This window comes from Nonomuraea sp. ZG12 (assembly GCF_052068115.1).
Classification (GTDB): domain Bacteria; phylum Actinomycetota; class Actinomycetes; order Streptosporangiales; family Streptosporangiaceae; genus Nonomuraea.
Window position 1 is genome coordinate 114493 of the sequence record NZ_JBQHCW010000012.1, and the last position, 114510, is coordinate 229002.

95 protein-coding genes, 1 tRNA gene and 1 pseudogene (2 of these 97 cut by a window edge) are annotated in these 114510 nt (G+C 71.2%); 30 read left to right on the forward strand and 67 right to left on the reverse strand.

The window, feature by feature from the left end; translation table 11 throughout:
• Nucleotides 1-730 carry the 5' portion of a serine hydrolase domain-containing protein gene (locus tag ACTMTF_RS29115; RefSeq protein ID WP_441113531.1) on the reverse strand. The gene continues 362 nt to the left of window position 1, outside the view, so 730 of the gene's 1092 nt are visible here — the first part of the coding sequence; the start codon lies at nt 728-730; its stop codon lies beyond the left edge, outside the window.
• A 437-nt stretch (nt 731-1167) separates the two neighbouring features.
• Here ACTMTF_RS29115 and ACTMTF_RS29120 point away from each other — a divergent pair, with 437 nt between their 5' ends.
• Entirely contained in the window at nt 1168-2280 is a 1113-nt protein-coding gene (locus ACTMTF_RS29120) for a MalY/PatB family protein (protein WP_441113532.1), read from the forward strand.
• Nucleotides 2281-2391: 111 nt separating this feature from the next.
• Here the strand turns inward: ACTMTF_RS29120 and ACTMTF_RS29125 are convergent, their stop codons facing one another.
• A complete protein-coding gene (locus tag ACTMTF_RS29125) occupies nt 2392-5541 on the reverse strand; it encodes a S41 family peptidase (protein ID WP_441113533.1) in 3150 nt (1049 codons plus the stop codon).
• Nucleotides 5542-5713: 172 nt separating this feature from the next.
• On the opposite strand from ACTMTF_RS29125, the gene ACTMTF_RS29130 reads away from it, so the two are divergent.
• Together ACTMTF_RS29130 and ACTMTF_RS29135 are read left to right on the forward strand one after the other, a co-directional pair.
• Nucleotides 5714-6169, forward strand: a complete 456-nt coding sequence (locus ACTMTF_RS29130) for a hypothetical protein (RefSeq protein ID WP_441113534.1) — start codon at nt 5714-5716, stop codon at nt 6167-6169.
• A gap of 33 nt (nt 6170-6202) precedes the next feature.
• The gene (locus ACTMTF_RS29135; RefSeq protein WP_441113535.1) at nt 6203-7171 is read left to right on the forward strand and encodes a TIGR03557 family F420-dependent LLM class oxidoreductase; all 969 of its coding nucleotides are present in this window, start codon (nt 6203-6205) and stop codon (nt 7169-7171) included.
• Between the two features lie 20 nt (nt 7172-7191).
• On the opposite strand, the gene leuS is transcribed toward ACTMTF_RS29135, so the two are convergent.
• Nucleotides 7192-9645, reverse strand: coding sequence for a leucine--tRNA ligase (gene leuS / locus ACTMTF_RS29140; protein WP_441113536.1), 2454 nt, complete (start codon nt 9643-9645; stop codon nt 7192-7194).
• A 446-nt stretch (nt 9646-10091) separates the two neighbouring features.
• Between leuS and ACTMTF_RS29145 the strand changes: the two genes are divergently transcribed.
• Nucleotides 10092-11996 carry a hypothetical protein gene (locus tag ACTMTF_RS29145; RefSeq protein WP_441113537.1) on the forward strand — a complete coding sequence of 635 codons (1905 nt, stop codon included), beginning with the start codon at nt 10092-10094 and terminating at the stop codon, nt 11994-11996.
• A gap of 9 nt (nt 11997-12005) precedes the next feature.
• Here ACTMTF_RS29145 and ACTMTF_RS29150 read toward each other — a convergent pair whose 3' ends face one another.
• Complete coding sequence (locus ACTMTF_RS29150; RefSeq protein WP_441113538.1) at nt 12006-13247, reverse strand: cytochrome P450; 1242 nt, start codon at nt 13245-13247, stop codon at nt 12006-12008.
• A gap of 229 nt (nt 13248-13476) precedes the next feature.
• On the opposite strand from ACTMTF_RS29150, the gene ACTMTF_RS29155 reads away from it, so the two are divergent.
• Entirely contained in the window at nt 13477-14736 is a 1260-nt protein-coding gene (locus ACTMTF_RS29155; protein ID WP_441113539.1) for a TRM11 family SAM-dependent methyltransferase, read from the forward strand.
• 32 nt (nt 14737-14768) lie between these two features.
• Here the strand turns inward: ACTMTF_RS29155 and ACTMTF_RS29160 are convergent, their stop codons facing one another.
• Nucleotides 14769-16310, reverse strand: a complete 1542-nt coding sequence (locus ACTMTF_RS29160; RefSeq protein WP_441113540.1) for a GMC family oxidoreductase — start codon at nt 16308-16310, stop codon at nt 14769-14771.
• Nucleotides 16311-16458: 148 nt separating this feature from the next.
• On the opposite strand from ACTMTF_RS29160, the gene ACTMTF_RS29165 reads away from it, so the two are divergent.
• The gene (locus ACTMTF_RS29165) at nt 16459-17994 is read left to right on the forward strand and encodes a long-chain-fatty-acid--CoA ligase (protein WP_441113541.1); all 1536 of its coding nucleotides are present in this window, start codon (nt 16459-16461) and stop codon (nt 17992-17994) included.
• 47 nt (nt 17995-18041) lie between these two features.
• Here the strand turns inward: ACTMTF_RS29165 and ACTMTF_RS29170 are convergent, their stop codons facing one another.
• From ACTMTF_RS29170 to ACTMTF_RS29185, 4 genes are all read right to left on the reverse strand, one after another.
• Entirely contained in the window at nt 18042-19301 is a 1260-nt protein-coding gene (locus tag ACTMTF_RS29170) for a class I SAM-dependent methyltransferase (protein WP_441113542.1), read from the reverse strand.
• Between the two features lie 4 nt (nt 19302-19305).
• A complete protein-coding gene (locus ACTMTF_RS29175) occupies nt 19306-20664 on the reverse strand; it encodes an FAD-binding oxidoreductase (protein ID WP_441113543.1) in 1359 nt (452 codons plus the stop codon).
• Between the two features lie 121 nt (nt 20665-20785).
• A complete protein-coding gene (locus ACTMTF_RS29180) occupies nt 20786-21769 on the reverse strand; it encodes a 2-hydroxyacid dehydrogenase (protein ID WP_441113544.1) in 984 nt (327 codons plus the stop codon).
• Nucleotides 21766-23313 (reverse strand): serine/threonine-protein kinase, encoded by a 1548-nt coding sequence (locus ACTMTF_RS29185; RefSeq protein WP_441113545.1) that lies wholly within the window; start codon nt 23311-23313, stop codon nt 21766-21768. Before ACTMTF_RS29185 ends, ACTMTF_RS29180 begins: the two co-directional genes overlap by 4 nt.
• A 154-nt stretch (nt 23314-23467) precedes the next feature.
• On the opposite strand from ACTMTF_RS29185, the gene ACTMTF_RS29190 reads away from it, so the two are divergent.
• Nucleotides 23468-24589, forward strand: a complete 1122-nt coding sequence (locus ACTMTF_RS29190) for a CaiB/BaiF CoA transferase family protein (protein WP_441113546.1) — start codon at nt 23468-23470, stop codon at nt 24587-24589.
• Here the strand turns inward: ACTMTF_RS29190 and ACTMTF_RS29195 are convergent.
• Nucleotides 24569-25795 (reverse strand): FAD-dependent monooxygenase, encoded by a 1227-nt coding sequence (locus tag ACTMTF_RS29195; RefSeq protein ID WP_441113547.1) that lies wholly within the window; start codon nt 25793-25795, stop codon nt 24569-24571. The genes ACTMTF_RS29190 and ACTMTF_RS29195 overlap by 21 nt on opposite strands.
• 90 nt (nt 25796-25885) lie before the next feature.
• On the opposite strand from ACTMTF_RS29195, the gene ACTMTF_RS29200 reads away from it, so the two are divergent.
• Nucleotides 25886-26419 carry a TetR/AcrR family transcriptional regulator gene (locus ACTMTF_RS29200; RefSeq protein ID WP_441113548.1) on the forward strand — a complete coding sequence of 178 codons (534 nt, stop codon included), beginning with the start codon at nt 25886-25888 and terminating at the stop codon, nt 26417-26419.
• Here ACTMTF_RS29200 and ACTMTF_RS29205 read toward each other — a convergent pair.
• On the reverse strand, nt 26416-26868 hold the full coding sequence (locus ACTMTF_RS29205) for a GyrI-like domain-containing protein (RefSeq protein WP_397003518.1): 453 nt from the start codon (nt 26866-26868) through the stop codon (nt 26416-26418). The two genes, ACTMTF_RS29200 and ACTMTF_RS29205, sit on opposite strands and share 4 nt — an antisense overlap.
• A gap of 98 nt (nt 26869-26966) precedes the next feature.
• Between ACTMTF_RS29205 and ACTMTF_RS29210 the strand changes: the two genes are divergently transcribed.
• Nucleotides 26967-28406 carry a GuaB1 family IMP dehydrogenase-related protein gene (locus tag ACTMTF_RS29210; protein ID WP_441113549.1) on the forward strand — a complete coding sequence of 480 codons (1440 nt, stop codon included), beginning with the start codon at nt 26967-26969 and terminating at the stop codon, nt 28404-28406.
• Nucleotides 28407-28443: 37 nt separating this feature from the next.
• Here the strand turns inward: ACTMTF_RS29210 and ACTMTF_RS29215 are convergent, their stop codons facing one another.
• On the reverse strand, nt 28444-29220 hold the full coding sequence (locus tag ACTMTF_RS29215; RefSeq protein WP_441113550.1) for an SDR family oxidoreductase: 777 nt from the start codon (nt 29218-29220) through the stop codon (nt 28444-28446).
• Nucleotides 29221-29287: 67 nt separating this feature from the next.
• Here ACTMTF_RS29215 and ACTMTF_RS29220 point away from each other — a divergent pair, with 67 nt between their 5' ends.
• From ACTMTF_RS29220 to ACTMTF_RS29230, 3 genes are all read left to right on the forward strand, one after another.
• Nucleotides 29288-29662, forward strand: coding sequence for an FKBP-type peptidyl-prolyl cis-trans isomerase (locus ACTMTF_RS29220; protein ID WP_441113551.1), 375 nt, complete (start codon nt 29288-29290; stop codon nt 29660-29662).
• A gap of 161 nt (nt 29663-29823) precedes the next feature.
• Nucleotides 29824-31350 carry an ATP-dependent DNA ligase gene (locus ACTMTF_RS29225; protein ID WP_441113552.1) on the forward strand — a complete coding sequence of 509 codons (1527 nt, stop codon included), beginning with the start codon at nt 29824-29826 and terminating at the stop codon, nt 31348-31350.
• Nucleotides 31351-31410: 60 nt separating this feature from the next.
• Nucleotides 31411-32352, forward strand: a complete 942-nt coding sequence (locus ACTMTF_RS29230; RefSeq protein ID WP_441113553.1) for a YbgA family protein — start codon at nt 31411-31413, stop codon at nt 32350-32352.
• Between the two features lie 24 nt (nt 32353-32376).
• Here the strand turns inward: ACTMTF_RS29230 and ACTMTF_RS29235 are convergent, their stop codons facing one another.
• From ACTMTF_RS29235 to ACTMTF_RS29250, 4 genes are all read right to left on the reverse strand, one after another.
• Complete coding sequence (locus ACTMTF_RS29235; protein WP_441113554.1) at nt 32377-32832, reverse strand: nuclear transport factor 2 family protein; 456 nt, start codon at nt 32830-32832, stop codon at nt 32377-32379.
• A gap of 124 nt (nt 32833-32956) precedes the next feature.
• On the reverse strand, nt 32957-33151 hold the full coding sequence (locus tag ACTMTF_RS29240) for a ferredoxin (protein WP_441113555.1): 195 nt from the start codon (nt 33149-33151) through the stop codon (nt 32957-32959).
• On the reverse strand, nt 33148-34047 hold the full coding sequence (locus tag ACTMTF_RS29245; RefSeq protein ID WP_441113556.1) for a pyridoxamine 5'-phosphate oxidase family protein: 900 nt from the start codon (nt 34045-34047) through the stop codon (nt 33148-33150). Before ACTMTF_RS29245 ends, ACTMTF_RS29240 begins: the two co-directional genes overlap by 4 nt.
• Before the next feature lie 48 nt (nt 34048-34095).
• On the reverse strand, nt 34096-34542 hold the full coding sequence (locus ACTMTF_RS29250) for a VOC family protein (protein ID WP_441113557.1): 447 nt from the start codon (nt 34540-34542) through the stop codon (nt 34096-34098).
• A gap of 99 nt (nt 34543-34641) precedes the next feature.
• Between ACTMTF_RS29250 and ACTMTF_RS29255 the strand changes: the two genes are divergently transcribed.
• Nucleotides 34642-35361: a CGNR zinc finger domain-containing protein gene (locus ACTMTF_RS29255; protein WP_441113558.1), complete on the forward strand. Its 720-nt coding sequence runs from the start codon at nt 34642-34644 to the stop codon at nt 35359-35361.
• A gap of 53 nt (nt 35362-35414) precedes the next feature.
• On the opposite strand, the gene ACTMTF_RS29260 is transcribed toward ACTMTF_RS29255, so the two are convergent.
• Nucleotides 35415-36275 carry an oxidoreductase gene (locus ACTMTF_RS29260; protein ID WP_441113559.1) on the reverse strand — a complete coding sequence of 287 codons (861 nt, stop codon included), beginning with the start codon at nt 36273-36275 and terminating at the stop codon, nt 35415-35417.
• A gap of 225 nt (nt 36276-36500) precedes the next feature.
• Nucleotides 36501-37094, reverse strand: a complete 594-nt coding sequence (locus ACTMTF_RS29265) for a DUF1707 and DUF4870 domain-containing protein (RefSeq protein WP_397003540.1) — start codon at nt 37092-37094, stop codon at nt 36501-36503.
• Nucleotides 37095-37225: 131 nt separating this feature from the next.
• On the opposite strand from ACTMTF_RS29265, the gene ACTMTF_RS29270 reads away from it, so the two are divergent.
• The gene (locus tag ACTMTF_RS29270) at nt 37226-37573 is read left to right on the forward strand and encodes a hypothetical protein (protein WP_397003542.1); all 348 of its coding nucleotides are present in this window, start codon (nt 37226-37228) and stop codon (nt 37571-37573) included.
• On the opposite strand, the gene ACTMTF_RS29275 is transcribed toward ACTMTF_RS29270, so the two are convergent.
• The 10 genes from ACTMTF_RS29275 to ACTMTF_RS29320 all read right to left on the reverse strand — a co-directional run bounded on the left by ACTMTF_RS29275 (nt 37570) and on the right by ACTMTF_RS29320 (nt 47825).
• On the reverse strand, nt 37570-38649 hold the full coding sequence (locus tag ACTMTF_RS29275; RefSeq protein ID WP_441113560.1) for a DUF4192 domain-containing protein: 1080 nt from the start codon (nt 38647-38649) through the stop codon (nt 37570-37572). The two genes, ACTMTF_RS29270 and ACTMTF_RS29275, sit on opposite strands and share 4 nt — an antisense overlap.
• Nucleotides 38650-38749: 100 nt before the next feature.
• On the reverse strand, nt 38750-39481 hold the full coding sequence (locus ACTMTF_RS29280) for an EI24 domain-containing protein (RefSeq protein WP_397003546.1): 732 nt from the start codon (nt 39479-39481) through the stop codon (nt 38750-38752).
• A gap of 10 nt (nt 39482-39491) precedes the next feature.
• Nucleotides 39492-40073: a Maf family protein gene (locus tag ACTMTF_RS29285; protein ID WP_441113561.1), complete on the reverse strand. Its 582-nt coding sequence runs from the start codon at nt 40071-40073 to the stop codon at nt 39492-39494.
• A 9-nt stretch (nt 40074-40082) separates the two neighbouring features.
• The gene (locus ACTMTF_RS29290; RefSeq protein ID WP_441113562.1) at nt 40083-40640 is read right to left on the reverse strand and encodes a DUF937 domain-containing protein; all 558 of its coding nucleotides are present in this window, start codon (nt 40638-40640) and stop codon (nt 40083-40085) included.
• 69 nt (nt 40641-40709) lie between these two features.
• Nucleotides 40710-42674: an ATP-dependent zinc metalloprotease FtsH gene (ftsH, locus tag ACTMTF_RS29295; RefSeq protein WP_397003552.1), complete on the reverse strand. Its 1965-nt coding sequence runs from the start codon at nt 42672-42674 to the stop codon at nt 40710-40712.
• A gap of 34 nt (nt 42675-42708) precedes the next feature.
• Nucleotides 42709-43518: a hypothetical protein gene (locus ACTMTF_RS29300; protein WP_441113563.1), complete on the reverse strand. Its 810-nt coding sequence runs from the start codon at nt 43516-43518 to the stop codon at nt 42709-42711.
• A 198-nt stretch (nt 43519-43716) separates the two neighbouring features.
• Nucleotides 43717-44376, reverse strand: coding sequence for a peptidyl-tRNA hydrolase (locus tag ACTMTF_RS29305; RefSeq protein ID WP_441113564.1), 660 nt, complete (start codon nt 44374-44376; stop codon nt 43717-43719).
• Entirely contained in the window at nt 44373-45635 is a 1263-nt protein-coding gene (locus ACTMTF_RS29310; RefSeq protein ID WP_441113565.1) for an MFS transporter, read from the reverse strand. The genes ACTMTF_RS29305 and ACTMTF_RS29310 overlap by 4 nt, the downstream gene beginning before the upstream one ends.
• Nucleotides 45636-45863: 228 nt before the next feature.
• The gene (locus tag ACTMTF_RS29315; protein ID WP_441113566.1) at nt 45864-47051 is read right to left on the reverse strand and encodes a cytochrome P450; all 1188 of its coding nucleotides are present in this window, start codon (nt 47049-47051) and stop codon (nt 45864-45866) included.
• Nucleotides 47052-47198: 147 nt separating this feature from the next.
• Nucleotides 47199-47825: a TetR/AcrR family transcriptional regulator gene (locus tag ACTMTF_RS29320; RefSeq protein WP_441113567.1), complete on the reverse strand. Its 627-nt coding sequence runs from the start codon at nt 47823-47825 to the stop codon at nt 47199-47201.
• 64 nt (nt 47826-47889) lie between these two features.
• Here ACTMTF_RS29320 and ACTMTF_RS29325 point away from each other — a divergent pair, with 64 nt between their 5' ends.
• Nucleotides 47890-48765 (forward strand): ketopantoate reductase family protein, encoded by an 876-nt coding sequence (locus ACTMTF_RS29325; RefSeq protein WP_441113568.1) that lies wholly within the window; start codon nt 47890-47892, stop codon nt 48763-48765.
• Between the two features lie 87 nt (nt 48766-48852).
• Nucleotides 48853-49674 carry an SAM-dependent methyltransferase gene (locus ACTMTF_RS29330; protein WP_441113569.1) on the forward strand — a complete coding sequence of 274 codons (822 nt, stop codon included), beginning with the start codon at nt 48853-48855 and terminating at the stop codon, nt 49672-49674.
• Nucleotides 49675-49702: 28 nt separating this feature from the next.
• On the opposite strand, the gene ACTMTF_RS29335 is transcribed toward ACTMTF_RS29330, so the two are convergent.
• The 6 genes from ACTMTF_RS29335 to ACTMTF_RS29360 all read right to left on the reverse strand — a co-directional run bounded on the left by ACTMTF_RS29335 (nt 49703) and on the right by ACTMTF_RS29360 (nt 56326).
• On the reverse strand, nt 49703-51193 hold the full coding sequence (locus tag ACTMTF_RS29335; protein ID WP_441113570.1) for an ATP-binding protein: 1491 nt from the start codon (nt 51191-51193) through the stop codon (nt 49703-49705).
• Between the two features lie 48 nt (nt 51194-51241).
• Nucleotides 51242-52174: a protein kinase family protein gene (locus ACTMTF_RS29340; protein WP_441113571.1), complete on the reverse strand. Its 933-nt coding sequence runs from the start codon at nt 52172-52174 to the stop codon at nt 51242-51244.
• 83 nt (nt 52175-52257) lie between these two features.
• Nucleotides 52258-53466 (reverse strand): NAD(P)/FAD-dependent oxidoreductase, encoded by a 1209-nt coding sequence (locus ACTMTF_RS29345; RefSeq protein ID WP_441113572.1) that lies wholly within the window; start codon nt 53464-53466, stop codon nt 52258-52260.
• 90 nt (nt 53467-53556) lie between these two features.
• On the reverse strand, nt 53557-54501 hold the full coding sequence (gene sigJ / locus ACTMTF_RS29350; protein WP_441113573.1) for an RNA polymerase sigma factor SigJ: 945 nt from the start codon (nt 54499-54501) through the stop codon (nt 53557-53559).
• Between the two features lie 123 nt (nt 54502-54624).
• A tRNA-Ala gene (locus tag ACTMTF_RS29355) sits at nt 54625-54697 on the reverse strand.
• A gap of 150 nt (nt 54698-54847) precedes the next feature.
• Nucleotides 54848-56326: a YfbK domain-containing protein gene (locus ACTMTF_RS29360; RefSeq protein WP_441113574.1), complete on the reverse strand. Its 1479-nt coding sequence runs from the start codon at nt 56324-56326 to the stop codon at nt 54848-54850.
• 124 nt (nt 56327-56450) lie between these two features.
• On the opposite strand from ACTMTF_RS29360, the gene ACTMTF_RS29365 reads away from it, so the two are divergent.
• A complete protein-coding gene (locus ACTMTF_RS29365) occupies nt 56451-58235 on the forward strand; it encodes an asparagine synthase-related protein (protein WP_441113575.1) in 1785 nt (594 codons plus the stop codon).
• Between the two features lie 8 nt (nt 58236-58243).
• On the opposite strand, the gene ACTMTF_RS29370 is transcribed toward ACTMTF_RS29365, so the two are convergent.
• From ACTMTF_RS29370 to ACTMTF_RS29470, 21 genes and pseudogenes are all read right to left on the reverse strand, one after another.
• A complete protein-coding gene (locus tag ACTMTF_RS29370; RefSeq protein ID WP_441113609.1) occupies nt 58244-58687 on the reverse strand; it encodes a 3-oxoacyl-[acyl-carrier-protein] synthase III C-terminal domain-containing protein in 444 nt (147 codons plus the stop codon).
• Nucleotides 58673-59272, reverse strand: a pseudogene (locus ACTMTF_RS29375) (type III polyketide synthase); the annotation flags it as partial. The gene ACTMTF_RS29370 and the pseudogene ACTMTF_RS29375, both read right to left, overlap by 15 nt.
• Before the next feature lie 37 nt (nt 59273-59309).
• The gene (locus tag ACTMTF_RS29380) at nt 59310-61751 is read right to left on the reverse strand and encodes a DUF4132 domain-containing protein (protein WP_441113576.1); all 2442 of its coding nucleotides are present in this window, start codon (nt 61749-61751) and stop codon (nt 59310-59312) included.
• Nucleotide 61752: 1 nt separating this feature from the next.
• Nucleotides 61753-62145 (reverse strand): hypothetical protein, encoded by a 393-nt coding sequence (locus ACTMTF_RS29385; RefSeq protein ID WP_441113577.1) that lies wholly within the window; start codon nt 62143-62145, stop codon nt 61753-61755.
• A gap of 63 nt (nt 62146-62208) precedes the next feature.
• Nucleotides 62209-62601, reverse strand: coding sequence for a DUF3224 domain-containing protein (locus tag ACTMTF_RS29390; RefSeq protein WP_441113578.1), 393 nt, complete (start codon nt 62599-62601; stop codon nt 62209-62211).
• A gap of 35 nt (nt 62602-62636) precedes the next feature.
• The gene (locus tag ACTMTF_RS29395) at nt 62637-63428 is read right to left on the reverse strand and encodes an LLM class flavin-dependent oxidoreductase (protein ID WP_441113579.1); all 792 of its coding nucleotides are present in this window, start codon (nt 63426-63428) and stop codon (nt 62637-62639) included.
• 91 nt (nt 63429-63519) lie between these two features.
• The gene (locus tag ACTMTF_RS29400; protein WP_441113580.1) at nt 63520-64722 is read right to left on the reverse strand and encodes an FAD-binding protein; all 1203 of its coding nucleotides are present in this window, start codon (nt 64720-64722) and stop codon (nt 63520-63522) included.
• A 48-nt stretch (nt 64723-64770) separates the two neighbouring features.
• Nucleotides 64771-65715, reverse strand: coding sequence for an NADP-dependent oxidoreductase (locus ACTMTF_RS29405; RefSeq protein ID WP_441113581.1), 945 nt, complete (start codon nt 65713-65715; stop codon nt 64771-64773).
• A 100-nt stretch (nt 65716-65815) separates the two neighbouring features.
• Nucleotides 65816-67270: an L-arabinose isomerase gene (gene araA / locus ACTMTF_RS29410; protein ID WP_397003599.1), complete on the reverse strand. Its 1455-nt coding sequence runs from the start codon at nt 67268-67270 to the stop codon at nt 65816-65818.
• Nucleotides 67267-67926, reverse strand: a complete 660-nt coding sequence (locus tag ACTMTF_RS29415) for an L-ribulose-5-phosphate 4-epimerase (RefSeq protein ID WP_397003600.1) — start codon at nt 67924-67926, stop codon at nt 67267-67269. The genes araA and ACTMTF_RS29415 overlap by 4 nt, the downstream gene beginning before the upstream one ends.
• Entirely contained in the window at nt 67923-69566 is a 1644-nt protein-coding gene (araB, locus tag ACTMTF_RS29420) for a ribulokinase (RefSeq protein ID WP_441113610.1), read from the reverse strand. The genes ACTMTF_RS29415 and araB overlap by 4 nt, the downstream gene beginning before the upstream one ends.
• Nucleotides 69567-69621: 55 nt before the next feature.
• On the reverse strand, nt 69622-70605 hold the full coding sequence (locus ACTMTF_RS29425; RefSeq protein ID WP_397003875.1) for a LacI family DNA-binding transcriptional regulator: 984 nt from the start codon (nt 70603-70605) through the stop codon (nt 69622-69624).
• Between the two features lie 75 nt (nt 70606-70680).
• Nucleotides 70681-71943, reverse strand: coding sequence for a multiple monosaccharide ABC transporter permease (gene mmsB / locus ACTMTF_RS29430; RefSeq protein WP_441113582.1), 1263 nt, complete (start codon nt 71941-71943; stop codon nt 70681-70683).
• A 5-nt stretch (nt 71944-71948) separates the two neighbouring features.
• Nucleotides 71949-73478, reverse strand: coding sequence for a multiple monosaccharide ABC transporter ATP-binding protein (gene mmsA / locus ACTMTF_RS29435; protein ID WP_441113583.1), 1530 nt, complete (start codon nt 73476-73478; stop codon nt 71949-71951).
• A 58-nt stretch (nt 73479-73536) separates the two neighbouring features.
• On the reverse strand, nt 73537-74655 hold the full coding sequence (gene chvE / locus ACTMTF_RS29440; protein WP_397003606.1) for a multiple monosaccharide ABC transporter substrate-binding protein: 1119 nt from the start codon (nt 74653-74655) through the stop codon (nt 73537-73539).
• Nucleotides 74656-74851: 196 nt separating this feature from the next.
• Entirely contained in the window at nt 74852-75838 is a 987-nt protein-coding gene (gene yjfF, locus ACTMTF_RS29445; RefSeq protein ID WP_397003608.1) for a galactofuranose ABC transporter, permease protein YjfF, read from the reverse strand.
• Nucleotides 75835-76857, reverse strand: coding sequence for an ABC transporter permease (locus ACTMTF_RS29450; RefSeq protein ID WP_441113584.1), 1023 nt, complete (start codon nt 76855-76857; stop codon nt 75835-75837). The genes yjfF and ACTMTF_RS29450 overlap by 4 nt, the downstream gene beginning before the upstream one ends.
• Nucleotides 76854-78365 carry a sugar ABC transporter ATP-binding protein gene (locus ACTMTF_RS29455; protein WP_441113585.1) on the reverse strand — a complete coding sequence of 504 codons (1512 nt, stop codon included), beginning with the start codon at nt 78363-78365 and terminating at the stop codon, nt 76854-76856. The genes ACTMTF_RS29450 and ACTMTF_RS29455 overlap by 4 nt, the downstream gene beginning before the upstream one ends.
• 64 nt (nt 78366-78429) lie before the next feature.
• Nucleotides 78430-79428 carry an ABC transporter substrate-binding protein gene (locus ACTMTF_RS29460; RefSeq protein WP_441113586.1) on the reverse strand — a complete coding sequence of 333 codons (999 nt, stop codon included), beginning with the start codon at nt 79426-79428 and terminating at the stop codon, nt 78430-78432.
• Between the two features lie 70 nt (nt 79429-79498).
• Nucleotides 79499-80482: a LacI family DNA-binding transcriptional regulator gene (locus tag ACTMTF_RS29465; protein WP_441113611.1), complete on the reverse strand. Its 984-nt coding sequence runs from the start codon at nt 80480-80482 to the stop codon at nt 79499-79501.
• Nucleotides 80483-80628: 146 nt separating this feature from the next.
• Nucleotides 80629-81633, reverse strand: coding sequence for a LacI family DNA-binding transcriptional regulator (locus tag ACTMTF_RS29470; protein ID WP_441113587.1), 1005 nt, complete (start codon nt 81631-81633; stop codon nt 80629-80631).
• Between the two features lie 124 nt (nt 81634-81757).
• Here ACTMTF_RS29470 and ACTMTF_RS29475 point away from each other — a divergent pair, with 124 nt between their 5' ends.
• Genes ACTMTF_RS29475 through ACTMTF_RS29490 form a run of 4 tightly spaced genes read left to right on the forward strand, consistent with a single transcriptional unit; the run spans nt 81758 to nt 86763 of the window.
• Complete coding sequence (locus ACTMTF_RS29475) at nt 81758-83014, forward strand: ABC transporter substrate-binding protein (protein WP_441113588.1); 1257 nt, start codon at nt 81758-81760, stop codon at nt 83012-83014.
• Nucleotides 83011-83910: a carbohydrate ABC transporter permease gene (locus ACTMTF_RS29480; RefSeq protein ID WP_441113589.1), complete on the forward strand. Its 900-nt coding sequence runs from the start codon at nt 83011-83013 to the stop codon at nt 83908-83910. The genes ACTMTF_RS29475 and ACTMTF_RS29480 overlap by 4 nt, the downstream gene beginning before the upstream one ends.
• Nucleotides 83907-84671, forward strand: a complete 765-nt coding sequence (locus ACTMTF_RS29485; RefSeq protein WP_441113590.1) for a carbohydrate ABC transporter permease — start codon at nt 83907-83909, stop codon at nt 84669-84671. Before ACTMTF_RS29480 ends, ACTMTF_RS29485 begins: the two co-directional genes overlap by 4 nt.
• Complete coding sequence (locus ACTMTF_RS29490; RefSeq protein ID WP_441113591.1) at nt 84664-86763, forward strand: glycoside hydrolase family 127 protein; 2100 nt, start codon at nt 84664-84666, stop codon at nt 86761-86763. The genes ACTMTF_RS29485 and ACTMTF_RS29490 overlap by 8 nt, the downstream gene beginning before the upstream one ends.
• Before the next feature lie 12 nt (nt 86764-86775).
• Here the strand turns inward: ACTMTF_RS29490 and ACTMTF_RS29495 are convergent, their stop codons facing one another.
• On the reverse strand, nt 86776-87444 hold the full coding sequence (locus ACTMTF_RS29495) for a lytic polysaccharide monooxygenase auxiliary activity family 9 protein (protein WP_441113592.1): 669 nt from the start codon (nt 87442-87444) through the stop codon (nt 86776-86778).
• Between the two features lie 319 nt (nt 87445-87763).
• Here ACTMTF_RS29495 and ACTMTF_RS29500 point away from each other — a divergent pair, with 319 nt between their 5' ends.
• From ACTMTF_RS29500 to ACTMTF_RS29510, 3 genes are all read left to right on the forward strand, one after another.
• The gene (locus ACTMTF_RS29500; protein ID WP_397003628.1) at nt 87764-87967 is read left to right on the forward strand and encodes a DUF4236 domain-containing protein; all 204 of its coding nucleotides are present in this window, start codon (nt 87764-87766) and stop codon (nt 87965-87967) included.
• Between the two features lie 185 nt (nt 87968-88152).
• The gene (locus ACTMTF_RS29505) at nt 88153-89025 is read left to right on the forward strand and encodes an SPFH domain-containing protein (RefSeq protein ID WP_441113593.1); all 873 of its coding nucleotides are present in this window, start codon (nt 88153-88155) and stop codon (nt 89023-89025) included.
• A 136-nt stretch (nt 89026-89161) separates the two neighbouring features.
• On the forward strand, nt 89162-89356 hold the full coding sequence (locus ACTMTF_RS29510; protein ID WP_397003631.1) for a DUF4236 domain-containing protein: 195 nt from the start codon (nt 89162-89164) through the stop codon (nt 89354-89356).
• Nucleotides 89357-89432: 76 nt separating this feature from the next.
• On the opposite strand, the gene ACTMTF_RS29515 is transcribed toward ACTMTF_RS29510, so the two are convergent.
• Nucleotides 89433-90401: a helix-turn-helix transcriptional regulator gene (locus ACTMTF_RS29515; RefSeq protein ID WP_441113594.1), complete on the reverse strand. Its 969-nt coding sequence runs from the start codon at nt 90399-90401 to the stop codon at nt 89433-89435.
• Nucleotides 90402-90494: 93 nt separating this feature from the next.
• Here ACTMTF_RS29515 and ACTMTF_RS29520 point away from each other — a divergent pair, with 93 nt between their 5' ends.
• Nucleotides 90495-90968, forward strand: coding sequence for a VOC family protein (locus ACTMTF_RS29520; RefSeq protein ID WP_441113595.1), 474 nt, complete (start codon nt 90495-90497; stop codon nt 90966-90968).
• A gap of 15 nt (nt 90969-90983) precedes the next feature.
• Here the strand turns inward: ACTMTF_RS29520 and ACTMTF_RS29525 are convergent, their stop codons facing one another.
• From ACTMTF_RS29525 to ACTMTF_RS29535, 3 genes are read right to left on the reverse strand one after another with little or no spacing between them, the layout of a single operon-like run.
• Nucleotides 90984-92207, reverse strand: coding sequence for an acyltransferase family protein (locus ACTMTF_RS29525; RefSeq protein WP_441113596.1), 1224 nt, complete (start codon nt 92205-92207; stop codon nt 90984-90986).
• Entirely contained in the window at nt 92204-92623 is a 420-nt protein-coding gene (locus ACTMTF_RS29530; RefSeq protein ID WP_441113597.1) for a DUF1707 SHOCT-like domain-containing protein, read from the reverse strand. The genes ACTMTF_RS29525 and ACTMTF_RS29530 overlap by 4 nt, the downstream gene beginning before the upstream one ends.
• 33 nt (nt 92624-92656) lie before the next feature.
• A complete protein-coding gene (locus tag ACTMTF_RS29535; RefSeq protein ID WP_441113598.1) occupies nt 92657-93334 on the reverse strand; it encodes a phosphotransferase in 678 nt (225 codons plus the stop codon).
• Nucleotides 93335-93512: 178 nt separating this feature from the next.
• On the opposite strand from ACTMTF_RS29535, the gene ACTMTF_RS29540 reads away from it, so the two are divergent.
• The 5 genes from ACTMTF_RS29540 (at nt 93513) to ACTMTF_RS29560 (ending at nt 104946) form a co-directional block, all read left to right on the forward strand.
• On the forward strand, nt 93513-94343 hold the full coding sequence (locus tag ACTMTF_RS29540) for an ABC transporter ATP-binding protein (protein WP_441113612.1): 831 nt from the start codon (nt 93513-93515) through the stop codon (nt 94341-94343).
• On the forward strand, nt 94333-95142 hold the full coding sequence (locus ACTMTF_RS29545; protein ID WP_397003643.1) for an ABC transporter permease: 810 nt from the start codon (nt 94333-94335) through the stop codon (nt 95140-95142). Before ACTMTF_RS29540 ends, ACTMTF_RS29545 begins: the two co-directional genes overlap by 11 nt.
• A 76-nt stretch (nt 95143-95218) precedes the next feature.
• Entirely contained in the window at nt 95219-99937 is a 4719-nt protein-coding gene (locus ACTMTF_RS29550; RefSeq protein ID WP_441113599.1) for an SDR family NAD(P)-dependent oxidoreductase, read from the forward strand.
• Nucleotides 99934-103785 carry an SDR family NAD(P)-dependent oxidoreductase gene (locus tag ACTMTF_RS29555; protein WP_441113600.1) on the forward strand — a complete coding sequence of 1284 codons (3852 nt, stop codon included), beginning with the start codon at nt 99934-99936 and terminating at the stop codon, nt 103783-103785. Before ACTMTF_RS29550 ends, ACTMTF_RS29555 begins: the two co-directional genes overlap by 4 nt.
• 3 nt (nt 103786-103788) lie before the next feature.
• Nucleotides 103789-104946: an acyl-CoA dehydrogenase family protein gene (locus tag ACTMTF_RS29560; RefSeq protein WP_441113601.1), complete on the forward strand. Its 1158-nt coding sequence runs from the start codon at nt 103789-103791 to the stop codon at nt 104944-104946.
• Here ACTMTF_RS29560 and ACTMTF_RS29565 read toward each other — a convergent pair.
• The 7 genes from ACTMTF_RS29565 to ACTMTF_RS29595 form a co-directional block, all read right to left on the reverse strand.
• Nucleotides 104909-105586: a 4'-phosphopantetheinyl transferase family protein gene (locus tag ACTMTF_RS29565; RefSeq protein WP_441113602.1), complete on the reverse strand. Its 678-nt coding sequence runs from the start codon at nt 105584-105586 to the stop codon at nt 104909-104911. The two genes, ACTMTF_RS29560 and ACTMTF_RS29565, sit on opposite strands and share 38 nt — an antisense overlap.
• Nucleotides 105577-106371, reverse strand: a complete 795-nt coding sequence (locus ACTMTF_RS29570) for a thioesterase II family protein (protein WP_441113603.1) — start codon at nt 106369-106371, stop codon at nt 105577-105579. Before ACTMTF_RS29570 ends, ACTMTF_RS29565 begins: the two co-directional genes overlap by 10 nt.
• A 9-nt stretch (nt 106372-106380) precedes the next feature.
• The gene (locus ACTMTF_RS29575) at nt 106381-107460 is read right to left on the reverse strand and encodes an HAD-IIIC family phosphatase (protein WP_397003655.1); all 1080 of its coding nucleotides are present in this window, start codon (nt 107458-107460) and stop codon (nt 106381-106383) included.
• Complete coding sequence (locus tag ACTMTF_RS29580; RefSeq protein WP_441113604.1) at nt 107457-108626, reverse strand: acyl-CoA dehydrogenase family protein; 1170 nt, start codon at nt 108624-108626, stop codon at nt 107457-107459. The genes ACTMTF_RS29575 and ACTMTF_RS29580 overlap by 4 nt, the downstream gene beginning before the upstream one ends.
• Nucleotides 108623-108877 (reverse strand): acyl carrier protein, encoded by a 255-nt coding sequence (locus ACTMTF_RS29585; protein ID WP_397003659.1) that lies wholly within the window; start codon nt 108875-108877, stop codon nt 108623-108625. The genes ACTMTF_RS29580 and ACTMTF_RS29585 overlap by 4 nt, the downstream gene beginning before the upstream one ends.
• Before the next feature lie 26 nt (nt 108878-108903).
• Nucleotides 108904-109752: a 3-hydroxyacyl-CoA dehydrogenase family protein gene (locus tag ACTMTF_RS29590; protein WP_397003661.1), complete on the reverse strand. Its 849-nt coding sequence runs from the start codon at nt 109750-109752 to the stop codon at nt 108904-108906.
• A 109-nt stretch (nt 109753-109861) separates the two neighbouring features.
• On the reverse strand, nt 109862-114510 hold the 3' end of the coding sequence (locus ACTMTF_RS29595; RefSeq protein ID WP_441113605.1) for an SDR family NAD(P)-dependent oxidoreductase. 5182 nt of this gene lie beyond the right edge of the window; 4649 of the gene's 9831 nt are visible here — the last part of the coding sequence; its start codon lies beyond the right edge, outside the window — the gene reads right to left on this strand; its stop codon occupies nt 109862-109864.

Here is a 114510-nt window from a genome sequence, read left to right on the forward strand (position 1 = left end):
TATCGGCGCCCAGGATCTCGCCGTTGTTGCCGAAATCGGCACTCGGCCGGTTCTCCCACGGCGCGAGGATCACCTCACCGCTGTCCGGGGCGGCAGGCCATGGCCGCGCCTGCTCCTCCAGACGCGCCAACCCCGGCAGTGACTCCTCCGGAGCGGCGAAGTAGAGCTGCCCCTCGATACCGAGCGGCACAGTGATCCACTCACGCAGCAGCTCGCACATCCGCCGCCCGGTCGCGCGGCGGGCCAGCTCACCGACGAGATAGCCGAAGGTGTAGGAGTGATAGCCCATGGCGGCGCCCGGCCGCCAGCGCGGCTCGGCGGCGGCCAGCGACTCACATACCCCGAACCAGTCAGGAAGCTCGCCCGGGGTGATCTCGCGCGGCATGGCCGGAAGACCGACCGTATGGGTCAGCACGTGCCGCAGCGTCGCCGTGGCCTTTCCGTGCACACCGAACTCGGGCCACAGGTCCGTGACCGGGCTGTCGTAATCGAGGAAACCACGCGCGACGAGCAGATGCGCGAGCGTGGCCGCCACGTTCTTGCCGGTGGAGAAGCTGAAGATCGGCGTACCGGAGGTGACCGGCCGCCCGCCGGCCCGATCGGCCGTACCGGCCACCGCGTCGACGATCAGCGCGCCATCCCGATAGACCGCGACCTGCACACCGGTCTCCGCGCCGGCACCGACCAGCGCATCGATATGACGCTGGATCTGTTCCTGTATCTCACTCATCGCTACCCTCGTCACTCCCTGCCCGCGCGGAGGAATCGTCCCTCCGGCCGGCGGAGGATGGTGTGCCGACCGCCATGGTCAAGCTCCTCGGAACTGCTCAGGCCCCGCCGTTCACGGACTCGACGGTGCCGCGAGAGTCGCACACCGTGCGCCATCCCGGTCACAGGCATCCTGAATCCTTCTCGCGGGGGGCACCTTCCGAAGGTAAGACGATCGGCGGCGGGAACAATCATCGCGCCGGGCCGTGTCAACCGACGGCCGCCCACCGCGCCGACGACCATCAGCCACGAAGCCCTCACGTGCTGGTCGAACTGGCCGGCATACGCTGCTGCTACCCACCCACGAAGCACACGCCGAACGCGAGCTCAGGACGTGCGTGGGTTGGCGGTGTGGTGCTGGCCTAGGGCGATATAGGCGGGTATTTCTAGACTGGGTGGGTGAGCGACGCATTTGTGGGCGCAACCCTGAAGTCAACCAACGATGGACTCAAGTGGGCGAAGGCCGGACCCGAGGTCATTCCGGCCTGGGTCGCCGACATGGATCTGCCCACCGCCCCGGCGGTGATCGAGGCGCTGCATCGGCGGGCCGACGGCGATCTCGGCTATCCCGCCTGGCTCGACCGGCCGACGGGCGGTCCGCTGGCGGAGGCGTTCGCCGCGAGGATGACCGCGAAGTACGGCTGGAGTCCGGACCCGGAGCTGGTGCGGCCCTTCTCCGACATCAACCAGGCACTCCAGGTGCTGCTCCACGTCTGGACCGAGCCGGGTGACGCGGTGGCCGTGCACACCCCGGCCTACCATCCGTTCCTCGGCACGCTGGCGTCGATGGAACGCCCGCTCCGTCCCATCCAGGCCCGGCCTGACGGCGATTCGTGGCGGTTCGAGGTGCCGGATCTGTCCGGGTGCAAGGTGCTGCTGCTGGTCAACCCGCACAACCCCACCGGCAGGGTCTTCTCCCGCGCGGAGTTGGAGGAGCTGGCCGAGCACGCTGAACGGCACGACCTGATGGTCATCGCCGACGAGATCCACGCCGATCTGGTGTACGGCCCGGAGCGCCACATCCCCTTCGCCACCATCCTCCCGGCACGCACGGTCACCCTGACGTCGGCCACCAAGGCGTTCAACCTGGGCGGCATCCGGTGCTCGGTGGCGCACCTCGGCGCGCCGGAGGTGCGTAAGGCGCTCGACGCCCAGCCCGCCTTCCTGTACGGCTCGCCGGGCGTGCTCGGGGTGGAGGCCACGGTCGCGGCCTGGCTGCACGGTGACGGCTGGCTGGAGGAGACCCGCGCGCTGCTGGACCGCAACAGGCGCGCGATCGCCGCACGCCTGCCCGACGGGGTGACGTACCGGATCCCCCAGGCCACCTACCTGGCGTGGCTCGACTACGGCCGGCCGGGCATGGCCGATGTCCTGGAGCACGAGGCCAAGGTGCTGCTCAGCGACGGCGCGGCGTTCGGGCCGGGCGGCGAGACGTACGTACGGCTGAACTTCGCCACCACCGAGCCCGTTCTCGACGAGCTGCTGCGGCGGCTCGCGACCATGACGACGTGACGCCCGCAGGCCCTCCGTGCGGAAGATCCGTGCGGAAGATACGCACGGGAGGTCCGCACGGAAGATCCGCACCGAGGGCCTGACGTCTACGGCAACCGCCGCGCAGCTGCCCTACGGCAGCGGCGGGAGGTCCGGAGGGCTGGCCGCGGGGTGCTCCTCCAGGGCGGCGAGGGCGAGCTCGACCGCTTTGTCCAGCTGCGGGTCACGCCCCGCGACCCGGTCGTGCGGGGCCATGACCACCTCGACGTCCGGGTCGACGCCGTGGTTCTCCACGCCCCAGCCGTGGCCTTCCAGCCAGAACGAGTAGCGGGGCTGGGTGACGACGGTGCCGTCGACGAGGGAGTAGCGCGAGTCGATGCCGATCACGCCGCCCCAGGTGCGGACGCCGACGAGGGGGCCGATGGCGCGGTTCTTGATGCCGGCGCTGACGATGTCGCCGTCGGAGCCGGCGAACTCGTCGGTGACGGTGACGATGGCGCCGCGCGGTGAGTCCCCGGGGTAGCGCATGGGCTCGTAGCCGCGTGCCCGCATCCAGCCGGTGACCCGCCGCGACAGCTTCTCCAGCACGAGCTCGGAGACGTGCCCGCCACCGTTCTCGCGTACGTCCACGACGAGCCCCTCGAAGGCCATCTCCGTACGCAGGTCGCGGTGGAACTGCGCCCAGCCGGAGGCCACCATGTCCGGGACGTGCAGGTAGCCGAGCCTGCCCCCGGACGCCTGCCTGACGTGGGCGCGGCGGCTCGCGACCCAGTCGTGGTAGCGCAGCCGGGTCTCGTCGGCGATGGGGGTGACGACGACCTTGCGCGGGTCGCCGCCCGTCGCGGGCCGCACGGTCAGCTCGATGGGGTGGTCGGCGGTGCCCGCGAGCAGCGGCAGGGGGCCGCGGATGGCGTCGACGGGGCGGCCGTTCACGGCGGTGATGGCGTCACCCTCGCGTACGGCCACGCCGGGGGCGAGCAGCGGCGAGCGGGCGTCGTGGTCGGACGACTCGCCCGGCAGGATGCGTTCGACGCGCCACACCCCGTCAGGGTCGCGGGTGAGGTCGGCGCCGAGCAGGCCCTGGCGGCGGCGCGGGTCGAGGTGCGCGCCGCCGGCGATGGCGTAGGCGTGGGAGGTGCCGAGCTCGCCCTGCACCTCCCAGAGCAGGTCGATCAGCTCGGAGTGGGTGCCGATGCGCTCGACGAGGGGCGCGTAGCGGTCGAGCACGCCCTGCCAGTCGACGCCGTTCATGTCCTCGCGCCAGTAGTGGTCGCGCATGAGCCGGCCGGCTTCGTGGTAGCCCTGCCGCCATTCGGCGATGGGGTCGAGCTGGACGGCGATCCGGTCGAGGTCGATGCCGACCGTGTCGTCGCCGTCGGTGGCGGGGCGGGTCTGCAGGCCGTTCTTGCCGTTGCCGACGAGCCGGGTGCCGTCGCCGCTGACCTCGAAGGCCTTGAACTCCTTGCCGAGCTCGGACTTGGCGCGCTTCTTGAGATCGTAGCGTTCCAGGACGATCTCGCCGGTGCTCTCGGTGCCGTCGCCGAGCCGGCCGGTGAGCGGGTGGCGGAGCCAGACGAGCGCGTCCTTGGCGGTGCGCAGGTTGCCGTAGTTGGCGGCGGGCACCGGGACCGGCACCACCCGGGACTGCAGCCCTTCGGGGTCGACCTCGGTGCGCGGCGGGGCGTCGTCCTTCTGCTTGTCGTCCGCGGGCGGCTGGTCGTCCTCGCCGTTGAAGCCGCGCCCCTGCAGGCTGGGGTCGAACGGGGAGGGCGTGGTGGCGCGCAGGGGCACGAGGTACGGCCGGCAGCCGGTGGGGAACGACAGGTCGAACACGTGCGCGTCGTAGACCGGGTCGAACGTCCGGACCGACAGGAACGCCAGATGCTTGCCGTCCTTGGTGAAGACCGGGCCGTAGTCGGAGAAGCGCAGCGGGGTCACCTCGATCGACGAGGTGCCGTCGACGCGGCCGATCTTGATCTGGGACAGCGGTTCCTGGTGCGGGTGCACCCAGGCCAGCCAGACGGAGTCGGGTGAGAAGGTCAGGCCGCTGATGTCGCCGTGCGCGGTGCGGTCGAGCTCCCGGAGCTGCCCGCTCTCCAGGTCGACGACGAGCAGCCGCCCGTCGTGGGTGGCGACGGCGGCGTGCTTGCCGTCGGGCGCGGCGGCCAGGTCGAGGACGCGGCCGAGCTCGCCGGCGGCCAGGGTGCGGATCTCGCCGCCGGGGCTGCCGATCTCCAGCCCGTCCTCACCGGTGGCGTCGGACACCCAGATGGCGTGGCCGTCGGCGTCGAGCGCGCGCGGGAGCCGTACCCTGACTCCGGGCTGGACGCGCAGCGCTCCGGCGGGGCCGTCGCGGTGGGTGAGCCAGTGGGCGGTGCCGCGGATCTCCACGGCGCTGGCCCGTCCGGTGGTGTCGGGCGAGAAGGCGCCGACGCGGGCCGGCGCGGGCTTCCTGGCGCGGGCGGGGCGGGGGCCGCTGAGGTTGACCTCCAGGGGGTACGGCTCGGCGTCCAGGCTCTCCAGCAGCCACAGGTCGCCGGCGTGGCCGTAGATGACCCGCTCGCCGTCGGTGGTGGCGTGGCGGGCGTAGAACTCCTCGTGGGTGCTGTGGCGGCGCAGGTCGGAGCCGTCGGGCAGGCAGGAGTAGAGGTTGCCGATGCCGTCGGTGTCGGCGAGGAAGGCGATCCTGTCGCCCACCCACATGGCCGCCCAGTGCTGGGCGGCGTTGCCGGCGAACAGGCGGGTGAACTCGCCGGAGCCTTCGGCGTCGACCCAGATCTTGCCGGCCGTGCCGCCCCGGTAGCGCTTCCAGCTCGACGGGTCGCGGAACATCGGCGACACGGTGACCACACGGTCACCGCTGGTGGACAGGTCGCTCACCCATCCGTACGGCAGGCGGGTCGCGGGGCCGCCGTCGAGCGGGATCTCGTGCGCCCAGGTCCTGATGCGCCCGCCCTGGCCGGTGGCGCTGACCGCACGCACCCGCCCGTCGGCGCTCCAGCCGCGCACCTGGGTGGTCGGGGCGCCCCAGTGGGTCAGCCGCTCGCCCTGCGAGCCGTCGAGCTCGGCGGCGAACACCTCGGGGGCGCCTTCGCGGCTGCTCGTCCAGGCGAGGTGGCCGCCGTCGGGGGAGAATCTCGGGTTCGACACGGGGGTCCGGTCAGCGGTGAACCTCCAGGCCCTGCCGCCGGTCACGGGGGCGAGCCAGACGTCGTCATCCGCTACGAAGGTGACCAGGTCACCGCATAGATGGGGGTATCTCAGGTAAGCGCCAGTTGTCACAGCTGAACCCTAATAGCAGGTCCCAGCCATGGGTTCATAAAAATCTCGCCGCCCTGAGCCGAAACCGGCCCTGGCCCGGTTCGGAAGCGGGTCAAGACCCTCACCGGCGTGGATACGAGAAAGGGGCGAGGGAAGAGGGCTCGCGTCCGCTTCGTACAGATGTGAGGCTTTCATGCGATTCTTCACCCGCACCCACCAGATCCCGCTCCGCCTGGCGACCGGGGCCTTCTTCCTGAACTCCGGCCTGAGCAAGGCCGAGGCCGACGAGCCGACCGCCGCGGGCTTGCACGGCATGGCCTCGAACACCTATCCCTTCCTGTCCAAGCTGGACCCGCAGCGGTTCACCCGGCTGCTGTCGAAGGCCGAGATCGCGCTCGGCACCGCCCTGCTGATCCCGGTGGTGCCACCGCTGCTTGCCGGGGCCGCGGTCACCGCGTTCGCGGGCGGGCTGATCGGCCTGTATCTCAGGACGCCCGGCATGCGCGAGGAGGGCAGCATCCGGCCCACCCAGCAGGGCCTCGCCGTGTCCAAGGACATCTGGCTGCTGGGCATCGGGCTCAGCCTGGTGCTGGAGGAGCTCGGCGACCGCCAGGCCCACCTGCGGCCGGTGATCGTCGCCGAACGATAACTAGCCCGGACAAATCAGGGTAGTTCGGACAGCATGCCAGAATTCGGCTACACCCTGATGTGCGAACAGACACCCGCCCGCCGGCTGGTGGACTTCGCCGCCATGGCGGAGCGAGCCGGCTTCGACTACGCGGTCATCTCCGACCACTTCTTCCCGTGGATCGAGGAGATGGGCCACTCACCGTACGCCTGGTCGGTCCTCGGCGCGGCCGCGCACGCCACCGAGCGCCTGCCGCTGATGACCTACGTGACCTGCCCGCTCATGCGCTACCACCCGGCCGTGGTGGCGCAGAAGGCCGCCACCATGGGCGAGCTCACCCAGGGCCGCTTCACCCTCGGCCTGGGCGCCGGCGAGAACCTGAACGAGCACGTGATCGGCGAGGGCTGGCCCTCCGTCGACGTCCGGCACCGCATGCTCAGCGAGGCGGTACGGATCATCCGCGAGCTGTTCGGCGGTGACTACGTCACCTTCCAGGGCGAGTTCTACGACGTGGACTCGGCCAAACTGTACGACCTGCCCGCCTCCCCGGTCCCGATCGGCATCGCCGCCTCCGGCGGCGCCTCGGCGCGGCTCGCCGCCGAGTACGGGGACAGTCTGGTGATCAACGAACCGATGCCGGACGTGGTGGAGCGCTTCAGGGCCGCCGGAGGCGCGGGCAAGCCGGTGTACGGCCAGCTCCCCGTCTCGTACGACACCGACGCCGAAGCCGCCAAGGAACGCGCCCACCGGCTGTGGCGCTGGTCGGCGGTGGGCGGCTGGAAGGTCATGGCCGAGCTGCCCGGCCCGGTCAACTTCGAGGCCGCCGCCGGCACGGTACGGCCCGACGACGTCGCACGGAGCGTGCCGTGCGGCGACGACGTGGACGCGGTCGTCGAGGCGGCCAGGAAGTACGTCGAGGCCGGCTACACGCACCTCGCGCTCGTGCAGATCGGCGCCGACCAGCAGGAGCCGTTCTTCGGCTGGGCGCAGGAGAAACTGCTGCCCGCGCTGCGCCGCCTGTGAGAGACGGCGCGACGCGGGGATCAGGGAACGATGTTGACCAGCTTCGGGGCACGCACGATCATCTTGCGAGGCGTGCCCCGCAGGTGGGCCTGGACCTTCTCCGAGGCCAGCGCCAGCTCGCGCAGCTCGTCCTCGGAGACGTCGGGCGAGACCTCCAGCCGGTCGCGCACCTTGCCCGCCACCTGCACGACGCAGGTCACCGACTCCTGCACCAGCAGCGCCGGGTCGGCGGCAGGCCAGCCGGCCTTGGCGACGGTGCCGCCGGTGTGGCCCAGCCGCTCCCAGCCCTCCTCGGCCGTGTAGGGCGCCACCAGCGACAGCATGACCGCCAGTGCCTCCGCGGCCTCACGCACCGCCGGGTCGGCCGCGCCGGGGCCGGAGTCGATCGCCTTGCGGGCGGCCGACGTCAGCTCCATCAGGCGCGCCACCGCGACGTTGAAGCGGTAGGAGTCCAGCAGCTTGGTGACCTCGTCGATGGTGTGGTGGGTGACCTTGCGCAGCGCCGGGTCACCGCCGTCGTAGGAGACTCCGGGCGGGCTCGCCACCTCGTCCATGACGCGGAAGGCGCGGGCCAGGAACTTCTGCGACGCGGCCGGCGACAGGTCGGCCCAGTCGATGTCGTCCTCCGGCGGCCCGGCGAACACCATGGTCAGGCGCACCGCGTCCACACCGAAGTCGTCGATCTGCTGGCCCAGGTCCACACCGTTGCCCAGGGACTTCGACATGGCCTTGCCGCCGTTGATCACCTGCCCCTGGTTCAGCAGCCGCCGGAACGGCTCGGTGAAGCTGACCATGCCCATGTCGTGCAGGACCTTGGTGAAGAAGCGCGCGTACAGCAGGTGCAGCACCGCGTGCTCGACGCCGCCGACGTACTGGTCGATCGGGCCCCACTTGCGGACCTGCTCGACGTCGAACGGGCCCTCGGTGTAGCCGGGCGAGCAGTAACGCAGGAAGTACCAGGAGGAGTCGACGAAGGTGTCCATCGTGTCGGTGTCGCGCTTGGCGGCGCCGCCGCACTTGGGGCACTCGACGTTGACCCACTCGGTGGCGCTGGCCAGCGGGGAGACGCCCTTGGGCGACAGGGCCTCGCCGCGCAGGTCGGGCAGGGTGACGGGCAGCTGCTCGTCGGGGACGGGCACCTCGCCGCAGTCGGGGCAGTGGATGATCGGGATCGGCGTGCCCCAGAAGCGCTGCCTGGACAGCAGCCAGTCGCGCAGCCGGAAGTTGACCGTGCCCTCTCCCCTGCGGTCGACCTCCAGAATATCGATGATCTTGGCGATGGCCTCCGTCTTGGTCAGGCCGTCCAGCGGGCCGGAGTTGACCAGCTTGCCCTCGCCCGGGGTGGCGACGCCGGTCTCGCCCGGGTCGGCCAGGCCGGTGTGCACGACGACCTTCACCGGCAGCCGGAACTTCATGGCGAAGTCCAGGTCGCGCTGGTCGTGCGCGGGGACGGCCATGATGGCGCCGTGGCCGTAGTCGGACAGGACGTAGTCGGCGGCCCAGACCGGGATGCGCTCGCCGTTGACCGGGTTGATCGCGTAGCGGCCCAGGAAGACGCCGGACTTGTCCTTGTCGGTGGACAGCCGCTCGATGTCGCTCAGCTTGGCGACCTCGGCGCGGTATGCCTCGAAGGCCGGGCGCAGCTCGTCGGTGACGATCTCCTCGGCCAGCGCGGCGTCCACCGCGACCACGAAGAAGGTGGCGCCGAACAGGGTGTCGGGGCGCGTGGTGTAGACGTGGACCGGCTCGTCGCGGCCCTCGATCTCGAACAGCACGTCGGCGCCCTCCGAGCGGCCGATCCAGTTGCGCTGCATGGTCATCACGCGCTCGGGCCAGCCGCCCTCCAGCTCGTCCATGTCGTCCAGCAGCCGCTGCGCGTAGTCAGTGATCTTGAAGTACCACTGCGTCAGCTCGCGCCTGATCACGTCGGCGCCGCAGCGCTCGCACTTGCCGGCCACGACCTGCTCGTTGGCCAGCACCGTCTGGTCGTTGGGGCACCAGTTGACCAGGCCGCCCTTGCGGTAGGCCAGGCCGCGCTCGAAGAACCGGTTGAACAGCCACTGGTTCCAGCGGTAGTAGTCGGGGTCGCTGGTGTGCAGGCGGCGCGACCAGTCGAAGGAGACGCCGTAGCGCTTGAAGGAGTTGGCCTGCGTCTCGATGTTGGCGTAGGTCCACTCGGCGGGGTGCGCGTTGCGCTTGATCGCGGCGTTCTCCGCGGGCAGGCCGAAGGAGTCCCAGCCGATCGGGTGCAGGACGTTGTAGCCCTGCTGGAACCAGTAGCGCGAGACCACGTCGGCGATGGCGAACACTTCGCCGTGGCCCATGTGGAGGTCACCCGAGGGATAGGGGAACATGTCGCACACGTAGCGCCGTTCGCGGGTGTCGGCGGCGTCCTCGCTCGCCCGGAACGGGTCCAGCTCCTCCCATCGCTGCTGCCACTTGGCCTGCAGCGCCTGCGGGTCGTACTCACTCACGGCGGTCGTCCTTCTGATTGACTCGGACCCATAAGAAAACCCCTCGTGCGCAACGAGGGGTAGCCGCGACGGCGAGATGCTCAGAGCCGTCGCGGCCCGCTAAGAAGCAGGGTCGCGGAACGCATAGGTCAAGCCTAGCGCACGTCTTCGGCAGAATGCAGACGGTCGATCGAGGTACGGGGGCACAATGGACCCTTCAGGTCTGGTGAGATCTGATGGTGATCTATCCGTTGTGACCTCATATGTCCCTTTAGAATACTGTCGTCGCCGTGGTGCATCCAGCTGAGCCAGAACGCTCGGAGGCCGACCTGCCCATGCAGGATCCGCCGACCGATCCGCACGGCTTCGCCCGTTTCCCTGCGGAACCGGCAGGATCTCCTAGAAGATCCCATGAGATCATGCATGACACGTCGAAGTCGGACAGTAACTCGGGAGGGCCGGCAGCAATGGCAACGGAGAATTCCGGAGCACCCCACCTGCCGCCGTCCTGGCCCGAGGCACCGCAGCGGGACGCCCCCGCCTGGCCGGAGCCCCCGCGGAACGACGTCCCGACCTCCTGGCCCTCGGCCGGCGCGGGCCCGCAGCAGTCCGCCCCGTCCTGGCCGGAGCCGGCATCCCGCGAGGCGCAGGCCGGCTGGCCGGAGCCCGCCCGCGACGAGGTGCCCACCGGCTGGCCGCAGAGCTCGCCGCAGCCCCAGCCCTCCTGGCCGGAGACCTCCCAGCCCGCGCACGGCTCCCAAGGCGGCCGCCCCGAAACCTCACCCGCTCACGGCCCCGGTCCCGGCGCGTCGTCACCCGCCTACGGCACCGGACCGGGCACGTCACCCGCGCACGTCACCGGACCCGGTGCCGGCGCCCGCACGTCGTCGCCCGCCCAGGACCCCTGGCCGGAGCCGCCCGTGCACGACCCCGTCCCGGCCTGGGCCGAAGCCCCCGCCAAGCAAGCCGCCGCCTGGGCCAACCTCTCCTCCCCGGCCCCCTGGCCGCAGCACGACGCCGCCCACGCGAGCGCCGCCTACGACCGGGCCCCCACACCGCCGCACGACCAGACCCTGCCCGGCGCCATGCCCCCGCACGACCGCGCCGGGCCGTACGACCAGACCTCGCCGCCGCGGGACGAGCGGGCGAGCACCTACAACGCGACGCACGACCAGACTCCGCTGGACGACAGAGGGACAGCGGTGTACGGACAGGGAGTTTCTCCGTTGGACGAGCGCGCCGCCGCGCCGCGTCACCAGGCCGCCACCCCGCTCGACGACCGCGCGACGCCGCGCGGTCCGGGCGGCGGTCCCGCCGATGACCGGACCATGACGTACGGCCAGCAGAACGGGCACCCGGGCGGGCATCCGGGCGGACACCCGGGCGGGCAGCAGAACGGGCACCCGGGTGGGCAGCCGGGCGGCCGGGTGGACGAGCGGCCCGGCCAGGACGGCGGCCGGCCCGGCGAGCAGCATCCGGAGCAGGGCAGGCCGGGGCACAACCTGAGCCGCGACCCCTCCGACCCGGACCGGCCGTTCGTGACGGCGGGGCAGATCAGCGGCTCGCGCACCCCGCCGCCCGAGCGTCAGCAGGAGCTCTGGAACACCGTTTTCGGCGACAACTACCAGGCGATGGGCGAGCCGGAGTCGCTGGACGACCCGGGCAAGCCCATCTGGATCTACGCGCTGGCCGGTTCGGTGGCCATCGCGCTCGTCGCCGCGCTGCTGTGGGCGTTCCTCGCGGGCCCGCTGGCAGGCGAGGAGCCGCCCAAGACGGACGTGGCGGTCACCAAGTCCACGCCCCCCGCCGCGCCGACGAAGAAGCCGGTGAACGCGATCGGCCGGCTGCCGAGGTACCGGGGCAAGGCCGCCCCGGTGATCGGCACGGTGCCGAACGCCCAGGCGGGGATCACCGTCCCGCGCCTCGGCGGCACCTGGCGGCTCGACCAACGGTCCACGGTCAAGGGCACCTACGGCTTCGACACCCGCCAGTACGCGCTGATCGACGCGGACACCGCCGGCCAGATCCTCACCGGTCCGCTGCCCAGCCGGCTGACCGATTACTACACCACTCCCGACGACCTGGAGCCGGTGATCAAGGCCGTCGTGGTGGACGCGCGCAAGCGCTTGTTCCCGGAGGGCAACACGGTCCGCAAGATCGCCCAGCAGTCGATCAAGGTGGGCGACGCCACGGGCAGGCTGATGGCCTACTCGCTGACCTCCCCCACCGAGAAGGCCACCATCGTCACGGCCGCGATCAACACCGGCGGCGAGGTGCCGGCGATCGTCTACATGTCGATCCCGGCGGAGGGCAAGGCCCTCCTGCCCGACATCAACACCGTGGTGAAGCGACTCAGCCTCAGCCAGGGCTGACCGGCCGGGTCAGAACGTGCACTCCATGTGCTTGATGCCGTTGATGAAGCTGGAGTGCAGCCGGTCGGGACTGCCGCCCTCGATCTGCGGCACCCGGCTCAGCAGCTCCCGGAACATCACGGTGATCTCGCGGCGGGCCAGGTGGGCGCCCAGGCAGAAGTGCGGCCCGGGGCCGCCGAACCCGACGTGCGGGTTCGGCCGGCGGGTGACGTCGAACCGGCCCGGGTCGGCGAACACCTCGGCGTCCCGGTTGGCGGCCCAGTAGTACAGCAGGACCTTCTCGCCCTCGCGGTAGAGGTGACCGTTCATCTCGTGGTCGCGGGTGACCTTGCGGCGCATGAAGTTGACCGGCGAGGCGAGCCGGACGATCTCCTCGACCGCCGTGGGGGTGTGGTGGTCGAAGTCGCTCAGCCACAGCGCCCGCTGGTCGGGGTTGCGGGTGAGCAGGCGCAGTCCGTACGAGATGGCGTTGCGGGTGGTCTCGTTGCCCGCGACGACCAGCAGGATGAAGAACGAGCCCAGCTCCTGCATGGTCAGCCGCTCGCCGTCGATGTTGGCGTTGACCAGTGACGAGGTCAGGTCGTCGGTGGGGTCCTCGGCACGCTGGGCGGCCAGGTCCTGGACGAGCTGCTGCAGCTCCATGCCGGCGGTGAGCAGTCGCTCGGCGATCTTGTCGAGGTCGTTGCCGGCGTACTCGGGGTCGAACCCGCCGAGGATCACGTTGGAGCGGTCGAAGACGAAGCCGTAGTCGCGCTCCGGGATGCCCATCATGTCGCAGATGATCTTCAGGGGCAGGCGGGCGGCGACCTCGGTGACGAAGTCACAGCCGGGACCCTTGGCCAGCAGGTCGTCGACGATCTTCGTGGCGGCGCTCTCCACGTCGGCCTCGAATTGCTTGATCATCTTGGGCGTGAAGGCGCGGGAGACGATCCGGCGCAGACGCGCGTGCCGTGGATCGTCCATGTTGATCATGGAGCCGAAGTACTCGGCGAACTCCGCCGGCATGTCCGGGATGTTCGTCGCGCCGCCCTGGCCGGAGCTGAAGACGTCGGGGGTGCGGCTGGCTTCGAGGATGTCGGCGTGCTTGACCAGGGCGTAGTAGCCGGGGCCCCTGGGCGCGAAGGAGATCTCGGGCTCCTCGAAGAAGGCCGGCGTCCGCAGCCCGCGCAGCAGCTCGAACGCCTGCTCGCGCTCCGCCATGGGCTTGGCCCAGAAGAGGCTGTCCGACAGGTCGAAGTCAACGACGCTCATGAGGCCATCCTTAGAGTCGGGGGCACGTACGTCAATGCTTTGGCACGTACACCGTACGTACGCGGCAGGAAAACCTGTTGAAACGCGCGCCGGATGATCGCTATGGTTCCCCGCGTGACGTACTACTTCTTCCTCCGCTAGCGACCCGCCGGCGGGTCGCGGACGACCCCACCGCCGGTGATGCGGGACGGCCGACCGCCGTCCCGGGTCGCTTCGTGGGAGAAAGTACGTGCATACTCCGCTGTCCGCGGTCAGTCCTGCCCTTGTCGTCGCCAGGACGGTGCGTGGCATCGAGCCACTGGTCGCCGCGGAAGTCCACCGCCGCCGGCTCGGCACCGTCCGCGAGCTTCGCCACCGCGAGGTCTGGTTAGAGCCCGCCACCCCCGTCCCCGCCCTGCTGGGACTGCGAACCGCCGACGACGTCCTGCTCGCGGCGGCCGTCGTCGACGGCATCGGCCACGACCGATCGGCCCTACGCCGCCTGTCTCAGGCGGCCCGCGACCTCGACACCACGCGCTTGACCGGGCACACCCGGGCATCCGACGACGAGCCTGGGCCGGTGACGCCGCCATCGGGACCGGGCCGTGTGCCGGGGCTGGAGGTGTCGGCGTCGTTCGTGGGGCGGCGCAACTACACGCGGTTCGAGATCGAGGATGCCGTTGGCGAGGAGCTCGGCGGGCGGCTGTGCCTGCCGTACCACTCGCGAGCACGGGGCGGGGTGCCGCCGCGTGGGTCGATGGCCTGGCGGGTGACGATCGAGGGTGAACGGGCGCTCATCGCCCTGCGCGCCTCCGGCAGACCGTTGCATCGCAGGCCGTACAAGATCGACTCGATCGCCGGCACCCTGCACCCGCCGCTGGCCGCCGCCATGGCCGAACTCGGCGGGCTCAGCCGACCCAGCAAGCTCGATGGGCCCGGCGGGCTGGATGGACCGAGCAGACCAGGTGGACCGAGCAGACCAGGTGGACCGGGCGGACTCGGTGGACCGGGCGGACTCGGTGGGCCCGGCGGGCGCGATGAGCGGCTTACGGTGCTCGATCCCTGCTGTGGTGCCGGGACCACGCTGATCGAGGCGGGTGTGCTCGCGCCGCACGCCCGGCTGCTCGGGCTGGACCACGACCCGGGCGCGGTGGCCACCGCCGCCGCGAACGCCGCCCGCATGCCCACGGCCGGACGGCCGGCCTGGGGAGTGGCCGACGCCGGGCGGATACCGGTGGCGGACGGGAGCGTGGACCGGGTGCTGGTGAACCCGCCGTGGGGACTGCAGGTGCCTCCCAAGGGCCTGCTCACGCGAGACCCCGGGCGGTTGTGGCGGCAGGTGCGCCGGGTGCTGGCCGACGACGGCCTGGTGGTGGCCCTGCTGCACGACATGGCGGCGGACCCGCCCGGGTTCGCGCCGGTCCGGCGGCTGGAGGTGAGCCTGATGGGGCGGCACCCGGTGATCGCGGTGCTCAGAAAACAAGGCCGCATCGGGTCCCGACGGCCCTGAGCCCACGCCGGTCACCCGGCACTGGGCCAGGCTCAGTGCCGGGTGATCAGGTCGGCCGCCTTTTCGCCGATCATGATGGCCGGGGCGTGCGTGTGGCCGCGGTTCAGCGTCGGCATGACGGACGCGTCCACCACCCTGAGCCCCTGGACACCGCGCACCTTCAGGGCGGGGTCCACGACGGACTCCTCGTCCGCGCCCATCCGGCAGGTGCCGACCGGGTGGTAGAGGGTCTCGCCCCGCTCGCGCACCCACTGCGCCAGCTCGTCGTCGGTCTCGGGCGCGGTGTAGGGCGCCATCGGACCGTCCGCGTACGGCTGCATCGCGGTGGTGGTGAAGACCTGCTGGGCCACCTTCAGCCCGGCGACCAGCCGCCTGACGTCGGCTTCCTTGGCCAGGTAGCCGGGGTCGATCAGCACCTCGCGGCCGTTCAGCCCGACCCGGCCGCGGCTCTCCGGCTGCAGCAGGATGACGCCGACGGTCAGGCCGTGGGCGGTGGGCGGGGTGAGGCCGTGGTCGATGAAGGGGCCGGGCGCGAAGATCAGCTCGATGTCCGGCGCCGGCTCCTCGGGCGAGGTTCTGAGGAAGGCGACGGCCTCGCCCACGTTCGTGGTGAGCATGCCGGAGCGCAGCACGAGGTAGCGCAGCAGGTTGCCGATCGACTCGGCCCTGGTCAGGGTGACGGGCTGCTTGCAGGCGATGAACACCCCCGACGAGAGGTGGTCCTGGAGGTTCTTGCCCACCTGCGGCGAGTCGCGCACGATGGGGACGCCCGCGTCGCGCAGCTCGTCGGCCGCGCCCACGCCCGAGCGCAGCAGCAGGTACGGCGAGCCGATCGCGCCCGCCGACAGGATCACCTCCCGCCTGGCCCGCAGCACGGTGCCGCCGCTGTGCTGGACGCCGGTGGCGCGGGTGCCGTCGAAGATCACGCGCTCCACGTTCGTGCCGGTGAGCACCGTCAGGTTGGGGCGTTTGCGCGCCGGGCGCAGGTAGCCGTCGGCGGCGCTCCAGCGGCGCCCGCGCTGCTGGGTGACGGGGGTGGGGCCGTAGCCGTCGTTGGAGGGGCCGTTCATCTCGGTCAGCCGGGGGATGCCGAGCTCCTCGCACGCCTGCAGGAAGGCGGCGGTGGTGACGTTGGGGCTGCGCAGCTCGGAGATGAACAGCGGCCCCGCCGAGCCGTACACCTCGCCGTGGTTGCTGCCGACGCGCCGCTCGGCCCTGGCGAAGTACGGCAGGACCTCCTCGTAGGACCAGCCGGGGACCGCCCACTGGTCGTAGTCGCGCCTGCAGCCGCGCAGCCACATCTGGGCGTTGAGCGAGGAGGAGCCGCCGATGACGCGGCCTCTGGGCCAGTAGAGCTCGCGGCCGGCCATCTCGCTCTGCTTGGCGGTGGTGAAGTTCCAGTCGTAGTCGGTCTTGAAGAGCTTGGCGAAGCCCGCGGGCATGCGGATCTCCAGCTTGTCGTCCTTCCCTCCGGCTTCGACCAGTGCCACGGACACCTCGGGGTCCGCCGAGAGTCTGTTGGCCAGCACGCATCCGGCCGACCCGGCTCCGACGATCAGGTAGTCGTACTCCACGGCCCCTCCCAGGGTGAGCAACCTGGTACTTGCTTACTCCACGTGGCGAGGCGCGTCCATACGTAGTTGTGACCTCTGTCACCTACCGGTCGGTATGGGTTGCTGCGAAGATGTCGCGCGAAGGCCAAACATGGGGAGGAAGGCACACATGCTGAACCTGTCGAGCGTCCTGGAAGACAGTGCGAGGAACACCCCGGACGGCACCGCCATCGTTTTCGGTGACATGCGCCTGCCGTACTCCATGATCGAGACTGTCGCCTGCCAGGTCGCGAACCTGCTGGTGTCCCGTGGCATCGGCAAGGGCGACAAGGTGGCGCTCGCCTGTCCCAACCTGCCCTATTTCCCGTTCGTCTACTTCGGCATCCTCAAGGCCGGGGCGACCGTGGTGCCGCTGAACGTGCTGCTGCAGGCCCGGGAGATCACCTACCACCTCAACGACAGCGACGCCAAGGCCCTGTTCTGCTTCGAGGGGACCCCCGAGCTGCCGCTGGGCGAGCGGGGCAAGGCGGGCTTCGAGGGCGCCGAGGGGTGTGAGCAGTTCTTCGTGCTGCCCGCCACGCCGCTGGCGACGGAGTCGGAGTACGGCGAGTCGTTCTGGGCGGCGCTGGGCGGGATGTCAGGCGAGTTCGAGACGGTGCAGACCGCGGCCGACGACACCGCCGTGATCCTCTACACCTCCGGCACCACCGGCCAGCCCAAGGGCGCCGAGCTCAGCCACCAGAACATGCTGATGAACGTCATGGTCAACGACAAGATGTTCCCGCGCACCGACGGCGGCGACACCTACCTCGCGGTCCTGCCGCTATTCCACAGCTTCGGCCAGACGGTCTGCATGAACACCGGCTTCATGCGGGGCGCCACGCTGGTGCTGATGGCGCGCTTCGAGCCCGGCGAGGCGCTCGCCCTCATGAGCCGGGAGGAGGTCACCTTCTTCGCCGGCGTGCCGACCATGTACTGGGCCCTGCTCTCCAAGATCCACGCCGAGAACGCGACGGTGCCCACCTCGCTCAGGATCGCCGCGGCCGGCGGCTCCGCCTCCCCCGTCGAGGTGCTCAAGGACTTCGAGAAGACCTTCGGCCTGAGCATCCTGGAGGGCTACGGCCTGTCGGAGACCTCCCCCGTCGCCAGCTTCAACCAGCTCGGCCGGCCCACCAAGCCCGGCACGATCGGCACGCCCATCTGGGGCGTGGAGATGAAGCTGATCGACAACGACTGGAAGACGGTCGACGGCGAGGGCCCCGGCGAGATCGCCATCCGCGGCCACAACATCATGAAGGGCTACTACGGCCGGCCCGAGGCCACCGCCGAGGTGATGAACAACGGCTGGTTCCGCACCGGCGACATCGCCACCCGGGACGCCGACGGCTACTACTCGATCATCGACCGGGCCAAGGACATGATCATCCGCGGCGGCTTCAACGTCTACCCGCGGGAGGTGGAGGAGGTCCTGGTCACGCACGAGGACGTCTCGCTCGCCGCCGTCGTGGGCGTCCCGCACGACACCCACGGCGAGGAGATCAAGGTGTACGTCATCCGCGTCCCCGGATCCTCGCTCACCGAGGAGGAGCTCATCGCCTGGAGCCGCGACAACATGGCGGCGTACAAGTATCCGCGCATCGTCGAGTTCCGCGACACGCTGCCGATGACGGCCACCGGCAAGATCCTCAAGCGCGAACTCCGCTGATCCCGTCCCGGGACCCTCTCCAGGGAGGGTCCCGAGGCGCACGCGGATCAGGGCCAGTCGAGCGACGGACGCAGCGGCACACCCGCGCGGCCGTCCTGGTCCAGCTTGACGCCGAGGACCTGGTGCAGCTGGACCTTGTTGCGTTCGAAGCCGACGATGGAGCCCGCCATGTACAGGGCCCAGACGCGGGCCGTGCCCATGCCGACCTCGGCGACGGCTTCGTCCCAGTTGGCCTCCAGGTTGTCGCACCAGAACTTGAGCGTCCTGGCGTAGTGCTCCCTGAGGTTCTCCTGGTGGCGGATCTCGAAGCCGCAGTCCTCCATCTCCCTGACCAGCACGCCGACCGACTCCAGCTCACCGTCGGGGAAGACGTAGCGGTTGATGAAGCCGCCCTTGTTGAACGTCTTCTCCTTGCCGGTGGGCCGGGTGATGCAGTGGTTGAGCATGCGGCCGCCCGGCTTGAGCTTGCCGTACAGGAAGCTGAAGTAGGAGGTCAGGTTGGCCCTGCCGATGTGCTCGGTCAGGCCGATGGAACTCACCGCGTCGAAGCCCGACTCGGTGACGTCCCGGTAGTCCATGAACCGGACTTCGGCCAGATCCTGCAGCCCCGCCTCGGCGATGGCCTTCTGCGCCCATTCGGCCTGCTGCCTGCTGAGGGTCACGCCGAGGGCCTTGACGCCGTAGTACTTGGCCGCGTGGATGACCATGCCGCCCCAGCCGCAGCCGACGTCGAGCAGCCGCATGCCGGGCTTGAGGCCGAGCTTGCGCGACACCAGGTCGAACTTGGCGAACTGCGCCTCCTCCAGCGAGGAGGACTCCTCGGGGAAGACCGCGCAGGTGTAGGCCATCGACGGCCCGAGCACCCACCGGTAGAAGCGGTTGGACACGTCGTAGTGGTGGTGGATCGCCTCGGCGTCACGCTGCTTGGCGTGCTGGGAGCCGAGCCTGGCCAGCGTGCTCTGGCGGATCTCCTGCGGCGGCGACGGCACCCGCATGAGCAGCGGCTTCACCCCCAGCGAGCGAACCGCGGCGAGTTTCTCCGCCGCGGTCAGGTCGATGGTGGTGATTTTCCACATGCGGTCGAGCAACGTATACAGATCACCACGCACATCAAGGTGACCGGACACGAACGCCCTGGACAACCCCAGCTCGCCGGGCGCCTGTGCCAGATAGGCCACCGCGATCGGCGACTTCACCTCCAGCGCGACATCGGAGCCGTCCGGTCCCGCCTTGCTGCCGTCGTAGGCCGTGAACGCGATGTTGGCGTCAGAGCCGACGATTTTCTCGAAGAGAGACGCGAGAGCCATCTCATCACCTTCCCCGTACACACTTGTCGTACAGGTCCAGCAGGCGACCATGAGGGTCGTATTCCCGCTTGACCGGCCAATAGGCGTCGCCGTTGTAGAGCTGCCAGAACTGCTCACGGCCGTAGTAGGACGTCGAATAGAGAGACTTGTGCCCGTCCAACTCGTGCACTGAGCTCTCGATGAGCCGGTTGTAGTAGCCGTCGAACTGTCCCCGAGGCAACGGGACCAGGCCCCAGAAGCCGAAGTTGACGTACAACTTGCCCGGTTCGAGCGGATAGAGCGGCCAGTCACCGGTGGCCCGCAGCGGGCACATCCACACCGGCGTCATGCCGACCTTGTCATGGAAGAACTCCAGGAACCGGGCGCCCTGCTCGACCGGCACCTCCACGTCCTGGATGACCGACTCCTGCACCGGCTGGCCGCGCCACCTGTCGACGCGCGCGACCACGCCGTAGCGGCGGTCGAGGGCGACGAGCTTGCGGTAGACGTCGGAGCGCATCCAGCGGCGCGGCATGAGCGAGCGGACCACCGGCTGCTGCACGCCGAAGGCGCGCGAGCACCAGAACCAGTCGGTGTCCCAGCGCCACAGGTAGTCGCGGACGGTCAGCCAGTCGCGGTTGCGCTGCTGGATCGACTGGTAGTAGATGCGCATGCCGGTGTAGTCGGAGACGTACGGCGCGCGGTCGGCGAAGCGGCCGACCGTGACGTACATCTCCTGCGGGTCGAAGTAGACCCCGTCCACGAAGTCGACGGGCTCGCCGTCGTACGTCCGGCTCTCGCAGATCTCCTGCATGGCCAGCATGCACTTGTCGGCGTCGGTGAAGCGGATGTGGGTGAGCCGGACGTACGGCTCGACCCGGCGCAGTTTGATCCTGATGCGCAGGGCGTAGCCGAGCGTGCCGTAGGAGTTGGGGAACGCCCGGAAGAGCTCCTGGTGCTCGTTGTCCGCGCGCGCCACGACGATCCGGCCGTCGCCGGTGAGGATCTCGAGCTCCTCCACCGACTCGTGCGGCAGGCCGTCCCTGAAGCTGGTGGACTCGATGCCCAGTCCCGTCACCGCTCCCCCGAGGGTGATGGTCTTGAGCTGCGGGACCACGTACGGCATGAGCCCGTGCGGCAGCGTGGCGTCCACCAGGTGCTCGTAGGTGGTCATGCCCTGCACCTCGGCGGTGAGCGTCTCGGGATCGACGCTGATGACCTCGTCGAGGTCTCTGGCCGACAGCTTGGCCGTCTTGCCCGAGTCACGGAACCTGAAGAGGTTGGACGTGGCCTTGGCCAGGCGTGGCGCGGCGTCGCCGGGAATCTCGGCGTACGACTGCCTGATGTGCTCTACTGCCCGTTGGTGTGTCGACATCGTCGTCATCACGCAAGCACCCCCTTGAGCCGGTAGAGATCGTCGTGAAGACGGTATCTCCCTGACTCGACCCGGAACAGACCGGGGTCGTTAAAGACACGAAAACTCTCGATCGTGCCAGCCGGCACCACTACAAAACAGACGAATCCGCGAATTTCCTTCGGATTATCGGCGAGACGCCGTTCACCACGTTCGCCACCTGGCGCCCGTCGAGCGCGGCGGTGAGGTTGTCCACGGTGACCGTGATCAGGCGTCCGGTGGACTCCGGGGTCACCCCGGCCGCGTGCGGCGACAGCAGCACGCCGGGCAGCTCGCGCAGCGGGTCGTCCCTCGGCAGCGGCTCGGTCTCGAAGACGTCCAGCGCGGCTCCCGCCAGGTGGCCCGCACGCAGCGCGGCCACCAGCGCCCGCTGGTCGACGACCTCGCCCCTGGCCGCGTTGACCAGGATCGCGCCCTGCTTGAGCCGGGCCGGGTCGATCAGGCCGCGCGTCTCCGGCGCCAGGGCGATCACCGCGACCACCACGTCACTGGAGGCCAGCAGCGTGTCCAGGTCGGTGTAGCCGGGATCCTCCCGCGGCGTGCGCGTCCAGTAGGACACCTCGCAGCCGAGCGCCCGGAACAGGGCGGCACAGGCCACGCCGATCGGGCCGTAGCCGACGATCCCGACACGTTGGCCGTGCAGCTCGCGCGGCCGCAGACCCTGCTGCGGCCAATCGCCCGCGCGCACGGCGGCGTCCGCCTCGCCCAGCTTGCGCGTCAGCGACAGCGCGGCGGCCAGGCACCATTCGGAGACGGCGATGGCGCTGACGCCCGCGGTGTTGGCCACCGGGACGCCCGCCGCGGTCAGGGCGGTCAGGTCGTGGCCGTCCACGCCGACCGAGGGCTGCTGCACGAACGCCAGCCAGGGCGCCGCCGCGACCGCCTCGCCGTCCAGGGCCAGCTTCCCCGTCCAGTCGCCGAGCACGATCTCCGCCGAGGGCAGCGCGGCCAGCATCGACTCCCGGTCACGGGCGGCCGGCACGCGGACCTCGACCCGGTCTCCGAGCGGCTTGAGTAGCGAGCGGATCAGGGCCTCGTCCAGAGGCGGGAGCGCCAAGAGGTGCCACGGTTTCATGCGTTAACCGTAAAACTCCCGATCACTCTGCGCATCAGGTTGGCGTTACGCCGCCACTGAGGCTCGGTGACCGTCCAGGACAAGACGTAGGCCGTGTCGCCGATCGCCACGGCGCGCCGCACCTCGCGGTACCGCGTCCCCTGCGCGGCCCACGGCGTGCCGCCGCCGGCGCCGGCGGTCCAGGTGAACTCCCACTCCACGGCCTTGACCCCCTGGTGCCTGACCGTCCGGCGGCCGATGCTGCGCACCTCCGCGGCGTCGAGCTTGAGGGACTCCTCGGCGTCGCGCAGGAGCTGGTGCGGGTCGAGGTTGGCGTAGACCGCCTCGACGGCCAGATGGCCGCTCCCGTCGCGTCGCGTCCACTCGGTGTACGACTCGGCGCGCGCGCCCCGCCAGCCGGTGGGCCGCGCGATCGACCAGCCGTCGCGCGAGGTGTAGGCCCGTACCGGCGCCCGCCGCACGACCGGCGTGATCGTCGGGGTGGGCGTGGGCGTGGCGCTCACCGTGGGCGTGGGCGACGGGCTCGGCACCGGGCTGGTGGATGCCGCCACGTGCTGGGTCAGCCGCGGCGCGCCCTCGGCGGGGCCGGCGAGCCTGAAGTAGGTGACCGTGCCGGCCGCCACCACCAAGACCGCCGCCGTGGCCGCGGCGATCAGGCCGCGGCTGGTCCGGCGCCGCCTGGCCCGTCCCGGCTCGGGCACGAGCTGGTCGACGTGGGCGGGCCTGGTCGCGGTGATCGCGGCCAGCATCTCGTCGGCCTGCTGCGCGGTCAGCCGCTCCTCGGGCTCCTTGCTCAGCAGCCCCTTGAGCACCGGGTGCATGGCCGGCGGGATCCGGCGGTAGTCCGGCTCCTCGTTGAGCAGCGCGTTGAGGGTGGCCATGGGGTCGCCCCGCTCGAACGGCGAGCGCCCGAGCAGCGTGGCGTAGAGGGTCGCGCCCAGCGACCACAGGTCCGAGGCCGGGCCCGCCTCGGCGGCGCGCACCCGCTCCGGGGCCAGGAAGCTCGGCGAGCCCGTCACCATGCCGGTGCTGGTGAGCGAGGAGTCGCCTTCGGCGGTGGCGATGCCGAAGTCGGTGAGCACCGCCCGGCCCTCGGCGGTCAGCAGGATGTTGCTCGGCTTGACGTCACGGTGCAGGATGCCGAGCTCGTGCGCCGCGCTCAGCGCCGACAGCACCTGCCGCCCCACGTCGGCCGCCTGCCGTACCGGAAGCGCGCCCGAGGTGGCGACGACGTCCTCGACCGAGGAGGCGTGCACCAGCTCCATGATGATCCAGGGACGGCCGTCCTCCTCGACCACGTCGTAGATCTGCACGACGGCGGGATGGTTCAGCTTGGCCGCCGTCCGCGCCTCACGCGCGGTGCGGACGAGTTGCCGCTCCTGCTCGGCCCGTGGCTGCCCCTCGGGCAGCACCACCTCTTTGATCGCACACTGCCGATTGAGCAACGTGTCCTGGCCTTCCCAGACCACGCCCATTCCCCCACGGCCAAGCTCGCGTAGTAATTCGTAGCGCTTGGCGATCAACCGGCTGCTATCCGAAACCATGTCCTACCCCTGTAGACCACCCACAATAGTGGGCAAGTTTCCCATACCCGTGGCTCGTCTGAAGGCAGGTCCGGAAGGCGCCTTGCCACGACTCACCGAATGTTGTTCTACTGATGCCGTCGCGATCGTCCCAAGGTCATTTGAGGAGTCGTTCATGTCCGAAGCCCGACAGGGCCCGCTGGCCGGGATACGCGTGCTGGAGCTCGCCGGGCTCGCGCCCGGGCCGTTCGCCGGGATGATGCTCGCCGACCACGGGGCCGAGGTGCTGCGGGTGGACCGGGTCGCCGCCGTCTCCGACCGGCCCAGGACCGACGTCATGGACCGCGGCAAGCGCACGATCGGGCTGGACCTGAAGTCGCCGGAGGGCGTGGCCGCGTTCAAGGACCTGACCCGCGGCGCCGACGTGGTCATCGAGGTCTTCAGGCCCGGCGTGGCCGAGCGGCTCGGCATCGGCCCCGACGACCTGCACGCGGTGAACGAGCGGCTGGTCTACGGCCGGATGACCGGATGGGGGCAGGACGGCCCGCTGGCCCCGACGGCCGGGCACGACATCGACTACATCGCGATCTCCGGCGTGCTGTCCATGCTCGGCCGCGAGGGCGACAAGCCGACGCCGCCGATCAACATCCTCGGCGACTTCGCCGGCGGCGGCCTCATGCTCGCCTACGGCGTGTTGCTCGCCCTGCTGGAGCGCGGGCGCACCGGCCAGGGGCGGGTGATCGACGCGGCGATGGTCGACGGGTCCGCGATCCTGTTCGCCATGTTCTACCAGGGGGTGCAGGGCGGGGGCTGGGGTCCTCGCGGCACGAACCTGCTCGACACCGGCGCCCCCATGTACGACACCTACGAGACCGCCGACGGCCTCTATCTGGCGGTGGGCTCGCTGGAGCCGAAGTTCTGGGAGGCCATGGTGAGCCTCATGGGGCTGACGGACCTGCCGGACAGGGGCGATCGGGAGCAGTGGCCGGCGCTGAAGGAGCGGCTGGCGCGGGAGTTCAGGACCAGGACCCGCGCCGAGTGGGAGGCGGTGTTCGAGGGCTCCGACGCGTGCGTCTCGCCGGTGCTGTCCATGACCGAGGCGCCGGAGCACCCGCACAACACCGCCCGGGGCGCCTTCGTGGAGGTCGGCGGCCGGAGCCAGCCGGCGCCCGCGCCGCGCCTGCTCGGCACGCCGCCCCCGGACCTCTCCCCCGCGACCAGGCTCGACGACCTGTCCTCCTGGGGGATCAGCGCGGAACGGGCCGACAAGCTGCGCTCACAGGGAGTGCTGGCCTGACGCGACCTCGTACCGCGCGTAGTCCTTGAGGGCGAACGAGTCGTGCAGCCGCGCGCCCTTGGCGCCGAGCGTGCTCACGGCCCTGGTCAGCCCGGCCGGGAGGTGGTTGATCAACCGCATGCCCTGCAGGAGCGCCCACAGGTCCGTGCGGCTGCGGGGGACGAGCCGCTTGGCCACCCCGACGGCGAACGCGCGGCTGCGCCGTACGTACGCGCCGAGCTCGGCCTCGTAGGCGGGGAAGGCCCGCGCGGGCTCGCCACCGACCGCGGCGAGCTCACCCGCCAGCACGTACGCCCCGACGACGGCCAGGCTGGTGCTGCCGCCGACGGCGGGGCCGGGGCAGTAACCGGCGTCGCCCACCAGGGTGACCCGCCCGCGCGACCAGGTGTCGAGGTGGAGCTGGGTGATGGAGTCGAAGTAGAAGGCGGGCGTGGAGTCCAGCTCGCGCAACAGCCTGGGCACCTCCCACCCCAGGTCGGCGAAGTGCTCGCGGAGCAGCTCCTTCTGCCGGGGGACGTCGCGGTGGTGGTAGTCGAGCGGCTCCGGCGTCCTGAAGAAGAAGGCGGCCCGCGCGTCGGACGGGCGGGCCGCGCCGTACGCCGCCATCCGGCCGACACCGACGACGCCCTCCACCCGGTCGTCGCGCCCGAAGTGATCGGGCAGGGAGACCACGGCCAGGTAGGCGCCGATCCAGGTGGTGAAACGGGACTCGGGCCCGAAGACGAGGCGGCGCACGTTCGAGTGCAGGCCGTCGGCGCCGATCACCAGGTCGAAGGCCCTGCCGGGGCCGCGCTCGAAGGTCACCTCGCCGGCCTCGGAGATCGAGGTGATGGAGTCGTCGAAGACGTACTCGACGTCGTCGCGGGTGGCGTCGTAGAAGATCTCGCTCAGGTCGTCGCGCATGATCTCGACGTGCCGGGAGGAGACCGCCGGCATCAGCTTGCGCAGCTCCAGCTCCACGGGCCGGGCGCGGCCCGGTGTCCACAGGGTCAGCCGCTCGGTGCCGGTCCTGCCGGCCTGGACGCGGTCCAGGACGCCCATCTTCTCGACGATGTCCATGGCCGGCCTGAACAGGTCGACGGCATGGCCGCCCGCCTTGCGTAACGCGGGCGCCCGCTCCACCACCGTGACGGTGAAGCCGTACCTGGTCAGCCAGTAGGCGAGCACGGGCCCGGCGACACTGGCGCCGGAGATGAGAACGTTCATGGCGAACCTCCTTACTTAACGGATGGTAAGCCAGGGTTCGCCGTGAACACAAGGACTTACTTAACGATAGGTAAGCGTTAGGGTGGGTCCATGGCCAGGCCCAGTGACACCAAGGCGCGCATCCAGGCGGTGGCGCGGGAGCTGTTCGTACGACAGGGCGTGCAGCAGACCAGCCTGCGCCAGATCTCCGACGAGCTGGGCATCACCAAGCCCGCCCTCTACTACCACTTCGCCTCGCGCGAGGACCTCGTCAGGAGCATCATCCAGCCGTTGGTGGACGACATGGACCAGTTCGTGGCCGACCTCGAACCGGGTGACGCCCGCGAGCTGCTGGAGGACTACTTCGACCTCAGCTGGCAGCACCGCGACATCATCGTCATGCTCGTGCGCGACCTGGCGGTCCTGTCCCACACCGACCTGGCCGAGCGCATGTTCGCCTGGCGGCGGGAGATCATCTCCCTGCTGCTGGGCCCCGAGATCACCCAGGAGCAGCACATCAGGGCGACCGTGGCGCTCGGCGGGATGGCCGACTGCACCGTGGTGTACGCCCACCTGACGACGGCGGAGGTGCGGCCCGTCGCCGTCGAGGCGGCGCTGGCCGCGCTGGGGATGACGGGCCGCTAGACGGCCACGTAGAGGTCGGCGCCGTCGGGGTGGTGCACCTCCAGGTCGGTGGTGAAGGACCGGGCGGGCGTGCCCCCGGACTCGGTGTGCTTCCACACCCGCTGCCAGGCGTCGACGATCGCCTGCGGCATCTGCCCGCGCGCCTCGGCCTTGAGCACCCGGGCCGCGGGCACGCGCACCGCGACCATGCCCTCGGGCAGTCGCGGCACCGTGCGCACGGCACAGCCGACGATCTGCGTGTAGGCGCCGTGGTGATCGCTCTCGTAGTCGGTGAGCACCGCGTACAGGCGCTCGTCAACGCGACCGGCCACGTGCGCGAACGCGCCCGGAGCCCCCGCCCGCTGCCACAGCGGGGGCAGCTTCGCCCGTGCCGGGTCGAGCTCGTCGGCGTTCGTGGTCCGTACGGCAAAGCCGACGACGATCACTTCGTCCCGATTTGTGACGTCCACACGCCTCTCCATCCCCCATAAGTACCCCGGCCGATCATAAGCCACCGAGAAAGGGGGAAATCCCTTGGTGACCCTGTCACCTCATAAGATGGATGAACGTGAAATTCTTGAACGGCATGGAACCGCAGTACGACCTGACCTACAGCGACGTGTTCATGGTCCCGTCGCGCTCGGCGGTCACCTCCCGGCTCGCGGTGGACCTCTCGACCCACGACGGCACGGGCACCACCATCCCGCTCGTCGTGGCCAACATGACCGCGGTGGCCGGTCGCCGGATGGCGGAGACCGTCGCGCGCAGGGGCGGCATCACCGTGATTCCGCAGGACATCCCCTTCGACGTCGTCGCCAACGTCATCGATTGGGTGAAGAAACGCGATCTGGTGCACGACACCCCCCTCACCCTCACCCCCCACGACACCGTCGGCGAGGCGCTGCGCCTGCTGCCCAAGCGCGCGCACGGCGCCGTCATCGTCGTCGACTGGGACAACCGGCCGGTCGGCGTGGTGACCGAGGCCGACTGCCAGGGCGTGGACATGTTCACCCAGCTCGCCCAGGTGATGTCCAGCGAACTGCTGACCCTGCCCGCCGGGCTCGACCCGCGCGCCGCCTTCGACCGGCTGCACGACGGCCGCCACCGCCTGGCGCCCATCGTGGACGGCGACGGCCGCCTGGTCGGCATCCTCACCCGCACCGGCGCGCTGCGCGCCACCCTCTACACCCCGGCGCTCGACACCGAGGGCAGGCTCCGGGTGGCCGCCGCCGTCGGCGTGAACGGCGACGTCGCCGCCAAGGCCAAGGAACTGCTGGAGGCCGGCGTCGACTGCCTGGTCGTCGACACCGCCCACGGCCACCAGGACAAGATGATCTCCGCCTTGACGGCCGTGCGCGCGCTCGACCCCGGCGTGCCGGTCGCGGCGGGCAACGTGGTGACCGCCGGCGGGGTGCGCGACCTGGTCGACGCGGGCGCCGACATCATCAAGGTCGGCGTCGGGCCCGGCGCGATGTGCACCACCCGGATGATGACCGGCGTCGGCCGGCCACAGTTCTCCGCCGTGCTGGAGTGCTCGGCCGAGGCCCGCCGGCTGGGACGGCACGTGTGGGCCGACGGCGGCGTGCGCCACCCGCGCGACGTGGCGCTCGCGCTCGCGGCCGGAGCGGCGAACGTGATGATCGGCTCCTGGTTCGCCGGCACCTACGAGTCGCCGGGCGACGCCCGCACCGACGCGGACGGCCGCAAGTACAAGGAGAACTTCGGCATGGCCTCCGCCCGCGCCGTGCGGCTGCGCACCGCCGAGGACAGCCCGTTCGACCGGGCCAGGAAGGCGCTGTTCGAGGAGGGCATCTCCACCTCGCGGATGTACCTGGACCCACGGCGGCCCAGTGTGGAGGACCAGATCGACGCCATCGTGGCCGGGCTGCGCTCCTCGTGCACCTACGCGGGCGCCGCGGACCTGGAGGAGTTCCACGAGCGGGCGGTCGTCGGCATCCAGGGATCGTCCGGCTACGCGGAGGGCATGCCGCTGCACCAGAGCTGGTGACCGCCAGAAGCCGGTGACCCTCAGAAGCCGGTGACCGTCAGACGCGCCGCCAGCCGCCCGCCGCGTGGATGCCGCCGTCCACGTGCACGGTGGCGCCCGTGACGAACCTGGCCAGGTCACCGGCCAGGAAGACCGCCGCGCCCGCCGCGTCACCCGGGTCGCCGAGCCGGCCGAGCGGCGGAACCCGTACCGGATCGAACTCGCCGGCCGGCATGCTCTCCCGCACCCCCGACTCCCCCTCCGTGGGCAGGGCGTCGGGGGCGATCGCGTTCACCCGGATGCCGCGCGGGGCCAGCTCCAGCGCCAGCGACCTCGTCAAGCTCTCCAGCGCCGCCTTCATGGCCGCGTAGACGGCGAACCCGGGGGCCGCCTGATGGGCCTCGCTGGAGGTGACGTTGATGATCGACGCGCCCGCGCCCATGAGCGGGAGCATGCTCCGGATCATGCCGGTGACCTGAGTGAAGTTCTCCTCGATCAGGGTCCGCTCGCCCTTGGCCGACACGTCGGCGAACGGGGCGTGGAACGTCCCGCCGGCGTTGTTGACCAGCACGTCCACCCGGCCCCACCGCTCGGCCACCGCCCGCGCGAACACCTCCACCGCCACCGGGTCCCGCACGTCCAGCGTCATCGCCAGGGCGCCACCCTTGCCCTGGTTCGCCCGGTCACGGCGTGGCTTGTCCCGGTCGCAGACCGCGACCTGGGCGCCGAAGGCTTCGAACGCCTCCGCGATGGCCCGGCCGATCCCCCGGGCGGCTCCGGTGACCACGGCTACGCGTCCGGTGAGCAGGATCGCATCGGGAGAAAGGGCGGCCATGGACGATGACCATATCCCGACCGCATAGAGTCGTCGGGTTCATTCCCATCGTCATCAGGAGCACTTCGTGGCACTCGAGAAGCCGGAGATCGACTTCCCGGAGGGCAACCCGCCCGCCGAGCTGAAGGTCGAGGACATCGTCGTGGGGGACGGCCCCGAGGCCAAGCCGGGTCACACCGTGAGCGTCCACTACGTCGGCGTCGCCTTCTCCACCGGAGAGGAGTTCGACGCCTCGTGGAACCGCGGCCAGGCCTTCGAGTTCCCGCTCGGCGGCGGCCGGGTCATCGCGGGCTGGGACCAGGGGGTCGCGGGCATGAAGGTCGGCGGCCGGCGCAAGCTCGTCATCCCGCCGCACCTCGGCTACGGCAACGCGGGCGCCGGCGCCCGCATCAAGCCGGGTGAGACGCTCATCTTCGTCGTGGACCTCCTCGGCGTACGCTGACCCACCACCCAGTGGGCAGGACCCGGACCCCTGCGGTTCCAGGCCCTGCCCACTCCCCGGCCCCTTTCCCCCGGCCGAACAGGGGCCTTTCGATCACGGCGCTTTGATCACGGCGCTGCCCAGGTTGCCGAATTGTCGCCGGGGTGAGGCACGATAGCGGTGTGCTTCTGATCGACGTGGTCCGGGTGTCCGAAGCGGTGACGCGCACGTCCGCACGGCTCGGCAAGGTCGGCCACCTGGCGGAGTTGCTCGGCCGGGTGGGCGCCGGCGAGGCGGAGATCGCCATCGCCTACCTGTCGGGCGAGCTGCCGCAGCGCCAGGTCGGCGTGGGCTGGCGCGGGCTGCAGGACCTGCCGCGCCCCAAGCTGGCCGCCACGGCCACGCTCACCGACGTCGACGCCCTGCTGAGCAAGATCAAGGCGGTGTCCGGCCAGGGCTCGCAGGCGGCCCGCAAGGCCCTGGTGACGCAGCTGTTCGCCGGGCTCACCAGCCAGGAGCAGGCGTTCATGCTCAAGCTGCTGGGCGGCGAGCTGCGGCAGGGCGCGCTCGACGGCGTGATGATCGAGGCGATCGCCAAGGCGTCCGGCGCCCCGTCCGCCGACGTGCGGCGAGCGCTGACGTTGCGCGGCTGGCTGCCCGCGGTCGGCGCGGCCGCGCTGGCCGGCGGGGTGGAGCGGCTGCGGGCCTTCAAGCTGGAGGTGGGCCGTGCCGTCTCCCCGATGCTCGCCGGCAGCGCCCCCAATGTCGCCGCCGCGCTGGAGAAGGCCGGCGCCCCGGCGGCCCTGGAGTGGAAGCTCGACGGCATCCGCGTCCAGGCCCACCGCTCCGGCGCGGAGGTCAAGGTGTTCACCCGCACCCTCGACGACATCACCGCCCAGATCCCCGAGCTGGTGGAGGCCGTGCTGGCGCTGCCCGTCGACGACCTGGTGCTCGACGGCGAAGTGATCGCCCTGCGCCCGGACGGCCGCCCGCACCCCTTCCAGGTGACGGCCGCCCGCACCCGCAGCAGGATCGACGTCGTCCGGCTGCGCGAGGAGACACCGCTGCACGTGTTCTTCTTCGACGCGCTCCGGGTCGGCGGCGCCGACCTGCTCGACCTCCCCTACTCCGAGCGGCAGGCGATCCTCGCCCGGACCGTCCCGCCGGGCCTGCTCACCCCCCGCCTGGTCACCTCCGACGTGACGGAGGCCGAGGGATACTTCACCGAGGTGATCAAGGCGGGCCACGAGGGCCTGGTGGTCAAGTCGCTCACCTCCCTCTACGCCGCGGGCCGCAGAGGCGCCGGCTGGATCAAGGTCAAGCCCCGGCACACCCTCGACCTGGTCGTCCTGGCCGCCGAATGGGGTCACGGCCGCCGCGAAGGCAAGCTGTCCAACCTCCACCTCGGCGCCCGCGACCCCGAGACCGGCGGCTTCGTCATGCTGGGCAAGACCTTCAAGGGTCTGACGGACGAGCTCCTCGCCTGGCAGACCGAGCGCTTCCTGGAGCTGGCCGACGGCCCCGCCGACGAGTGGACGGTCCCCCTCCGCCCCGAGCTGGTGGTGGAGATCGCCTTCGACGGCGTGCAGCGCTCGCCGCGCTATCCCGGCGGCATGGCGCTGCGCTTCGCCCGCGTCCTTCGCTACCGCCCCGACAAACGTCCCGAGGATGCCGACACCGTGGAGACAGTCCGTTCCCTGATGGTCTGACACCGGTCAGGTGATGCCCCCAGGTCGCGTCGCCGCGGCGGTTCGGGGAAGGGAGCAGACATGGGGGACAGTTCACGGCCGCGGATCGCCGTCTCGAGCTGCCTGCTCGGCGCTCCCGTGCGGTACAACGGCGGCCACAGCCAGGACCGCTTCCTGCGCCACCTGCTCTCGGAGCATGTCGACTGGGTGCCCATCTGCCCGGAGATGGAGATCGGGCTGGGCACGCCCCGTGACACGCTCCACCTCGAGGAGTCGCCGGAGGGCGCCCGGCTCATCGCCGGCAGGACGCGCCAGGACCACACCGAGTCGATCAACGCGCTGGCCGCCTCCCGCATCCCCCGGCTGGACGCCGACGGCTACGTCTTCAAGGCCAGGAGCCCGAGCTGCGGGGTCCGCGGCGTGGCACTGCACCGGGACCGCACCGTCGTCGACCATCGGCAGCGCGGCCTGTTCGCCGCCGCGGTGCTGGAGGCCCGCCCCTTGTTGCCGGTGGAGGACGAAGGGCGGCTGCACGACCCGGTCCTGCGTGAGGCGTTCGTCGAGCGGGTCTTCGCGCATGCCCGGCTCCGCGCCCTTCTCGACGGCGACTGGCGGCCGCGCGACCTGATGGCCTTCCAGGCCCGGCACAAGATGCAGATCATGTCCCACACGTCCTACCAGGAGACGGGCCGTCTGGCCGCCGCGTCCGGCACCCGTCCCCGCGACGAGCTCGCTGTGGAGTACGCCGAGGCGTTCCAGCGGGCGCTGACCCACAGGACGACGGTCGGACGCCACGTGAACGCCCTGCAGCACTGCCTCGGCATGCTCGACCTGGACGACCTCCGCCGCGACGACCTCCTCGACGTGATCAAGTCGTACCGGGACAGGCAGGTGGCGCTCAGCGTGCCGACAGCGCTGCTCCGCCACCACGCACGCGGCGAGAAGGCGGCCTATCTGGAAGAGCAGACGTACTTCCGCCCGTACCCGGACGAGCTGGCCCTGCGCAACCACATCGCGCCGTGACCCCGGCTCGCAGACTGCGGCCGGTCAGGCGAGGGGGAACGGCAGGCCGTGCTCGTTCTGCGGGCGTGGGCCGAGAATCCGGCGCTCCGCGGCGGTGATCCGGAGATCGTTGATGCTCGCCTCCCGGCGCGCCATCAGCCCGTTCTCGTCGAACTCCCACAACTCGTTGCCGTAGCTGCGCCACCACTGCCCGTCGGCGTCGTGCGACTCGTACTGGAAGCGCACGGCGATGCGGTCGCCGGTGAAGGCCCACAGCTCCTTACGGAGCGCGTAGTCGAGCTCCTTCTCCCATTTACGCGTCAGGAAGGCGACGATCTCTTCGCGGCCGGTGACGAATCGGTCGCGGTTACGCCAGACCGACTCCGGGGTGTAGGCCAGGGCCACGCGCTCGGGGTCGCGGGTGTTCCAGGCGTCTTCGGCGGCCTGGACCTTGGCTTGGGCGGTCTCGGCGGTGAAGGGCGGGACAGGCGGACGCGTCATGCGTACTCCTTGGTGCTCAACGTGCGGTGATCGGGCAGCCTGCGCGAGCGATCATGAGACGATCGTAGGCGAAGGGTGAGCAGACGGTCGCGAAGAGTCAGCGGCCGGGCGGGTCATCCGGCCTTCAGTCCCAGTCCACGACGATCGCCTGTACGGGACAGGCCCGGACGGCCTCGTCGAGGGCACGCTGATCGGCGCCGTCCGGCGTGGCGTCGTACACCAACTCGTCGTCCTCATCGAGGGAGAACACCTCGGGGGCGGCGAAGACGCACTGGGCGTGGGTCTGGCAGAGCGCCATGTCGACGGCGACGCGCATCATGAGTCCTTCCGGGCGGGGTTGAAGCGGGAGTAGCTGCCGAACGACCAGCGCAACCGGGTGGCGCCGGTGACCTGGACGACCTGTTCGACGTCGAAGTCGACCAGCCGCTGGGCGCCGGGCACCGCCGCGGCACGCTCCGGCGACCAGTCCACGCGGGCACGGCCGGTCAGGTGCAGCGTGTGACCACGTTCCCAGTCGACGAACAGCAGGCCACAGCGCGCGTCGAGCTCAAGATTGCCCAGCGTCATGTACATCGAGTTGCCGACGTAGTCGGGCCAGGTGAGCCGCCGGTCGCCGGTCGCGGTGACGAAGCCGGGATTACCGCCGCGGTGTGACACGTCAGTGCCCAGCCCGGCCGCGTGGGTGGCGACGAAGAACGTGTCGGCCGCGCCGATCCACCGCAGCTGGTCGGCGTCCAGCGTGCGGGTGGTGTGCGCCGTCGTGGTCGCCGTGGGCGGGTCCTCCTCGGTCACCGTACGGGTCTGGATGTATTTCGGGCAGTTCGCGTACACCTGCTCGGTGTGCACGAGCAGCCGGTCGCCGTCCTTACGGGCTCTGCCGTTGACCCGCATCCTCCGGCGGCCGGCCGGGTCGATGGCGAGCATGCCGATGTCGCGCTCGGTGTCGAAGCACCCGGCGAGCGGATCACCGTCGCGAGGCGACAGGTTCGCGACGACGGTACGGGGGTCGGGCGCGGTGGTGAAGCCTTCCGGGCCGGTGAGCAGCCCGGCCCAGACCGTCCCGTCGTCGGCGGCCGCGCCGATCACCAGCAGGCGCTGCCGGCTGAGGAACTCCGCGGCCACCGGCGGGATGGCGGCGCGCACACCGGCCGACCCCAAGCGGCCGGCGGTGACGCCGGCGCGGCGCTGCACGAGCTGTTCGCCTTCGTGACGCATGACGCTCCTTGGTCGAGGCCGGGCCGCGTCGGCCCGGGATCACTGGCTTTAGAAGAACCCGCAGGTCGGCGCGCCCTGCGTGGGCGCCGGCGCGGCATCGACGCCGGCCGGGGCGTAGATCTCCAGGCGGATGCCGTCGGGGTCGGTGAAGAACACACCACCGGAGGACGCGCCTTCGCCATGCGGAACGATCCCGTCGTAGACCAGCTCCGCGCCCAGATCACGCAGGACGGCCTCGGCGTGCCGCACGGCTTCGAGGTCGGGCACCTGGAACGACAGATGGTGCAGTCCGGGCAGGTTCGTGGCGAACGCCCCCTCGCCCTGCTGCCACAAGGTCACCTGCAGGGTGCCGTCACGGCCGAGGAAGGCAAACCTGCGTGCGCCTTCGGTCTGCTCTCCGAGGATCTCGAAGCCGAAGACCTGACGGTAGAAGGCGGTCGAACGGGCGAGATCGGTCACGTTCAGGCCGACATGACCTGTCTTGAGCGTGCTCATACTGAGCCTCCGAAGATTTCTAATGGTTGACGTGGACTCCTTCCGTTAGATAGTTGCGCATGTTTCTCACGGAGTCAAACGGCCGGTACCGTTAGAAGTATGGAAGTCGCCGATCTCACCAGCGGTGGAGCCCCGCTCCTGGGCGAGCCGCTGCCGATCGAACTCGGCAACACCGCCTATGCGGTACGCGGCCATCCCAAGGAGGGCCTGGAGACCGTCGAGCACCTCGCGGCCTGGCTGCGAGACGTACGCCCACGCCTGGCGATCCCCCTGACGGACGCCGACCTGCTCGACGTGACCCCCGACGACCTGCGCCTCGCCCTGGAGTCCCGGGAGGCCATCCGCCGCCTGGCGGCCGGAGCCGCATCCGGCCGAAGCCCCGCCCCCGACGCGATCGCGACCCTCAACCACCACGCCCGTCACACCCCCCGCTGGCACGAACTACGCCTCGCCCAGCACGACACCCCCCACCCGGCCGAACAGCTGAGGGACAGCACTCACCAGCCGGTCGATGCACATGAGGACGGCGCCGACCGGCCAGTCGGGCCTGGTGAGGACGGCGCCGACCGGCCTGCTGGGCAAGCCGAACCCCAGGTGGTGGTGTGCACCGCCGGTCGCCCCGTGGCAGCCGTGCTCGCCGCGATCGCCGAAGACGCGATCATCCTGTTCGGCGGACCGTCACGACACAAGGTGTACGCCTGCCAGGGGCCTGGCTGCATGCTGCACTTCGTCCGCGAGACACGACGGGAGTGGTGCTCAGGCGGCTGCGGCAACCGAGCACGAGCGGCCCGCCATTACGCCAAGGTGCGGCACCTCTGACCCGTCCACACCACAAGCCCGTCGGCCTGGCACCGGGAGTGTCCGGCCCGTCCTTACCCGACGAGTTCGGCGATGTCTTCCGAGCTCAACCTCAGCGTGCCGGCGGCGATGTTCTCTTCGAGGTGGTCCAGTGAGCCGGTGCCGGGGATGAGCAGGATGTTCGGAGATCGGGTCAGCAGCCAGGCCAGGGCCACCTGCGGTGCGGTCGCGCGGTGGCGGGCGGCGACGGCGTTCAGGTGCTCGGCCGCGAGCGGCTGGAAGCCGCCGACCGGGAAGAAGGGGACGTAGGCGATGCCGTCCTCAGCACAAGCGTCGATGAGGCGGTCGTCATCGCGCCGGGACAGGTTGTAGAGGTTCTGGACGCAGACGATCGGCGCGATCTTGCGGGCTTCGGCGAACTCGGCGGCGCTGACGTTGGAGATGCCCAGGTGGCGGATCAGGCCCTCCTCGCGCAGCGCGAGCAAGGTCTCCAGGGGCGCGGCCAGCGGTGTCCGGCTGCGGTCGAGGTCGCCCATCCGCAGGTTGACCACATCCAGGCGGTCCACGCCGAGCGTGCGCAGGTTCGCCTCGATGCCACGGCGCAGGTTGTCGGGGGTGAGGCCGGTCTTCTCATCGGCGGGGAGGTCGAGGTCGGAGCCCTCGACCAGCGCTCCCACCTTGGTCACGATCACGAGGTCGTCCGGGTAGGGATGCAGCGCCTCTCGGATCAACTCGTTGGCCGCCACCCCGTCACGCGCGTAATAGTGCGCGGTGTCGATGTGGTTCACCCCGAGTGCCGCGGCCCGGCGCAGGATGGCCAGGGCTGTTTCCCTGCTGGGCCTGTCGCCCCTCGGCCAACCGGTCAGCTTCATCGCGCCGTACCCGATCCTCGCGACGCTCAGGTCGCCGCCCAATGCCCACCGTTCCGTTGCCACGACGCCCACCCTAGATGTCCCCGGCGACTGGTCATGGACCGGACAACCCCAAGGCCGGCACCGGGCTCATACCTACCCTGCCAAGCTCGTCGGGCACCCGAAGCCACCCCGCCGGCGCGGGCGACGCCGGGCCCGCCACGACTGTGAGACCCCGTACGACTCTCCAAAGAAACCGACGAACCCGCCCTCAACGCGTGAAGGCGGGTTGTAAGTCGGAAGGAGTGGCTACTTGATCAGCCGGACCGTGAGCGGGTAGCGGAAGGCGGTTTCGGAGAGGGCCGCGACGCCGCCCACGATGGACAGGACGATGGCGGCCACCCAGATGACCGGCAGGAGCACGATGCCGATGACGGTGAACGGCAGCAGGAAGGTGGCGCCCGTGACCGTGAGGTGGAAGTTGAGTGCCTCCATGGCATGGCGCCGGATGTAGGGCGAGGTCTTGCCGCCCGTCAGCAGCATGATGAGCGGGCCGATGATGGGGAACCCGAGGAGGGCGAGCAGGTGGGCCGCAGACGCGCCGAGGCGTTCGTTGCTCTCGGGCGGCGCCTCCGTGCCGGCCAGGGGCGTGGGCGGAGCGAGCCGGGGCACGGACCTCGTGCCGTACAGCTCCGACATGATGGGCATCAGGTCGCCGTGCGTACGCGCCGTCATGGCGCGCTCCAAGCGCTCGTCGAATTCGAGCTTGTCGAAGCGGCCTTCCGCGTAAGCCGCCTGGACGTGCTCGACCACGTGCTCGCGGTCCTGGTCGGTGACGCGCAGATGTGCTGGCGGCACCTGTCCCGGCTTCGGGGGTGTGGGTACCCCAGCCATAAGAGCCATGCCTCTCCTTCGGTCGGACAGTCATCTCCCATACTGCGTGACGACTGGCGAATGTGGCATCGGGTGAATCCCGGAGGTATCCCCTAGATCACCCCGACGCGCCGAGCCGCTGGACGGTATAAAAAGGATCCATGAGATGGCGAGACCGCTACGGCCTCCGGCGGCGGCGTGGCCCGAAGATCGCGAAGTTCGATCGTGAGGCGACGGACGCCGACATCGAAGCGCTCATCGCCTTTGCCCGTTCGCGGCGTGGCGTTGAGTTCTACGTCGAGCCCGAGACGTTCGCGACCGACACGACGGCCGTCGCCGTCGCCGATGACGGCGAATGGACCCGGCGCAGGGTCGGCTCCCCCGCGGTGATCCGCAAGGTGGCCCGTGACCTTGCCTTACCGGTTTATGACGTGCAGCTCACGGGCTATCCCCAGCGCATGCGCGCCTACAACGACCGTCGCCGACGCGAAGAGGACAACCTGGACTAACCGCACGCGACATCGACGCCCGGTGGCGGGTCGTCCTCGCCGATCCGGTCGAGCAGCGGGAAGAGCCAGCTCGCCCGGGCCTCGCCCATGGCGGTGTCGAGCTCCGCCGGGGTCGGCAGGCGTCCGCTGAGCATGCCCGGGGACATGAGATTCTGCAGGGCGTGCATGAGCAGGTTGGCCATGGAGTAGTGCGGGTCGGCGGTGAGGGCGCGCTCCAGGGCGATGGTGGCCAGAATGCTGTCCCCTGATCGCCAGGCGGCCATCGCGAGCAGCGAGGCCGCCGCCGGCACGAAGGACGGCTCCAGACGGCGGGTGAGGTCCTTCCACAGCCCGGCGTGGCTCTCCTCAAGGAGCGTCCAGGCCTCGTCCCGCACCCTGATCACCGCGAGGTCCAGGCCCAGCCTGGCCGCCTCCCCGTCGTCGAGGCGGCCATCGGCGACCAGTGCCGCGCGGACCCTGGCGAGTGCTTCGGCGGTGAACTCCTTCGCGAAGGCGTCGGCGTCGGCGCAGGCGATCAGCCGGGAGCGCAGGTCGCGCACGGCCTCGGCGGTCGCCCTGCGCATCGCCACCCGGACGGGGCCGGTGACGGGCGCGATCGTGTGCTCCAGGGCCCGGCGGTCGGGCAGCGCGACCAGGCCGCGCACCGTCGCCTCGGCCGCTATCCGGCTGGACCTCGGATCGTAGGCGGTGCCTTCGGGCGGGCAGCACAGGGTGCTGTCGCAGACATAGGACCAGAACCGGCCGCCGTCCGCGCGCAGCGCCTCGCCCACCTCCACCCCGGCCCGCGCGGCCAGCGACCTGGCCTCGTCGACCGCGGGCGTGACGTGCTCGCCGGGGCCGTAGCCGACCACGACGACCTCGCTCACCGCCTCGCGCTCGAACAGCGGCACGAGCGGCGACAACGTGCCCGGCGGCATCGGCAGCCCCCACCGGGCCGCCACCTTGGCCCGGCCGCGATCGAGGCCGATCACGACGAGGCTGTCCACCGGGTGGAACCCGACCAGATAGGGCACGGCGGCCAGCACGTCGGCGGGGCTGGTCAGGGTGAGGCAGGGCTCGTGAGCGTTGGTCGTCATGGACAAGGAGAGTGCCTGAGCGGGGCAGCTCCCCGAGGGCCGACCTCGCCGTCTGTGGATGAGCGGCGGCGATGACGTTCAGCCTGTGGAAAAGAGCCGCCTACGCCGGGACCAGGCGCTCACGGACGAGCAGGGCGCCGCCCACGACGGCGGCCGGCATCGCGATGACCGCCACGAACGGCACCAGGAACAGCAGGAAGACCACCACCCCGAAGCCCAGCGCCGCGGCCTTGTTCCGGCGCAGCAGGGCGAACCGCTCCTTGCGCGCCATCCCCCGGCGCTCCAGTGCCAGGGTGGTGAGCTCGACCGTCAGGAAGAAGCCCGAGACGGCGGCCCCGAGCACCGGCACCACGGTCTGCCCGACCACCGGGATGAAGCCGAGGAAGAACAGCGGGACGGTGAACAGGAGCACGTACGCCAGCGTGATCAGGCTGTCCTTGATGGACCGCGGCAGGGTCCGCCACCAGGGCTGCTCGTCGGCGTGCTCCAGCACGTCGGCCTTGGCCGACAGCTTCTCGTAGAACGGCTCGCCGATGGTCAGCGTCAGCGCGGCGAAGGTGAGCACCGCCACCGCCAGGCCACCGAGCACGATGGCGACGGCGATGGTGGCGCGGAAGAACTCACGCCAGCCCCACGAGTCGGCGAACGGGGTGAGGAACTCCGCCAGTGTGGACGCGTTCGTGCCGAGGAGGATCAGCGCCACCACGTAAACCGCGAACGCGATCAGCGCCGGGATCAGCCCGAACAGCCACCAGCGGCCGTTCCTGGCGACCCAGCCCACACCCTGCATGAAGAAACCGACGCCGGAGGCGAAGTCGCGCAGTGATCGCATGCCCGGCAGGCTAGCGCCAGAACGCGGTGACCGTGTAGCCCAGCTCGTCGAACAGGGTGCGCAGCAGCGGGAGCGAGATGCCGAGGACGTTGCCGTGGTCGCCGTCGATGCCGTCGACGAACCAGCCGCCGCGCCCGTCGAGGGTGAACGCCCCCGCCACGTGGAGCGGCTCGCCGGTGGCGGCGTAGGCGGCGATCTCCTCCTCGGAGGGCTGCCCGAAGTGCACCACGGTGGTGGCCACCTCGGCGGCCTGCCGGCCCGACGGCACGTCGATCACGCAGTGGCCGGTGACGAGGCGGCCGGTCCTGCCGCGCATCATCCGCCAGCGCTCGACGACCTCATCGGCGGTGGCGGGCTTGCCGTAGGGGCGGCCGTCGAGCTCGAGGATGGAGTCGCAGCCGATGACCAGGCCCTCGTCGAGGCCTTCGGCGACCGCGGCGGCCTTGGCCTTGGCCAGGGCGAGGCTGAGCGCGGCGGGCGAGTGGGCAGTGAACGCCTCTTCGTCGACCCCGCTCACGATCACCTTGGGGTCGAGGCCGGCGCTGCGCAGCAGGGCCAGTCGGGCGGCGGAGGCGGAGGCCAGGACGATCACCGCCCCAGCTTACCGGTCACCCGCCCCCTCCCGGCCTGCCGCTGGCGCCACGGTGTCGCCGAAGATGCCCTGGAGTACGCCGGCGATCAGGTCCTCCAGCCCGGCGGGCCCGGCCGAACGCTCCCGGCGCAGGTCGGCGGCCATGCTCCGGGCGTCCATGCCGGCCTTGATCGCCCGGTCGGCGAACAGCGACATGATCATCGGGGCGAGCAGCGGCAGCACCTTCATGAGAGCGCCCACGTCGGCGTCGGCGAGACGCGCCAGCCCTTCGGCTGCGTACTCGACGCCCTGGCCGCCGAGCACGTGCGCCAGGATGTGCTGGCCGTCTCGCGTCAGCGACGCCACGTCGCTGTTGAACGGGTCGGTGTCCACGTGCTCGTCCAGCGCGCAGCGCAGCGCCTCGGCGCCCTCCGGGTACGCGGCGCTGCGGGCCAGGCCCGCCACGATGATCCCCCCGGCCGCCTGAAGGACCCAGCGGGCCGTGCCGACGTCGGTGCCGAGCATCCCGGCGAGCTGTTCCAGGCCGGGATCGCCGAGCTCTGCGAGGAGCTCGTCAGTCAGTGTCACGGCATGTCCCCCCGATCTTCGTTCAGGAAGAGGTGCCCAGCACCGCCTGTGTCTATCTCCGGCCTTGCGCTAACTCTTCGCCAAAGGCTCGGCCTTCTTCTCGGTGGCCAAGGGCTCGGCCTTCTTCTCGGCGCCCAGCAGCCCGGCGGCGGCGTAGGCGCTCTCCTCGTCCAGCGTCTCGTGCTCCAGCAGGGCGGCGACGATGCCTTCGAGCTTGTCGCGGTTGTCGGTGAGGATCCGCACCGCCCGCTCGTAGCACTCGTCCACGATCCGCCGCGTCTCCTCGTCCACGATGGCGAGCGTGGCGGGCGAGGCCTGCGGCTGGCCGTCGTTCGGCAGGATGGTCAGCGGCCCGACCTTGTCCGACATCCCCCAGCGGCCGACCATGCCGCGCGCGATCATGGTGACCTGCTCCAGGTCGTTCTCGGCTCCGGTGGTGATGACGCCGTAGATGACGTCCTCGGCCGCCATGCCGCCGAGCGCGCCGGTGATGCGGCCGCGCAGATAGCGCTCGTCGTAGGCGTAGCGGTCGGTGTCGGGGGTGGAGAGTGTGACGCCGAGCGCGCGGCCGCGCGGGATGATGGAGATCTTCCTGACCGGGTCGGCGCCGGCCTGCAGCATGCCCAGCAGCGCGTGACCGGCCTCGTGGTAGGCCGTCCTGGTGCGCTCCTCTTCGGGCATCACGATGCTGCGGGCGGCGCCGAGCTGCAGCTTCTCCAGCGCGTCCGCGAAGTCGCCCATGCCGACCTTCTCCCGGCCGCGCTTGGCCGCGAGCAGGGCCGCCTCGTTGACCAGGTTGGCCAGGTCGGCGCCGGTCATGCCGGGGGTGATCTTGGCGAGCTGTTCGAGGCCGATCTCGCCTTCGAGCGGCACGCCCCTGCTGTGCACCTGAAGGATCGCGGTACGGCCCGCCGCGTCGGGCAGGCCGACCTGGACGGTGCGGTCGAAGCGGCCGGGGCGCAGCAGCGCGGGGTCGAGGACCTCGGGCCGGTTCGTGGCGCCGATGACGATCACGCCTTCGGTGCCGGAGAAGCCGTCCATCTCGGTGAGGATCTGGTTGAGCGTCTGCTCGCGCTCGTCGTGCCCGCCGATGCCGCCCGCGCCGCCACGGGCGCGGCCGATGGCGTCGATCTCGTCGATGAACACGATCGACGGCGCCACCTTGCGCGCCTCCTCGAACAGGTCACGCACCCGGGACGCGCCGACGCCGACGATCATCTCGATGAACTCGGACGCGCTGGCCGAGAAGAACGGCACGTTGGCCTCGCCCGCGACGGCCCTGGCCAGCAGCGTCTTACCGGTGCCGGGAGGGCCCGCGAGCAGCACGCCCTTGGGCAGCTTGGCGCCGAGCCTGCGGTACTTGCCGGGGTCCTTGAGGTAGTCGACGATCTCGACGAGTTCGTTCTCCACCTCGTCGATGCCGGCGACGTCCTCGAACGTGACGCGCACCTGACCGGCCTCGACCGGCTTGGCCGCCTTGGACTTGCCGAGGCCGCTGAGCCCGCCGCCGCCCATCATGCTCGCGCCGCGCCGCATGATCCAGATCCAGAGCCCGGCCAGCAGCAGCACGGGCAGCAGGGACAGCAGCAGGTTGAGGAAGAAGCCGCGGCCGGAGCCGAGCGGCTCGGCCCTGATCTCCACACTGGCCGACTGCAGCCGCTGGGAGAGCTGGTCGGTGTTGGCGAAGGTGGGGATCTCGGTGCGGAACTCCGTATAGGACTGGTTGTCGCTGGCCGGGTCGGTGGCGGCGGCCTTCAGCTTGCCTTCGACGGACAGGCCGGTGGCGTAGATCTCCTTGACGTTCTTGGCGTCCACCTGCTTGGTGAACTCCGTGTAGGAGACCGTCTCCACCGGGGCGCTGTCGAAGAAGGAGGAGACGAAGAAGAAGGCGGCGTAGACCGCCAGCAGCGTGATGGCGAACCGCCACCAGTTGATCTTGGGACGCCCTCCTGGCGTGCCTGGAAGCCCTTCGGCACGCCACGGCGGCTTGATCTTCTTGCCGTTGGGCACCTGCGGCGATCCAGCGCGTTCCACAGTCAATCCCCCGTCACGCCGCAGTCGATGAGCTCTAACCCAGGTCACGCACCCCGGCGACTATGCGGCTGATCTCGCGCCAGCGGTTGCGTTGCGTGTCCGGCACTGTCACAAACGCCAGTCCCGGCTTCGCCATTCCGCCATCCGATACCACGACGGCCGCCCGGCTGCTGCGCTTGCCGTAAGTGACCTGATAGAGCAGCATCCAGCCGTCCTTGGCGCGCTGCGAGGCCAGCCAGCGGATCTTGGCGCCCCTGGGGTGGTGGTTGAGCGTCCACCGGGCGGCCAGCAGCGCCGTGTCTCGCGGGGTCTCCTGCGCCTCGATGGGCAGCGGGCAGGTCAGGAGCATGCCGCGCCGGCTGTCGCGGCGGTTCTTGGGCAGCATCTGCCGGCTGGTGAACGGCGCCGCGCGGTAGGTCTTCCACGGCTTGCCGAGGTTGGGCACGGCCAGGCCGCTGCGGTTGTCCTTGATCAGGTGCTTGGTCCCGGCGGGCAGGGACAGGCGCTTGACCTTGCCGGTCAGTCTGGGGACGCGGGTGTCGGCGTACAGGGCCTCCATGGCCGTGTAGCCGGGGGCGAGCGACGCGCCGGGGGTGGGCGTCCGCTTGGCGGTCGGGCTGGCGCTGGGCGTCGGCGAGGCCGACGCGGAGGCTGAGGCGGAGACGGCCGAGATCGGCTCCGTGCCGGCGGACGGTGGTGGGCCGGACGAGGCAGGCACGGCCGATGGCGCGGCGACCGGCCGGGCGCCGGCCTCGTCCGGCCTCGACGGGAGCGCCATGACCACCGCGACGCCGGCGACCGCCAGCGCGGCGACCACGGCGAGCCCCCGGTAGACATCCCGCATCCGTAGATCACCGATACGGGAGCGCCGGGGCGAGGAAACAGGGGTTCCCGGTCTGTCTTCGGTTCTCACAAGGGAACCTTCGGTCTCATCATCCCCATCGAGCACGACGGGAGCGTACGACAAATTCCCCTGTTCCGCGCCAGAAGCTATCGAAGTGTCATCTTGACATTTGTGCGGCCTTCTGCGGGGGTATCTCGGTCAAGATCGGGCGACCCTCCCGTAGAGCCAGGGGGCCTCGGCGACGAACGTGCACGAACCCGGCTCGAGCTCGGTGAACCCGGCGTCGCGCACCACCGGCAGCCCCGCCGCGATCTTCTCCGCGAAGGCGTCACCGGCGGCCGTACGCACGGACACCGCCAGCCCCGCCGCCCGCCAGGCGGCGCGTTCGGCGGCGTCGCTGACCCACCAGGCGAGCTGGGCGGCGTGCCCGGCCTGGGCCATCGCCTTGCCCGCCGACATCGACAGGCCGGGGTTGGCCCACAGGATCGGCGGCGTGGCGGGCCCCGGCTCGGCGGTGTCGGTCAGCTCCGTGCCGGACACCTGCAGCCGGGCCAGGTCCCGCGGCCAGGCGTCCAGCGGCACGGGCGGGTGCACGCGCACCTCGGCCGTGCGATGTTCGATGGTCCGGCCGGGCAGCGCGACCGCCCTGCGCCACTCGGCGCCCCTGGCCCGGCGCACCACCTTGCGGATCTTCCCGGTGACCTCCCAGTCGTGCAGCTCCGCGACCCATTCACCGGGGTCGTCGAGCAGGCTGAGCACGGCCGTCGCGGCCGCTTCCATGGCGTCGGTGCGCTCGGGCGGGGTGGCCCTCTCGATCCTGACCACCAGCGGCAGGACCATCAGTTCTGAGTCGTTCATCGCTTCTTAGCATGCCTGATGGCCAGCGACATGCCGGTGGCGACCAGGCAGAGCAGGCCGGCGCCGTACCAGGCGAGGTCGTAGACGCCGAGCTGGTCGCGGGTGAGCCCGGCGGCGACGGCGGCGATCGCCGCGCCCACCTGGTGGGAGCCGAACACCCAGCCGAACACCACGGCCCCGTCGCTGCCGTAGATGCTGCGGCACAGCGCCACCGTGGGCGGCACGGTCGCCACCCAGTCCAGGCCGTAGAACACGATGAAGATCAGCATGCTGGGCTCAGTGGTGGCGGCGAACAGGCTCGGCAGGACCATCAGCGACAGCCCGCGCAGCCCGTAGTAGACGGCGAGCAGCATCCGGGGGTCCACCTTGTCACTGAGCCAGCCCGAGGCGACCGTGCCCACGATGTCGAAGATCCCGATGATCGCGAGCAGCCCGGCGGCGGCCGGCTCAGCCATGCCGTGGTCGTGCGCCGCCGGGATGAAGTGGGTGCTGACCAGCCCGTTCGTACTGGCTCCGCAGATCGCGAAGCCGCCGGCGAGAAACCAGAACGGGCGGGTGCGCGCCGCCGACCGCAGCACGGACAGCGCGCGCACCGCCGCGTTCGTGGTGGCAGGGATGGTACGGGGTTCGTCCGGATCCGCTCCCAGGGCAGTGGTGCCCACGTCCTCGGGACGGTCGCGCAGCAGCCACCAGACGAAGGGCACCACTGCCAGGGCCGCCCCGGCGACGGTCAGCGAGGCCACCCGCCAGCCCGGCCCCTGGGCGAGGTGGGCGAGCACGGGCAGGAAGATGAGCTGTCCGGTGGCGCCCGCCGCCGTCAGCACGCCCATGACGACCCCCCGGTGCCGGACGAACCACCGGTCGGTCACCGTCGCCGCGAACACCAGGGCCATCGACCCGGTGCCGAGCCCGACGAGCACGCCCCACAGCAACTGGAGCTGCCAGCTCGCCGTCATCAGGGTCGTGAGCCCGCTCCCCGCCGCGACCAGCAACAGCGCGAAGGCGACCACGCGGCGCATGCCGAAGCGGTCCATCAGAGCGGCGGCGAAGGGTGCGGTCAGGCCGTAGAGCACCAGGTTGATCGAGACGGCGAGGGAGATCGTGCCCTTGGACCAGCCGAACTCGTCCTGCAGCGGGGTGATCAGCACGCCGGGCGTGGCCCGGAAGCCGGCGGCGCCCAGGATGGCCACGAACGCGACGGCGGCGACGAACCAGGCCCTGTGCAGCCGGGGACGCTCGGTGGTGGTGCTCAGGGTCATCCCGCAATCTTGCTTTATCTGGACATATGGGTGTGAGTGGCCGATCAGCCAACATGCGAACGAATTCGGCCATGGCGCATCGGATCGCGGCCGTCGTGCTCGACCGCTTCGCCCTGCTCGACCGCTTCGCCCTGGGAGCCGGGGCAGGTGTCCCGGACCGCGGAGTCGCCGCCGGGAAACCCGCCACCCTCAGGTGTCTCGTCGGTCAGTCACGGTCCCGACGCGCGGTCAGGCGTCCCACGTCACCGGAAGCCGGTGGACACCGTAGATCTCGGCGTCGTTCTTGAACGGCAGTTCCCCGGCCGGCACGGCGAGCCGCAGAGAGGGCACCCGCCGGAAGAGGGTGTTGAAGACGATCTCCAGTTCCAGCCGGGCGAGGTTCTGCCCGAGGCACTGGTGCCGGCCGTATCCGAAGGCCAAGTGGTTGCGGGCGCCGCGGTCGAGCTTCAGCCGGTCCGCGTCGGGAAAGATCTCCGGATCGTGGTCGGCCGTGTTGCTCAGCGAGACGACGGCCTCGCCGGCGCGGATCGTCGTCCCGGCAAGCTCCACATCGTCCGTGGCCACGCGCGAGTTGCCGTACTCGGCGATGGTGAAGTAGCGCAGTAGCTCCTCGACCGCCATCGGGGTACGCGACGGGTCGGCGAGCAGCGCGGCCAGTTGCTCCGGCCGTTCGAGCAGGGCCAGCACGCCCAGCGAGATCATGTTCGCCGTGGTCTCGTGGCCCGCGACCAGCAGCAGGAGCGCCAGCGCGACCACGTCTTCCGGATCGGCGCCGTCGGCGAGTTGCCGGCTCAGCACGTCGTCGCCCGGCTCGCGGATCTTGCCGTGGACCAGCTCGGCCAGGTAGACCCACAGCGCCTTCATCGTCTCTTGCAGCTCGTCGGGCGGCGTATCGCGGTTGACGAGGGTCGCCGTGTGGGCCTGGAAGAAGTCATGGTCGGCGTACGGCACCCCGAGCATCTGGCAGATGACCAGCGAGGGCACCGGCAAGGAGAACGCCCGCACCAGGTCGACCGGCTGCGGACCGGCCAGCATCGCATCGATCAACTCGTCGACGATCTCCTGGATGCGCGGCCGGAGCTCGGCTGCGCGCCGGACGGTGAACTCGCCGGTGATCGCACGCCGGGCGGGGCCGTGCTCCGGAGGGTCCATGTTGATGAGCATCTTGCGCGAGCCGCCGGTGGAGGAGGGAACGGCACCGGCGCGAAACGAAGGGTAATGCGGGTGGTCACGGTCGGAGCTGAATCGGGGGTCCGTCAGCATGGCCCGGAGGTGATCCATGCGGCTCAGCGCCCAGGCCTCCTGGCCGTTGGGCAGGCGCACCCGGGAGATGCCGCCGTTGTCGCGCATCTCGACGTGCTGGGCCGGCGGAGCGTAAGGACAGGTCCGTGCGATCTGCAGGGGTTCGGAAGTCATGCGGAACGTCTCCCATGTCACTCGGCTAAGTCAAACGTTCGAATAAATCAAACGTACGTTAGACTGCAGACAGCCGACAACCCCGCGATCCAGCATCCAGATCATGGATCCGGCGGATCTGCTCGCCCGGCCCGACGTCGCGAGTCGTCAGATCCCGGTCGGTGGCGCGCTCATCGCCGCCGTCAGATACGTGATCGCCCAGCGCCGGGCCGCCTCGCCCGCCATCGGGGACAGGCTGTCCGGGGGGCGCTGGTAGACCTGGACGCGGTCCACGGCCGTCACGGCGAGGATGCCCCGCATCCGGAACCACAGTTCCTCCGGGGAAAGGCCGGGCAGGGCGCGCTCGAAGGCGGCCAGGTAGCGGTCACGGACCGCGGCCTCGGCCGGGCTGGTCCAGGTGCGCGCCTCCTCGGCCGGGTCGGTGAGGATCGTCACGATCAGCCGGGACGTCCGGGCGCCGCCCTCGTCACCGGCCGGCATCTCGTCGAACAGCGGCCCCGCGAACGCCTCCACCAGGTCGGCGACCGTCGGGTCCGGGGTCCGGGCGAGCAGCCGGTCCAGCCCGGCGCACTGCGCGGCGTTGATGGGCTCGATCATGCGGCGGGCGACCGCGGCCAGCAACTCCGCCTTCGAGCCGAAGTGATACCCGACAGCGGCCAGGTTCGCGCCGGCCAGGTCGGTGATCGCGCGCACCGAAGTGCCGCGGAAGCCACGCTCGGCGAAGAGGCGCTCGGCCGCGTCGAGGAGCTGGGTGCGGGTATCGGGAGTTGCCATGCGCCCAATATACGTGCGTATGATCTAAACGAACGTATGAATGAATATGCGGAAGAGGGTTGCCATGAGACTGCTCGTGTACGGCGCCGGAGTGCTCGGCAGCCTGTACGCCGCCCACCTGCATGAGGCCGCCGGGAACGACGTCTCGCTCCTGGCCCGGGGCGAGCGCCTGACCGCCCTGCGCCGGCACGGCGTGCAACTCGCCGAGGGAGACGGCCCGGCTGTCCGGCGGGTGCCGGTGCCGGTGGTCGAGCACCCGGCCGACGGGTACGACCTGATCACCGTCTTCGTCCGTACCCATCAGGTGGACGCGGTGCTGGAGTCACTCGCCGGTGTCGACGGCGACGTGCTGTTCCTGCTCAACTGGGCGGCCGGCGCACAGCCGCTGGGCGCGGTGATCGGCCACGAGCGGGTGCTGCTCGGCTTCGGCGCGACCGGCGGCACGATGGACGGCGACGTGGTCCGCTACCGCCCGGCCGGCTTCTTGACCCGCCGGGTCCCGATGACGATCGGCGAACCCGACGGCCGTACCACCCCGAGACTGGAACGGATCCTGCGGACGCTCGGCACCGCCGGGCTCAAGGCCAAGGCCGAGCCGCGGATGGATGCCTGGCTCAAGACGCACGCCGCGTTCGCAGTGCCGCTCGGGCAGGCGGCGAACGCGGCGGGCGGCCCACTGGCGCTGGCCGGCGATCCGGACGCGGTACGCGGCATGGTCCGCCTCATGCGGCAGAACTTGGCCGCCATGCCCATGCCGCCGGTCCCTCGCGGGTTCAACGCGTTGCGGATTCTGCCGGAAGGACTGCTCGTGGCCCTGCTACGGCGCTTCTTGCGCAGCCCGACGGCCGCACACAGCGGACTCAACGACACCTCGCCCGCGTCGGCGGCTGAACTCGAGCGCATGGCCGAACAGATGCGTGCCTATGCCACGGTTCGGTAGGCGATGGGCGTGGACGGTGGCCTTCCGCCACACGTTCCGCCGCCCGTAAGATCCCTTTCGGAGATCCACAACGAGAGGGGTGGTCGCGTGGGTGGCTTCGACGAAGTGCCCGCCGGGATCGACGCTCGCGTGCCGAGCGTCGCCCGCATGTACGACTACTACCTCGGCGGGAAGGACAACTTCGCCTCCGACCGCGAGGCCGCCGAGAAGATGATCGAAATCGGCCGCCAGATGGGCAACGACACCCGCCAGATCGCCCGCGCCAACCGCGCCTTCCTCGGCCGGGCCGTCACGATGCTGGCCAAGGCCGGCGTCCACCAGTTCATCGACCTCGGCGCCGGCCTGCCGACGCAGGACAACGTCCACCAGGTGGCCAGGCGGCACGTCCCCGACGCGCGGGTGGTGTACGTGGACAACGACCCGATCGTGCTCATCCACGCACGGGCGCTGCTGGGCGGCGACCCCGACGTCATCACGGTCCAGGGCGACGTCATGAACCCGGACGCGATCTTCGACGACCCGCAGGTGACCGGGCACCTCGACCTCACCCGCCCGTTCGCCGTGCTCATGGTCGCCGTCCTGCACTTCGTCGTCGACGACGCGGACGCCGCCCGGATCACCGCGACCGTCCGCGACCGGCTGGTCCCGGGCGGCCACCTGGTGCTGTCTCACATCTACGAGGGCAACGCCGCCGACGACGTCGCCGAGGCGAGCCAGCGGATCTACCGGAAGACGGCCCCCGGCGGCCTCGCGCGGCGCGGCCTGGCCCAGATCTCCGGCTTCTTCGACGGCATGGACCTGCTCCCGCCGGGCGTCGTTCCGGTCGCCGACTGGGACGCGCGGACGCCCCCCGAGTCGGTCGACCTGGTACGCGCGGGCATCCTGGCAGGCGTGGCCCGCGCCCGCTGAACACGCCGATCAGCCTCGGGCGACGGGCTCAGTCCCTGACGGCCGGCGCGTAGAGGTCCTCGGCTCCCACCAGGACGATGCCCGGGTCGGAGGCGGCACGGGCGCGGAGTTCGTCGGTGAAGCCGGCGGCGCTGTAGCACAGGAGGCGCGCGGTGGCCGCGCCGTGGCGGTTCTGGGCGGTGAGCAGCGCACGGATCCGGGTGAGGCGGTCAAGGTGGCCAAGGCCCATGATGTCGCCCCATTTGACCTCACCGAGGGCGAGCAGGGGTTGCCGGTTGTCGTCGTCGAGGCTGTAGGCGACGACGTCGATTTCGTGGCTGGTACGGGCGGCAGGGTCGTTGACAGTGCCCGATCCGACGCGGTGGGGGAAGTCGCCCAGCACGTCCTCGGGAGCGTAGTGGCGGGTCCATTGGCGGCACAGATGCTCGAAGTGCGGGCCGAGCACGTTCGCGGTGAAGCGCCGTTGCGCGCGCTGCCACAGCCGGGAGGCGTCCCGGGTGTGCTCCAGGTCGGACCAGATGGGGCGCATGACGGCGTGGTGGAAGGTGATCAAAGGCTCGGCGATGCGGAAGCTTGAGCGGTTGTCCTTGAAGACGTCGGGCTCACGGCTGACCAGGCCGCAGTCTTCGAGAACGGTGAGCGGGTGAGTAAGGTCGCCGGATTTGCGGCCCATGAAGGAGGCGATGCCGCCGCGAGTGGTGTTGCCCGATGCGATCGCCGCGAGCACTGAGTGGTAGAGGGCGGTGTCGCGCAGGTCGGGTTCGTCGGCCAGGAGGTAGCGGGCCTCGCGGAAGAGTGGGCTGGTCGGGGACAGGACGGTCCGCAGGACCCAGGCGTCGAAGTCCTCGGGCCCGGCCGGCGTGTCGTCGCGGGCGAATTCACGGCGGTAGGCGGGCGTGCCTCCGACGATGGCGTTCACCTTGATCGCGGTCACCGGATCATGCACGTCCCAGAACTCGGCCGCGAGTTGATGATCGAGGGTTGGGACGACGAGTTCCAGGGCGGCCCGGCCGCGTAGGGGCGCGCTGCCGCTGAGCAGCCGACCCATGAACGACATGGCGGAGCCGCACAGCAGTAGTCGCGAGCGGCTTTCGTCTCGTTCGGCCCTCAGTGGGGCGAGGGCGTTCTGGATGATGGAGGGCAGCCTCGGATTGGCCCGGGCGAGGTAGGGAAACTCGTCGATGACGACGGGGACGGGCCGGTCGCGTCCCAGCGCGAGAAGAGCGTCCACGACCTCGCTCCAGCCCTGGAAGGACAGGGGCACCGGCGCCCCGAGACGCTCCCCAAGGGCCGCCCCGATGCGCTGCAACGACTCGCCGTCCGTGGCTTCCTCAGCCGCGTAGTAGAAGCCACCGGCGGCCTGACACAGGGCTCTGAGCAGGAAAGTCTTGCCCTGCCGTCGCCGTCCGGACACCACGCCCAGAGAGGCGCCGGGCGAGTCGTCCGTCGCGAAGGAAGTGAGGGCGGCCCACTCGCGATTCCGGTCGAACATCTCGGCGGGCCTGGGAAGGAGCGCCATACACTGCCCCTTTCATAAGTACAGTTCTCATAACTATACTTATGAAAACTAGGTGTCCGCCGCGGCTCGGCGGAGCTCGTCGACGGGGTACGGGGTTCGTTTGGTGTCGGTCGTGAGCCGGCGGTGGAAGTCGTGCAGGATCAGGACGGGTCCGGCGTGCCGGTCGAGGATCGCGGCGAGGGCGGGCGGGACGGGCTCGGTGTCGCCCGCGAGCCAGCGGCGCAGGAACGACTCGTGCTGGGCGTCGTCGTCGCCGAGGCCGGGCAGGTGGTGGCGGAGGAGGTGGGCGGCGACGTAGTGACGGTCGTAGGTGAGGTGATCGGTGAGGAAGGCGGTCTCGGCCGGCGAAAGGGCGAACCGGGACGAGAGCGCGAGCCCGAAGTCGGCGAAGTAGAGCAACCGGCCGTCGGTCAGGACGTTGTGGAAATGGGCGTCGAAGTGGACCAGGCCCTGCGAGCTCATGAAGGCGGCCCCTTGGGCGAGCTGCCGCTCGGCCCATGTGTGCCGTGTGAGGTCCCGGCCGTCGGCCAGCCAGGCGCTCAGCCTGTGCGGGATGTGCTCCAGGAAGACGACCAGGCTGAGCGTGGATCGGCCGATGGCCTCCAGGCGCTCGCGCACGGCTGCCGAGCCCTCCCAGTGTCTGACGGCGCCGTCGATGCCGCCGAACTCGTCGGCGAACCCCACCGGAGGGGAGTCGGGGATGACCCGCCAGTGGTACATCAGGGGGAAGCTCTCGAACGTGCCGGAGAGAACCCAGTCGGTGGTCATGGTGTGGGCCGCCAGCTCGCGCCAGGCGCCGAAACCGGCCGAGCCGAGACCGTACTGGTAGAAGGTGGGCAGGTCGAAGACGTTGGCCGTCGAACGGAGGCGGGTTTCGAGGTCCGTCAGCGGGATCCGCTTGACGAAGACCCGCCTCCTGTCGACGTCCAGCTCCGCCGACCTGCCGCCGATGCCGGCGCCGTGCGTCGTGGTCGCGGCCATGAGGCCGGCGATCCGGCTGTCGCTCAGCGTCGACAGCCGGGCGGAGACGGCCTGGTGGGCGGCCAGACGCGCCGCGTGCCGCGCTACGCCGGCTCCTTGACGGCCGAGCCCGTCGTGGCCCGCCGCCCCGTGACTCGGCGGCGGCGGGTCGGCAGCCCGAGCATCGGGTTGGCGACGCCCCAGGCGGCGCCCTTGCAGACCAGCTCCTTGTAGACGGCGGCGACCCGGCCCGTCAGGACCGCCTTCACCGCGCGGTCGTCGGCGGTGACGTACTGGATCAAGCCCTCCTTGCGGCCCAGTGAGATGCACTGGTTGAAGTAGCGGATCGGTGCGTTCGGGAGCTTCCCGCCGGTCAGGCGCGCCGCGATCGCGTCGGCGGCCTGCCATGCGGTCGGGGTTCCCGAGGCGCACGACATCCGCAGCGGCTTGTTCCCGGGGCCCATCACCATGGCCGCGTCGCCGATGGCGTACACGTCCGGGTGCGAGACCGAGCGCATGGTCCCGTCGACCACGATCTGGCCGGTACCGGTGACCTCCAGGGCGGTCGCTTCCGCGATCGGGTGGACCGCGAAGCCGGTGGTCCACACGGTGACGGCGGCCGGGATGATCGTGCCGTCGGCGGTGGTGACGTGGTCGGCTTCGACGGCGGTGACCTGGGCGTGCTCGTACACGGTGATCCCGAGCTTGCCGAGGACCTTGCGCAGGTGGTCGCGGCCCTTGGGTGAGAGCCAGTCGCCGAGGCCGCCGGCGGCGGCGAGGGCGACGTCGAGGTCCGGGCGGGCCTCGGCAAGCTCGGTCGCGGCCTCCACGCCGGTGAGGCCGCCGCCGACGACGATCACGGTCTGCCCGCCGCCGAGACGGGCCAGGCGCTCGCGCAACCGGAGCGCTCCGGGGCGACCGGCGATCTCGTAGGCGTGCTCGGTGGTCCCGGGGACGCCTTGGGCGTTCCAGCCACTGCCGAGGGCATAGATGAGCGTGTCGTAGGCGAGTGCGCCGGACTCGGGCGCGATCGAGTCGACGTCGGTGAGGGTGACGGTCTTGCGGTCGACGTCGACGCCCGTGATCTTCGCGAGCCGCAGGTGGACGCCGGTGCCCGCGAACATCTCGCTGAACGGCCGGGGCTTGAGGTCCTGCCCGGTCGCCAGCTGGTGCATGCGGACGCGTTCGACGAAGTCGGGCTCGGCGTTGACGAGGGTGATGGTGACGTCCTCCCGGTGCAGCCGCTTGGCGAGGCGGCCGGCGGCGATGGCTCCGGTGTAGCCGGCTCCGAGGACGACGATGCGGTGCTGCATGTCCTGCTCCTGTCTGGTTCGGGTTCGCCACTTGAACCGGGCGGCCCGCCGATTCCTGACAGGAACGCGGTGTGAAGCACCTCACACGGCTCAGAAGACGGTGAGCAGGGGCTCCCCGTGGTCCGCTGCCGCCCAGTGCGCGGTCGCGCGTTCGAGCTTGTCCGGATTGACCTGATTGCGGAACGCGGCGATGCCGTCGGCGGTGACCTCCAGGCACAGGACGCCGATGACCCGGCCGTCCACGACGGCCACGACGGCGGGGTCGCCGTTGGCGGTCCAGGCGTAGACCCCGGCCGCGCCGCCGGCGATGGCGCGCTTGGCCGCGCCGGGTTTGAGCAGCCCCCGCAGGAACTTCGCGACCGCGACGGCGCCCTCGAACACCTTGGGGTGGGCCGGGACCTTCCCGCCGCCGTCGCCGACCGAGATGGCGTCCTCGGTGAGCAGGCGCACGAGCGGCTCGATCTGGCCGCCGGCGGCTGCGGCCAGGAACTCCTCGACGATCCGCCGGGCGGCGGCCTCGTCGACCTCGATGCGGGCCTTGCCGTCCGCGACGTGCTTCTTGGCGCGGTGGAAGATCTGCTGGCTGGCGGCCTCGGTGATGTCGAGGATCTCGGCAATCTCCCGGTGCGGGCAGTCGAAGGCCTCCCGGAGCACGTACACCGCCCGCTCGTTGGGAGAGAGGCGCTCCATGAGGGTGAGGACCGCGTACGAGACCGATTCGCGCTGTTCGGCGGTTTCGGCCGGGCCGAGCAGCGGGTCACCGGCGAGCAGCGGCTCGGGCAGCCATTGGCCCACATACGTCTCGCGGCGCGCCCGCGCGGAGGTGAGCTGGTTGAGGCACAGGTTGGTGAGAACCTTCGTCAGCCAGGCCTCGACGACCTCGATACGGCCGACGTCGGCGTTCTGCCAGCGCAGGAACGTCTCCTGCACGACGTCCTCGGCCTCCCCGGCGGAGCCCAGGAGGCGGTAGGCGATGGCCTCCAGACGTGGTCGGGAGGCCTCGAACCGGTCGACGTCGTTCGCGGTCAAGGGCATGACCCGATCCTAGGTCGAACGGCGCGGATCGCCGCCGCCGCGATGGCGCCGTATCGGCCGGAAACGACGAAATCCCGTCCGATCGGACGGGATTTGGTCAGTTCAGGAACGGCTCTCAAGGGGTGGAGCTATGGGGATTCGAACCCCAGACCTCCTCCATGCCATGGAGGCGCGCTACCAACTGCGCCATAGCCCCGTGCAGTGCTGCGTTCCCCAGTGTATCGGACTTCCCCGGCCCCCAAGTACGCCATTTCAGGCGGCCACCGCCCGCCCGGCGCACCCCTGGGATACGGACCAGGGGGCGCCGGGGCAGGTGGCGTGCCGTATCAGCCAGCCGGGGAAAGGGTCAGGCCGCCGCGCGGGCCTGGTCGATGAGGGTGACCAGTTCGGTCACCATCGGGTCCTCCGCCTCGCTCGCCAGCCGCCTCCCCTGCTCCCCCAGCGCGTCGAGGTCCATCCCGAACGCCTCCCGATCACGCATGTACAGCGCGAAGGCCGCCGCCAGCACGTCCACCCGCAGCCGCACGGGCGCGTCCTTCCACAGCTCCTCGGACAGCGCGTCCACGTCGACGGAGTCACTCGTCTCGGCGGCCACCCTGGTGTCGGGGTGCTGCCACCGCACGGTCGCCGTGGCGAGCTGTCCCGTCGCCCCCGGCTTGAGGCGTACGGAGTACAGGGCCGTCACGGAGTGGCCGGGGCCGACCTCGCCGCCGTCGCGGGAGTCGTCGCGGAACTCCTCGGTGGCGAGCGCCCGGTTCTCGTAGCCGAGGAGCCGGTGGCTCGCCACGACCGACGGGTTGAACACGACCTGCGCCTTGGCGTCCCGTGCCCGCAGCTCGATGTTGGCCGGGAGCTGCGTGGTGAACGTCTTCTCCGCCTCCTCCGGCGTGGAGACGTACACGGCCGAGCCGTCGCCGTTGTCGGCCAGCTGCTCCATGAGCTCGTCGCCGTACTCCCTGCCGACGCCGACGGTCAGCAGCGTGACCTGCTTGCCCGCGTATTCTTTCACCCGGTCCAGGATGGTCTGCCAGGCGGTGTTGCCCTGGTTGGCCAGGCCGTCGGAGAGCAGGATGACCTTGTTCGTGGCGGCGGGGCGGAAGGCCTCGGCCGCGTGCTCGTAGCCGAGCAGCATGCCGCTCTCCAGGTTGGTGCCGCCCGCGACGACGAGCCGGTCGACGGCGGCGTGCAGGTCCGCCCTGGCGGTGAGCGGCGTCATCGAGGCCAGCGCCTCGGCGGTGTCGCTGAAGGCCACGATGGACACCTGGTCACCGGGGGCGAGCTGGTCGAGCAGGGTGTGCAGGGCCTGCTTGACCAGGTCGAGCCTGCCTGGCTCGGCCATCGAGCCGGAGACGTCGACCACGAAGGTGAGGTTGGCGGGGCGGCGCGCCTCGGCGGCCGTGGCGCGCGTCTGGAGGCCGACCCGCAGGACGGCCTCGTCGCGGGTGCCCGATCGGGCGCCGTCGACGTGGACGGCGAAGCCGTCGCCGGGCGGCTCTGCGTAGTCCTGCCGGAACGAGTTGACGAACTCCTCCGGCCGGATTTGGCCCGGCTCGGGCCAGCGGCCCTCCTCAAGCGTACGGCGGGCGTAGGCGTAGGAGGCGGTGTCCACGTCGAGGGCGAAGGTGGAGATCTGCGCGCGGGTGGTGTCCTGCTCATCATCGGGGGGCTGGCTCGCCGATGAGGTGGGGCGGGGCCGTTCGTTGCCGGATGCGCGTTCGGGAGCGCGGTCGGGAGCGGTGGCGTTACCTCCAGGCCCGCCGCCGCACGCGGCGAGCGCCAACAGCGCCGCAACCCCGACACTCGCCACTAAGGGACGAAATTTCATCGCAATGCACCTCCAGGCCGTATGACGGCTCCCCGCCCCCAGGTGGCCGGGCCGGTGACGTAAGCGAGCGCAAACCGCTATCCACGCGTGATCGATTGTGGTGAACCGGTCATATCCGGTAGGCATGGACCTCGTGCGTGTCTATTTGGGACTGGCCGCCAAGGGCCACGACGTTCCCACTCATGTCCTGGACCGGGTCCGCTCCGTTGTCGAGACCGTGTTCCCGGTGCCTCCGGACGTGATCCGGGGGCAGGAATGGCATGGCAGGGGGGTGTCGCTGTTCGGGTGGAGCAACGAGCCTGACGACTCCCGGCAGCCGCCGCTGATCGCCGACCACGGCGGCCGCGTCCTCGGGCTCAACGGCCACCTGGCCGATCCGGGCGAGGCCACCCGGCTGCTGGACGATCCCTCCAGCGGCGACGTAGGCGGCTGCTTTTCCGCCTGGGTGGCGCGCGACGGCGAGCTGACCGCCGCCACCGCGATCAACCGGGTCTGCCCCGTCTTCTACACCGAGACGCCGGAGCTGCACATCGTGGGCAGCCGGGCCCTGCTGGTGCACCTGGCCGCCCGGCGGGACGACCGGATCGAGCATGACGTGCTCGCCCTGCAGACGATGATCCGGCAGGGCTTCTTCCTGTCGGACGAGACCCCGTACAAGGACGTGACGGCACTGCGGCCGAGCTCGCGGCTGGACGTGCGGGACGGGCGCCGGACGATCACCGAGACGCCGCTGCCGGAGGCGGCGCCCGCGCCCGAGTCCGCGCGGCGCAAGCGGGCGGCGATCACGGACCTCGCCGACGCGCTGCTCGCCACCGTCGCGCCGCTGCGCGACGCCGGCGAACCGGTGAACCTCGCGCTGACCGGCGGGCGCGACACCCGCATCCTGGCCGCGCTGCTGCACGCGGCGCGGGTGCCGTTTCGGGTGACGACGAACGGGCTCGACACCCACCCCGACGTGATCCTGGCCCGCCGGATCGCGGCCCTGCTCAAGGTCGAGCACACGGTGATCGCGCCGCCGCAGACCGCTCAGCAGGACGCGGTGCTGGTGGAGCACCCGCTGAGCCGGGCCTGGGAGACGCTGCGCACCTGTGAGGGCATGACGTCGGCGTACGAGTCGATCGTGGGCTACCTGCCCTACACCGGCAAGCCGACCATGTCCGGGCAGAGCGGCGAGACGCTCAGGGCGGGCAGCCTCAACCTCCTGCAGACCGACCTGAGCGACAAGGCGCTGCTGCGGCGCGTCAACAACACGTTCTACAAGGACGAGAAGCTGTTCACCGCCGAGGCGAACGAGCACGCCCGCGAGCTCGCCAAGCCCTGGCAGGCGCGGACGAACCGGCTGGAAGCCCTGGATCACATCTACATCTGGTACAAGGTCGGGCGCTGGCAGGCCAGCGCCCGCGCGGGGTCGCTGCGCCGGGGAGACCCGGTCCGGCCGTTCCTGGACAACCGGGTGGTACGGGCCGCGCTCAGTCTGGACCAGGGCTGGCGCCTATCAGAAGAAGTGATTTATACGCTAATTCTGCGATTCGCCCCTGAGCTGCGGGATGTGCCCATCGAGGGGAAGCCGTGGCGGTTCGCCGAAGAGCTGGCGGCCCAGCGCAAGTGGTGGACGCGGAACCAGGTCCCAGCCGAGCACATGCCGACGGCCAAGACCGGCGGCGGCTGGAGCTGGCGCACCAGCCCGGGGCCCGCCCTGACGGACGTCCTGCGCGAGCAGGTGCTCGGCCGGCTCGACGTCCTCACCCCGATCGTGAACCCGGACGAGGTACGCGCCCTGTTCGCCGAGCCGGTGGTCAAGAAGCCGGGGCTCGCCTGGCACCTCTACACGGTCAGCACCCTGCTGACCGGGACGTACCCGGGCAAGCAGCCGGAGGGCCTGGAGAAGATCCCGGTGTCCAAGCCGTAGCCGGGCGGTCACCAGTGCAGCAGGAGCAGCTCGGTGGAGAAGCCCGGCCCCAGGGCGAGCAGCAGGGCGGGCTGCTCCGCGCGCCCGCGCGTCTGCTGCAGGACGTGCAGCACCGACACCGACGACAGGTTGCCGTGTTCGCGCAGCGACTGCCAGGTCACCTCCAGCGCCTCGGCGGGCAGCTCCAGGACCTCCGCGATCCGGTTGATCACCTTGGGCCCGCCGGGATGGCAGATCCAGGTGCCCACCTGGGCGGCGGTCAGGCCGTAGTCGGCCAGGAAGGCCCTGATGTCGCCGGCCAGCACCCGGTCGACGAACTCGGGCAGCCCGGCGTCGAGCATGATGCGGAAGCCGTGCCCGCCCACGTCCCAGCCCATGAGGTGCTCGGTGTCCGGGTAGAGCTTGCTCCGGGTCGCGACCACCTCACGCCCCTGGCCGTGGCCGGTCGCCACGACGGCCGCCGCGCCGTCGCCGAACAGGCCGCTGGCGATCAGGTTGGCGACCGAGACGTCGTCACGCTGCACGGTCAGCGAGCACAGCTCCACACAGACGAGCAGCGCCGTGTGGCCGGGCCAGCCGCGCAGGTAGTCGTGCAGGCGGGACAGCCCGGCGGCCCCGGCGGCGCAGCCCAGCCCGAACACCGGGACCCGCTTGACGTCCGTCCGCAGCCCCACGCGCTGCGCCAGGCGGGCGTCGAGCGACGGGGTGGCCAGGCCGGTGGTCGAACAGAACACCAGGAGATCGACCTTCTCCGGCGGCGACCCCGCCTTCTCCAGCGCACCGGCGATCGCCCGCTCCCCCAGGTCGAGCGCGACCTCCACGTACGCCTCGTTGGCCCGGTCGAAGGAGTCGAGCTTGGCGTAGTCATCGAGCGGCAGCGCGAGATTGCGGCCGGTCACCCCCGTGGCGAGGTGAAAGCGTCGCAACAGCTCCCCGTCGGCCGCGGTGAGCTGGGCGAACGCCTCGGTGATCTCTTCCTGCCCATAGCGGTGCTCCGGCAGGACGGTCTGCACCCCCGATATGTACATATACCGTTTCTGCCGCTGAGACGAGCGGGCTAACCCGCCGGAGCCGTCAGCCGGTGAGCTGGCGGGTGATGGACACGTCGGTGATGGCGGTGTCGGCCGCCAGGAGGAAGGCCTTGGACAGGATGATCGACAGCATCCCGCCGTCCTGCTCGAAGGGCAGGAAGACCCGGCCGGGCCCCTCGCCGCCGGGGACGACGCACAGGTAGGCGTCGTTGGGCTCCATGAGGATGTTGCCCGAGCCCAGATGGATCTTGTAGGTGCGCAGGTCGCCGCGCACACGCAGGAAGCGGTCGGTCAGCTCGGCCCGGTCGGCGATGGCGAGGCCGGGGAGCAGCCGGGTGAGCGCGTCGCGCCGGATCTCGGCCGTCTCGGTCAGGCCGCCGAAGCTGTAGGAGTGCCAGTAGTCGCCCTCCCCCTGCGGGTCGAGGCCCGTCGAGGTCACCCCGACGGCCAGGTCGGCGTCGCGCAGCGCCTCCGAGAGCGGCAGATGCGGCACCGTGGCGAGCGGGACGGGACGGCCGTCGGACAGGAAGCGGATGGCGCCGCTGACGCAGTGTGAGCTGCCGCTGAAGCCGTCGCGCTCGGCCGTGCCCCAGTCCAGGTGGAAGTCCCACTCGGCGGTCAGGCCGCCGGGGAGCTCCTTCATGGTCTGGCACTGGTGCGATCCGCCCGCCCCGTCCCACCAGCCGAGCGACATGCCGGTCCAGCCACGGCCGGTCAACAGGGCCTTGGCCTGGCCGTACTTCAGGATGTGGGCGGCGAAGCGCAGCGAGTGGTCGCCGGTCCGCTCCTCGGCGGGCGTGAGCAGGTAGACCTCACGGTATGCCTGCTTGAACGGCTGGCGCAGGCCGGTGTCCATGAGGTGGTCACGCCAGACGCGCACCTCGTCCGGGGTGGCGGAGATCGGGTGCCACAGCCGGACGGGGGTCTCCGGTCCGGGACTGACGCGGCGCCCACGCGGATCGGCCAGCTCCCAGCCCTCGGCGGTCCTGACGGGCAGCCCCGCCTGCCCCTGGACGACCTCCCAGATCAGCGCCCTGGCGTGCGTGCCGGTGACGGGATGGTCGAGATAGAAGGCGCGGACATCGCTCCAGGGCAGCACGCGCCCGGTGGCCAGGGCCCGCTCGACCCGGTGGCGCTCGGCGGGCAGCGTCTTCTTCAGCTCCTTGGCGGCGGCCTTGAGCTCGGCCAGCAGCTCGCCGTGCGCCGCCCGCACCGCCTTGGGGACGGCCTTGCGGACCTTGCCCGCGTCGTCGACGTAGCTGATCGTGCCGTCGACGGAAAGCCGCAGGCCGTGCTCGGTGCGGGTGCCTTCGGGGCCGAGGCCGTGAGCCGGGACCGTGCGCTCCAGCAACTGCTCGGGTGACAGACCGGTCCGCTCCGCGACCCCGTCCAGGGTCTTGCGGACGAGTGTGAGGATGCTCTTCTTGCGGACCTTGGCCTGGACCCGGGCCAACTGGGCCACCACCTCCAGGCCGCCGCGTCTGGCCAGCACGCCGATGGCGGCGTTGGTGGTGCGCTCGTTGCGCGAGTCAGGGCCGGAACCGCCGACACCGGTGCCGGTCGCCACCGCCACGTCGCCGAGCAGCCCCGTCACCCAGGGCTCGTCGACCTGCTCGCAGGTCCACACCATGCCGCGGACGAGCACGGCGGTGCGCTCGTGGAAGTAGGTGACGTCGGGCCTGTGGGGGCGGGTCCGGTCGACGTGCTCCCGATGGTCGGGGATACGGGCCAGCACGTCGCGGACCAGCGTGACCGCCTCCGGCGTGACGAGGTCGGCGGCGGTGGCGAGCCAGGCCTCGTCGGGCCTCGGCTTGGTGGCCGTCGTCCAGTGACGCAGCAGCGCCACCACCTCGGGAGCCCCCAGCCGGTCGGCGAAGTCGTCGCGGAGCAGCGTGGCGAAGCCGTCCAGCTCCGGGACGAGCGCCCGAGCGCGTTCGGCCGGGGTCTCGGCGTGCTCGGCCACCAGGTGTCCCAGCCGGACAGTGGTTGTGTCCGTCACCTGCCGCCACCGTTCGAACCCCAGATTCGCCCTGGCCTGCCGGAACCAGTGCGCGTACGGCTCGCGCTCGGCGATCGGCAGCTCTTCGGCCACGGCGACGGGCAGCGTGAAGAAGTCGTCGTGCCGCTGGCGCTCGCCCGGCGGGGTGACGGTGATCCGCCACAGCAGCTCGATCTCCTCCGGCATCCAGCGAAGCCGGCGCCGCGCCACCGCGGCGGGCACCGGGGTCAGCACGAAGGCGCGCTCGTGCGACTGCCAGAGGAGGTGCATCCGCAGCTGCGCCCACAGGCCCATGGCCCGCCACTCGGCCTCGCCGAACCCCTTCGACACCGTCCGGAACGGGGTCTGCGCGAACGGCATGGGCCACACAACGGGCCGGGAAGGCTCGAAGACGGCGTCCAGCCGGTCGAAGACGTCGTGGGCCGCCTCGTCCAGGAAGCCCAGCCAGCCGCGCTGCGACTCCGGCAGCTCGTCGATGATCCGCACGTCAGCCGCCGACCAGCGGGACGAGCTTGATGAAGGAGACCACCGGGTCGCCGACGAGCGCGATCTTCTCGTCGAGGTCGTCGATCTGCCGGTCGCCGACCAGCAGGATGAATCCGTTGCGGGCGAAGGCGGCCTCGGCGGCGTCCGCCTGCTTCTCCCAGTCGAGCGGGCGGGCGGACCTCATCCGGTAGCCGTTGAGGTCGGCCTCCGCGTCGGTGGGCTTGATCAGCCCGCGGAAGTGGTGTGACGGGGCCGCGTTGTGCCGCGCCACCTCCTCGCGGACGCGCAGCCGGACGAGCTCGCGGGCCGTGATGCTGTCGGGCAGGTCGGGGAGCGTGAACTCCCCGAGGGTCCTGCCGGTCGCGGTCTCGTCGCGGAAGATGACCAACGTCATTGCGTTCCCTTGATCGCCGGGGTCGATGGCGTCATTAGAGCAGCCACCGGCGACAGAAAACGCTCAGACGGTGTAGTCGAAGGTGTAGGAGTGGGAGCCGTCCGGGGCGATGGCGATGTCCATCTCGCCGCGCAGGCCGCGCAGCTCGCCGGTGCCGGAGTCGGGGACGACGGTGACGCGCAGCGACCGCCCGGCCGGGTCGCTCACCGCGCTGTGCTGGACGACGAAGCTGCCGGACCGGCCGTGCAGGGCGCCCTCGACGCGCTCCACCGCGACGTACGCCCTGGACTCCTCGACCGGGGTGGACACGACCGTGAGGTGCACGACGCTGGTCGCGGTCAGGTCGCCGTGGAAGGTCTTGCTCATGGTGACGTGTCCGAGCGTGACGCCGTCGCGGTCGTCGAAGGGCGGCTGGGCGTTCCAGTCGGCGGTGTCGAAAGGGCCTGTTGCGATCATGTGTTCATGGTGGCGGGCGTACCTGTCAGTTCCCGTCAGGTACCGGCGAGCCGTTCGACCACCGGCGCGAACTGCTCCAGAAACCGCCCGTTGACCGACACGTACGACACGCCGAGCTTGTCCCTGCGCCTGTTCAGCCTGTCCACCATCTGCTCGACCGTGCCGGACAGCATGCCGACGGCCGTGCCGTCGAGGGCGCCGAAGCGGCTCACCATCCAGGCGGGCTGCTCGTCCCCCACCACGGCCAGGTTGATGTTGAGCTCCAGCTCGTCGAAGCGGTCCCCGGCGAGCTCGTACAGCTCGTCGAGCTTGGCCGTGAGGTGCTCCTCGGTGCTGTGCGGCGGCAGGCCGAGCGCCACGGTGCGGGCCCTGGCCGCCGCCAGCCGGAGCATCTTCGGCCCCGTGGCGGCGATCAGGATCGGCACGTCCTCGACGGCGTCCAGGGTCCGCTCCAGCCGGTCGATCCGCCGGCTCGGGGTGCCGTAGCCGACGCCGAGCCGGACGGCGTCGGCCTCGGCGTCCGGCCGTCCGGCGCCGAGGCCCAGCTCGAACCGGCCGCCGCTGAGCGTGCGCAGCGTGGCCGCCTCCCAGGCGACGGCCGCCGGCGTGCGGAGTGGGGCGCACAGCACGTACGTGCCGACGCGCAGGGTCGTGGTCGCCGTCGCGGCGGCCGCCGCGGCCGCGAACGGCGACAGGGTGCCCAGCGTGTCGGGCACGAGCAGGGTGTCGTAGCCGAGGCTCTCTGCCCGGCGCGCCAGGCCGGCCCACGCGCCGGCGTCGGGGGCGTGTCCGGCGACGACGCCGAACCGGAAGGGATGGTCGATCATGCCTCAACGATCACCCATCGGCCCGTCCCGGCACATCGTCCGCCAGGCTGGTGACCCGCTACGCCGCCGGACGCACGTCCCCGGCCGGGCCCTACTCCTCCAGCAGTAGGCGGGTGAAGTCGCCGGCGAACCTGCCCTCCGGGTCGTGCCGCCGCACCAGCTCGCGGAACCGCTCCGGGCAGGCCGGCCGGCGGGTGAACACCTTGCCCCAGTGCGGCCGGGGGCCGAACGGCGCCAGCACGTCCTCCACCAGCTTGACCACCGGTATCACGGCCTCGGTGTCCTTGACCCAGGTGAAGTGGACGGCCACGCTGTCGCGGCCGTAGGACGGGCTCAGCCAGAGATCGTCGGCGGCGACCGTGCGCACCTCCGTGATCTGCAGCACCGGCCGGATCCGGTCCCGCACGGCCCGCAGCTCGCGCAGCGCGTCGGCCGCGTGCGCCCGGTCCATCAGGAACTCCGTCTGCAGCTCGTCGCCCGCGCTGCTGGGCGGGGAGTCCGCGCGGAAGTGCGGCAGCCGCTCGTGCCACGGCCCCGGCACGCCGAGCTGCTCGGTGCAGCTGTCCGGCGGCATCCCCGGCACCGGGTGCCGTGGCCCGTCCGCGGCCCGGGTGCCGTGCCAGTCGCCTTCGGGCAGGGGGGTGCGGCGCTTGATCCAGGCGCTGGTGTCACGCCAGTCGGTGAACAGGCTGACGCTGTAGCCGTCGCCCATCAGCTCGTCGAACGGCGCGTCGTCGGGCACGCCCTCGCGCACGTACTGGTGCAGTTCGAAGGTGGGCACCAGGTCGAGCGTCAGCGTGGTGACGATTCCGAGCGCGCCGAGCGCCACCACCGCGCCGGGGAAGTCGGCGTCGCCGCGTTCGAGGGTGAGCAGGGAGCCGTCGGCGGTGACCAGCTCCAGCGCCGACACCGCGGCCGACAGGCTCTGGTTGCCCTGCCCAGAGCCGTGCGTGCCGGTCGCCACCGATCCGGCCACCGAGATGTGCGGCAGCGAGGCCAGGTTGCCCAGTGCTAACCCGCTCGCGTGCAGCTCGGCGGCGAGGTCGGCGTACGTGGTGCTCGCGCCGACCCGCACGCGCGCCGCCGCACTGTCGATCTCGATCCGGTACGGCATGCGGTCCAGGCGGACCAGCTCGCCGGGGGAATCGGCGACGTCGTTGAAGGAGTGCCCGCTGCCCAGGGCGCGCACCCTCGGAGTGGCGGCGACCAGGCGCTGGAGCTCGTCGAGGGACGTGGGGTGGTGGAGCCGTGTTGCCCGGAATGCGGTGTTTCCCGCCCAGTTCGTCAGCGTCACCGCCCAACCTTGCCACACCGCCGGGGACGCGGATCAGGACGGTCGGCGTCAGATCTCGATGATGATCTTGCCGCGCGCGTGACCGTGCTGGATGTCGGGCAGCCTGACGGGCAGCTGGTCGAAGGGCACCTGGGCCTGGATGTGCACGCGCAGGTCGTCGCTTTCGACGAGCGCGGCGAGCTCGGCCAGCAGCGGGCCACTGGGGCGGTGCACGAGGTTGACGGCGCGGATCTCCCGTTCGGTGAGCTCGTCGGGGTCCAGGGCGCCGACGGTGCTGACGATGATGCCGCCGGGACGCAGCACCCGGATCACGTCGCCGATCGCCTCGGGCGGGTCCACCAGGTCCAGGACCGCGTCGACGCCGTCGGGGCAGAGCGCGAGCACCTGGTCGGCGACGGGAGCGGCGGTGTGGTCGACGGTGTCGGACGCCCCCAGGTCGCGGGTGAGCGCCTCGGCGTCGGGCGCGGCGGTGGCGATGACCCGGGCCCCGCGCCGGGCGGCGAACTGGACGGCGCTCTGGCCCACGCCGCCCGTGGCGCCGATGATCAGCACGGTCTGGCCGGTGTCCGGCCGGGCGGTCTCGACCACCTCGTGCGCCGCGCCCGTGGCCGTCGGCACGGCCGCCGCCTGCTCGAAGCGCACGCCGTGCGGCTTGTGGGCGATCGCGCCGTCCTCGGCGGCCACGCCGTACTCGGCGAAGGAGCCCAGGCCACGCGGGTAGTCCGCGAAGCGGCCGAAGACCTCGTCGCCCGGACTGAAGGCGGTGACCTCGGCCCCCGTCGCCTCCACCACGCCCGCCCCGTCCGTGCCGAGGATCAGCGGGAACGTGAACGGCACCATGCCCTTCATGGCCCCGTTCGCGACCTTCACGTCGACGGGGTTGTAACCGGCGACGCGCATCCGGACGAACACCTCACGCGGGCCCGGCTCGGGCGCGGGCAGTTGCATGATCTCCGGATCGGCTCCGAATCCGGTAATGGCGATGGCGCGCACGAGGACCCCCGTCGACGACTCCTGGACGAGGTAGACGTCCCCCTGGCCACCACCGCCAATCCGGTCATGGCGCTTCTTGGCAGGACTTTTCAGGCGCCTGTCAGAAGCCCTGGGCGAGCCGGTAGTAGGCCTGGTTCCAGCGCAGCTCCTTGGTGAGCCGGCGGGTGGTGGTCTCGGCGTCGATGACCACCAGCTCCACCCCGAGCATGTCGGCCAGGTCGGACAGCTCCTCCGTGCCGACGGCCGTGGACAGCACCGTGTGGTGCGGTGCTCCGGCGGTCAGCCACGACTCGGCCGAGGTCCGCAGGTCGGGGCGGGGACGCCAGACGGCGCGGGCCACCGGCAGGCTGGGCAGCGGCTCGGGCGGAGACACCACGTCGATCTCGTTGGCGACCAGCCGGAACCGGTCGCCCAGGTCGGCGAGGCCGACCACGATGCCGGGACCGGGCTCGGCGTCGAACACCAGCCGCACCGGGTCCTCCCGGCCGCCGATGCCCAGCGGGTGGATCTCGCACGACGGGGTGCCGGCGGCGATGCTCGGGCACACCTCCAGCATGTGCGCGCCGAGGATGAGCTCCTCGCCGGGCGTCAGGTGGTAGGTGTAGTCCTCCATGAACGAGGTGCCGCCGGGGGTCATCGCCTTCAGGGTGCGCAGCAGCACCGAGGTCTTCCAGTCGCCCTCCCCGCCGAACCCGTAGCCGTCGGCCATCAGCCGCTGCACGGCCAGGCCGGGGAGCTGGCGCAGCCCGCCGAGGTCCTCGAAGTTGGTGGTGAACGCCTTGAAGCCGCCGCCTTCGAGGAAGTGGCGCAGGCCCAGCTCGATCCGGGCGGCGTAGCGCAGCGACTCACTCCGCTCGCCGAGCAGCTCGGGCGCCACCCGGTACAGCTCCTCGTACTCCTTGACCAGCGCGGTGACGTCGGCGTCGGAGGCGGCGTCCACGGCCTCGACCAGGTCGTTCACGCCGTAGGTGTTGACCGAGACGCCGAAGCGGAGCTGCGCCTCCACCTTGTCGCCCTCGGTGACGGCCACGTCGCGCATGTTGTCGCCGAAGCGGGCCAGCTTCAGTGTGCGCACCTCGGCCACGCCGGAGGCGGCGCGGGTCCAGGCGAGGATCCGCTCGGCCACGGCCGGGTCGCTGACGTGCCCGGCGACCGTCTTGCGCGGCACGCCCAGCCTCGTCTGGATGTGGCCGAACTCGCGGTCGCCGTGCGCGGCCTGGTTGAGGTTCATGAAGTCCATGTCGATGGAGCTCCACGGCAGCGCCACGTTGGCCTGGGTGTGCAGGTGCAGCAGCGGCTTGCGCAGCGCGTCGAGGCCGGCGATCCACATCTTGGCCGGGGAGAAGGTGTGCATCCAGGCGATCACGCCCGCGCAGGAGTCGTCGGCGTTGGCCTCCAGCATGATCCGCCTGATCGCGGCCGCGTCGGTGAGCACGGGCTTCCACGTCACGGGCACGGGCAGCGCCTCGGCGATCCGCTGCGACTGCTCGGCGACCTGGCGCAGCGTGTCCTCGCCGTACAGCCCCTGGCTGCCGGTCAGAAACCAGATGTTCAACGCGGGCTCCTCTGTCCGTAGACGTTCTGATAGCGGTCGTACAGGCGGTCGACGTCGGCCTGCGGGATCGGCAGCGGCTCGCCGAGCTGCCTGGCGATGTGCACGGTACGGGCGACGTCCTCGCACATCACCGCCGCCTTGACCGCCGCCTTGGGGTCCTTGCCGATGGTGAAGACGCCGTGGTTGCGCATGAGGACGGCGGGCGAGCGGTGGCCCTTGAGCGTCTCGACGATGCCCTGGCCGATGGAGTCGTCGCCGATCAGGGCGAACGGCCCGACGGGGATCTCACCGCCGAATTCGTCGGCCATGGCGGTCAGCACGCACGGGATCGCCTCGTCGCGCGCGGCCCAGGCCGAGGCGTAGGTGGAGTGGGTGTGCACGACGCCGCCCACCTCGGGCAGGTGGCGGTAGACGTAGGCGTGCGCGGCGGTGTCGCTGGACGGCGCGTGCTCGCCCTCCACCAGGTTGCCGTCCAGGTCGCACAGCACCATGGTCTCCGGCGTCAGCTCGTCGTAGGAGACGCCGGACGGCTTGATGACGAACAGGTCCTCGCCGGGGACGCGGCCGGAGACGTTCCCGGCGGTCCAGGCGACCAGGTTGTAGCGGACCAGCTCGGCGTGCAGGTCACTGACGATCTTTCTCATCTGCTGGGTCATGCCTCGTTCCTGATCGCGCGCAGCCGGTGCAGCAGCCGTCCGTCTCCGAAGTGGTCGTGCAGGGCCCGGTACTCGGCGTACAGCCGGTCGTAGGCGTCGGCCCTGGTCGGGTCGGGCACGTACGCGGCCTCGGTGCGCCGGCCCATGACGGCGGCGGCCTGCTCGATGTCGGCGTAGGCGCCTGCCGCGACGGCGGCGTGGATCGCCGAGCCGAGCGCGGGGCCCTGCTCGGAGCCGATGACCGACAGGGGGCGGCGCAGCACGTCGGCGTAGACCTGCATGAGGAAGGGGTTCTTCAGCAGGCCGCCCGCGACGACGAACTCCTCGACGGGGACGCCGGACTTCTCGAACGTCTCGACGATCATGCGGGCGCCGTACGCGGTGGACTCGACCAGCGCCCGGTAGACGTCCTCGGGCTTGGTGGCGAGCGTCTGGCCGACGATGACGCCGGACAGGTTGTGGTCCACCAGGACCGACCGGTTGCCGCCGAACCAGTCCAGCGCGATCAGGCCGTGCCGGCCCACGGCCTGCTCGGCGGCCAGGGAGGTGAGATAGGCGTGCATGCCCATCTCCCCGGCCCGCTCGTGGTAGGAGGCGGGCACGAAGGTGTCCACGAACCAGGCGAAGATGTCGCCCACGGCGGACTGGCCGGCCTCGTAGCCCCACAGGCCGGGCACGATGCCGTCGCGGACCACGCCGCACATGCCGGGCACCTCGGCGAGCTGGTCGCTGGGCATGATGTGGCAGGTCGAGGTGCCCATGATGGCGACCATCTGGCCGGGCCGCACGGCGTCTGCGGCGGCGGCGGTGACGTGCGCGTCGACGTTGCCGACGGCCACGGTGATGCCCTCGGGCAGTCCTGTCCATGCGGCGGCGGTGGCCGACAGCGTGCCCGCGGACCCGCCGAGCGGCGCCAGCCGCACGCCGCCGAACGTGCCGCCGACCTGACCGGTGGCGAGCTTGCCCGGGAAGTCGACGAAGGCGGGGTTGAGCTCGGCCAGGTAGTCCCGGGGCGGGTAGCTTCCGTCCTGGAAGATCCCCTTGTAGCCGGCGGTGCAGATGTTGCGGCTCTCGACGCCGCAGAGCTGCCAGACGATCCAGTCGGCGGCCTCGATCCAGCGCTCGGCCCTGGCGTAGACCTCGGGGTCCTCCTCCAGGACCTGCAGGGCCTTGGCGAACTCCCACTCCGAGGAGATCTTGCCGCCGTAGCGCGGCAGCCAGGCCTCGCCGCGGCGGGCGGCCACCTGGTTGATCCGGTCGGCGTGCGGCTGCGCGGAGTGGTGCTTCCACAGCTTGGGCCACGCGTGCGGGCGCGACGGCGTCTCGAAGCACAGGGGCGTGCCGTCGGCGGTGGCCGGCAGCACGGTACAGGCGGTGAAGTCCGTGCCGATGCCGATCACCTGCTCGGGCGAGACGCCCGCGGCGGCGACGGCCTGCGGCACGGCCACGCGCAGCACGTCGATCCAGTCCTGCGGCGACTGCAGCGCCCAGTCGGGGCCCAGCCGCACGTCAGAGTCGGGAAGCGTGCGCTCGATCACGCCGTGCGCGTACTCGTGCACGGCGCTGCCCAGCTCGGCGCCGTCGGCGACGCGGACCACCACGGCACGGCCGGACAACGTGCCGAAGTCCACGCCGACCACGAATTTGTTAACGTTCACACTTGACTCCTGGGGGTTGTGCGGGCGGGGCGTGCCTCTATCGTGCGGGAGCCGTGCTGGATCTGACGATGAAGCCGGGCGGCACGACCAGCCGCTCGTAGGCGACCGGCCCCGAGTCGATCTGCCGCAGCAGCGCCTCGATGCAGTGTCTGCCCACCGCGTCGAAGTCCTGCCGGACCGTGGTGAGCGGGGGCGAGAAGAACTCCGACTCGGGGATGTCGTCGAAGCCCACGACGCTGATCCGGTCGGGGACCTTCACTCCTTCCTCCGACAGCGCCCGCAGCACGCCGAGCGCCATCTGGTCGTTGGCCGCGAAGACGGCCGTGACCCCGTCCATCGCGGCCAGGCGCCGGCCGGCCTCGTAGCCCGTGCGCGGGCTCCAGTCGCCGGGCAGCGGGGGCGGCACCGGGCGGCCCGCCGCCTCCAGCGTCGAGCGCCAGCCGGCGAGCCTGCCCTCGGTCTCCAGCCAGTCGGACGGGCCGCTGACGTGCCAGACCGTCTCGTGGCCGAGCTCCAGCAGGTGCCGGGTGGCGAGCCTGGCGCCCTCGAACTGGTCGATGCAGACCACCGACACGTCGGCCCTGTGAGTGCCTTCGACGGCCACCGCCGGCGTGCCGGAGGGCAGGCTCTCCAGCGCGCGGCCGGCCGAGCGCTGCGGCGCGACCACCACGACCCCGTCGACGCCCTGCTCGGTGAGGTAGTCGATGGCCTCGCGCACGCTGGTGGCGTCGATGGACTTCAGGCTGACGATGCTGACGAAGTAGCCGGCCGTCCTGGCCGCCTGCTCGATGCCGTAGATCGTGCTGGCCGGGCCGTACAGCGTGGTGTCGAAGCTCACCACGCCGAGCATCCGCGAGCGCTTGGTGACCAGGGCGCGCGCGACCAGGTTGCGGCGGTAGCCGAGCCGGAGGATCGCCTCCTCCACCCGCGCCCGGGTGTCGGCCCGGACGTTGGGGTGGTCGTTGAGCACGCGGGAGACCGTCTGATGTGACACGCCGGCCTCCTTGGCCACGTCGGCCATGACCGGCAGGCGGCGTTTGGGGGTGGTCGTCACGGTCTCTCCTCTCCTCGGCACCGAGATCGTATTGCGCGGCGGTCAGCCCGCCGCGCCCGCCCTGCGCTTGGTCCACACGTCGAAGGCGACCGCTGCCAGCAGCACCGCGCCCTTGACGAGCATGACCCGCTCGCTCGGCGAACCGATCAGGGACATGCCGTTGTTGATCACCGCCATGATCAGCCCGCCGGTGAGCGCGCCGACGACCTTGCCGACCCCACCCTGTACGGCGGCGCCACCGATGAAGGCGGCGGCGATGGCGTCCAGCTCGAAGGCGTTGCCCGCCGTCGGGCCCGCCTGGTTGAGCCGACCGGCGAAGATGATGCCGGCGATGGCCGACAGGACGCCCATGTTGACGAAGATCCAGAAGACGACCTTCTTCACCTTGACGCCGGACATGACGGCCGCCTGCAGGTTGCCGCCGATGGCGTAGATCTGCCGGCCGAAGACCGTGCGGTTGGCCATCAGGGAGTAGGCCAGCACCAGGATCGCCAGCAGCACCAGCACCCAGGGCAGGTTGTTGAAGCGGGCCAGCTGCACGACCAGGAAGAGGATCAGCCCGGCGCCGGCGGCCATCTTGAGCACGAACACCGCCATCGGCTCCACGACCTGGCCGTAGCCGGCCCGTGCGGTGCGGCTGCGCCACTGCGAGGCGACCATGCCGGCGATCGCGGTCACGCCGATCAGCAGGCTGAACAGGTCGGCGCCGCCCAGCGGGCCGAGGCCGATGTTGCCGAGGTAGCCGCTGGTGAAGCCGTTGGCCAGGGTGCGGACCTGGTCGGGGAACGGGCCGATGCCCTGGTTGCCCAGCACGGTCATGGTGAGCGCGCGGAACAGCAGCATGCCGGCCAGCGTCACGATGAACGCCGGGATGCCGAAGTAGGCGATCCAGTAGCCCTGCCAGGCGCCGATGAGGCCGCCGGCGATGACCGTGATCACCAGGGCGAGCGGCCACGGCAGGCCCATGTTCACCATGAGCACCGCGGCCAGCGCCCCGGTGACCGCCACCACCGAGCCCACCGACAGGTCGATGTGCCCGGCGATGATGACCAGGATCATGCCGATCGCCAGGATCAGCACGTAGGAGTTCTGGACGATGATGTTGGAGATGTTCTGCGGCTGGAGCAGAGCCCCGTCCGTCAGCACCCAGAACAGCGCGACGATCAGGGCGAAGGCGATGTAGATGCCGCTCGCGCGCAGGTTGAGCGAGAGTCCGCCCAGTGACACCTGGCCGGGCCGCCGGGGCCCGTCCGATCCGCCGCCCTTCGCGCCGACCTTCACCTCGGCGGGCGTGATGCTGCTCATTGGAGCTACTCCTGTCCCTTGGTCATGAGATGCATGAGGCGTTCCTGCGTGGCGTCCGCGCGCGGCAGTTCGCCGGTGATCCGGCCTTCGCAGAGCGCGTAGACGCGGTCGCACAGGCCGAGCAGCTCAGGCAGCTCCGAGGAGATCACCAGCACCGCCTTGCCCTCGTCGGCCAGGCGATTGATGATCGTGTAGATCTCGTACTTGGCGCCGACGTCGATGCCTCTGGTGGGCTCGTCGAGGATGAGCACGTCGGGCTCGGTGAGGATCCACTTGGAGAGCACGACCTTCTGCTGGTTGCCGCCGCTGAGCTTGCCGACGACGCTCGACACGCTGGGCGCCTTGATGTTCATGCTCTTGTGGAAGCCCTCGGCGACCCGGTACTCCTCGTGCTCGTCCACCCAGCCGTGCCGGGACAGGCCGCTCAGCCCGGCCGCGGAGACGTTGCGCTTGATGTCCTCGATGAGGTTGAGGCCGTATCTCTTGCGGTCCTCGGTGGCGTAGGCGAGGCCGTGCTTGATCGCGTCCTGCACGGTGCGGATCTCGATCGGCCGGCCGTTCTTGAAGATCTTGCCGGTGATGTGCACGCCGTAGGCCCGGCCGAACACGCTCATGGCCAGCTCGGTACGGCCCGCGCCCATGAGCCCGGCGAGCCCGACGATCTCACCCCGGCGCACGTTGAGCGAGGCGCCGTCGACGACCTTCCGGCCGGGCTGGCTCGGGCTGTAGACGGTCCAGTCCTCGATGCGCAGCGCCTCCTCGCCGATCGTCGGCTGGTGCGGAGGGAAGCGGCTGTCGAGGGCGCGCCCGACCATCCCGGAGATGATCCGGTCCTCGGTCACGGCGTCGCCCGCCATGTCGAGCGTCTCGATCGTCCGGCCGTCGCGGATGATCGTGACGGAGTCGGCGATGGCGGTGACCTCGTTGAGCTTGTGGGAGATGATCACGCAGGTGATGCCCCCGTCCCGCAGCCCGCGCAGCAGGTCGAGCAGGTGCGCGGAGTCGTCGTCGTTGAGCGCCGCGGTCGGCTCGTCGAGGATGAGGAGCTTGACCTCCTTCGACAGCGCCTTGGCGATCTCGACGAGCTGCTGCTTGCCGACGCCGACGTCGGCGACGACGGTCGTCGGGTTCTCCCGCAGGCCGACCTGCTCCATGAGCTGGGCGGCCTCGTAGTTGGTACGGTTCCAGTCGATGATGCCGCGCTTGGCCCGTTCGTTGCCGAGGAAGATGTTCTCGGCGATCGACAGCTGCGGGCTGAGCGCGAGCTCCTGGTGGATGATGACGATGCCGGCGTGCTCGCTGTCGCGGATGCTGCCGAACCGGCACCGCTCGCCCTCGAAGGTGATCTCGCCGTCGTAGGTCCCGTGCGGATAGACGCCGGACAGCACCTTCATCAGCGTCGACTTGCCGGCGCCGTTCTCGCCGCAGATGGCGTGGATCTCGCCCCGCCGCACGGACAGGGTGACGTCCTGAAGCGCCTTCACGCCGGGGAACGTCTTGGTGATCCCGCTCATCCGCAAGATGTGATCGGTCATGTCTCAAGCCCCTCGGTCAGGGGCTCCGGGGGCGGCGGACCGCCCCCGGAGCACGCCCTTACTTGAGCTGGTCCTCGGTGTAGTAGTTGGCGCCGATGATGACGTCCTTGTAGTTGCTCTTGTCGACGATGACCGGGTCGAGCAGGAACGAGGGGACGACCTTGTTGCCGTTGTCGTAGTCCTTGGTGTTGTTCACCTCGGGCTTGCCGCCCTTGAGCACCGCGTCGGCCATCTTCACGGTGGTCTCCGCGAGCGTGCGGGTGTCCTTGAAGATGGTGGAGTACTGCTCGTCGGCGACGATCGACTTGACCGAGGCGAGCTCGGCGTCCTGGCCGGTCACGATCGGGTACGGCTGGGAGCTGGTGCCGTAGCCGCTGCTCTTGAGCGCCGACAGGATGCCGATGGACAGGCCGTCGTACGGCGACAGGACACCGTCGACCTTGGTGTCGCCGGTGTAGGTCTTGGTGATGATGTCCTCCATCCGCTTCTGCGCGGTGGCCGGGTCCCAGCGGAGGATGGCGGCGGTCTTGAAGTCGGTCTGGCCGCTCTTGACCACCAGGGTGCCGTCGTCGATCTTCGGCTGGAGGATCGACATGGCGCCGTTCCAGAAGAACGTGGCGTTGTTGTCGTCAGGCGAGCCGCCGAACAGCTCGACGTTGAACGGCCCCTTCTCGCCCTTGTCGACGCCGAGGCCGGCCAGGAGCGAGGTCGCCTGCTGCACGCCGACCTTGAAGTTGTCGAAGGTGGCGTAGTAGTCGACGTTCGGGCTGTTGCGGATCAGGCGGTCGTAGGCGATGACCGGGATCTTGTTGTCGGCCGCCTGCTGCAGCTGGGAGGTGATCGCGGTGCCGTCGATCGAGGCGATGATCAGGAGCTTGGCGCCCTTGGTGATCTGGTTCTCGATCTGGTTGGCCTGCGTGGGGATGTCGTTCTCGGCGTACTGCAGGTCGACCTTGTAGCCGAGCTTCTCCAGCTGCGACTTGACGTTGTCGCCATCGTGGATCCACCGCTCGGACGACTTGGTCGGCATCGTGACGCCGATCAGCGCGCCGGCGTTGCCGCCCTCGGCCCCCGCCGAGGGCTGAACGTCGACCGTCTTCTGGCTGGAGCCGCAGGCCGTCATGGTCGCGGCGAGCGCGATGGCGGACACCAGTCCGCCGATCCGGGCCAACCTCATCGGGGTTTCTCCTCGCACGTGGGGTCACGGCAGCACCGGTCGCCCTGGCTGCCGTCGATACAGGGGATTGATCACAAACAGTGATAAATAAGAATAAAACTCGCGTACGTTCTCGCAGATTGTTATCGCTAACAACGGGGGTGTCAATGCCTGTCGGTCACCTCCAGGAAACGTTCGGGTAACGTCCGGTCCCAGGTCAGCGGCGGGACCTGGCTGAGAACAGGCGCTGCAGGAGGATGAAGGCGAACAGCAGCATCCCGATGAAGATCTTCGTCCACCAGGGACTCAGCGTGCCCTGGTAGCTGATGATCGTCTGGATCAGGCCCAGCACCAGCACGCCCAGCACGGTGCCGAACAGGAACCCGGTGCCCCCCATCAGCATCGTGCCGCCGATCACGACCGCCGCGATGGCGTCCAGCTCCATGCCGACCGCGTGCAGGCCGTATCCCGAGAGCATGTAGAACGACAGCAGGACCCCGCCGAGCGCGGAGCAGAAGCCCGAGATCGTGTAGACCGTGATCTTCGTCCGGCCCACCGGCAGGCCCATCAGCACCGCCGACTGCTCGCTCCCGCCGGTGGCGTAGACCGCCCGGCCCAGGCGCGTGTAGTGCAGCACGTAGGCGGCGGCCAGCACCACCACCACGGCGATGACCACGCTCGGCGAGATCCACAGATCGGCGAACAGGTCGATCCTGGTCTGCGCGAACGCGGTGAACGTCGGGTCCTCGATCGGGATCGACTCCGTGCCGATCGTGTAGCACAGGCCCCGGGCCAGGAACATCCCGGCCAGCGTGGCGATGAACGGCTGGATGTCGAAGGCGTGGATCAGATAGCCCATGATCAGCCCCAGGGTGGAGCCGACGAGCAGCACGAGCGGGATCACCACGTACGCCGGCCAGCCCGGCCCGGCCATCAGACTGGCCGAGATCATCGTGGACAGCGCCACCACCGACCCCACCGACAGGTCGATCCCGCCGGTGAGGATCACGAACGTCATGCCGACGGCCACGACCAGCAGGAACCCGTTGTCGATGAAGACGTTGAGAATGACCTGCCCGCTGGCGAACCCCTCGTAGCGGATCCCGCCCACCACGAACATGGCCACGAACAGGCACGCGGTCACCAGGACCGGCACGTACTTGGCCGGGATGGTCCGGCCACCGCCCAGCGTCAGCGTCGTCATGCCGTCACCCGCGCCTTCTCCTCGGTCGCCGGCCCGGAGGGGGCCGGCCGCGCCGGCGTCCGGCGGCGATGGAACACCTTGTCGCGGAAGGCCTTGGACTGGATCAGGCAGACCACGGTCACCACGAGCGCCTTGAACAGCAGCGTGGTCTCCGGCGGCACGCCGATCGAGTAGATCGTCGTGGTCAGCGTCTGGATGATGAGCGCGCCGAGCACCGTGCCGCCGAGCGAGAAGCGCCCGCCCGCCAGCGACGTGCCGCCGATCACCACGGCCAGGATCGCGTCCAGCTCGATCCAGAGCCCGGCGTTGTTGCCGTCGGCGCTGGAGACGTTCGAGCTGATCATCAGCCCGGCGATGCCCGCGCACAGCGCGGCGAACGCGTAGACCATGACGATGATCCCGCGCGCCCTGATGCCGGCCAGCCGGCTCGCCTCGGCGTTGCCGCCCACCGACTCGATGAGCAGCCCGAGCGCGAGCCGCCGGGTCAGGAACGCGGTGACCGCCAGCACCACCAGCACGATCAGGATGCCGAACGGCACCGTCAGCCAGTAGCCGCCGCCGATCAGCTTGTAGGCGGGGTCGTTGACGGTGATGATCTGCCCGTCGGTGATCAGCTGGGCCAGGCCGCGCCCGGCCACCATGAGGATCAGCGTGGCGATGATCGGCTGGATGCCGACGCCCGCCACCAGGAACCCGTTCCACGCGCCGAGCAGCACGCTCAGGCCGAGCGCGAGCACCACGGCGGTGAACACCCCCGCGTCCTGGCTGATCTGCAGGCAGGCCAGCGCCCCCGAGATGGCCACCACCGAGCCCACCGACAGGTCGATGCCGCCGGTCGCGATGACCAGCGTCATGCCGAGCGACACCAGGATCAGCGGGGCGCCGAAGCGCAGGATGTCGATCAGGCTCCCGTACAGGTGCCCGTCGCGGACCTGGACGCTGAAGAAGCCGGGCGTGAACAGCACGTTGACCAGTAACAGCACGGCCAGGATCAGGACCGGCCAGAGCAGGCGTCTCATGAGGCTCGCCCTCCGCTCGCGATCGTCTCCATCAGCACGTCGGTGGTGAGCGCGTCGTCGTTGGGCAGCTCGGCGACGAGTCTGCGGTCGCGCAGCACGGCGACCTTGTGGCTGAGCCGCAGCACCTCCTCCAGCTCGGCGGAGATGAACAGCACCGCCACGCCACCGCCGGACAGCTCCGCCACCAGGCGCTGGATCTCCGCCTTGGCCCCCACGTCGATGCCCCGGGTGGGCTCGTCCAGGATGAGCAGCCTCGGCTCCAGGATGAGCCACCTGGCCAGCAGCACCTTCTGCTGGTTGCCGCCGCTCAGGTCGCGCACCAGGTGCTCGGGGTTCGGCGGGCTGATCTTCAGCGCCTTGACGTACTTGCCGACCAGCTCGTCCTGCTGCTCGCGCGGCACCGGCCTGGTCCAGCCCCTGGTCGCCTGCAGGGCGAGGATGATGTTCTCGCGCACGGTGAGGTCCGGGACGAGCCCGTCGGCCTTGCGGTTCTCCGAGCAGAAGGCGATCTTGTGGGTCATCGCCGCCCGGGGCGTGCGCAGCGGCGTGGGCTCGCCGCCGATGGCCACCTGCCCGGTCCCGGCGTGGTCGGCGCCGAACAGCAACCGGGCGATCTCCGTACGGCCCGAGCCCAGCAGCCCGGCCAGCCCCACGACCTCGCCCTCGTGGACGGTGAGCGTGAACGGCTCGATGGCGCCGGTGCGTCCCAGCTCGCGGGCCTCGACCAGCGGCCGGTCGAAGACCTTCGCCTCGCCGTGCAGCTTGTCCAGGGCTTCGAGCTCCTGGCCGATCATCTTCGACACCAGCTCCACCTGGCCGAGCTCGCTGGTGAGGAACTCGCCCACCAGACGCCCGTTGCGCAAGATCGTCATCCGGTCGGATATCGCGTAGACCTGGTCGAGGAAGTGCGACACGAACAGGATCGCGATGCCCTCGTCCTTGAGCCGCTTCATCACCCCGAAGAGGCGGTCGACCTCGTCGGCGTCCAGGCTGGACGTGGGCTCGTCCAGGATGAGCACCTGGGCGTCGACGTCCAGCGCGCGGGCGATGGCGACCATCTGCTGGATGGCCAGCGAGTAGGACGACAGCGGCGCGGAGACGTCGAGGTCGAGCTCCAGCCGGGCGAGCAGCTCCCTGGCCCTGGCTCGCATCCGTTTCCAGTCGATGCGCCCCAGGCGGCGCGGCTCACGGCCGATGAGGATGTTCTCCGCCACCGACAGGTTCGTGCAGAGGTTGACCTCCTGGTAGACGGTGCTGATCCCGGCCTGCCGGGCCTCCAGCGGGCTGCCGAACGCCACGGACCGGCCGGCCAGCTCGATGTCTCCGGCGTCGGCCGGGTGGACGCCGGTCAGCACCTTGATCAGGGTCGACTTGCCCGCGCCGTTCTCGCCCATGAGCGCGTGCACCTCCCCGGGCAGCAGCCGCAGGTCCACGCCGTCCAGGGCGCGCACGCCCGGGAACTGTTTGCCGATTCCGCTCATCCGCAGGATCGGCGCGGGTGCGTCCATCCGGCGCCCCTTCCCTTCTGTCCGACCGGGCCGGCCGTCACGACCGGCCCGGTCCTCTCGCCGGTCAGTACTCGCGGGTGGGCAGCGCGGCCTTGGCCTGCTCCTGGGTGAACGTCGTCTCCTCCGTCACCACGCGGGCCGGGATGCTCTCGCCCTTGATGACCTTCTGGGCCAGGTCCATGAGCTGCGGGCCGAGCAGCGGCGAGCACTCCACGATGAAGTTGATCTTGCCGTCGGCCAGGGCCTGCATCCCGTCCTTGACCGCGTCCACCGTGATGATCTTGATGTCCTTGCCGGGCACCTTGCCCGCGCCCTCGATCGCCTCGATCGCGCCCAGACCCATGTCGTCATTGTGCGCGTACAGCACGTCGATGTCCGGGGTGGACTTCAGGAACGCCTCCATGACCTCCTTGCCCTTGGCCCTGGTGAAGTCGCCGGTCTGCGAGGCCACGACCTTGAACTTGGGGTCGGCGGCGATGACCTCGGCGAAGCCCGCCTTGCGGTCGTTGGCCGGCGCGGAGCCCGTCGTGCCCTGCAGCTCGACGATGTTGACGGTGTCCTTGGCGTCCTTGTACTCCTCGACCAGCCACTGGCCGGCCTTCTTGCCCTCTTCGACGAAGTCGGAGCCGAGGAAGGTCTTGTAGAGGGTGGTGTCCTTGGAGTCCACCGCCCGGTCGGTGAGGATGACCGGGATCTTCGCGTTCTGGGCCTCCTTGAGCACGGTGTCCCAGCCGGACTCCACCACCGGCGAGAAGGCGATGATGTCCACCTTCTGCTGGACGAAGGAGCGGATCGCCTTGATCTGGTTCTCCTGCTTCTGCTGGGCGTCGGAGAAGCGCAGCGTGATCCCGCTCTTCTCGGCCGCGCTCTGCACGGACTTGGTGTTCGCGGTCCGCCAGCCGCTCTCCGCGCCGACCTGGGAGAAGCCCATGACGATGGTGTCGTCGCCGCCTCCTCCGCCGCTCTCGGTACCGCCGCCGCCGCTGCTGCTACTGGTGCCGCATCCGGTCAGCGCCACCGCCGTCAGCCCGGCGATCACCAACGCCGAGATCCTCTTCATCATGTGGGGGGTGTCCTTTCTTCAATGTGAGCGTTAACAAGCGACCGGGCGGAAACCGCCTCGCCATTTCCTGCTAGCGCCTGGCCGTACTGACTCGTGGGACGAACACGGGAGGGACCACGAGCCGCTCGGGCTCCCGGGGCCCGTCTCCCTCGATCTGCCGCAGCAGCACCCCGATGCTGTGCCGGCCGACCGCGCCGAAGTCCTGCCGGACGGTGGTGAGCGGGGGCGAGAAGAACTCCGACTCGGGGATGTCGTCGAAGCCGACGACGCTCACCTGCTCGGGCACCTTCACCCCCTGCTCGGCGAAGGCGCGCAGCACGCCCAGCGCCATCTGATCGTTGGCCACGAAGACCGCCGTGACGTCCGCCATGCTCGCCAGACTGCGCCCGGCCTCGTAGCCCGAGCGCGGGCTCCAGTCCCCGGCGAGCGGCTCCGGCGCCCGGCGGCCCGCCCTCGCCAGCGCGGCCCGCCAGCCGGCCACCCGCCCCTCGGCCTCCAGCCAGTCGGCGGGGCCGCGGACGTGCCACACGGTCTCGTGCCCCAGGGAGAGCAGGTGCTCGGTGGCGAGCCTGCCCCCCTCGACCTGGTCCACGCAGACCACCGCCACGTCGCCGGCCTGGCCGCCCTCGACCGCGACCGCCGGGACGTCGACCGCCAGATCGGCCAGCGCCTGAGCCGCCGAGCGCTGCGGCGCGACCACCACGATGCCGTCGACGCCCTGGTCCGCCAGGTAGTCGAGGGCGTCACGGACGCCGGCCCTGTCGATGGAGGTGAGGCTGACGATGCTGATGAAGTAGCCGGCCGCCCTGGCCGCCTGCTCGATGCCGTACACCGTGCTGGCGGGGCCGTACAGGGTGGTGTCGAAGCTGACCACGCCGAGGGTCCTGGAGTGCCTGGTGACCAGGGCGCGAGCGACGAGGTTGCGGCGGTAGCCGAGCTTGCCGATCGCTGCCAGCACCCGGGCGCGGGTGGCGCCGCGCACGTTGGGGTGGTCGTTGAGCACGCGGGAGACCGTCTGGTGAGACACTCCGGCCTCCTTCGCCACGTCCGCCATTACCGGCTGACGCTGCTTCTGGATGGCTGTCACCGCCGCCCCTTTCCGCGCTTGGGACGACTGTGAACGTTAACAAAGGGTCCCGTCAAGGGGCGCTCCGATTACGGTCGCGTTACGCGACGGCCCTTCCCGGTGGTCCTGCCCCGTCACATCGTCGCGGTGGAGTCCCGGATCACCAGGCGGCAGGTCATCCTGTGCACTCCGGGCGTGGCCTTGCCGCCCATCGCCGCGAACAGGTGCTGGGCGGCCGTCCTGCCGAGCCGCTCCAGGTCGGGGTCCACGGTGGTGAGCGGCGGGCGGGTCTCGGCGGCCAGCACCTCCCAGTTGTCGTAGCCGACCACCGCGAGGTCGTCGGGCACCCGCCTGCCCAGCTCACGGGCCGCTTCCACGAACCCGGCGGCGATCTGGTCGCTGCCGCAGAACACCGCGTCCAGCTCGGGCTCGGCGCGCAGCAGCATCTCCGCCGCGTGCCGGCCCCACCGCTGGGACCAGGTGCCCCACAGTGTCTGCCCGGTCTGCGGCACGCCCGCCTCGGCCAGCGCCTCCGCCAGCCCTTCGGCCCGGTCGCGGGCGGCCTTGTAGTCGACCGGCCCGGTGACGTGCGCGATCCTGCGCCGGCCCAGCGCGAGCAGGTGCCGCACGGCCAGCATCGCGCCACCCACGTCGTCGGGCACGAACGAGACGTCCGACGGGTCGTCGGAGGGCCCGTAGGCGTACACCACCGGCACCGGCAGGTCCTTGCTCAGCGACGGCCGCGGATCGGTCGACTCCCCCACGACGATGAGCCCGTCCACCCGCCGCGACAGCAGCGCGCGAAGGTGATGCTGCTCCCTGATCGCGTCACCGCGGGCGTCGCAGAGCAGCACCGCCATCTCGCCCGCGCCGAACGCGTCCTCCGCGCCGAGCAGCACCGGGATGCCGAACCGGCCGGCGCTGTCGGAGGTGAGCAGCCCGACCGTGCGCGTCTGCCCCGACAGCAGCCCCCTGGCCAGTGCGTTGGGCTGGAAGGCGAGCTGCTCGGCGGCGGCCAGCACCCGCTGCCGGGTCGAGTCGCGTACGTCCTGCCGCCCGTTGAGCGCCTTGGACGCCGTGGCGATCGACACCCCCGCCAGGGATGCCACGTCGCTGATGGTCGCCCGTTTGTCCACCATTATCGAAACCCTTTTCGGTCACCTGAAGGCCAGAGCAAACCCTAACAGCCATTGACACGCCCGCAGGTTTCTCTTACGTTTCCGAAAACCTTTTAGTCCACACGGGGGACCGAAGGAGTCAACCATGAGACCACGGCTCGCCGGGATGGCCATCGTCACCCTGTTAGCGCTAACAACAGCCTGTGGAGGCGGCGGGGCGCAGCAACCCGCCGACGGGCCCGTCACGATCACCATGTGGACCAGAGCCGCCACCCAGGCGCAGAGCGAACGGCTGGTCAAGGCCTACAACAGCGGCCACAAGAACCAGGTGAAGCTGACCGTCATCCCGACGGACAACTACCAGCCGCGCATCGCGGCCGCCGCGGGCGCCAAGCAGCTGCCCGACCTGTTCGCCTCGGACGTCATCTTCGTCCCCAACTACACCTCCCAGGGCCTGTTCCTGGACATCACCGACCGGATCGCCGCGCTGCCGTACAAGGACAAGCTCGCGCCCTCGCACATGCGGCTGGGCACGATGGACGGCCGGCAGTACACGCTGCCGCACACGCTCGACCTGTCCGTCTGGTTCTGGAACAAGGATCTCTACGCCAAGGCCGGGCTGGACCCCGAGCAGGGGCCCAAGACGCTCAAGGAGTTCGCCGAGCACGCCACCACGATCGACGAGAAACTCGGCCAGGACGGCAAGGTGCACGGCACCTTCTTCGGCGGCAACTGCGGCGGCTGCTACGTCTTCACCTTCTGGCCCTCCGTCTGGGCCGCCGGCGGCCAGGTCATGAACCCCGAGGGCACCGCCTCGCTGAACGACCAGCGGGCGATGACGGACGTGTTCGCGATCTGGCGTGATCTCTACGACAAGGGCGTCACCGGCCCGACCGCCAAGGAGGAGCAGGGGCCCACCTGGGCCGGCTTCTTCCCCAAGGGCGAGATCGGCGTCATGCCGATGCCGTCGACCACGCTCGGCCTGATGCCCGCCGACATGAAGATCGGCGTCGCGCCCATCTCCGGCCCCGACGGCGGCGAGTCCACCTTCGTCGGCGGCGACTCGATCGGGGTCTCCTCCACCACCCAGCACGCGGACGCCGCCTGGGAGTTCCTGTCCTGGACCGTCTCCGACGAGGCTCAGGTCGAGGTCATGGCCAAGAACAAGGACGTGCTCGCCCGTACGGACCTGTCCAGCAACAAGTACTCCGCCGAGGACCCCCGCGTGGTGCTGATGAACTCGCTGGTGGCCAAGGGCGAGACGCCGTACGCGCTGCGCTTCGGCCAGACCTTCAACGACCCGCAGGGCCCGTGGCTGCGGCTGGCCCGCGAGGCGGTGTTCGGTGACGCCGCGAAGGTCACCCAGCTCAACGCCGAGGTCACGAAGTCCTTGACGCAATGACCGTCTCCTCCCGGCCTGGCTCCCTACGGCCCGGCTCCCTACGGCACAGCAGGAAAGCCCAGGGCTGGCTCTACGCCGCGCCCACCGCGGTGATCGTCGGCGTGCTGTTCGTCGCGCCGCTGGTGCTGGTGGTCTGGATGTCGCTGAACCGCTGGCCCCTGCTGGGGCCGGCGACCTTCAACGCCCCGGACAACTACACCAAGATCGCCGGGAACCCGCTCTTCGTCGACTCGGTGCTCTTCACGCTCAAGTACACCGCGATCACCACCGTCCTGCTGTCGGCGGTCGCGCTCGGCCTGGCCCTGCTCGTGCAGGAGCGCAGGCCGGGCGTCGGCTTCTTCCGCACCGCGTTCTTCCTGCCGGGCGCGGTCGGCTTCGCCGCCGCCGCGCTGCTCTTCTACGGCATGCTGAACGCCGACTTCGGCCCCATCGACCCGATCCTGCGGACGCTGGGGCTCATCGACGAGCCGGTGAAGTGGATCGGCACGCCGAACATGGCGCTGTTCTCCACGATCACGCTGGTGCTGTGGCGCTTCGCCGGGTTCAACATGCTCATCCTGCTGACCGGCCTGCAGGCGATCCCGGTCGAGGTGTACGAGGCGGCCAGGAGCGACGGCGCGAACCGGTGGCAGATCTTCACCCGGATCACCCTGCCGCTGCTGCGCCCGACGCTGGCCCTGATGCTCATCCTCAGCGTCACCGGCTCCCTGCTCGCCTTCGACCAGTTCTTCATCTTCACCAACGGCGGCCCGGACAACAGCACGGTGTCCATGGTCATGGTCGTCTACCGGGACGCCTTCTTCCGCTTCGACCTCGGCGGCGCCGCGGCCCTGTCGGTCGTGCTGCTGGCCGGCCTGGTCGGGCTCAACACCCTCATGATGCGGAGACTGCGATGAGGAGGTACACCACGCTCTCGGCGCTGGCCGTGCTGTTCCTGTTCCCACTGCTGTGGAGCGGCTACGCCTCGCTGGAGAAACCGTCGAACTATCTCAAGATGGCCGCCTACGGCGAGGGGGTCGGCACCTACGCGACCAACAGCGTGCTGGTCTCGGTGATGACCGTCGGCGGCACGCTCCTGGTGTCGGCGCTCGGCGGCTACGCCTTCGCCCGCTTCGATTTCCCCGGCAAGAACCTGCTGTTCCTGGCCACGCTGGCGATCCTCATGGTGCCGTACGCGACCATCCTCATCCCGCTGTACGTGCTGCTCGGCTATCTCGGGCTGCAGAACTCGCTGGTGGGGCTGTCGCTGGTGTTCGTGATGTTCCAGCTCCCGTTCGCGCTGTTCATGATGCGCAACGCGTTCGAGTCCGTCCCGCGCGAGCTGGAGGAGGCGGCACTGGTGGACGGCTGCGGCACGTTCCGGGCGTTCTCCCGGATCCTGCTCCACGCCGTACGCCCCGCGCTGATCACGGTCGGCCTGTTCGCCTTCCTCGCCTCCTGGAACGACTTCTTCGCGCCGCTCATCCTGCTCAACGACGGCGCGTCGTTCACCCTGCCGGTGGCCGTGGTCAGCATGACGTCGGGCACGTTCGGCACCGTCGACTACGGCATGCTCCAGGCCGGCGTCATGGTCATGGCCATCCCCTGTCTCATCCTCTTCATCGTGCTGCAGCGCCACTACGTGCGCGGATTCATGTCAGGAGCTCTGCGTGGCTAACCCCGTCCTGCCCTCCTCGGGCGCGCTGTCCCCGCTCGGCCTCGACGCGGTACACCTGTCGCCCGGATTCTGGGGCGACCGCGTCGCGCTCAACCGCGAGGTCACCATCGCCCACTGCCAGGAATGGATGGAGCGCGAAGGCTGGATCGGCAACTTCCGGGGCGAGCGCCCGCGCCGGGGCCGCGAGTTCAGCGACTCGGAGATCTACAAGCTGCTGGAGGCGATGGCCTGGGCCGGCCACCCCGAGCTGCCGGCGCTGGCCGAGACGGTGGCCAGGGCGCAGGAGGGCGACGGCTACCTCAACACCCGCTGGAGCGGCAGCCGCTACACCGACCTGGAGTGGGGCCACGAGCTCTACTGCTACGGCCACCTCATCCAGGCGGGCGTGGCCCGGCTCCGCACCCACGGCCCCGACCAGCTGACCGAGGTGGCCGTGCGGGCGGCCGACCACGTCTGCCGCCGCTTCATGAGCGGCGCCCAGACGTGCGGGCACCCCGAGATCGAGATGGCGCTGGTGGAGCTCTACCGGGCCACCGGCGCCGACCGCTACCTGGAGATGGCCCGCCGCTTCGTCGAGCGCCGCGGCCTGCCCGCCCTCGGCGAGATCCACCTCGGGCGCGCGTACTTCCAGGACGACGTCCCCGTCCGGCGGGCGATGGTCTTTCGCGGGCACGCCGTACGCGCCCTCTACCTGGCGTGCGGCGCGGTGGACGTGGCCGTGGAGACCCGCGACGAGGAGCTGCTGAAGTCGGTCGAGACGCAGTGGGAGCGGACCGTCGCCCGGCGCACCCACCTGACCGGCGGGATGGGCTCACGCCACGCCGACGAGGCGTACGGCGACGACTTCGAGCTGCCGCCGGATCGGGCCTACGCCGAGACGTGCGCGGGCATCGCCTCCGTCATGCTGTCGCACCGGCTGCTCCTGGCCACCGGCGACGCCCGTTACGCCGACCTGGCCGAGCGGACCCTGTACAACGTGCTGGCCACCTCGGTGGCGCTGGACGGCCGCTCCTTCTTCTACGCCAACCCGCTGGCCGTACGAGTGCCCGCCGAGCCGCTCGCCGGGGTCGCCAGCCACGCGGCGGGGGGCGGGCTGCGCTCGCCGTGGTTCGACGTGTCGTGCTGCCCGAACAACATCGCCCGCACCCTCGCGTCGCTGGCCGCCTATGTGGCCACCGGCTCGGCCGGCGGGGTCCAGATCCACCAGTACACGCCGGGCGAGATCCGGCACGGCGACCTGGCCCTGCGGGTGGAGACCGGGTACCCGTGGACGGGCGGGGTGCGGGTACGGGTCCTGGAGGGCGGCAGCGCGCGGATCTCCCTGCGCGTCCCCGCTTGGGCGGCGGGCGCCACCCTCTGGTCCGGCACGCCGGCCGTCACCGGCGACGCCGGAGACCTCGGAGGACGTGGCGGGACCGACGGTTCGGACGCCGGGTGGGACGGCGGCTCGGATTCCGGGCGGCGTGACGGCGGTTCGGAGGGCGTGCGGGTGGTGGAAGCCGGTTATGTCGTGGTCGAGCGGGACTGGCGGGCGGGTGACGAGCTGCGGCTGGAGTTGCCGATGACGGCACGGTGGACGTATCCGGACCGGCGGATCGACGCGCTTCGCGGGTGCGCGGCCGTGGAGCGTGGGCCGCTCGTCTACTGCGCGGAGTCCGTCGGCGACGAGCCGCCTCTCGCCGAGATGGCCGTCGTGCCCGCGTCACCCCCCACCGTCGTGCCCGCGTCACCACTCACCGAAGTGACCGTCGTGCCGACGTCATCGCCCGCCGAAGTGACCGTCGTGCCGACGTCATCGCCCGCCGAAGTGACCGTCGTGCCGACGTCGCCGCCCGCCGAGCGCCTGGCGGAGGGGGCGGTGGAGCTGGAGGTCGAGGGGGTCGCCGGGTCGACGGACCCGGGCGCGTGGCCGTACGGCTCGGAGCGGGACGGCGAGCCGTACCGGCAGCGGCCCGCGAGCGAGGCCGGGACGGCGCTGCGGCTGATCCCCTACCACCGCTGGGGCAACCGGGGCCCCGCCACCATGCGCGTCTGGCTGCCCGTCGCCGACCGGGACGGCCCCGCCGGGGATCGGCGGGGCCGGGCTCGCTGACGGCGCCGGTCGTCAGGTGAAGTTGACGTCGCTGCAGATGTAGTAGGCCTGGTCCATGTGCGAGGCCTGCCAGATGGTGAACACCACGTGCCGTCCGCTGCGTCCCGGGGCGCTCACGTCGATGTTGATGTTCTGGCTGGGGGCGTACCTGCCGGTCTGGCGGACCAGTTCCAGGCTGCCCCAGGTCAACGGCTGCGTGGCGGCGTTGAAACCCTGGCGGGTGACGTAGATCCGGAAGTAGTCGGCACCGTGGCTGGCCTGGTCGTACAGGTGCGCGGTGAAGTTGGTGCCGACGTTGGTCATCTGCCACGCGCCAACGGCGTCCAGGGAGCGGTAGCGCCCGCCCTCGGTCCGGCCGCCGCTGCAGAGTTGACCGTCGGGGACCGCGGCCTGGTGGTTGCCTCCGACGTTGTTGCGGTACAGGCCGTTCCAGTTCCACATGGCGTTCGGGTTGTCCTGCCATGCCTGCCAGCACATGGGGTCCTGCTGCTGCATGTTCGGGTTGAGGTGGTCGTCGCCCCAGCGGTCCCAGCAGCTGTAGTTGCGGGAGGCGGGGTTGATGATCGACCCGTGGGCGGAAGCGGACTCCGCCCACGGGAGCAGGCAGAGCAGGGCCGCGGCCACGATGGTCAGGACGCGCAGTGCGCGGCGGGTGGCGCCGGCGGGCTCGTGATGTCGCATTGTGCGGTCTCCGTCTTTCCGGCTTGGGGGGTTCCGGGCTTTGGGAGCGCTCCCAACCACCGCTTCTGGCGAGTGGTCTGACCGTTACCTTCACCGGAGGCAACACTCACCGTCAACCGAAGGCGCCGGAGAGTCCGGGGGAAAGGATCTGGCGTGACCCCTCAGAGTCGGCATCGACCAGGCGAGACGCGGCGACGGAAGCGGGCCGCGTGTCATGAAATTTCGTGAAAACAACGGAAAGGCCGCCGACCAAGCCCATGGAACCTCCCCCGCCCTCCGGTCGTTCACCCAATAGACGATCTGGAGCCGAAGGAGGACCATGGGCTGGCACTACAGGAAGTCGATCAAGGTGGGCCCGTTCCGCGTCAACCTGTCGCGGCACGGTGTCAGCCACAGCTTCGGCAACCGCCGCTTTCACGTCACGACAGCACCCGACGGCCGCCGCCACGTGACGGTACGCCTTCCGGGAGGTTTTCAGGTGGGCAAGTCCTTCGGCAAGCGCCGCCGCTACCGGCATTACTGAGGGTCCACACCCTTCAGACCGGTCTTGGGGGACTCACGGCACGAGGAGGACGCGGCCTGGCTGGGAGCGCGGCTCGCCGCGTCGCTGCGGGTCATGGCCACCGGGCTACTGGCTGGTTTCTGGGCGAACTCCACGTTCGTTCCTTGTTCTGCCATAGCGTGATCGGTGACGCCGAAAGGATCTCCATGAAACGTACGACCGCCGGCATGTCCCTCGCCGCCGCGCTGCTGACCGGTTGCTCGATCACCATCCCGGAGCCGGACCAGAAGGGCATCGTGTACGACGCCGGCCTGTTCTCGGACACCACATTCCAGAACTGCGTCAACCCGGGGGTGCGCGATGTCTCCGGCCCGGGTGACCAGGGGTTCGTGTATCCGGCCGGGCAGCGGACCTTCGAGTTCGCCGCCGACCCGAACGACCCCGACGGGGCCAAGACCAAACCCGGGGCCGAGTCCGGGCCGCTGAGCATGTGGACCAAGGACCCGCTGGAGATGCGGGTCTCGGGCGTGGTCACGTTCTCGCTCACCAGCGACTGCAAGACGTTACAACGTTTCCACGAGCAGATCGGGCTGAAGTACGAGGCCTACACCGACGAGGGGTGGACCAGGCTGCTCAGCGTGTACGTGAGCCAGCCGCTCGACCGGGCCCTGGACGCGGCCAGCAAGGAGTTCGCCTGGCGCGACCTCACCTACGTCGACCCACAGGCCAAGCAGCAATGGGAGACGAAGGTCGCCGAGTTCATGACCCAGTTCCTGCGCGAGCAGGGCGGCGCCGCCTACTTCGAGAAGTTCTCCGTCACCCTCCAGCAGCCGCAGCCCCCGATCAAGGTGCGCGAGGCGATGGCCGCGGTGCAGCAGGCCGAGGAAGAGAACACGGCCCAGAAGGCCAAGAACGAGAAGGCCCGTACGGAACTGGAGGCGATCAAGGCGCTCAAGGACGTGCTCGGCGCGCAGGGCGCGGTGATGTGGCAGGCGATCAAGGACGGCCGGATCCAGGTCATCGTCTCCGACAGCGGCAACATCAACATCACCCCCGGCAACAAGGGCAACGGGAATTGACCTTGCAGAGGCTTTCAGGGGGCAGGTCTTTCGGCGAACGCCGCTCATTGGCGGCCCGCTGAGTCCTTCGAAGGTCAATAAAGGGGAAATATTTGGGTAGTCGTTGTTCCTCGCGATCTCTTGGAGGAATGCGACCATGGGCTGGAGCTACCGAAAGTCGATCAAAAAGGGGCCGTTCCGGCTGAACCTGTCCCGCCGCGGCGTGGGGCACAGCTGGGGCAACCGGCTGTTCCGCATCACGCACGGGCCGGACGGCCGGCGCACGCTGTCGGTCAACCTGCCGGGCGGCTTCCACTGGCGCAAACACCTCAGCAGCCGCTCACGGGGCTGAGCCTTCTTTCCCAGGCCGAGGACACCTCCTCCGAGGTGTCCCCGCCGGCTTCTCGTGCGTCCCCGCGCCGGCCTGGTCAGCGAGCGTCCGGCGACGTGGCGCGGACGAGGCGGGCGGCGAGCGAGCGCAGGTGCTCGACGAGTTCGGGCGGCTCGCGTACCTCGAACTCGCAGCCGAGCCCGGTCAGCCGCAGCGCGAGCCACTCCAGGGTGTCGCCGTGGCAGCGCAGCAGGCAGGTGTGCTCGTCGAGCTCCGACAGCTCGCCCACGTCCGCGCCGATGCGGCGGGACAGCTCCGCCATCGGCGCGTGCAGGGTGACGACGGCGGCATAGGTGGGCAGCAGCGAGTAGAGCTTGGCGGCGACGTACTCCCCCGCGTCCTCGGCGGGCAGGTCGCGTGGCGTGCTGCGGCCGCCCGTGGGCGTGACCTGCCGGATCCGGTCGATGCGGAAGATCCGCCAGTCGTCGCGGTCCCGGTCGTGCCCGAGCAGGTACCACCGCCGCCCGGCGGAGACGAGGCGGTGGGGATCGACGTGGCGGGCGCTGCCGGTCCCGTCCCTCGTCCGATAGCCGAACCGCACCCGCTCCCGGTTGGCGATCGCACCGGCCAGCGACGTCAGCACCTCGGGGTCCACGTCGTCCCCCACCGAACCGGGCAGCGATACGGTCGCGCCGCCCAGCGAGCTCACCCGATACCGCAGCCGCGCGGGCAGCACCCGCTCCAGCTTGGCCAGCGCCCGCACCGACGCCTCCTCGATGCCCCGCACCGGATTGCGCGCCGCCGTGGCCAGCCCGACCGTGATGGCCACGGCCTCCTCGTCGTCCAGCAGCAGCGGCGGCATGGCGGTGCCCGCGACCAGGCGATACCCGCCGTCGGCCCCCCGCGTCGCCTCCACCGGATATCCCAGCTCGCGCAGCCGCTCGACATCGCGCCGGACCGTACGCCGGCTGATCCCCAGCCGCTCGGCCAGCTCCCCGCCGGGCCACTCGCGCGGGGTCTGCAGCAACGACAGCAGGTTGAGCAAGCGGGACGAGGTGTCGGCCATGACGCCAAGAATGCCGTACCAATAGGCCAGGAACTGACCTATACCGCCTCTACGGTCGAGACCAGCAACACACCACCGACACAGGAGGCAGTCATGATTCCCGAGGGCTACACCACCGTCACGCCGTGGCTCATCTCCCCGGACACCGCCCGGCTCATCGACTACGTCAGGGCGGCCTTCGGGGCCGAGGAGCTCTTCCGCCTCGCCGGCGAGAGCGGCGCCATCGAACACGCGGAGGTCCGCATCGGGAACGCGATCGTGATGATGTTCGACTCGCCTCCGGAGTGGCCGCCGACGCCCGGCTTCCTGCGCCTGTACGTGGACGACGCCGACGCCGTGCACCAGCAGGCCGTCGCGGCCGGCGGCACCTCGGTCACCGAGGTCACCCACCTGCACTTCGGCGACCGCGCCGGCCGGGTCCGCGACCCGCTGGGCAATCTGTGGTGGATCCATACGAGGATCGAGGACGTGAGCGCGGAGGAGCTGGAGCGCCGCCTCACCGACCCGGTCTTCACCAAGGCGATGGAGTACGTCCAGAGCGCCGAGTTCTTCCCTGCCCGCGCCTGAGCTCGCAGGCGCCCGTCAGCGCCCGTCGCGCATGCCGAACAGGAACCGGGTGACCCGGGTGCGCCGTACCAGCAGGTCGTAGGCGGCGACGGTGAGCAGGAGGGAGACCGCCACGATCAGCGGGTACTTGACCGCGATCGGCGCGTCCAGCCTGACCACCCCGTACGCGACCGCGACCACGACCGGCTGGTGCAGGATGTACAGCGGCAGCACGGCCGCCGCCAGGTAGGCGTACACCCTGCGCCGGGCGCCGGGGCGCGGGGGCGAGGCGCTGGGGGCGGCGGCGCGGCGGTCGAGCAGGCCGAGGATCGCGACCAGCACCGACCACCCCGCCGCGCCGTACATCGCCCGCGCGATGATCGCCTGGAGCGTCATGTCGGTGAAGGGGTCGCCCCCGGCGAGCAGGAACAGGGGGAACCCGACGAGGAGCAGCGCCAGGCCGGCGAGGGCGGCCGGCCGCGCGTCGCGGCGCATCGCGGCCCGGAAGCCGGCGTCGGCGGCGAACACGAAGCCGTAGCAGAAGAACAGCAGGTACGCCCAGCGGCTCCATCCGGCGTACTCCTCCTCCAGTCCGGCCAGCGCGCACAGCAGCGACACCGGTACGGCGGGCAGCAGCGCCGCGCCCCGGTGGGCCGCCGCGGCGGCGAGCCGGTCGCCGATCCGGCGGGCGCCGGCGGCGGGGAACCAGCGCACCACGGGCGCGAGCATGAGGGCGAACACCAGCAACAGCACCATGAACCACAGGTGCCCGGTCTCGAAGTGCTCGCCCTGCAGCACGAAGGGGTATTCGGCCAGGTCGAGCCGCACGTCGAAGAAGCGCGGCAGGAAGGCCGGGTAGGACTCGTGGTAGCCGGGATCGGCCCGCAGCCGTAGCCACTGCGGCAGCGGGGCGAGGGCGAGCGTGCCGAAGACCAGCGGCACGCCGAGCCGCAGCAGCCGCTCGGCGGCGAAACCCGCCGGGCCGCGACGGCGCAGCGAGTGCCAGGCGCCGAGGCCCGCGATGAGGAAGAGCATCGGCATCGCCCACACCACCCCGAGCGCGGACAGCACGAACGTCGCGCCCGTGGTCTCGGCGTTGCGCACGTAGAAGTCGTCGTCGGCGGCGAAGACCAGCGCGGAGTGGAAGAACACCAGCCCGACGACCACCAGCACCCGGATGGAGTCCAGCTCGCTCCGGCGGGTGGCGGGGGCCGGGCCGGCTTCTTCCGGGGAGGCCGCCGGGCGCGGGTCAACGATCATCGGCCGGGGGCTTCGCGCCGGCGCGCGGCCACCACGGTCACGATGAGCAGGACGAGCCCCGGACCGAGCATGTCCTTGGGCCAGAACTCCAGCGGGCAGGCCGCCTGGACGCTCGCCACCACCCAGCTCACCACCCCGATGGCGGCGGCCGCGCCCCACACCGCCCAGCCCAGCCTGAGCCAGCGGGGCACCGCGGCCGGAGACGGCGCGACCGCCCCGGTAGCCGCCGGGGCGGCGGGCGGCAGGTCCGCCGTCAGGTGGTCCAGCTCGCGGCGGGTCACGGCCTGGAAGGCCAGGCCCAGCCGGTCGTCGAACTCGGTGAAGTCGAGGGAGCCGTCCTCCACCGCCAGGCGGAGCCTGCGGGCGGCGGACTCCCGGTCGCCGTCCGATGCCCGTACCTCGGGCTGTTCGTCCATCGTGCTCCCCCCTCTGTCAGCGGTGCTCAACGGTCATCCGGCGGCCTCGTGCCGCTCGCCGGCCAGGAAGGCGTCGATAGCGCCCTGCTCCGCCGGATCGACGGCGCGGTCCGCGCGCCACCGTTCGGCGATCACGGGCAGGTACGGTCGCGCGGCGTCGATGTCGGAGCCGGCCGTGAACCCGCCGACCATGTCCTGCCGCCACTGCGGCCCCGGCGCCTCGGGCACGGGGGCGGTGGCCAGGATGAGCCAGGTGCAGGCCACGTCCGCGGCCGGCGCGCCCCTGGCGGCGTTGGCCCAGTCGACGACCCGCGGCCCGTCACCGGTGCTGATCACGTTGGCCGGGTGCAGGTCCAGGTGGAGCAGGCGGTTGCCGGGGCAGCCCTCGGCCGCCTGGAGCCAGCCGGGCGCGCGTACGGCCGCCAGTGCCCGCAGCAGCTCGGCCAGGAGCCGGCCGTGCTCCGCGACGTCGCCGGGCCGCTGGAGCGCCAGATCCTTCAGGCTCGGCCCCTCCAGACGTTCCATCAGGAGGTCGGGCCCGTCGGCGTCGAAGACCTCCGGCGTGGGGAACCCGTGCCTGCGCGCGTGCCGCATGACGGACGCCTCGCGCTCCAGACTGCGGCCGTCGCGCGAGCGCTTGACGACCTTGCCGGCGCCCGCCTCGAAGACGAGGCAGTCGAGCCCGGATGCGATCAAAGTACCCACGCGCATATTTGTCAGATTAGGCAGTAAGGATGTCCGACCGGAATGGAAGGCCATTGGCCGCTTTTTCCCGCAACTTGTTGCCACCGGCCACATGGGAGTTCATCGCTATCGTATGGAGAACATCGCGCATATCGGCATTATTCAATTGCGAATGTGTGGCATCCGAGGAGGTGACACATTGCTGGTGGTAACCGATCTCGTCAAACGGTACGGCACAGTACAAGCGCTTGACGGATTCTCACTGAACGTCGCGGCCGGTGAAATCGTCGGGCTGGTCGGGCACAATGGCGCGGGCAAGACGACCTTTGTGGAAATCGTGTCCAACCTGATCCGCCCGGACAGCGGTCACGTGACCATCGACGGCAGAGCGCCGTCCGCCACGCGCGGGCAGGTCGGCGTCGCGCCCCAGCACATCGCGCTCTACCCCTCCGTCACGGTGCGCGAGCACCTGGAGCTCTACGGCAGGCTCGCCGGGCTGCGAGCGGCCGCGCTCCAGGCGGCCATCGACGACCTCGCCGGCATCCTGCGGCTCTCCGAGATCATGGACAGGAGGACCGGGAAGCTCTCCGGCGGCCAGCAACGGCGCACCCAGGCCGCGACCGCGCTCGTCCACCGGCCGGCGCTGCTGCTGCTCGACGAGCCGACCGCGGGCGCGGACCTGGAGACCCGGCAGGCCATGCTCGACGTGGTCAAACAGCGAGCGGGCGAGGGCGCGGCCGTCGTCTACACCACCCACTACCTGCCCGAGCTGACCGAGCTGCAGGCCACGATCGCGGTGGCGCAGAACGGCCGGGTCATCGCCAGGGGCACCTACGAGGAGCTGGCCAAGGATCTGCCGGGCGAGGTGCGGGTCGTCCTGGAGGACGAGGAAGAGATCGTCATGTCCACCACCGAGCCCACCGCGACCCTGGTGGACCTGCTGGGCCGCCTCGACCGCCCGATCAGCTCGGTCGAGGTGCGCCACCCGTCCCTGGACGACCTCTACAACTCCCTGGCGGTCCACCATGCTCGCTGACACCACGCTCGCTGACACCCGGCCACGCGCGCCACGCGCGGCGGGCGCGTTCGACGCGCTCTACCGGATCGCCGCCGTGGCCAGGCACAACATGATCATCCGGTTGCGCGACCCGGGGCAGGCGATCAGCTACATCGTCATGCCGATGGTGCTCATGCTGGTCCTCAAGCCTCTCTACGTGCGGGCGGTGGACGGCGGCGCGGCCCAGGTGTCCACCGGCCTCATGGTGATGTTCTCGGTGTTCGCGATCTCCCTGGCGGGCAACGCGATCCTGTCCGAGCGCACCTGGCGCACCTGGGACCGGCTGCGGGTGAGCAAGGCCGCCTCCGCGGAGCTGCTGCTGGGCAAGATCCTGCCGATCTTCGTGATCATGGTGGTGCAGCAGTCGGTGCTCCTGATCTACGGCGTCCTGGTCATCGGGCTGCCGGTGCCGGGCGCGCCGCACTACGTGCTGCTGGCGATCGTGATCTGGGCCTTCGCCCTGCTCTCGCTCGGCGCGCTGCTCGCCGCGATCGTGCGCAGCCACGGCGAGCTGAGCGTGATCTGCGACGTGGGCGCGCTGACCATCAGCTCGCTGGGCGGCGCCCTGGTGCCGCTCAGCATCATGCCCGAGTGGGCGCAGATGACCGCGTACGTCTCGCCCGGCTACTGGGCGCTGACCCTGATGCAGTCCGCGGTACGCGGCGACCTGGCCGGGATGCTGCCGTCCGCCGGGGTCCTGCTGGCGCTGGGCCTGCTGGCGGGCGCGTTCGCGGCCCGGCGGCTGGCGCGCGGCTGGGGCCGCGGCGGGCTGATCTGAGGCGGGGCAAGCGCGGAGCAGTCCTGGAGCAGGCGCGGAGTAAGCAATGGCGACTTCAGTGAAGAGGGGCACGTCGATGGATGAGCAGCGACCACCGGGCGCGGAAGAGGTGGCGATCATCGGGATGGCCGGTCGCTTCCCCGGCGCGGCCGATGTCGAGACGTTCTGGCGCAACATCAGCACCGGTGTGGAGTCCTTCACGCGGTTCTCCGACGAGGAGCTGACCGCCGCCGGGGTCGACCCGGCGACCTTCCAGCAGCCCAACTACGTACGGTCCCGGCCGATCCTCGACGACATCCGGGGCTTCGACGCCGGGTTCTTCGGCTACAACCCGCGCGAGGCGACGCTGGCCGACCCCCAGCAGCGCATCTTCCTGGAGTGTGTGTGGGAGGCGCTGGAGTCGGCCGGGTACGCCGCCTCCACGGGCCGCGGCGACGTCGGCGTGTTCGCCGGCATGAACATCAGCGGCTACCTGCTGACCCGCCTGCGGGCCTTCACCATGGGCATCGACACCTCCGCCCTGATGATCGGCAACGACAAGGACTCGCTGGCCACGAACGTCTCCTTCCGGCTGGACCTCGGCGGGCCGAGCGTCACCGTGCAGACGTTCTGCTCCACGTCCCTGGTGGCGGTGCACCTGGCGAGCGAGAGCCTGCGCCGCGGCGAGTGCGACATGGCGCTGGCCGGCGGCGTGTCCGTGCGCATCCCGGACCGCACCGGCTACCTGTGGGAGGAGGGCGGGCAGGAGTCCCCCGACGGGCATGTGCGGACCTTCGACGCCCAGGGCCGGGGCAGCATGTTCGGCGACGGCGCGGCCGTCGTCGTGCTCAAGCGCCTGTCCGACGCGGTGGCCGACCGCGACACCGTGCTCGCCGTGATCCGCGCCTCGGCCATCAACAACGACGGCGCGATGAAGTTCAGCTACCTGGCGCCCAGCATCGACGGCCAGCGCCGCTGCGTCTCCGCCGCCCTCGCCAAGGCGGGCGTGGATCCGTCGGAGATCTCGTACGTCGAGGCGCACGGCACCGCCACCGAGGTCGGCGACCCCATGGAGGTGGCGGCGCTGAGCCGGGCCTTCGGCGCGACCAAGGACAAGCAGTACTGCGTGCTCGGCTCGATCAAGCCCAACGTCGGCCACCTCGACCGGGCCTCCGGCGTGACCGGCCTGATCAAGGTGGTCCAGTCGCTGCGGCACGAGCTCATCCCGGGGACCCTGCACTACAACACGCCCAACCCCGAGATCGACTTCGCCGGCAGCCCGTTCCGGGTCACCGCCGAGACCACCCCCTGGCGATCGGACCCCGACCGGCCGCGCATCGCCGGCATCAGCTCGCTCGGCATGGGCGGCACCAACGCGCACGCCATCGTCACCGAGGCGCCCCGGCCCGCCGAGCGCCGCGCCCGCTCGCGCCGCCTGCAGATCCTGCCGGTTTCGGCCCGCTCCGCGGCCGCCGCCGACCAGGCCTGCGCCAGGCTCGCCAGACGGCTGGCCGACTCCTCCGACGACCTCGGCGACGTGGCCTTCACGCTGCAGGCCGGGCGCAAGGTCTTCAACCACCGCCGGTTCGTGGTGGCCGACTCCACCGGCGAGGCCGCGGCCCGGCTCGCCGACCCGGCGGGGCCGCTGGGGCGCAACGACGCGACGACGGGCCGGAAGGTGGGCTTCCTGATCGCCGGGGTGGGCGAGCAGTATCCCGGCATGGTGGCCTCCCTGTACGCGTCGGAGCCGGGCTTCCGCGCCGACGTGGACGAGTGCCTGACCGTGCTCGGCCTCACCGAGGCCGCCCAGCTGTCCGACGTGTTCGTGCCCGTGGAGCGCGCCCAGGCCCCGGCGGGTGACCTGGCCGGGTTGCTCGGCCGGGCCGCGCCCGCCGCGCCCGCGTCGGCGACCGACGCCCACCTGGTCCAGCCGGCCATCTTCGTGGCGGAGTACGCGCTGGCCCGCCAGCTCGTCCGCTGGGGCGTGCAGCCGGAGATCATGATCGGCTACAGCCTCGGCGAGTACGTCGCCGCGTGCCTGGCCGGCGTGCTGTCCCTGCCCGACGCGCTGCGGCTGGTCGCCTACCGCGCCAAGCTGATCACCTCACAGCCCGAGGGCGCGATGATCGCGATCTCCGCCGACGAGCGCCGGCTGCGCGTGGTGCTGGGCGAGCCGATCACACGCGACCTCGACGTCGCCGTACGCACCGGCTCGCAGGTGGTGCTCGCGGGCCCCACCGAGATCGTGGAGGCGGCGGCCGCGCTGCTGCTGGAGGCGCGGATCGGCCACCGCAGGCTGGAGACCACGCACGCCTTCCACTCCCGGATGCTGACGGCCGTCGCCGAGGAGCTGACCACCTGGATCAAGGACAACGTCACGCTGCGCCCGCCCGAGCTGCCCTACCTCAGCAACGTCACCGGCGAGCTCGCCACCGCCGAGCTGGTCGGCGACCCCGGCTACTGGGCCAGGCACATGTGCGAGACGGTCGAGTTCGGCGCCGGGCTGGGCCACGTGCTCGGCATCGCTGACCTGGCCCTGGCCGAGATCGGCCCCGGGCAGTCGCTCGGCGCGCTGACCCGCGGCCACCCCGGCTGCGACCGCGCCCAGTGGCCGCTGATCGTGACCACCCTCCCGGCCGCCAACGACCCGCAGGACGCCGACACCGCGCTGGCCACCGCCGTCGGCAAGCTCTGGCTGACCGGCGTGCCGATCGACTGGACGGCGCTGCACGACGACCCGGGCTGGACGCCGGGCCGCGTGCCGCTGCCGACCTACCCGTTCGAGCACCAGGAATACTGGCTGGAGATCGACGAGAGCGCCCTGGGCTCCGGGACACCGGCGTTCGACGAGAGCGACCCGACGAGCATCGCCAAGGCCTACCCCCGGCTGCCCGACACCCGCTGGATCCACCTGCCGACCTGGCGGCAGACCACCCTCCGGCCGGCCCGCGCCGACGAGGCCACCCGCTGGCTGGTCTACACCGACGCCGGGTTCGCCGACACGCTGGCCGCGCCGCTGCTGACCCACCTGGCGGCCGCCGGCCACGAGGTCGTGCTGGTCCGGCCCGGCGAGGGCTTTGAGAGCGGCCCCGGCGGCTTCCGGCTGCGGCCGGGCTCACCGGACGACACCCTGGCGGCGCTGCGCGAACTGGCGGGCCGCGACTGGTTCCCCGAGCGGGTCGTGCACCTGTGGACGGCGGACGACGCGCCGCCGCGCCCGGAGGACCCGCCGACCGAGGAGTGCCTGCGGCGCGGCCTGCACGCCCTGGTGGCGCTGGCCCGCGCCGCCGGCGACCTCGGCCTGCCCGGCTGGACGCTGGACATCGTCACCGCCGGCAGCCACCGGGTGCACCCCGGCGAGGCGGTGCACGCCGAGCGCGGCACCCTGCTCGGCCCCGCCCGGCTGATCCCGGTGGAGTACCCGAAGGTCAGGACCCGGCTGATCGACCTCGACACGCGAGCCGGCGGCGCCCCCTCGGCGCTGCTGGCCGAGCTGCGCGCCGAGCCCGAGGACCAGGTCGTCGCGCTGCGCGGCGGCCACCGCTGGATCCCCGACTACGAGGCGCTGGACGCCTCGGTGATCGAGGCGGCACCCCCCGCCGCGAGCGTCCGGCAGGGCGGCGTGTACCTGGTGACCGGCGGTCTCGGCGGCATCGGCCTGGCCATGGCCGAGCGGCTGGCCGAGCACTACCGGGCCCGCCTGGTGCTGCTGGGCCGTACGCCGGTCCCGCCGCGCGACCAGTGGGACCAGATCCTGAACTCGGAGACCGCCGTGGGCGAGGTGCGCAGGCGGCTGGAGGGCCTGCGCCGCCTGGAGGCGGCCGGCATCGAGGTGCTGACCGTCGCCGGCGACGTCTCCCGCGCCGAGGACGTACGCCGCGCGGTCGACGCCGCGGTCGAGCGGTTCGGCGAGCTGAACGGCGTGCTGCACTGCGCCGGAGTGCCCGCAGTCGGCCTGATGCAGTTCAAGACCGTCGCCGACATGGACCGGGTGCTGGCCCCCAAGGTCGGCGGCACCCTCGCCCTCGCGGAAGTGCTGCGCGACGTGCCGGTGGACTTCCTGGCGCTGTTCTCCTCCACCACCTCGGCGACGGGCGGCGGCGCGGGCCAGGTCGACTACTGCGCCGCGAACGCCTTCCTGGACAGCTTCGCGCTGGCCGACGCGCTGCCCGGCGTGGCCGTCACCTCCATCGACTGGTGCGAGTGGACCTACAACGGGTGGACCGACGGCCTGGACAACTACGACGAGGGCTCCAAGCAGTACTTCGAGTGGTACCGCGAGAACTTCGGCCTCACCTTCGACCAGGGCTGGCAGACGCTGCTGCGGGTGCTGGCCAGCGGCGAGCGGCACGTGGTGGCCTCCACCCAGGACTTCGCCCCCATGGTGGCGATGAGCCGCAAGTCCTCCATCGAGAGCCACCAGGCGACGGTGAAGAAGCTCCGCGACGCGTTCGGACGGCACCCGAGGCCGGACCTGTCGACCGCGTACGTCGAGCCGCAGTCGCCCGCCGAGGAGGCCATCGCCGGCGTCTGGTCCGAGGCGCTCGGCCTGGAACAGGTCGGCGTGCACGACAACTTCTTCGAGCTCGGCGGCAACTCACTGCTCGGCATGGAGATCATCGCCGAGGTCCGGCGGGCGCTGGAGTTGCCGTACCTGCCCCCGCACATCCTCTACCAGGCGCCCACGATCGCCTCGCTCGCCGAGGCGGCCCGCGCGGGCCAGGAGGCGGGCGAGGAGCCGGCCGAGGCGCGCGAACAGCAGCGATCCCGCATCGCCCAGCGACGCAACATGCTCAAGAGCGGAAGGACGTCATGACTGAAACCGACTACGACTCGGCGGTCGCGCTGATCGGGATGTCCGGACGCTTCCCCGGCGCCGGCAGCGTCGCGGATCTGTGGCGCAACCTGCTGGCCGGGGTCAGGGGCCTGCGTACGATCACCGACGAGGAGCTCCGCGAGGCCGGCGTCGACCCGGGGACCATGGCGGACCCGCGGTACGTCCGCGTCGGCGGGCCGCTGGACGGCCTGGACACCTTCGACGCCGCCGTCTTCGGGGTCAACCCGCGCGAGGCGGAGATGATGGACCCGCAGCACCGGCTGTTCCTGGAATGCTCGTGGGAGGCCCTGGAGGGCGCCGGCTACTGCCCGACGGACGTGCCGGGCCAGGTCGCGGTGTTCGGCGGCTGCGGCTTCCCCGACTACATCGTGCGGAACATCCGGCACCTCACCGCCCAGCCGGGCGGGGCGCTGCTGGCGGCGATCGGCAACGAGCGCGACTCGCTGGCCTCGCTGGTCTCCTACAAACTGGGCCTGCGCGGGCCTGCCGTGTCGGTGCAGACGTTCTGCTCCACCTCGCTGGTGTCGGTGCACCTGGCCTGCCAGAGCCTGCTGACCTACGAGTGCGACATAGCGGTGGCGGGCGGCGCGTTCACGCCGCTCCCCCAGCCGTCCGGCTACCTGTACGAACAGGGCGGCATCCTGTCGCCCGACGGGGTGGTCCGCAGCTTCGACGCCGAGGCGGGCGGCACCGTGATGGGCAGCGGCGCGGGCGCGGTCGCGCTCAAGCGGATGTCCGACGCGCTCGCCGACGGCGACGTCATCCACGCGGTGATCCTCGGCTCGGCGTCCAACAACGATGGCCGGCTGCGCGCGGGCTACACCGCGCCCGGTGTGGACGGCCAGGCCGAGGTGATCGACTCGGCGCTCGGCGTGGCCGGGGTCAAGCCGGAGACCGTCGGTTACGTCGAGTGTCACGCCACGGGCACCATGCTGGGCGACTCCATCGAGCTGGCGGCGATGAACCGGGTGTTCACCCAGGCTCGCGACACTCCGTGCGTGCTCGGGTCGGTCAAGCCGAGCCTGGGTCACCTCGACCGCGCCTCCGGCGTCACCGGGCTGATGCGGGCGGCGCTCAACCTCAAGCACGAGGTGCTGCCCGGCACGCCCGGCTACCAGACACCGAACCCGGCGCTGGCCACCGCGCACGACCGGTTCACCGTCCTGCGGGAGGACCGGGCCTGGCCCGCGGGCCCGCATCCGCGCCGCGCCGGGGTCAGCTCGTTCGGCCTCGGCGGCACCAACGCGCACGTCGTGCTGGAGCAGGCCCCGCCGAGGCCGGCCCGCCCGGCGCGGCCCGGCCCGCACCTGCTGGTGTTCTCCGCGGCCGACGACCGGGCGCTGACGGCGCTCACCGAGCGGCTCCGCACCCATCTGGGAGATGCGGACGGCGCCGAGGACTTCGCGGACGTGGCGTTCACGCTGCAGGTCTCCCGCAGCGGCTTCGCGCTGCGGCGGGCGGTGGTGTGCCGGGACCGCGAGGACGCCATCGCCGCGCTCGGCGACTCCTCGCGCTGGATCGACGGCAAGACCCAGCGGCGCAACCCCAAGGTACGGCTGGCCGTACCGGACTCCGGCGTGCCCGACGGGTGGTGGGCCGAGCTGCACGCGGCCGTCAACGCCGTACTGCGCCCGGGTTCGCACGCGCCTGTCGACGCCGTCCTCCGCCCGGGCTCGCACGCGGCCGTCGACGCCGTACAGGACGCGGCCGGGCGTGCGGAGGCGCTCACCGCGCTGGCCGACGGACTGCGCGGGATCGGCGTGACCGTCACCGGCGAGGAGGACGGCGCCGAGACGGTCACCGTCGCGCCGGAGGAGGGCGCCGGCGCCGCCGAGTGGCTGCTCGCCACCGTGGCGCGGCTCTGGCAGGCCGGCAGCGCGATCGACTGGGCGCTGCTGCACGGCGGCGCGGGACGCCGGGTGGAGCTGCCGACCTACCCGTTCCAGCGGCGCAGGTACTGGGTCAATCCGCCGGAGGACCAGGCGCAGCCGCAGCTGGGCGCCGGCAAGACCTTCGACCGGGCGCAGTGGACGTACCTGCCGGGCTGGCGGCAGCGCCCGCTGACCGTCACCGGCCTGGACGAGCGGCTGCGCGAGGCCGGGCCGTGGCTGGTGTTCGCCGCCGAGCCGCGCGCCGAGAAGCTGGTCGAGCGGCTGGTCGAGGCCGGGGCCGAGGTGACGGCCGTGCGTCCCGGCGACCGCTTCGAGCAGGACGACGCCGGTGACTACACGGTCCGGGTCGGCACCGCCGATGACATCGCCGAGGTGATGTTCTCCCTGGTGGCGGCGCCGCGCGCGATCGTGCACGGCTTCAGCCTGGCCGCCGCCGAGGCGGGCCCCGGCGCGGACCCGGTGGCGCACTTCGCCGCCGAGCAGCGGCGCGGCTTCTACTCGGTGCTGGCGCTGGCCAGGGAGCTGATCGACAACACCGGCTCGGCCCCCCGCGCCGAGCTGGTCCTGCTCACCCCCGAGGCGGTGAGCGTGGCCGGGGCCGACCTGCGCCACCCCGAGCACGCCACGCTCGGGACGCTCGCGCCGAGCCTGGCCCAGGAGAACCCGCGGCTGCGCTGCCGCGCCATCGACGTGGACGACGAGGCCGACGCCGCCCGCATCCTGGCGGCGGCCGTCTGCCCGTACGAGGGGCCGGTGGCGATCCGCGCCGACGAGACCTGGGTGCGGCACTACGAGCAGTACCCGATCGAGGCGCCGGCGCAGGAGGAGCGGCCGTTCCGCGACGGCGACACCGTGCTCATCACCGGCGGCCTCGGCGACGTCGGCCTGGTCCTGTCCCGGCACCTGGCCGGCGCGTACGGCTGCCGTCTGGTCCTCACCGCGCGCAGCGAGCTGCCGCCCCGGCAGGACTGGGACGGCTACCTCGCCGCCACGCCGCCCGGCGGGGAGCGGGCCGCCCGGCACATCCGCAACATCAGGGACCTGGAGGAGCGCGGCGCCACGGTGCTCGCCCTGTCCGCCGACGTGGCGGACGAGGACGCGATGCGGGCCGTGGTCGAGCAGGCGGTGGCCCGCTTCGGCGGCATCGACGTGGCGGTGCACGGCGCGGGCGTGCAGGACGGGGCGTACTTCAACTTCGCCCATCTCATGGACCGGCAGCAGTGCGAGGCGCACCTGGCCGCCAAGGTGACCGGGTTCCACGTGCTGCAGAAGGTGCTCGGCGGCCACTGCCCGGATCGCCGGATCACGCTGTCGTCGATCGCGGCCGTGCTCGGCGGGATGACGCTGGCGCCGTACGCGGCCGCCAACGCCGCGCTGGACGCCTACGTGCGGGTCGCCCGCGCGGCGGGCCGGGGCCGATGGGTCACCGTCGACTGGGACACCTGGAACATCGACCCCGACCGGGTCGAGGGGCACAGCGGCGCGGTCATCGACTTCGCGATGGCGCCCGCCGAGGGTGTGGACGTGTTCGAGCGGGCGCTGTCGGCCGCCGACCGGGTCGGGCACCTGGTGATCTCCACCGGCTCGCTGGACGGCCGGGTGGCGCAGTGGGTCACCGGCGACATCCACGAGGCCGGGGACGAGGCCGACGACCAGGAGCGGCACCCGCGTCCCGAGCTGAACAACCCCTACGTCGAGCCGCGCGAGGGCACCGAGGCCACGCTCGCCGCGATCTGGTCGCGGGTGCTCGCCATCGAGCCGATCGGCGCGCTGGACAACTTCTTCGAGCTGGGCGGGCACTCGCTGCTGGCGATCGAGCTGACCACCCGCATCCGCAAGGCGCTGAACGCCTCCGTGCCGGTCACCGGACTCCTGGAGTGCCCGACGGTGCGCCAGCTCGCCGAACTGCTCGACTCCCGCGACGAGGAGGGCTGAGCGATGAACCGTCCCGAGCATCTGCGGGCCCTGCAGGGTTTCGTCCGCCGCGAGCTGACCGGCAAGGACGCCTACCTGGACTCGCTGGCCGAGGCGCCGCTGCCGCTCTACGAGCGGTTCGCCGGCACCGGGCTGTCCGGCTGGTGGCTGCCCGAGGAGTACGGCGGGCTCGGCCTCGGTCTGGAGGCAAGCGTCCGCATCGTCTCCGAGCTGGCCTACGCCGACGCCGGTGTGGCCTTCACCCTGTTCATCCCGGTGCTCACCACGAGCATGGTCCAGTGGTACGGCGGCGAGGAGCTGCGCAAGGAGCACCTCGGCGGGCTGGCCGCCGGCGGGTTCGCCGCCACGCTGGGCAGCGAGCACGCCGCGGGCAGCGAACTGGCCAGGATCGGCACGACCGCGCGGCGCGAGGGCGACATGATCGTCCTGGACGGGCAGAAGGCGTTCTCCACCAACACCGGCTTCGCGAAGTTCCTCGTGGTGATCGCGCGCGCCGAGGACGACCCGTCGGGCTACCTGGCGGTGCTGGTGCCGGGCGACGCGCCCGGCGTCACGGTGGACAAGCGCTGGGACGTGATCGGGCTGCGCTCCTCGGCGACCTACCAGGTGTCGCTGTCCGGCGTCCGCGTCCCGGCCGGCAACGTGCTGCGCGGGAACGGGCTGCGCCTGCTGGAGATCGGGCTGAACGCCAGCCGGGTGCTGATCGCCACGACGGCGCTGGGCATCGCCCGCCGCATCCGGGACGTGTGCATGGAGTACGGCAAGTCCAAGTCGGTCAAGGGCGCGCCGCTGTCGGCGAACGCGGTCTTCGCCGGCCGGCTCGGCCAGTTCGAGATGCAGATCGAGGTCATGACGAACCAGTGCCTGGCCGCCGCGCGGGCCTACGACGCCATCGCGGCCCGGCCCGACGCGGGCGAGGAGTTCATGCGGGTGGGCACGCTGAAGTCCGCTCTCACCACGAAGATGTTCTGCGGCCAGACCGGCTGGCAGATCGCCTCGACGGCGTCGGAGATGTTCGGCGGCCTCGGCTACACCCACGAGGCGGTGATCGGCAAGCTGCTGCGCGACATGAGGTACGTGTCGATCGTGGAGGGCGGCGACGACGTGCTGCGCGACCTGGTCTTCAGCCGGTACGTGGTGCCGGTGTCGAAGCGGTCGTGACCAGCGCGGCGGCGTAGCCGGGGGCGACGTCCAGCCAGCGGACCGGGGCCCGGGAGCCGGGAAGGGAGCGGGAGACCGCGCTCCCTTCCCGGCTCTGTTCGCAGGTGGCGGCGGCCGGGCGTACCAGGACGTCGCGCAGACCGGCCAGCCCGGCCCCGCTCGCCTTGACGTACGCCTCCTTGGCCGTCCACAGCCGGAAGTACTCCCCCAGGCCCGCCTCGCGCACCCTCGCGGCCTCCTCGGGCTGGTACATCCGCCTGGCCATCTCCAGGTGGTCGAGGTCGGCGCGGACGCGTTCCACGTCGACGCCCACCCGTGTGCCCGGCGCGGCCACCGCGATCAGCGCCCACTCCCCCGAATGGGACAGGTTGAAGTCGGGCCGCGGCCGTCCCGCCGGGGGCAGCAGGCACGGGCGACCCGACTCCTCGGCGCCGAAGGCGAGCCGGGCGGCAGGCACGCCGCACAGCCGGCCGAGGACGTGGCGCAGGGCGGCGTGGGCGGCCACGTACCGGCGCCGGGCGAGGGGGTCCGCGAAGGCGGCGGCCTTGTCGCGTTCGGCGCCGGACAGGCAGTGCCACCGCCCCGGCCCCCCTGCCCGCTCCGGCCGGTCCAGGTGGACCCGCCACAGCCTCACGCCCATGGGCGCAGCGCCTCCGCCACGATCGCGCGGGTGCGGTCCGCCTGCTCGAACACCGCGAAGTGGCCGCCGTCGAACGGGTGCAGCGCGAACTCGCCCGCGGTCTGCTCCCGCCAGGCCGCCACCTTCTCCGGCGCCACCCGCGGGTCGGAGCCGCTGGGCAGCACCGAGATCGGCACGGCCAGCGGCGGCTCCGGCGTGTAGCCGTAGCTCTCCTTGACGGTGAAGTCGGCCTGCACGGCCGGCAGGATCATCTCCAGCGCCCCCGGGTCGGCCAGCAGCCACTCCGGCGTGCCGCCCAGGTCGCGCAGCAGCCCCACCACTTCCTTCCTGGACATCCCGCGCACCGGCGGCCCGTCCTCGTAGGTGACGTGCGGGGCGTCGGAGCCGGAGACGAACAGGTGCACCGGCTCCGGGCCGCCGCGCCGCCTGACCTCCCTGACCAGCTCGAAGGCCACGAGGCCGCCGAGGCTGTGCCCGTACAGGGCGTACCTGTGCCCGGCGGCGGACTGCGCCACGTCGGCGAGCACCGCGTCGGCCAGGTCGGAGACCAGCGGCTCCATCCGCAGGTAGGGCGGCTCCCGGTGCCGGCTCTCCCTGCCGGGGAGCTGCACCGGTTGCACCGCGACGCCCGGCAGTTTGCCCTGCCACAGCCGGAACGCCGACGCCGCGCCGCCCGCGTGCGGCAGGCAGTACAGCGGCAGCGCGCCCGGCTCGGCGCCGGTCAGGGCCCGGAACGGCAGCCATTGGGTCAGCAGGGCGTCGCTTGTCTCGTCGTAGACGGTCATCTCGGTCCCTTACTCGACGATCTCGAGTCTCACGTACGCCGGCGGGGGCTGCACGGCGGTCAGGTCGGCTTCCAGGACGACGTGCGCGCCCTCCCTGCTCGCCTCGTGGAACCCGGCGAAGGCGTACGTCACCTGCATCATGCGGTTGCGCCCGGTCTCCACGAAGTCCGCCCGGACGGTCGCGCCCGCCTCCACGGCCAGCCGCATGATGTGGTTGAGCAGCACCATGCCGACCCCGCGGGACATCACCCGGCACGACATCAGCATCATGCGCAGCCACCAGGCGTCCTCGCCCTTCTCCACCAGGGCCAGCCCGATCTTGCCGTAGCCGCCGAACCGGTCGGTGAGCGAGGCCACCAGGAGCAGGTGGTCCGGCGACTCCCGCAGCGCGTCCAACTCCTCGTAGGAGTACGTGCGCCCGGTGGAGTTGAGCTGATTGGTGCGGACGGTGAGTTCCTCGGCGCGCTGCAGGTCCTCCCTTCTGGCGGGGGAGATGGTGAAGGACATCTCCAGGCCGGCCAGGAACTCCTCGTTCGTGCCGACGAACTCGCCTTCCAGCTCCTCCCTGGCGATCTGGCTGCGGTACATCTCGCGCCGCAGCGCCGACTCGTCGGTGACGAAGCGCGGCCGGAACTCCGGCCGCGCCAGCGCCTCCTCCAGCTCCAGGATGTCCACGCAGGTCACCTCGGGGACGCCGTGGGCCACCTCGGCGCGCTCGAACTCCTGGTCGTCGACGAACGCGAAGGCGTCCAGGCCGAGGTTGAGCGCCTTGGCGATGTGCCGGATGGAGTCCGACTTGGGGTTCCAGTTGATCTGCGGGTGCAGGAACATCTCCTCCAGCCCGAGGGCGCGCAGCTTCTCCATGGCCGCGTCCCTGTCGTTCTTGCTGGCGATGGAGTGCAGGACGCCCTTGCGGTCCAGCTCGTGGATCCGCTCGACCACGGCGGGTCGTACGGTGACGTCGCCGTCCTCCAGGAGCACCCCGTTCCACAGGGTGTTGTCGAGGTCCCACACGATGCACTTGATCCGGCCCCGCTTCGGCTTCTCCGGGAGCGGGACGGCCGGGGTGGCCGAGGTTGTCACGGTCACGGCGTTCTCTCCCTTTCCGCCTGGCCGGCGATGGTGATCCGCTGGATCTCGTTGCTGCCTTCGATGATCTCCATCACCTTGGCGTCGCGGTACAGCCGGGCCACCGGGTAGTCCGGGCTGCACCCGTTGGCGCCGTGGATCTGCACGGCCTCGGCCGCGTGGCGGACGGCGGCCGTGGAGGCGAAGTACTTCGCGACCCAGGTGGCCATGAGCGTCGCCGACTCCCCGGCGTCCTTGAGCCGGCCGGCCTCGGCGACCAGCAGCCTCGCCGCCCGCGCGTCGGTGACCATGTCGGAGAGCTTCGCCTGGATCAGCGGCAGCTCGCGCAGCGCCGAGCCGCCCACCCTGCGGTGCGCGGCGTACGCGGAGGACGCCTCCAGGCAGGCCTGGAGGATGCCCAGCGAGCCGGCCGCCACGCTGTAGCGGCCGAGGTCGAGGGTGCCCGTGAGCACCATGCCGGCGGTGAACCCGCTCGGGCCGAGCAGCGCGTCGGGCCCGAGGACGACGTCGTCGAAGGAGATCTGCGCCAGCATGGAGGCGCGGGTGCCCAGCATGTCGTCGATGGGACGGACCCGGACGCCCGGCGCGTCCCTCGGCACGAGGAAGGCGCCGATGCTGGCGGCCGTGCGGGCGAACACCAGGAACAGGTCCGCCCGCTGGCCGCCCGTGGTCCACGTCTTGACCCCGTTGAGCACCCAGCCGCCGCCCGACTCGACGGCGGTCGTGGTGATCCCCGAGGTGTCGCTGCCGGCGCCGGGCTCGGACAGGCAGAAGGCGCCGAGCACCTGCCCGCTGCCGAGCACCGGCGTCCACCGCTCGCGCTGGGCCGGGGTGCCCCACCGCTGCACCGTCCACGACACCATCGTGTGGACGGTGAGCAGGCTGCGGAGGGAGGAGCAGCCGCGCCCCACCTCCTCGTGCACCTCCCCGAGCGTGACCATGTCCATCCCGGCGCCGCCCGAGCCGGGCGGCAGGAACGGCGCCCACAGGCCCGCCTCGGCGACCCGCCGCAGCAGGTCCTCCGGCACCCGGCCGACCCGGTCGTAGGCGTCGGCGTACGGCACGACGTGGGTGTCGACGAAGGCGCGGGCCGAGCCCCGATCGGTGACCCGATCCGTGCCCCGCTCCGCGGTTCGGATGGGGGGTGCCGGGTCGGTGAGGGTCACGCCACGGCCAGGTCGGCCGAGAGCCTCGCCACCAGGCTCGCCATCGAGTCGGCGGTGCGGAAGTTGTCGATCCGCAGCTCCTCGTTGGGGATGGTGACCTCGAACGTCTTCTCCACGAACATCACCAGCTCCATCGCGAACAGCGAGTTGACGAAGCCGAGGGCGAAGATGTCCTGCGACGCGTCGATCTCCGCCTGCGGATAGCGCTCGCGGACGAAGGTGAGAATCTGATCCCTTGCGGTGGTGGACATGGGCATTGCTCCGTTTCAGTTCGTCTTCAGTTCGAGTCGTAGGTGTAGAAGCCACGGCCGGTCTTACGGCCGTGCAGTCCGGCGTCGGTCATCTGCTTCAGCAGCGGGCACGGGCGGTACTTGCTGTCGGCGTAGTGCTCGTAGAGCACCTCCACGCTGTAGAGGATCGTGTCGACGCCGATCAGGTCGGCCGTCTCCAGCGGTCCCATCGGGTGGCCGAAGCAGCCGCGGAACACCTCGTCCACCGACGCGGCGTCCGCCACGCCCTCGTGCACGAGGAAGGCCGCCTCGTTGACGGTGAGCATCAGCACCCGGTTGGAGATGAAGCCGCACGAGTCCTTGACGTGCACGGCCTTCTTGCCCATGGCGTGCAGCAGGTCCTTGGTGCGCTCGACCGTCTCCGCTGAGGTGTGGAAGCCCGGGATCAGCTCGACGACCGGCTTGGCCGGCACCGGGTTCATGAAGTGCACGCCGACCACCTTGTCCGGGCGGCCGGTGACGGCGGCGACCTTGGTGATCGGGATGGCCGAGGTGTTGACGACGAAGACGGTGTCGGGGCCGCACTCGGCGTCGAGCGTCTCGTACACCTCCCGCTTGACGTCCCAGTTCTCGGTCACGTTCTCGATGACGATCTCGGCCTTGGCCGCGCCCGCCGCTCCGACGGCCGTGGTGATCCTGGACAGGATCTCGTCGGCGTCCAGGGCGGGACCGCCCATGAGGCGGCTCATCCGGCTGTTGCGCTCGATGGTCGCCAGCGCTGCGGTCAGCGTCTTCTCGTCCTTGTCGACCAGCACCACGTCGTGCCCGGTCGAGGCGAGGTTCTGGGCGACGCCGACTCCCATGACGCCGGCGCCGATCACCCCGATAACAGACATGTCATCTCCGTTCCGTTCATCGTTTCCGCTCCTTGATCGCGACGTTCCCGGTGTCGGTCCGTGTCGGTCCGCGTTGGTCCGTTTTGGCCGTGTTGGCCGTGGATCGCCGTCACCTCCCGCGCCTGCGCGCGGCGGCCTCCAATCCCGAGCGCCGGAGCTGGGCTCGCACCTGGCTGCCGCCGTCGGCGACGGCCGGCGCCTCGCCCGAGGCGAGCGCCTCGACGGTGCGGCTCAGCGCTGCCACGGTCGGCGACTCGTAGAGGATGTGCGGCGGCAGCTCCGGCAGCTTGAACGCGCGCCGGACCGCGGCCACGATGGCGACGCCGAGCAGCGAGTTGCCGCCCAGCTCGAAGTAGTTGTCCAGCACGCCGACCCGGTCCAGCCGCAGCGACTCGCCCCAGATCGCGGCGATGGCCTCCTCGGTGGCGCCGGCGGGCTCCTGGTAGTTGGTGACCAGCTCGGGCCTGGGGTGCAGCTCGCCCCCGCCGCCCATGGCGGGGGAGGTCACCGCCTCCAGGGTGAAGCGGGAGCTGCCGCTCACCAGCGTGGGGAAGTCCTGGGTGGACACGACGACGTGCGGCTCCCCGGTGGCCAGCGCCCGCAGCAGCGAACGCCAGCCGTCGGCGAAGTCGATGCCGACGCGGGCCCGGTTCTGCCGGAAGAAGTCGCGCAGCGCCTCCTCGTACCCGGCGAGCCCGGCCTCCCACGCGTTCCACGTCCACTCGCCCCAGCCGACGGACACCACCCGGCGCCCGGTCGCGGCGAGCTCGTGGGCGTAGCCGTCCAGGAAGGCGTTGGCGGCGCAGTAGTCCACCTGGCCGGGGCCGCCGCCGGTCGCGGAGGTGATCGAGGAGAACAGCACCAGCAGGTCCAGCTCGACCTCGTCCGGCCGGCCGACGCGCAGCGCCTCGGCCAGCGCCAGTGTGCCGCCGACCTTGGGGGCGAGCACCTCGTCCAGCTCCTCGGGCCGCTTGAACTGCATCAGCCCCATGGCCGGCACGCCCGCCGCGTGCAGCACGCCGTGCAGCGCCCCGAAGCGCCCGGTCGCCGCCTCGACGGCCCGGCGTACGTCCCCGGCGCCGGCGACGTCACCGGCGACGATCTCGACCTCGGCGCCGAGCCTGATCAGCTCGGTGACCTGCCGCACCCTGCGCCGCGTGACCTCGTCGACCGGGCTCCCACCGGAGTCGCCGGAGTCGCCGGAGTCGCCGGCGGCCAGGATCGCGGGCCAGTCGGCGCGCGGCGGCAGGCCGCGCCGGGCCAGCAGGACCAGCTTGGCGCGGTAGTCGCGGGCCAGATGCCCGGCCAGGCCGAGGGCGATGCCGCCCAGCCCGCCGGTGATCAGGTAGACACCGCCCTCGCGCAGGCCGGTGACATCGGCGACCGGGCCACCGCCGGGCACGGGCGGAGCGGGCACGGGGGCAGGTGTTCGGGCGGGCAGGGGCGGGGGTTGCATGCGGGCGTATTCGGGGACGTAGCGGCGGCCGTGCCGGAGCGCCACCGTGCGGTCGTGCTGCGGGCGGGCCAGCTCGGCGGTCAGGCCGCGCAGGTCACGCGCGGACGGGCCGGCCGGGAGGTCGATCAACCGGGTGGTCACGCCCGGATACTCCAGCGGGATCACCAGGGACGGCCCCATCAGCGTCGCGCCGGCCGGGTACGCCACCTCCTCCCCCAGCACCCGCTGGGTGCCGGAGACGGCCACGTCGAGCGACCAGTCGCCGATGCCGGACTCCCCCGCCGCCCTCGCCAGCGCGACGAGAGTGTGCAGGCCGTGCGCGATGGTGACGTCGTGCGCCGCCGGTTCCAGGGTCCACAGGTGCACGACCCGCTCCAGCCGCCGTCCCGCCGTACGCAGGTCGCGCAGCACGGCGAGCATGTCGCCGACGCTGCCCGGCCTGGCCATGTGCCCGTCGCCGGTGACGGCGTACGCCTCGCCGGGACGTACCGGCGTGATGCTGGCGCCGGTCGCGGCGGCGGCCTCGCGGAGTCCGGCCAGTGCCTCGTCGGCGAGCCCCTCGCGGGTGAACACCAGCCACGAGCCCGGCGGGCGTTCCGCCGGCGCGGCCGTCTGCCGCCACACGGGCAGGTAGAGCCACTGCTCCTCGGGCAGCTTGGGCAGGCTCGTGATGGCCTCGAACAGGTCCTCCGGCTCGGCCGCCGTCTCCCGGCGGGCGGGCGGGTCGATCCAGTAGCGCTGCCGCTGGAACGGGTAGGTGGGCAGCGGGATGCGGCCGGGCAGCGTGGCGGGGTCGGCGCCCTCGACGCGACCGTGGTAGGCGTCCCATCCGATGGCGACCCCGCCGAGCCAGAGCCTGGCCAGGCAGCCCGCCAGCGCCTCGTCACCCGGTGTGGCGTCGCTCGCGGCGGGCAGCGTGTGCGTGATCAACGACCAGCGCTCCGCCGGGCAGCCCGCCCCGCGCACCAGCGCGCCCAGCGACTGGCCGGGGCCGATCTCCACCATTGCGAGCTCCGGCTCGGCCAGCAGCGTGTCGACCCCCGCCTGGAAGCGCACGGTCGCGCACATGTGCCGGGCCCAGTAGCCGGGGTCGCACACGAGCTCGGCGTCGGCCTGCGCGCCGGTCACGTTCGAGATGTACGGCAGCGCGGGCGGGTTGAGCGTGACCTCAGCCTTGATCCACTGGGTGAGCTCGTCGCTCAGCGGCTCCAGCATGCGGGAGTGGAAGGCGTGGGTGATCTCCAGCGCGCGGCACGCGATCCCGGCCTGCCGCAGCTCCCCGGCCAGCGTCTCGATCGCCTCGACAGGGCCGGCGACCACGACCGCCTGAGGGCCGTTGACGGCGGCGACGTCCAGCTCGCGTTCCTCCAGCCGGAAGCGCCTGCGCAGGTCGCCCGCCGGGAGGGAGACGGCCAGCATCGCCCCCGCCGGCATCCCGGCGATCAGCCGGGCCCGGTGGGTGACCAGGGCGACGGCGTCGGGCAGGGACAGGACTCCGGCGAGACAGGCGGCGACGTACTCGCCGAGGCTGTAGCCGAGCATGATCGCCGGTTGCAGCCCCCAGGACATGAGCGTGCGCGCCAGTGCGTACTCCACGGCGAACAGCGCCGGCTGAGCCACTTCCGTGCGCTGCAGCACGGCGGCGAGGCTCGCGCCCGCCTCGCGCTCGCCGGTCAGCAGGTCGGCGAGGTTGACGAGGTCGGCGCCGTCTGCGCCGTCCAGGTGCTGCGCCAGCAGGGTCAGACACTCGTCCAGCGCGGCGCGGAAGGCCGGCTCGTGCCGGTACAGGTCGCCGGCCAGGCCCGGGTACTGCTCGCCGACGCCTGCCAGCAGGAAGGCGGTCCGGCGGCCCTGTACGGTGTCGACCCGGCCCAGCAGCCCCTCCTGGCGCGTCCCGGTCAGGGCGGCCGCGGCGGCCGCGCCGTCGCCGGTGACCAGCGCCCGACGGTGCTCGAAGGTCTTGCGCCCGACCTGCAGCGTGTACGCCACATCGGCCAGCCGCGCGCCGGGCTCGGCGGCCAGGTGCTCGCCGAGCCGCCGGACAGCGGCGTCGGCCGCCGGGGCGTTGCGCGCCGAGACGGGCAGCACCTGGAAGCGGCGGGCCGGTGGCGGCGAGCCGGGACGGACGGGTGGCTCCTCGATGACCATGTGCACGTTGGTGCCTCCCATGCCGAGGGAGTTGAGTCCGGCGATGCGCGGGCGGCCGTCGCGCGTCCGCCACGGGGACAGCTCGGCGTTGACGTAGAACGGGCTGCCGTCGAAGTCGATCTCGGGGTTCGGGCTGGTGTAGTGCAGGGTGGGCGGGATCATGCCCTCGCGCACCGCGAACGACGTCTTGATCAGCCCGCTCGCGCCGGCGGCCCGGTCCAGGTGCCCGACGTTCGTCTTCACCGACCCGATCGGGCAGTACCCCCTGTCCCGGGTGGCGCCGAACGCGCGGGTCAGCGCGGCCACCTCGATCGGGTCGCCCAGCTCGGTGGCGGTGCCGTGCGCCTCGACGTAGCTGATGTCCTCGCCGGTGACGCCCGCGTCGGCCATCGCGTCCTCGATCACCCTGGCCTGGCCGACGACGCTGGGCGCGGTGTAGCCGACCTTGAGCGCGCCGTCGTTGTTCATCGCGGAGCCGCGGATCACCGCCCAGATGTGGTCGCCGTCGCGCACCGCGTCGGGCAGCCGCTTGAGCAGGACGGCGGCCGCGCCGTCGCCGAACATGCTGCCCCGGGCCTGGGCGTCGAAGGCGCGCACGTGGCCGTCCGGCGACTCCTGCCCGCCGGGGCCGAACAGGTGGCCCACCCGGTCCGGCACCCGGATCGAGACGCCTCCCGCCAGGGCCAGCTCGCACTCGCCGTTGCGCAGGCTCTGCACCGCCAGGTGCGCGGCGACCAGCGACGTGGAGCAGAAGGTCTGGACGGCCACGCTCGGGCCGTACAGGTCGAGCAGGTAGGAGACCGTCGTGGTCAGGGCGTCCTTGTCGTTGCCCATGATGACCTCGAAGTCGCTGAACTCCTGCTGCCCGCCGCCGAGCAGATGGTCGGTCATCCGCAGCAGGTACGTGCTGATGTTGGCGCCGCCGAACACGCCGACCCGGCCGCGGTGATCGGGGGCCGCGTAACCCCCGTGCTCCAGCGCCTCCCAGCACACCTCCAGGAAGGCCCGCTGCTGCGGATCGTTGATCGCGGCCATCCGGGGGCTCATGCCGAAGAAGGACGCGTCGAAGCCGCTGATGTCGTCCAGCACCGGCCGGGCCGGGACGTACGCGGGATCCTTGATCTGCTCGGGGTCGGCCCCGGCGGCCAGCAGCT

Coding starts and splice junctions, on each gene's coding strand:
- ACTMTF_RS29150 (WP_441113538.1), bottom strand. CDS start 13,247: ATGAGCGTCGTTGACTTCGACCTGTCGGACAGCCTCTTCTGGGCCAAG.
- ACTMTF_RS29235 (WP_441113554.1), bottom strand. CDS start 32,832: ATGACGCGTCCGCCTGTCCCGCCCTTCACCGCCGAGACCGCCCAAGCC.
- ACTMTF_RS29465 (WP_441113611.1), bottom strand. CDS start 80,482: ATGGCGGACGTGGCGAAGGAGGCCGGAGTGTCTCACCAGACGGTCTCC.
- ACTMTF_RS29310 (WP_441113565.1), bottom strand. CDS start 45,635: ATGACCCTGAGCACCACCACCGAGCGTCCCCGGCTGCACAGGGCCTGG.
- ACTMTF_RS29130 (WP_441113534.1), top strand. CDS start 5,714: ATGCGATTCTTCACCCGCACCCACCAGATCCCGCTCCGCCTGGCGACC.
- ACTMTF_RS29170 (WP_441113542.1), bottom strand. CDS start 19,301: ATGGCTCTCGCGTCTCTCTTCGAGAAAATCGTCGGCTCTGACGCCAAC.
- ACTMTF_RS29425 (WP_397003875.1), bottom strand. CDS start 70,605: ATGGCCGACGTGGCCAAGGAGGCCGGCGTGTCACATCAGACGGTCTCC.
- ACTMTF_RS29245 (WP_441113556.1), bottom strand. CDS start 34,047: ATGCGTCACGAAGGCGAACAGCTCGTGCAGCGCCGCGCCGGCGTCACC.
- ACTMTF_RS29525 (WP_441113596.1), bottom strand. CDS start 92,207: ATGATCGTTGACCCGCGCCCGGCGGCCTCCCCGGAAGAAGCCGGCCCG.
- ACTMTF_RS29315 (WP_441113566.1), bottom strand. CDS start 47,051: ATGACTTCCGAACCCCTGCAGATCGCACGGACCTGTCCTTACGCTCCG.
- ACTMTF_RS29145 (WP_441113537.1), top strand. CDS start 10,092: ATGGCAACGGAGAATTCCGGAGCACCCCACCTGCCGCCGTCCTGGCCC.
- ACTMTF_RS29500 (WP_397003628.1), top strand. CDS start 87,764: ATGGGCTGGCACTACAGGAAGTCGATCAAGGTGGGCCCGTTCCGCGTC.
- ACTMTF_RS29535 (WP_441113598.1), bottom strand. CDS start 93,334: ATGCGCGTGGGTACTTTGATCGCATCCGGGCTCGACTGCCTCGTCTTC.
- ACTMTF_RS29240 (WP_441113555.1), bottom strand. CDS start 33,151: ATGATGCGCGTCGCCGTCGACATGGCGCTCTGCCAGACCCACGCCCAG.
- ACTMTF_RS29215 (WP_441113550.1), bottom strand. CDS start 29,220: ATGGCCGCCCTTTCTCCCGATGCGATCCTGCTCACCGGACGCGTAGCC.
- ACTMTF_RS29195 (WP_441113547.1), bottom strand. CDS start 25,795: ATGAACGTTCTCATCTCCGGCGCCAGTGTCGCCGGGCCCGTGCTCGCC.
- ACTMTF_RS29530 (WP_441113597.1), bottom strand. CDS start 92,623: ATGGACGAACAGCCCGAGGTACGGGCATCGGACGGCGACCGGGAGTCC.
- ACTMTF_RS29545 (WP_397003643.1), top strand. CDS start 94,333: ATGCTCGCTGACACCACGCTCGCTGACACCCGGCCACGCGCGCCACGC.
- ACTMTF_RS29555 (WP_441113600.1), top strand. CDS start 99,934: ATGACTGAAACCGACTACGACTCGGCGGTCGCGCTGATCGGGATGTCC.
- ACTMTF_RS29415 (WP_397003600.1), bottom strand. CDS start 67,926: ATGACCCAGCAGATGAGAAAGATCGTCAGTGACCTGCACGCCGAGCTG.
- ACTMTF_RS29510 (WP_397003631.1), top strand. CDS start 89,162: ATGGGCTGGAGCTACCGAAAGTCGATCAAAAAGGGGCCGTTCCGGCTG.
- ACTMTF_RS29230 (WP_441113553.1), top strand. CDS start 31,411: ATGGGGGACAGTTCACGGCCGCGGATCGCCGTCTCGAGCTGCCTGCTC.
- ACTMTF_RS29250 (WP_441113557.1), bottom strand. CDS start 34,542: ATGAGCACGCTCAAGACAGGTCATGTCGGCCTGAACGTGACCGATCTC.
- ACTMTF_RS29255 (WP_441113558.1), top strand. CDS start 34,642: ATGGAAGTCGCCGATCTCACCAGCGGTGGAGCCCCGCTCCTGGGCGAG.
- ACTMTF_RS29570 (WP_441113603.1), bottom strand. CDS start 106,371: ATGACCGTCTACGACGAGACAAGCGACGCCCTGCTGACCCAATGGCTG.
- ACTMTF_RS29135 (WP_441113535.1), top strand. CDS start 6,203: ATGCCAGAATTCGGCTACACCCTGATGTGCGAACAGACACCCGCCCGC.
- ACTMTF_RS29275 (WP_441113560.1), bottom strand. CDS start 38,649: ATGACGACCAACGCTCACGAGCCCTGCCTCACCCTGACCAGCCCCGCC.
- mmsB (WP_441113582.1), bottom strand. CDS start 71,943: ATGAGCAGCATCACGCCCGCCGAGGTGAAGGTCGGCGCGAAGGGCGGC.
- mmsA (WP_441113583.1), bottom strand. CDS start 73,478: ATGACCGATCACATCTTGCGGATGAGCGGGATCACCAAGACGTTCCCC.
- ACTMTF_RS29390 (WP_441113578.1), bottom strand. CDS start 62,601: ATGATCGCAACAGGCCCTTTCGACACCGCCGACTGGAACGCCCAGCCG.
- ACTMTF_RS29585 (WP_397003659.1), bottom strand. CDS start 108,877: ATGTCCACCACCGCAAGGGATCAGATTCTCACCTTCGTCCGCGAGCGC.
- ACTMTF_RS29200 (WP_441113548.1), top strand. CDS start 25,886: ATGGCCAGGCCCAGTGACACCAAGGCGCGCATCCAGGCGGTGGCGCGG.
- ACTMTF_RS29550 (WP_441113599.1), top strand. CDS start 95,219: ATGGATGAGCAGCGACCACCGGGCGCGGAAGAGGTGGCGATCATCGGG.
- ACTMTF_RS29360 (WP_441113574.1), bottom strand. CDS start 56,326: ATGAAATTTCGTCCCTTAGTGGCGAGTGTCGGGGTTGCGGCGCTGTTG.
- ACTMTF_RS29265 (WP_397003540.1), bottom strand. CDS start 37,094: ATGGCTCTTATGGCTGGGGTACCCACACCCCCGAAGCCGGGACAGGTG.
- ACTMTF_RS29325 (WP_441113568.1), top strand. CDS start 47,890: ATGAGACTGCTCGTGTACGGCGCCGGAGTGCTCGGCAGCCTGTACGCC.
- ACTMTF_RS29395 (WP_441113579.1), bottom strand. CDS start 63,428: ATGATCGACCATCCCTTCCGGTTCGGCGTCGTCGCCGGACACGCCCCC.
- ACTMTF_RS29185 (WP_441113545.1), bottom strand. CDS start 23,313: ATGGTTTCGGATAGCAGCCGGTTGATCGCCAAGCGCTACGAATTACTA.
- ACTMTF_RS29475 (WP_441113588.1), top strand. CDS start 81,758: ATGAGACCACGGCTCGCCGGGATGGCCATCGTCACCCTGTTAGCGCTA.
- yjfF (WP_397003608.1), bottom strand. CDS start 75,838: ATGACGACGCTGACGCTGGGCGGTGGCCGGACCATCCCGGCCAAGTAC.
- ACTMTF_RS29340 (WP_441113571.1), bottom strand. CDS start 52,174: ATGGCCGCGACCACGACGCACGGCGCCGGCATCGGCGGCAGGTCGGCG.
- ACTMTF_RS29460 (WP_441113586.1), bottom strand. CDS start 79,428: ATGATGAAGAGGATCTCGGCGTTGGTGATCGCCGGGCTGACGGCGGTG.
- ACTMTF_RS29175 (WP_441113543.1), bottom strand. CDS start 20,664: ATGACGACGATGTCGACACACCAACGGGCAGTAGAGCACATCAGGCAG.
- ACTMTF_RS29345 (WP_441113572.1), bottom strand. CDS start 53,466: ATGCAGCACCGCATCGTCGTCCTCGGAGCCGGCTACACCGGAGCCATC.
- ACTMTF_RS29320 (WP_441113567.1), bottom strand. CDS start 47,825: ATGGCAACTCCCGATACCCGCACCCAGCTCCTCGACGCGGCCGAGCGC.
- ACTMTF_RS29520 (WP_441113595.1), top strand. CDS start 90,495: ATGATTCCCGAGGGCTACACCACCGTCACGCCGTGGCTCATCTCCCCG.
- ACTMTF_RS29165 (WP_441113541.1), top strand. CDS start 16,459: ATGCTGAACCTGTCGAGCGTCCTGGAAGACAGTGCGAGGAACACCCCG.
- ACTMTF_RS29590 (WP_397003661.1), bottom strand. CDS start 109,752: ATGTCTGTTATCGGGGTGATCGGCGCCGGCGTCATGGGAGTCGGCGTC.
- ACTMTF_RS29470 (WP_441113587.1), bottom strand. CDS start 81,633: ATGGTGGACAAACGGGCGACCATCAGCGACGTGGCATCCCTGGCGGGG.
- chvE (WP_397003606.1), bottom strand. CDS start 74,655: ATGAGGTTGGCCCGGATCGGCGGACTGGTGTCCGCCATCGCGCTCGCC.
- ACTMTF_RS29365 (WP_441113575.1), top strand. CDS start 56,451: ATGGACCTCGTGCGTGTCTATTTGGGACTGGCCGCCAAGGGCCACGAC.
- ACTMTF_RS29485 (WP_441113590.1), top strand. CDS start 83,907: ATGAGGAGGTACACCACGCTCTCGGCGCTGGCCGTGCTGTTCCTGTTC.
- ACTMTF_RS29495 (WP_441113592.1), bottom strand. CDS start 87,444: ATGCGACATCACGAGCCCGCCGGCGCCACCCGCCGCGCACTGCGCGTC.
- ACTMTF_RS29190 (WP_441113546.1), top strand. CDS start 23,468: ATGTCCGAAGCCCGACAGGGCCCGCTGGCCGGGATACGCGTGCTGGAG.
- ACTMTF_RS29280 (WP_397003546.1), bottom strand. CDS start 39,481: ATGCGATCACTGCGCGACTTCGCCTCCGGCGTCGGTTTCTTCATGCAG.
- ACTMTF_RS29300 (WP_441113563.1), bottom strand. CDS start 43,518: ATGCGGGATGTCTACCGGGGGCTCGCCGTGGTCGCCGCGCTGGCGGTC.
- ACTMTF_RS29270 (WP_397003542.1), top strand. CDS start 37,226: ATGAGATGGCGAGACCGCTACGGCCTCCGGCGGCGGCGTGGCCCGAAG.
- ACTMTF_RS29515 (WP_441113594.1), bottom strand. CDS start 90,401: ATGGCCGACACCTCGTCCCGCTTGCTCAACCTGCTGTCGTTGCTGCAG.
- ACTMTF_RS29180 (WP_441113544.1), bottom strand. CDS start 21,769: ATGAAACCGTGGCACCTCTTGGCGCTCCCGCCTCTGGACGAGGCCCTG.
- ACTMTF_RS29335 (WP_441113570.1), bottom strand. CDS start 51,193: ATGGCGCTCCTTCCCAGGCCCGCCGAGATGTTCGACCGGAATCGCGAG.
- sigJ (WP_441113573.1), bottom strand. CDS start 54,501: ATGCCCTTGACCGCGAACGACGTCGACCGGTTCGAGGCCTCCCGACCA.
- ACTMTF_RS29385 (WP_441113577.1), bottom strand. CDS start 62,145: ATGACGTTGGTCATCTTCCGCGACGAGACCGCGACCGGCAGGACCCTC.
- ACTMTF_RS29305 (WP_441113564.1), bottom strand. CDS start 44,376: ATGAACGACTCAGAACTGATGGTCCTGCCGCTGGTGGTCAGGATCGAG.
- ACTMTF_RS29505 (WP_441113593.1), top strand. CDS start 88,153: ATGAAACGTACGACCGCCGGCATGTCCCTCGCCGCCGCGCTGCTGACC.
- ACTMTF_RS29455 (WP_441113585.1), bottom strand. CDS start 78,365: ATGGACGCACCCGCGCCGATCCTGCGGATGAGCGGAATCGGCAAACAG.
- ACTMTF_RS29480 (WP_441113589.1), top strand. CDS start 83,011: ATGACCGTCTCCTCCCGGCCTGGCTCCCTACGGCCCGGCTCCCTACGG.
- ACTMTF_RS29565 (WP_441113602.1), bottom strand. CDS start 105,586: ATGGGCGTGAGGCTGTGGCGGGTCCACCTGGACCGGCCGGAGCGGGCA.
- ACTMTF_RS29450 (WP_441113584.1), bottom strand. CDS start 76,857: ATGAGACGCCTGCTCTGGCCGGTCCTGATCCTGGCCGTGCTGTTACTG.
- ACTMTF_RS29560 (WP_441113601.1), top strand. CDS start 103,789: ATGAACCGTCCCGAGCATCTGCGGGCCCTGCAGGGTTTCGTCCGCCGC.